Below are 112,467 nucleotides of genomic sequence, written 5' to 3' on the forward strand. Positions count from 1 at the left end.
CGGCTTCTGGGAGCGCCTGCTGATCCCGCCCTTCATCTACTTCTTCCAGAAGCTCTACCCCTTCGCCTGGGTGAAGGACCCGAAGAAGGCGACCGCGGCGGCGGCCGGCGGCTGCGTCCTGATCCGCCGCGCGGCACTGGCGCGGATCGGCGGCGTTGCGGCCATCCGCCATGCCCTGATCGACGATTGCACCCTGGCCGGCGCGGTGAAGCAGAGCCGCCCGGCCGAGAGCGGCGGCATCTGGCTGGGCCTCGCCACCGAGGCGCGATCCATCCGCCCCTACAGCGGCCTTGGCGTCATCTGGGACATGGTCGCGCGCAGCGCCTACAACCAGCTGCGCCACTCGCCGCTGCTGCTCGCTGGCACCCTGGTCGGCATGGTGGTGACCTACCTTGTGCCGCCGCTGCTGCTGCTCGCCTGGCCCTGGCACCAGGACGGCGCGGCGGCGCTGCTCGGTGCGCTGACCTGGCTGCTCATGGCGTTCTCCCTGCTGCCGACGCTGAAACTCTATCGCCAGCCGGCCTGGCTGGCGCCCCTGCTGCCGCTGGCCGCTGCCCTCTACAGCGCGATGACATTCGATTCCGCGCTGCGCCACTGGCGCGGCCGGGGCGGCCAGTGGAAGGGCCGCGTGCAGGACCACCATGTGGGTTAGCCCCGCCCGCCCAGGCCGTTTATGATCGGGACCGATGACTGACACCCATGTCAAAAACGCCGCCGTGAAAAGCGCTGCCGTCGAAACACCGTCCGGTAAAGGGGCGGCGGACGAGAACTTCCCGGTCGGCTCCTGGCTGCTGCCGGCGGCGCTGCGGCCGCACGTAGCGGTTTACTACGCCTTCGCGCGTGCCATCGACGACATCGCCGACAACCCGGCGCTGGCACCCGACGATAAGATCGAACGGCTCTCGGCCTTCGAAGCGGCACTGCAAGACGCCGACGCCGATCGTCCTGGACTCGAGAAAGCCAGCCGCCTGCGCGCGAGCCTCGCCGCCACCGGCTTGCCAACCGCGCGCGGCACCGACCTCATTGCCGCCTTCAAGCAGGATGCGGTGAAGACGCGCTACGCCGACTGGGGCGAGCTCATCGACTACTGCCGACTCTCCGCCAATCCGGTCGGTCGCTACCTTCTGGACCTGCACGGCGAGGACCCGGCGGGCTACGGCGCCTCCGACGCCCTGTGCACCGTGCTGCAGATCCTTAACCACCTGCAGGACTGCCAGGACGACTACCACGTACTGGACCGCGTTTATCTGCCGGGCGATTGGCTGGCCGCCGAAGGCCTGGACGTGACGGTGCTGGACCAGCATGTGAGTCCGCCCGGCTTCCGCCGCGTGCTCGACCGCTGCCTCGACGGCGTCGGGCGTCTGCTGGCGGAGGCCGAAACGCTGCCCGGCCAGCTGCGCTCCACGCGTCTCGCCATGGAATCCGCCGTCATCGTCCGGCTCGCCCAGCGGCTGACGGCATTGCTGCGCAAAGGCGATCCGCTGGCCAGGCGAGTCGCCCTGGGCAAGCCTGATTTCGTACTCTGCGGCATGAAAGGCGTCGTCTCCGTGCAAGCTGTCCGCCTGTTCGGGCAGCGGCGACCTGCGGAGCTGCGGCGATGACCGACACGGCGGCGATGGGCGAAACCGCGGAAGCCCATGTGCGCAGCGTCGCGACGCGCTCCGGCTCCTCCTTTCTCTGGGGCATGCGCCTGCTGCCACGCCCGCGCCGCGCCGCGATGTACGCGATCTACGCCTTCTGCCGCGAGGTCGACGACATCGCCGATGAAGGCGGCACGCCGGAACAGAAGCAGCGCGACCTCGCCGCCTGGCGCGAGGAGATCGAGCGCCTCTATGCCGGCCGCCCGACTTGCCCGACCACCCGGGCGCTGCTCCACCCGATCAAGGTCTACAATCTGCCGAAAGAGGAGTTCCTCGCCGTGATCGACGGCATGGAAATGGACGCCCGCGAAGACATACGCGCACCCAGCCTCGAGGACTTCCGCCTCTACTGCCGCCGCGTCGCCGGCGCGGTCGGTGTGCTGTCCGTTCACGCCTTCGGTGCCAACGAACCGGAAGCGCGCGATCTTGCCTTGGCCGAAGGCGACGCCCTGCAGTTCACCAACATCCTGCGCGACGTCGCCGAGGACGCCGAGCGCGGCCGCCTCTATCTTCCGCGCGAACTGCTGCGGCGCCATGGTATCGAGTCCGACGATCCCATGACGGTACTGCACGACCCGCGCCTGCCCGCCGTCTGCCGCGACCTCGCCGCCCTGGCCGAGGAACGCTTCACCGAGGCCGAGCGCCTGATGGCACGCTGCCGGCGCGGGCCGATGCGTCCGGCGCGCATCATGCTGGCGGTCTACCGCCGCCTGCTGCACCGCCTGCGGCAGGACGACTGGCAAGACGTGACGGCGCGCGTCAGCCTGCCCAAGGCCGAGAAGCTTTGGATCGCGCTGAGGAGTTGCTTCTGAGCCATGGGTGAGACCGCCGCCCATCGCCGTGCCCATGTCGTCGGCGCCGGCATTGCCGGACTCTCGGCGGCACTGCGACTCGCCAAGGCCGGCTGGCGCGTCACGCTCTACGAAGCGGCGGCACAGGCGGGCGGGCGCTGCCGTTCCTATGTCGATGCCAAGCTGGAGCGCAGCATCGACAACGGCAACCACATGCTACTGGCCGCCAACACGGCGGCGCTGGGTTTCGTCGCGGAGATCGGCGCATCCGACCGCCTGACCCGGCCGACCGAGGCGGCTTTCCCCTTTCTCGACCTCGCCAGCGGCGAAAGCTGGACGCTGACCCCCGGCAAAGGACCGATCCCCTGGTGGATCTTCGACAAGGCGCGCCGCATCCCCGGCACCGGCGCCGGCGACTACTTCGGCGCCTGGAAGCTCGCTTTCGCGGGTGCGGACGACACCGTCGCCGACTGTCTGGCCCGGAAGGGAGGCGACCGCGGCGTGTTGTGGCGGCGTTTCTGGGTGCCGCTGACCGTCGCCGCGCTGAACACCCACCCGCGCGAGGCCTCGGCGCGCCTCCTCTGGCTGGTGGTGCGCGAGTCCTTCGCCAAGGGTGCCGAGGCCTGCCGTCCCTTCGTCGCGCGGCGCGGCCTCAGCGACGTCTTCGTCAACCCGGCGCTCGACGTGATCCACGGCCTCGGCGGCGAAATCGGCTTCAACCACCGCCTGCGCGCCGTCATCCATGACGACGCCCGCGTCACCGCCCTCGACTTCGGCGACCACAAGGTCGAGGTGCCCCCGGGCGATGGCGTGGTGCTGGCCCTGCCGCCCGGCGCCACCGGCGATCTGGTTCCCGGTCTCGCCGTGCCGCGCGACGCCCGGCCCATCGTGAACGCCCATATCCGCCTGCCGGAGGGCGTTCGTCCGGCCCGCTCCCTCGCACCGGATCTCCCCATCCTGGGCCTGGTCGGCGGGTCTGCCGACTGGCTGTTCCTGCGCGACGACGTGGTCAGCCTGACGGTCAGCGCGGCGGAAGACCTGGCCGAACAGCCGGCCGAGACCATCGCCGGCCTCATGTGGCGCGACACCGCCAGGGCCCTCGGCCTCGACCCGGCCTCAGCGGCCTCAGCTCAGCCCGTCATCCGGATCATCAAGGAGAAGCGGGCGACCCTGGCCCAGACGCCGGCGGCTCTGAAGTTGCGTCCCGGGCCGCGCACCCGCTGGGCCAACCTGGCACTGGCCGGCGACTGGACCGATACCGGCTACCCGGCGACCATCGACTCGGCGGTGCGTTCTGGAGCCGCGGCGGCCGCCATCGTCGCAAAACCCTGAAGAAATTATGGATTTTGCCCTTTCGGGCGGTCCGCCGGCGCCCGAGCAGGCTTGCCAGGGCCTTTCCGTATGGTCAAAATCCCGTCAAGAACCGCTGATTCGCAACGGCGGGTCGGGGGAAAGCAGACAGGCCGGAGGAAGTCGCCCAGCGGAAGTCACCGGGGACTTCGACTTTCATTGCATGAGGCCGATTGGGCTTAACACCACGATGACCAGCAGTATCGTAGCCAAAGACCGCGACGCTTCTTCCATACCACCCGCCGCCCCGCTTCCGGACATCGACGCCGTCGATGCCCTGGTGGAAGAGATGCGTGCGGCCTTGAAGGTTGAGCAGCGGCCGGACGGCCATTGGCTGTTCGAGCTGGAGGCGGACGCCACCATCCCCGCCGAGTACATCTTCCTGCAGCACTTCCTCGGCCAGGTCGACACCGCGAAATTCCAGGACCTCGAACCCAGGCTCGCCGCCCATCTGCGCGCCATCCAGGGCGCCCACGGCGGCTGGCCGCTGTTCCACAACGGCGACCTGGACGTCAGCGCCAGCGTGAAGGCGTACTTCGCGTTGAAGCTGGCCGGCGACCACCCCGACGCGCCGCACATGGTGCGCGCCCGCGAGGCGATCCTCGCCGCCGGCGGCGCCGCGCAGTCCAACGTCTTCACCCGCATCGCGCTCGCCCTCTTCGGCCAGGTGCCGTGGCGGGCGGTGCCGGAGATGCCGGTGGAGATCATGCTGCTGCCGCGCTGGTTCCCCTTCCACCTCTCCAAGGTGTCGTACTGGTCGCGCACGGTGATCGCGCCGCTGCTGGTGGTCATGGACAAGAAGCCGCGGGCGGCCAACCCGCGCGGTGTCTCCATCCGTGAACTGTTCCTGGAGGACCCGGCGCGCTCGGTCTACCAGATGAATGCCACCGGCAGCCCGCTGGGCGCCATTTTCGCCGGCATCGACCGGGTGCTGCGGCTCAGCGATCCGCTGCGGCCGCGCGCCAAGCGACAGAAGGCGATCAACGCGGCGATGGAGTTCGTGAAGGAGCGCCTGAACGGCGAAGACGGCCTGGGCGGTATCTTCCCCGCCATGGCCAATGCCGCCATGGCCTTCCACGTGCTCGGCTACGACTGGGAGGACCCCGACTACCGCCTGACGCGCGAGGCGATCGACCGCCTGCTGTTCTACCGCGCCGACGGCACCGTCACCTGCCAACCTTGCCTGTCGCCGATCTGGGATACCTGCCTCGCCGCCCACGCCATGCTGGAAGCCGGCGAGCCGGGTGACAGCGACACCTTCACCCGCGCATTCGACTGGCTGCTGGAGCGCGAGATCACCGAGGTGCGCGGCGACTGGGCCTGGCGGCGCGCCGAGGCGCCGGTCGGCGGCTGGCCGTTCCAGTACAACAATGCCCACTATCCGGACGTCGACGACACCGCAGTGGTGGTGATGGCGATGGACCGCGCCGGTTCCGAGGCCAGCAAGCCGGCCATGGAGCGCGCGGCCAAGTGGGTCATCGCCATGCAGAGCAAAAACGGCGGCTGGGGCGCCTTCGATGCCGACAACGAGTTCCAATACCTGAACCACATCCCCTTCGCTGACCATGGCGCTCTGCTGGACCCGCCGACGGTCGACGTCTCTGCGCGCTGCCTCTCCATGCTGGCGCAGCTGGGCTACGGGCGCGACAACACCGTGGTGCGCCGCGGCATCGACTACGTAAAGCGCGAGCAGGAGGAAGACGGCTCCTGGTACGGCCGCTGGGGCGTGAACTACGTCTACGGGACCTGGTCGGTGCTCTGCGCCCTCAACGCCTGCGACGAGGACATGCAGGCGCCCTACATCCGCAAAGCCGTCGCCTGGCTGGAAAGCCGGCAGCAGCCCGACGGCGGCTGGGGCGAAGACTGCGCCACCTACTGGCCCGAGCGGCGCGACGAAGCCAAGGGCTCGACCGCCTCGCAGACCGCCTGGGCGCTGTTGGGCCTGATGGCCGCCGGCGAGGTCGACAGCGACGCCGTGCGCCGCGGCATCGCCTACCTGCAGACGCTGCCGCGCCAAGCGTCGCGCTGGGCCGAGGACTATTGGACAGGCAACGGCTTCCCGCGCGTGTTCTATCTGAAATACCACGGCTACAGCGCCTATTTCCCGCTGTGGGCCCTGGCGCGCTACCGCAACCTGGTGCGCAGCAACCAGCGCCGTGTCAGCCACGGCATGTAGCCAGTGGTACCGGCCGCGCAGCAAAGCTCCTTCCGCAAGATCGGTGTCGTCACCGGGCTCGCCTCAGAGGCGGTGGTCGCCAATGCGCTGCTCGGCAACAGTGAGGCGCCCGTGGCGATCGCCTGCGCCGGCGCCAGCACCGATCGAGCCGCGGCGCGCGCGCGCCAGTTGGTCGAGAACGGCGTCGAGGCGCTGCTCAGCTTCGGCATCGCCGGCGCCCTCTCGCCTGATCCCGCCTGTGGCGACCTGGTGATCGCCGACAGCGTTCGCGGTGCCGACGGCAGCACGTACCGTTGCGATTCCGCATGGTGCCGCACACTCGGTGCCGAGCTGGATTCCAACGTTCTGCCGCACCGCGTAGGAGCGTTGCTGGCCAGCCCTCGGACGCTGCTGCACGCCGCCGACAAGCAGAAGGCCTATCTGGAAAGCGGCTGCCTCGCCGTCGACATGGAATCCGGTGCCGTCGCCGCGGTGGCGGCGGAAGCGGCATTGCCTTTCCTCGCCGTGCGCGCCATCGCCGATACGGCACGAGACGATCTGCCGGCGTTGGTGGAAAACGCGGTGCGGCCCGACGGCATGCCGGCGATCGGCCGTGCAGTGGCCGGCCTCATCCGGCGGCCCTGGGAACTTCGGGCGGTGCTCAGGCTCGCACGCCAGAGCGAACTGGCGCTCGCCCGCCTCAGGATGCTGGAATCGGTAAAGAGCGCGCTATTCGGCGGCTTCTGAGGGGGAACCGGCTTTGGCGGGCTTGCCCTTGCCTGATTCTTTCAGAGCTTCTTCGACGAAATCCTCGAAGGCATAGACCGCCGGCCGCTGCTTGGAGAAATCGAGCTCCGGAGCCATCTCTCCCTCGGTGCTGACTCCCTGGAGCGCCACTTTCAGCGCCTTCAGCGGATTGGCCACGGTGTCGGCGACGGCAGTGCCTTCGTAGCCGCAGTGGACCATGCAGTTGGCGCACTTCTCGTAGTTACCGGTGCCGTACTGCTCCCAGGCCGTCTCTTCCATCAGCGCCTTGAAGCTCGGGGCATAGCCCTCGTTCACCAGGTAGCAGGGCCGCTGCCAGCCGAACACGTTGCGCGTCGGGTTGCTCCACGGCGTGCACTCGTAGGTCTGGTTGCCGGCGAGGAAATCGAGGAACAGGCTGGACTGCGAGAAGCGCCACTTGCGCCCCTTGCCGCGCCGGAAAACGTCGCGGAACAGCTCCTTGGTCTGGCGCCGGCTGAGGAAATGCGCCTGGTCCGGCGCGCGCTCGTAGGCATACCCCGGCGAGATGGTGACACCCTCGACGCCGAGGTCGCGGGCGAAATCCATGAATTCGGCGACCTCGTCGGCCTTGGCGTTGTTGAACAGCGTGCAGTTCACGTTCACGCGAAACCCGCGGTCGCGCGCCAGCTCGATCGCCTTCACCGCGCGCTTGAAGACGCCCTTCTGGTCGACCGCGCGGTCGTGCTCCTCCTCCAGGCCGTCGAGGTGGATGGAGAAGGTCAGGTACTTACTGGGTTTGTACTCGTCGATCTTCTTGGCCAGCAGCAGCGCGTTCGTGCAGAGGTAAACGAAGCGCTTGCGCTTCACCAGTTCCGCAACGATCTCCGGCATCTCCTTGTGGATCAGCGGCTCGCCGCCGGGAATGGAGACGATCGGCGCGCCGCTCTCCTCCACCGCCTCGATGCACTCGGCGACCGACAGGCGCCGGTTCAGAATTTCGTCGGGATAGTCGATCTTGCCGCAGCCCGGACAGGCAAGGTTGCAGCGGAACAGCGGCTCCAGCATGAGGACCAGCGGATAGCGGTCGTTGCCCGTGAGGCGCTGCTTCATGATGTAGGCGCCGACGCGCAACTGCTGAATAAGGGGGACGGCCAAAAGATGCCTCTCCAAGCGGGTGGGCGGGGAACGTGTCGTGTAGGAAGGCCCCCCTGTCCGGCGCCAGTCTACCGATTTTGCGGCGCAACACCACCCCATTTGGACTAGGGATTTAGAGGCAGAGGGGGCCGCTGCGGGCGGTTTTTGGCCTCGGATACGGCTTCGGCACCTAGCCCAAGTAGCCCTCGCGCTCAAACCATGTGACGGCATCGCGGATCGCCTCGGCCGCCGGTCGGGGGGTGTAGCCGAAGGCCCGCCCGGCCTTGGCATGGGAGAAATACATCGGCTTGGCGGCCATCTTCAGGCCATCGACCGTCAGCATCGGCTCGCGCCCGCCGCGCACCCTCGCCCAGCCCTCCGAGGCATAGGCCAGCGGAAAAAGCGGCCGGCGCGGCAGCCGCAGGCGTGGAGCCCTGAGGCCGCGCAGCTCCGCCACCTGGCCCAGGATCGCCGCCAGGCCGAGGTCCTCGCCACCCAGCACGTAGCGCTCCCCTTCCTTACCCTGGTCGAAAGCCAGCAGGTGGCCGGCGGCGACGTCGTCGACATGCACCACGTTGAGGCCGGTTTCCACGAAGGCCGGCATGCGCCCGGCCGCAGCGGTCAACACCAGGCGCCCCGTCGGAGTCGGCTTCACGTCGCCCGGGCCGACGGGGGTCGAAGGGTTCACGATGACCACCGGCAGGCCCTCCTCGCGCTGCAGCTTGCGCACCGCCTCCTCGGCCAGGAACTTGCTGCGCTTGTAGCAGCCGATCATGTCGCCCAGGCAGACCGCCGTCGCTTCGTCGCCCGGGGTGCCGTCGGCCGTCTTGCCCAGCACCGCGACGGAGGAAGTGTAGACCACCCGCTCCACGCCCTGCCGCAGCGCCGCCTCCATCAGGCGGCGCGTTCCCTCGACATTCACCCGGTCCATGTCGGCGGGCCGGCGCACCCAGATGCGGTAGTCTGCGGCGACGTGGTAGAGTCCGCGGCAGCCCTGCAAGGCGGCAGCCAGCGACTCAGCGTCGGTCAGGTCACCTTCGACCAATTCGACGTCAAGGCCGGTGAGATTGCGCCGATCGCTGCCGCCGCGCACAAGACAGCGTGGCCGTTCGCCCCGGGCGACCAGCGCCCGGACGACAGCCGAACCGACGAAGCCGGTGCCTCCGGTGACGAGAACGCTCATGAGGGACAGTTTGCGCCTCCGGCGGTGACGCGACAAACGACAAATTTCTTGCAGCGAGGGTTCCACGCCATACATCTGGAGGACCCGAGAGTGAAGGATCGCGATGACGACAAATTGGCTGAGAGCCTTGCTGCTCACCCTGCTGCTGCTCGGCGTTCCGGCGGGCACGCCCGCAACGGTCCAGGCTGCGGAGACTCCTACGGCCACCGTCGAGCGGCTGAACGCGGCCCTGCTGGAGGCCATGAAGCAAGCCGAGACGCTGGGCTACCAGGGCCGCTATGACAAGCTGGCGCCGGTTCTGAAGGATAGTTTCGACTTTCCGGCCATGGCGCGCATCGCCCTGGGCGGCCACTGGAGCAGCATCAGCACCGCCCAGCAGGAAGCCTTCACCGAAGCCTTTGCCGATTACAGCATCGGCGTCTTCGCGGACCGCTTCGACGGCTACGGCGGAGAGACCTTTGAGGTCCTCGGCGAGCAGGAGGCTCGACGGGGCGCCGTCCTGGTCCAGAACCAGATCGTAAAGAGCGATGGCGAGGCGGTGGCGATCAACTATCTGACGAGACCGGAGGACGGCGGCGCCGACTGGCGCATTGTCGACACGATCCTGGGCGGCACCGCCTCCGAACTGGCCAGCCGCCGCGCCGAATACGACAGCGTCATCCAGAAGATCGGCATCGTCGCCCTCATCGATGCGCTGAAGGACAAGACCGCCGGCTTCGCGGCCCAGTAAGGGGAGACCGGATGAGGGAACGAGGCATGCCCGAGCGGAGCGTCAGAACCCTCGCCATTGTCACCGGTGACCACCATGTCCAGGACCCGACCAAGCTGGGCGCCGCCTACGGCCCGGAAGACCTGAAGGCGCATGCCGCCATGGTCGAGGCCATCGCGAGCCTGGGCCGCTTCGACATCACCGTCTACAACGATCACCGCCGGCTGTTCGAACGCCTGGCGGAACAGCGCCCGGACCTGGTGGTGAACTTCTGCGACACCGGCGTCGGCAACCGACCGACCCGCGAGTTGAACCTGCCGGCCTGGCTGGAACTGCACGACATTCCCTACACCGGTGCCACCCCGCAGGCCATGGTGCTGTGCTTCGACAAGCAGATCGTGCGTCTGGTGGCAGAGGCGCTGGGAGTCGCGGTGCCCGGCGAGGTCTTCCTGCCAGCCGGCATGCCGCGCGAGACGCTGCCCGATCTCTATCCAGCGCTCTTGAAGCCCAATGCCGCCGACGGCAGCGTCGGCATCACCAAGGACGCCGTGGTGCGCGATCAAACGGAGGCGCGCGCCTATCTCGCCTTCCTCGACCGCGAACTGCCGGGTCGCGACATCCTCTGGCAGGAGTACCTGCCGGGGCCGGAATACGGCCTGGGGCTGATCGGCAACCCAGACGCGGAGTTGGTGGCCCTGCCGCCGCTGGAGGTCGACTTCTCCCGCCTGCCGAAAGGCGCCAATCCCATCCTCTCCTTCGAGTCCAAGGCCGACCCGGCTTCGCCCTACTGGACCGAGATCAAGTTCCGCCAGGCGCGCCTCGACGACGACACCAGGGACCGCATGGAAAGCTGGGCCCGGCTGCTGTTCCGCCGCTTCGGCCTGCAGGATTACGGCCGCTTCGACTTCCGCTGCGCCGCCGACGGCGAGCCGAGGCTGATGGAGATCAATCCCAATCCCGCCTGGGCCAACGACGGCAAGCTCGCCTTCATGGCCGGCTTCGCTAAGATTCCCTATCCGCGCATGCTGGAGATGGTGATCGACGCCGCAATCCGGCGCATCGCGGTTAGCGGCTAAAGCAGCTTCCTGGGAATCGACAGCGTCCAACGGCGGTGGGCGAAGGGAGCATCATTCTCGAAAGCCTCCAGGTCGCCGGTGAACTGGAAGGTCTCGGCGGTGGCCGTCAGGCGGGTGCGGCAGTCGAGGCGCACGGACCAGCCGTCGCGGCGCAGCACCGCGCTCTGCGTGAACTCGGTCTGCGCCGAGAGCGGATCGTCCTCCAGGATGCGGTAGCGCTTCATCTGGGTGTAGCCGAGGTCGAGGTCGATTTCTTCGATGCGCGCCAGTGACGCGCCGGGAAACTCACCGGCCTCCAGGGTGTAGATCATCTCGTTGGTGGTGAGATCGATCCCGATGGTCCGCGTGAAATCGAGGTGCTGCAGCTTGCGGTGCTTGGTGCCGGGCGCGGCCAGCGGCGGTTCGAAGGCCAGCAGTGCGGCGTCTTCATCGCGCGGCGGTCGCAGCGGCAGGTCGAGGGTGCCCGTGCCGCTGCGCACCGTCAGCGTCACCGCCTCCGGCGTCGGCCAGATCATCGGCCAGTAGCCGGTGGAAAGCCCCAGGCGCAGGCGGTGGCCGGCCGGAATCACCTGGCCGAGATCGTCGAGTTGCAGCGTCACCCGGTACCACCGGCCGGGCTGCAGCGGTTCAGGCCTTTCGTGGCCGTCGCGGTGGCAGAGGTTGAGGATGCCGTAAGAGACGCGCGAGGACTTGCCGTCCGGGTGGACATCGCAGAGCCGCGCCACCAGGAAGGCGACGGGCTTGTCGGCCTTCACCTCCAGCGTCAGAACCGGCGCGCCGAGCAACTCCATCGCCTGGTCGAGGGCGTCGCTGTCGAACACCAGAGAGCCGCCGTCGTCGGCGCGCTGGTCGCGCGGCGCTTCACCGTCGGCGCCGAAGCCGCACCACTCGCCGGCGCGCACCCCGAGGGTCTGCGGCGACGAGAACGCCATCTCATGGCGCGCCGGCGACGGCGTCTCGGCGAGCGAGCCCCAGTCGAGGTACAGGCGGTGGGCCCGGATACGCGGCGACGGCCAGGACTCCTCCGCCACCCAGCGGCCGGGGCGCTCGTCGTACTGTGGTTGCGGCGCCACGCTGTCCTGCAGCCAGACGCGCAGCATCGGCTCCGCCATGATGCCGGTATCGGCGCCCTTCAGCCAGTGGTCCCACCAGCGCAGCGCCTCCTGCAGGTAGCCGATCTCCGGCCCCGGGCGGGCATCGTGCGGGAAGTTATGCGCCCAAGGCCCGATCAGGCCCTTGCGCGGCACGCTCAGGTGCTCCAACAGGCGCGGCACCGCGTTGGTGTAGCCGTCGGCCCAACCACCGATGGCATAGACCGGACAACGGATCGCACCATAGTCCTCGTTCACCGAGCCATGCTTCCAGAAATCGTCGCGCCAGGGATGACGCATCCACACTGCCGGATAGGGCTGGTTCTCCTCGATGCGTTGACGCCACAGCGCGCGCCAGCCCTCGCCGGCAATCTTGGGGTCGGGCGGCAACGCGTTATAGAGCGTCAGGATCGAGCCCCACTGCATGTTCTCATTGAGGAGACAGCCACCCTTGTAATGGGCGTCGTCGCCGTAACGGTCGTCGGCCGCACAGAGCGTGATGATGGCCTTCAAAGCCGGCGGGTTCAGCGCCGCAACCTGCAGCGCGTTGAAGCCGCCCCAGGAGATGCCGGTCATGCCGACGGCACCGCTGCACCACGGCTGCCCGGCCAGCCAGGCGATGATCGCCTGCGCATCACTTAACTCGCGCGGCGAATACTCGTCGTCCAGCACGCCGTCGGAATCGCCGCTGCCGCGTACGTCGACACGTACGGAGGCATAGCCGTGCAGGGCATAGAAGCGGTGCATCGGCTCGTCCCGGGCGCGCATGAAGTCACGCTTGCGGTAGGGAATGAACTCCAGGATCGCCGGCACCGGCACCGTGCGGGCACTGCGTGGCAGCCACAGACGCGCTGCCAGCCGCGCCCCGTCGGGCATCGGGATCCAGGCGTTCTCGATCTCCTCGATGGCACTGAGGTCGGAAAGGTCGGCGACTTCAGTCATTGGCCCCCGCGACCCCGACTCCCCCGGCCGTCTTGCGGCGGCGTCCCGGGCGCAGCTGCTGGGTCGACCAGAAGCTCAATGCCAGCCTCTCGCGCGCACGGCGGCCGGCTTCCAGGTCCCAGCAGTTCACGATGGCGAGGCGAAAACCGCCAGGCGGCATGGCGTGCTGCGCCGGCGGGCGGTCTTCGTGGAAGGTGACCTGAACCGAGGTCACCTCCGGCATTGCCCGTACCTCCTGGACCAGATCCTCGGGCGGGTGGCGATACTGCAGGCCGTGACCGCCGAACAGCACGACGCTGTAGCCCTCGCGCCGCCGGCTGTCGTCGAAGTCCCAGACGCCGTCCTTGTAGAGTCGGATCAGCGCCTCGACCCAGGGCCGGCCGCCGTAAAGGTCCGGCCACTGATCAGCGAAGCGCAGATGGGCCTCGATGATCTTCGCCCCGATGGTTTCGAAGTTCACCATGCCGGTGTAGCCGGCCAGGTTCTTCGCCAGCCAGTCGCCGCAATAGGCCTCGACCTCCGGCCTCGCCTCGGCCTGCACCACCCAATAGTCGAACATGCCGCCCTCCAGCGGCAGGCCGTAGGTGTGGCGCCACCACTTGGCCTCGCCGTTCACCACCGCGGCGTCGGAGGAGATGTGCTCGCCCTCCAACAGCGGCATCCAGATGTGGCCGGGGCGCTGGTTGGCCTTGTATTCGGCGGCGCTGCGCAGCACGCGGCTGCCGATGCCCATGCCGCGCATGTTGAAGACCGGCTTGGAGAACACCGGGAAGGCGGGCGGCATCAGGCCGTGCGGCCCGCAGGCAAAGCCCTGGCTCTCGGCCACCGAGAGCTTGTTATAGACCCATTTATATTGGGGATACCACGACCAGGCGTCGCCGTCCTCGGTGGGAACGCGAACGTCGTCGGGACAGTCCACGCCCTCGAAGTATTGCATCCGCCACGGGTCGGCTTCGCAGATGGGCATACCCTAGCCTAAGCCGCCGGCAGCCAGAATCAAAGGGCCAAGCCGGCTAGATCTCGATCACCAGCTTGCCGAAGTGGCCGGCCGCCTTCATCGCCCGATAGGCCGCCGGCGCCTCGTCGAAGCCGAAGGAACGGTCGATCACCGGGCGCAGGCCGGCCGCCGCGATGGCCTTGTTCATGTCGCGGAAGAGGTTGCGCGACCCGACGTAGATGCCCTGCAGGGTGATCGACTTGCGCATGACCAGTGCGGGGTTGACCTGGCCGCCCGTCAGGACGCCGATCATCCCGATGGTGCCGGCGATACGCGTCGCGGCGATCGACTTCTCCAGGGTGCCGGCGCCGCCGACCTCCACCGTCAGGTCGACGCCGCGCCCCTCGGTCATCTCCAGCACCGGATTTTCCCAAGCCGGCATGCGGCGGTAGTTCACCGTCTGCCAGGCGCCCAGTGCCCTGGCGCGCTCCAGCTTCTCGTCGCTGGAAGAAGTGATGATGACCCGGGCGCCCATCAGGGTGGCGAACTGCAGGGCAAAGATGGAGACGCCGCCGGTGCCGAGCAGCAGCACGGTATCTCCGGCCTTCAGCTTGCCAACCGGCACAAGGGCGCGCCAGGCGGTCAAGGCCGCGCAAGGCAGAGTCGCCGCTTCGGCGTAGCTCAGGTGATCCGGGATCTTCACCAGGCCGTCGGCCTTTAGATTGGCCTCCTCGGTCAATACGCCGTCGATCTCGCCGCCCATGGCCGATGCCATGGCGTCCGCCGTGCAGGGGCCGTCGATCCAGTTCTGGAAGAAGCAGCCGGCCACCCGGTCGCCCGGGGCGAAGGCCGTGACACCCGGACCGGCCGCCAGCACCTCGCCGGCGCCGTCGGAGTTGGGAATGCGCGGCAAGGCGATGCGGCGGGCCGCCGGATCGCTGATCACGGAAAGGTCACGGTAGTTGATCGCGTTGGCCCTGAGCCGTACCCGCACCTCGCCCGCACCTGGGTCGGGCAGCGACAGCGCCGCCTGCTTCAGGCCTTCGATTCCCTCGGATGTCTGAACCTGCCATGCTTTCATCGTCGCTTTACCCTCCTCTGCGGCAGCCACGATCATAGGGAGGCGACCCGCCCCATTGGAAGCCCGGAAGACAATGCAAGCGGCAAGCCAGGAGTGTTTTGGGGCCACGCCGGGCCGGCCCCGCAAAAAAGCGCTTGAAAAGGATGCGGACCTGATCAAATAAATTTGCGTCTGCGGTGCGGTGTCAGAATCGACGATATTCGCGCGACGACCCCCGCAGCGTATGGATTGACCAAAAGATGGACGATCTTCAGGCTCCCGCCACGGAGCCTCCCGGTTCGGGTTCCGAACCGACTGCGAATTCCCTCACGTCGAAATTGCTGATCTCTCCGGCCTCCTGGTCGCCCCAACTGCGTCCGCTTGACGGGGCGCGTCCGGGCGACGGCCTGCTGTCCCGACCGCTTGTGCCCCGGCAGCGTGGCGAGCGCTTTCCGAGCGGACCGGACAGCCGGACGTTCCGGCGCCGCTTCTTTCCCGAAGCCTCGACCGAGGAGTGGAACGACTGGCGCTGGCAACTGAGGAGCCGCATCCGCTCCCTTGCCCAGCTCGAGAAGATCTTTCAGCTGTCGGCCGACGAGCACGCCGCCATCGCTCGCCACAAGGGCTCCCTGCCGGTCGGCATCACGCCCTACTACGCCAGCCTGATGAGTCGCGACGACGCGGAGGAACCTCTGCGCCGCACCCACATCCCCGTCGGCCAGGAGTACCTGCGCACGGCGGGCGAGGCGGACGACCCCCTGGGCGAGGACCACGACACCAAGACCCCCGGGCTGGTCCACCGCTACCCGGACCGGGTGCTGTTCCTCACCACCGGCTTCTGCTCGACCTACTGCCGCTACTGTACGCGCTCGCGCATGGTTGGCGAGGCGGGCGGTGAGTACCAGTTTTCCACCCGCCAGTGGGAGCAGGCCCTCACCTATATCGAGGCACATCCGGAGATCCGCGACGTACTGCTGTCCGGCGGCGATCCACTGACCATCGCCGACGAGAAGCTCGACTACCTGCTGGGCCGCCTGCGCCAGATCCGGCACGTCGAGTTCATCCGCCTCGGCACCAAGGTGCCGACGGTGCTGCCGATGCGTGTCACCAAGTCGCTGACCCGCATGCTGAGGAAGCACCATCCGGTGTGGATGAGCATCCACGTGACACACCCCAAGGAGCTGACGCCGGAGGTGACCGAAGCCTACGCGCGCCTTGCCGACGCCGGCATCCCCTTGGGCAGCCAGACCGTGCTGCTGAAAGGCATCAACGATTCCGTCGACATCATGAAGGCGATGATGCATGGCCTGCTGATGCGCCGGGTGAAGCCCTACTACCTCTATCAGTGCGACCCGATCACCGGCTCTTCGCACTTCCGCACCCCGGTCGAGAAGGGCATCGAGATCATCGAAGGCCTGCGCGGCCACACCACCGGCTACGCCGTGCCGCAGTACGTGATCGACGCGCCCAACGGCGGCGGCAAGATCCCGCTGTTGCCTGACTATATCGTCGGGCGCGATGGCGACGATCTGCTGCTGCGCAATTTCGAGGGCGGCGTCTACCGCTACCCCGATCCCGGCGGCAGCATCGGTGCCGACAAGATGAAGAAGAGGGCCTGCTGATGCGTGTGGGATTGACCTACGACCTGCGCGACGACTACCGCGCCCTCGGTGGCTTCTCGGAGACCGCGCTCGCCGAGTTCGACTCGCCGGAGACCATCGACGCCTTGGCCGGGGCGCTCGCCGCCAACGGTTGCACGGTCGAGCGCATCGGCCACATCCGCAGCCTGACGCAGCGGCTGGTCGCCGGCGAGCGCTGGGATCTGGTGTTCAACATCTGCGAGGGCATCGCCGGGCGCAACCGCGAGGCCCAGGTGCCGGCGCTGCTGGAAGCCTACGGCATTCCCTACGTGTTCTCCGACCCGCTGACGCTGTCGGTGACCCTGGACAAGGCGGTCGCCAAGCGTCTGGTGCGCGAGGCCGGCCTACCGACGGCGCCTTTCGCGGTCATCGAGTCCGACGCCGACGCGCGCAACTGCACCCTGCCCTTTCCGGTCTTCGTGAAGCCGCTGGCCGAGGGCACCGGCAAGGGCTGCGAGCGCGCCTCCAAGGCGAACGACCGCAAGGCTCTGGTCGCCGCGGCGCGTTCCCTGCGCGCGCGCTTCAACCAGCCGGCCATTGCCGAGACCTTTCTGCCGGGTCGCGAGTTCACCGTCGGCATCGTCGGCAACGGCGCCGCCGCGCGCATCGTCGCGGTGATGGAGATCCTGCTCCTGCAGAACGCCGAGCCGGAAGTCTATTCCTTCGAGAACAAGGAACTCTGTGAGTCGCGGGTGGAGTACCGCCTGGCCGACGACGCCGAAGCGCGGGCGGCCGGCGACATCGCGCTTGCCGCCTACCGCACCCTCGGCTGCCGCGACGGCGGCCGCCTCGACCTGCGCTCGGACGCCAACGCCGTGCCGCAGTTCCTCGAGGTCAACCCGCTGGCGGGGCTGCACCCGACCCACTCCGACCTGCCGATCCTGGCCGGCCTCGCCGGCATGGATTACCAGAGCCTGATCGGCGAGATCCTGCAGGCGGCGAAGCTGCGCACCGGCGTCGCCGCGCAGGCCCGGCGGCGGCGGCGCATCCCGGCATGACCGCCACTCCCTATCTGCCGGTCCTGCACGGGGCCGCGGCAGATCGCCCCGACGAGGCGGACACCATCGTCACGGCCAAAGCCGTCGCCGCTTGCTTGCGGCGGCTCGGCTACCGCAGCGAGGTGGTGAAGCTGGGGCTGGATCTCGGCATGATCGGCCGCCTCGCCGCCAAGCGCCCCCTCATGGTGTTCAACCTGGTTGAGGCTCTTGATGGCGACAGCGCCCTGGCCCACTTGGCGCCGGCGATGTTCGACCATCTCGGCCTCGCCTACAGCGGCGCCGGCACCGAGGCGCACCACCTGACGCTCACCAAAACCGCCGCCAAACGCCTGCTGGCGAGCGCCGGCCTGCCGACGCCGGAATGGTCGATGGACGGCAGCGGCTTTCCGCGCGGCAGCCGCGTGATCGTGAAATCACTGACCGAGCACGCCTCGCTGGGCATCGATGCCGGCTCCGTGGTGCCCGCCGCCCAGGCACACCAGGAGATCCTGGCCCGCGAACAGCGCTTCGGCGGCCGCTTCTTCGCCGAGGCCTTCGTCGAAGGCCGCGAGTTCAACCTCTCGGTTCTGGAGACGCCGGAGGGCCCGCGCGTGCTGCCCGTGGCCGAGATCCTCTTCCTCGACTTCCCGCCGGATCGCCCGCGCATCGTCGATTACGAAGCCAAGTGGGACTGCGCGGCCACGGCCTACCTGAACACGCCGCGTCGCTTCGACTTTCCGCCCGAGGACGCCATGCTCATCGCCGCTCTGCAGGACCTCGCGCTGAAGACCTGGCATCTCTTCGGCCTCGGCGGCTACGCCCGCGTCGACTTCCGCGTCGACGGCGCCGGGCGGCCGACCATCCTGGAAATCAACGTCAACCCCTGCCTGGCGCCAGACGCCGGTTTTGTCGCCGCCGCCGAGCGGGCGGGCCTCGGCTACGACGCCGTCGTCGGCAGCATCGTCGCCGCCGCGGTAAAGGGACGCCGGCAAGAAGCCGCCTGATGCCCCACGCTTAGCCATGCTGCGCATCCGCAAGATCTCCGACAGCCACACGCCGGCCAACCGCTCGGCGGTGGAAGAGGCGCAGACGATTATCCGCGCCCAGTTCCCCGGCATGCCGGGCAGCGAGATCGACAAGCTGCCGGATCAACTCGACAATCCCTTCAAATATCGCTTCGTCGCCAAGCTGCTGGTCGCCGAGGACGCCCGTGGCCATGTGAAAGCGGTCGCCCTGCTGCTGCACGATCCAGCCTTTGCTTTTTCCTACCTGGAGGTCATCACGGTGGCACCGGGCGGGCGCTCGGGGACGGGCATTGGCGGCGCGCTCTATGACCGCGTCCGCGAAGAGGCCGAGGATCTCGGCGCCACCGGGCTCTTCTTCGAGTGCCTGCCGGACGACCCGGCGAAGAGCCCGGACCCCAAGGTGCGTCGACAGAATGCCCAGCGCCTGAAGTTCTACGAGCGCTACGGCGCCTTCCCGATCGAGGGCATCGCCTACGACCTGCCGATCAATCCCGGCGACAGCGACATGCCCTACCTGGTATTCGACGGGCTGGCGCGCCACGCGCTGCCGCCGGCCGCGCGCCTGAAGCGGATCATCCGCGCGATCCTGGAGCGCAAGTACGCCGACATCTGCCCGCCCGACTACGTCGACAAAGTCGTGGCCTCGGTAAAGCAGGGTGGCTACCGCCTGCGGACGCCACGCTATCTGAAAGCCGAGGAGATCGCCGCGCCCCTGCCCGGCGCCGCCGTCAGGCCGCAGATCGCCCTGGTGGTGAACGACAAGCACGACATCCACCACGTGCGCGACCGCGGCTATGTCGAGGCGCCGGTGCGCGTCGCCGCCATCCTCGGCGAGCTGTCCAAGACCGACCTCTTCCGCCGCCTGCCGGCGCGCAAATTTCCCGACCGTTTCATCCGCGAAGTGCACGACGCCGGCCTGGTCGACTACATCCAGCGCGCCTGCGAAGAGGCGCCGCTCAAGCGATCGATCTACCCTTACGTCTTCCCGCTGCGCAATCCCGAGCGCAAGCCGAAGGAGCGATCGGTGCTGGCCGGCTATTGGTGCATCGACACCTTCACGCCACTGAACCGCAATGCCTTTCCGGCCGCGCGCCAGGCGGTGGACTGCGCCCTGACCGCCGCCGATGAGGTGCTGAACGGTTCGCCGCTGGCCTATGCCCTGGTGCGCCCGCCCGGCCACCACGCGGAGAAGCGCAGCTTCGGCGGCTTCTGCTACTTCAGCAACGCCGCCATTGCCGCCAACTATCTGTCGCACTATGGCAAGGTCGCCATGCTGGACGTCGACTACCACCACGGCAACGGCCAGCAGGACATCTTCTACGAGCGCGACGACGTGCTGACCGTCTCGATCCATGGCGCGCCCGCCTTCGCCTATCCCTACTTCACCGGTTTCCGCAACGAGACCGGGCGCGGCAAGGGCGCCGGCTACAACGTGAATATTCCACTGCCCGAGACCATCACGCCCGAGCAGCACCTGGAGGCGCTGCAGACGGCGCTGAAACGCATCGAGCGTCACGAGCCCGCGACCCTGGTGGTCGCCCTCGGCCTCGATACCGCGCGCGGCGATCCGACCGGCACCTGGTCGAACCGCGCCGGCGATTTCCATCGGATGGGCCAACTCATCGGTGCGGCGGGCTATCCGACCGTGGTGATTCAGGAAGGCGGCTACCGCATCCGCACCCTGGGCGTGAACGCGCGCCACTTCTTCACCGGCCTGGTCGAGGGCGTCGAGGCGTCGCGGCAGCGGCCGCGCGCGGCCAAGCCCGTCGGCCGGCCTGGCACAAAGGGCCAGCTGTGGCGCGAAGCGGTGAAGCCGGAGGATGCCGAGCGGGTGCGTTCGCTGGTCGCCACGACAGGCATGTTCTCCGCCGAGGAGATCGCCATCGCCGAGGAACTGGTACAGGAGCGCGTCGCCAGGGGCCGGGCATCGGGCTACGAGTTCGTGCTGCTGGAGGAGGACGGCACCCTGGTTGGCTACGCCTGCTACGGGCCGATCCCCGGCTCGGCGACCAGCCACGATCTCTACTGGATCGCTGTGCACCCGGACCGCCAGGGCCGCGGCTTCGGCCAGCAGATCCTCGCCCGCGCCGAGGCCGCCATGAAGCGCGCCGGTGCCCAGCGCATCTACATCGACACCTCGACCAGCGAACCCTACGCGCCGACCCGCGCCTTCTATCTGCGCGCCGGCTTTGAGCTCACCGCCGAACTGCCCGACTTCTACCGCCCTGGCGACGGCAAGGCGATCTTCTCCAAGGCCCTGTAGCGGACCTCGCCCTTCGCGAGGGTACTGCAGCTTCGCCTCAGCGTGCGGCAGGAGGCTTTGTCCCCTTGGCCCCTCATTGCGAATACTGTTAGCTTTCCTCCAGGGGTAAAATCCACCGGGGAGAGAAGTTGCGTGCCGCTGCTGACCACTACCATCGGGGCCTATCCAAAGCCCTCCAGCGTGCGGATCCCGGACTGGTTCGATCCCGGTGCGATGGATTCCAGCACCGCCACCCGCGAATACCTGCAGGCCATTACCAGGCTGGGCGCCGAGGCGGCGGAGATCATCGCCGGCGGCGTCAGGCAGGTGATCGAGGACCAGGTCGCCTGCGGCATCGATATCCCGACCGACGGCGAGGTGAAGCGCGAGAACTACGTGCACTATCACTGCCGCCACCTCGACGGCTTCGACTTCGACAATCTCACCCACCGGGTACTGCGCGGCGGCGCCTACGAGACCGATCTGCCTACGGTGCGCGGGCCGGTGCTGGCGCGCGCGCCCTTCCTGCCTGCGGACTGGAAATTGGCGCAGTCCTTCACCGAGCGGCCGGTGAAGATCACCCTGCCCGGCCCGATGACCATCGCCGACACCACGGCCGACGCATTTTACCACGACCCCGAGGCGCTCGGTCACGACCTCGCCGTGGCGCTCAACAAGGAGGTGCTCGCCCTGGCCGCGGCCGGTTGCCGTCACATCCAGATCGACGAGCCGCTCTTCGCGCGCAAACCCAGGGAGGCCTTAGCCTACGGCATCGCCCACATCGAGCGCTGCTGGCAGGACGTGCCCGATGCTGTCACGAAGACCATGCACATGTGCTGCGGCTATCCCAACCGTCTCGACGACGAGCGCTACGCAAAGGCGGATCCCCGGGCCTATTTCGATCTGGCCGAGGCGGTCAACGCCTCTGTGGTCGATGCCGTCTCTCTCGAGGACGCGCACCGGCACAACGACCTTTCCCTGCTCGACCGGTTCACCGAAACCACGGTCATCTTCGGCGTCGTCGCCATCGCGCGCAGCCGCGTCGAGACGGTGGAGGAAGTCAGCGAGCGTCTCGAGGCCGCGCTGAAGCATCTGCCGCCCGAACGCCTCATGGCCGCGCCCGACTGCGGCCTCGGGCATCTGGGCCGCGACCTCGCAATGAAGAAGCTGAAGGTGCTATCCCAGGCGGCCAAGAGCGTGTAAGCACTCTCTCCGAATGACCCAGTCCATCGACCCATCGACTGACCCCACACACCAGAGCGCCGACCAGGATGCCCATCCGCTCGGCCCCTGGCTGGTCTTCGCCTCGGCCTTCATATGGAGTCTCGGCGGCATCCTGGCGCGTCTCGCCGAGGTCGAGAACCCGTGGACCACGATCTTCTGGCGCGCCGGCACCGCGACGGTGTTCCTCATCGCCTTCATGCTGGTGCGCGACGGCCGGGCCGGCACCACGCAGCTCTTCGCCCGAATGGGCACACCAGGCCTTGCCGTCGCCCTCTGCTTCGCCGTCGCCTCGACGGCCTTCGTCGTGGCCCTGCAGTTCACCACCGTCGCCAACATCCTGCTGATGCAGGCCGGCGTGCCTCTCATCGCGGCCCTCATCTCCCGCGTGCTGTTCGCAGAGCCGCTGCGTCTTGTCACCGGGATTGCCATTGCGGGCGTCATCGCCGGCGTCGCGGTCATGGTTTCCGACTCGCTGACCGGGCGGGTGTCGCCGGTCGGCGACGGCCTCTCCCTGCTGATCGCGTTCTCCTTCGCCACCGCCACGGTGATCACGCGGCGCAAGGCAGGCATCCGCATGACCCCGGCGGTCTGCACCGGTGCGGCCGCGAGCTGCGTTGTCGCCCTGGCAATGAGTCTTTCGACGACCGGCGGCGTCGCGGTGGCCGGCTGGCAGTTGCCCATACTCGGCCTCTTCGGGATCAGCCTCGGTCTTGGCCTGGCCCTGTTCACCCAGGGTGCCAGGCTAATTCCCTCAGCCTTCGCCGCGCTGCTCGGCACCGCCGAGACCATTCTCGGCCCGCTCTGGGTGTGGTTGTTCCTCGCCGAAACGCCGACACCGCGCACCATCGTCGGCGGTGTCATCGTGCTGACCGCCATCGTCGCCTACCTGGTCTGGCAGCTCGCCCACCAGCGCCGTATCCGCCAACTGGCACCGCCGGCGCTGTGACTTTCATCGGGTAACGCGGCGATCCGCCGCCTGTAGCGGGAAGAGTTCACGGCCGCGCCCGTCAATCGTCGAGATGTGTTTTCCCCTGAAGTATCTTGCCCCGACCCCCCGCCATCGGGTCGGGGTCGTCGCCTTCCTGCTGCTGGCCGTAGGCGCCTGTTCGACGTCGAACGAGAGCCAGCCGGCCCGCACGGCAACGGAACAGCTCCTGTTCTCCACCGCAGCCGATCGTGTCTGTGAAAAGCTGGCGCTGCAGATTCCCGAGAACAGCAAGGTCTTCGTCGAGGCCGGCTATGTCGAGGGGACCGACAGCAAATATCTCTTGGCAGCCCTGCGCGATCGCATTCTGCGTGCCGGTGGCCGGCTGGTCGCCACGCGCGGCCAAGCCGACCTGGTGTTCGAGCCGCGGGTCGGCGCGCTGTCGGTCGACCGCAAGCGCAGCCTCGTCGGCCTGCCCAGCATTCCCATTCCCATCCCGCTGGCCGGCGACCTGACCATTCCGGAGCTGGCGCTTTACAAACGCGACCGCCAGCAGGGCGTTGTGAAACTGGCGCTCACCACCTACGACGCTCAGACCGGCGCCCTACGCCAGTCGATCGACCCGGTGTACGGCTTCTCCCAGAAAACCGACTGGGTGGCGCTACTGGTTGTCGATTGGCACACCAACGACCTGATGCCAGACCCGGACAACGACGAATGGGTCGGCGAGGGCTCTTATGAGATCACCCGGCGGGAGCTGCGCTTCGGACACTGACGGGACGCTGGCGGGAGCCGGCTTACGCCGCCAGCGCCTGCTCCAGGTCTTCGATGAGATCAGCGGCGTCTTCCAGACCGACGGAAAGGCGCAGCAGGCCATCGCCGATACCGAGCTCAGCGCGCGCTTCCGGAGAGAGACGCTGGTGCGTGGTGGTCGCAGGATGGGTGATCAGGCTCTTCGAATCGCCGAGGTTATTGGAGATGTCGATGAGCCTCAGCGCGTTCATAAAGCGAAAAGCGCGCGCTTTTCCGCCCTCCAGCTCGAAGGCGACGAGCGTGCTGCCGCCCTGCATCTGGCGCTTGGCGAGCGCGGCCTGCGGATGGCTGGGAAGGCCCGGATAAAGCGTCTTCGCCACGCCCTTTCGGCCTTCCAGAAATTCGGCGACCGCCAGCGCGTTGGCGCAGTGGCGCTGCACGCGCAGGTCCAGTGTTTCCAGACCCTTCAGCATGACCCAGGCATTGAACGGGCTCATGGAAGGGCCGGTGTGGCGGTAGAAGTTCTGCAGATGGTCCTGGATAAAGGACTCGCTGCACAGGATGGCGCCCCCCAGGGTGCGGCCCTGGCCGTCGACGTGCTTGGTGGTGGAGTAGACCACGACGTCGGCGCCCAACGCCAGCGGGCGCTGCAGCAGCGGCGTGGCGAAAACGTTGTCGACCACCACCTTGGCCCCCACGGCGTGGGCACGCTCGCTGACCGCCTTGATGTCGATGACTTCCAGCGTCGGATTGGAGGGCGTCTCCAGGAAGACCGCCTGCGCGCCCTTGGCCAGCGCCTGCTCCCAGGCGTCGAGATCCCTGCCGTCGATGAGTTGCGTCTCGACGCCGAAGCGCGGCAGCAATTCCGCGATGATGTACTGGCAGGAGCCGAACAGCGCGCGCGACGCAACCACGCGGTCACCCGCCTTCAGCTGCGCCATGAGAGCGGCGAAGACCGCCGCCATGCCGCTGGCGGTGGCGCGGCAGGCCTCGGCGCCTTCCAGCAGGCGCAGGCGCTCCTCGAACATCGACACCGTCGGGTTGGCATAGCGCGAATAGACGAAGCGCAGGCGGTCGCCCTTGAACGCGGCCTCGGCCTCCTCGGCGGAGCCGTAAACATAGCCGGAGGTGAGGTAGAGCGCCTCGCTGGTTTCCTCGAAGGGGCTGCGCGCCAGGCCGCCGCGCACCAGTTCGGTCTGCGGGCGCCAGCGGCGCGTTGTCTCGTTGTCCTTTGGCATGGTGCCGATCTTTCTCTAACCCGCCCGAGTCCGCATTAGCCTTGGGCCCAGGGCAGGCCCGCCACCTTCCAGCCGCCGACGCTGCCGCGGTGCAGCGCACCATCGCGGTCGCCCTCGAAGCCTTCGGCCACATTGTAGCACGGTCCGAAGCCGGCCTCGGTGAGTGCGATAGCCGCCGCGCGCGAGCGCGCGCCGGAGCGGCACAGCAGCAGCACCGGCTGGTCCTTGGCCACCCCGCGTGCCGCCACCTCGGCGACAAAGTTCTCGTTGCGCGCCATGTCAGGAAAACTCTGCCAGGAAATGCAAAGCGTCTCCTTGCCCAGGCCGTCGAGGCGCGGCACGCCGACGAAGCCCCATTCCGGCACGGTGCGCACGTCGACCAGCACCGCCTTGGGGTCCTTTTCCAGCAGCGCCCAGGCTTCCGCCGGGCGCAGGTCACCTGCGTAGTTCTCGTTCATCGCTTGACCTCCATCGCCCAGATCCCTTCACCCCGCTGGGGCCCGAATAACGGACCCTTTAGGGCTGGCGAGTTTATGCCGCGGGGGCGGAGACGCAACACCCTAATTCACAGCCTGGATGCCAGATTTATGCTTAATTCCCCCTCAGCTCATGAGGAAATAGTCCTCGGCGAACAGCAGGGTGGTGGGGTGCAGCCGGAAACCGCCGACCCGCCGCGACATCACCGTGACCACCGAAAGCCAGGCCGGCTGCACCACCGGTCCGCGCTCCTGCATGATCGCCTCGATCCGCGCCATCAGCGGACGCCGGGCAGCAACCTCGACTTCGGCTTCCACCCGGTCGAGTAGGGCATCCAGTTCCGGATCGGCAAAGCCGGTGGCGTTCCACGGCACCCCCGAGCGCATGGTGAGATCCAGCAGCATGAAGCCCAACGGCCGCGGGGCCCATTCGACAAAGGCCAGCGGCACCTTGTCCCACACCTCCCAAAACTGCGCCGGCGGCAGCATTTCGATGCTGCAGCGGATGCCGGCGGCGGCGTACTGCTCGACCATAGCCTCCACGGCATGCAGTTCCCATTGCGGCCAGGACTTGCAGGTTATGGTGAGATCGAGTCCCCCGGGATAGCCGGCCTCGGCGAGCAGGCTGCGGGCCTCCTGCGGATTGCAGCGCAGCGGCGGGAGCGGCACGTAGCAAGGATGCACCGGCGCCACCAGGTGATGCTCGGCCGGCTCGCCGAAGCCGCGCAGGGCGAGGCGCGTGACCGCCTCGACGTCGACCGCCAGACGCAGAGCGCGGCGCACCCGTGGATCGTCGAAAGGCCGCTGGTCGACTTTCATCTGCAGCATGGCGGTCGCCGCGGTGCGCGTATGGTGGACCTGCAGTTCCGCATGGTTGGCGAGTCCCTCGGCAACGGCATAATCGCAGCGCACCAGGCCGTCGACCTGGCCTGACACCAGCGCGCCCGCCGCTGCCGAGCCTTCGTCGCCGAGGTCGAGCAGCAGCAATTCGTCCAGCAGCGGATGCCGGCCGCCGGCCCCGGCGTCGCTTCTTGCGCGCAACAGCGCCCGCGCGCCGACTTGGTACTCTTCCAGGCTGAAGGCCCCGGTGCCGTTGCTGCCGACCCCGAAGCGGCCGCCTTCCTCCGGGTCCATCATCACGTTGGTGTAGTGGAACAGGTGCTCGGGAACCGCGACTTGCGGGCTCTTGAGATTGAGGCGCACATGGAAGTCGTCGACTTTCTCGATGGCGCCGGCGTCCCACAGCCGCGGCACCGCCACTGTCCCCTGCTGCCCGCTCTGCATCTTGTCGGCCAGCATGTAGCCGCGCATCAGCCCCAGCGCTGAAGAACCGGTCGCCGGGTCGAGCAGGCGGCGCAGATTCCACACCACGTCGTCGGCGACGAAGCGGCGGCCGCTGCGCCAGGTGACGTCGTCGCGCAGGTAGAGATCCCAGGCCTTGAGATCAGGCGCGGCGCGCCAGCCGCGCAGCAGATGTGGCCGCGTGATGTTGTCAAAGCCGGTGCGCGTCAGCGGTTCGCAGACCTGGTGCACGATGTTGGCCGGCGCCAGCCAGGCAAGAGCGTGAGGATCATTGAGCGGCTGCACCTGCGCGCCAAGGACGAGCCGACCGCCGCGCCCGCGCACTCCCGCCTCGGCGCGCTGTGCAGCAGCGATGCCCGCCATCGACGCGGCACTCGCGGCCGATACACCGAGCAGCGTCGCCAGACGCAGGAAATCGCGACGCGCCAGGCAGCCAGCGGCCAGCTGCGCGCGCAGCCCCGCAATCATCGGATGCTGGTTCCCGTCTCCCATGCCGGCCCCGTGCGCATGTTCGGCAGGGGTCGGCGCCGTCGGCACGGTCGATGCCAACGTCCGCGCGCCCTGCGCCATCGGCCGGCCCCTCCGGCCGGTGGTCACCCCTAACCCTTGACGGCATGATAGGCGCTACCATGCATAAGTCTACAGGACAGCGAAGTCGGCCCAGGTCATGCCGGCGGTGCGGAGCGATCCGATTTATCTTTTGATTCCGTGACCTTGGCCCCCTGGGCGGGATCGGCGAAGTGGACCACGTGCTGCGGGAAGGGAATTTCGATGCCCGCGTCGCGGAAGGCCTTGTCAATCGCGAAGCGAAGGTCGCTCGAGATCGACAACCGGTAGCTGACTTCGTTGGTAAAGCAACGCAGTTCGAAATCCAGGCTGCTGGCGCCGAAGTTCATGAACAGCACCTGCGGCTCCGGCGAAGTCAGCACCTGTTCGTGCTTCTGCGCGCAATCGAGCAGCACCGCGCGTACCTTTTCGACGTCGGAGCCGTAGGCGACGCCGACCGCCACCTCGATGCGCCCGTAGTGGTCCTTGTGAGTCCAGTTGATCACCGACGTCGAGATGAAGTCCGAGTTCGGAATGATCACCGAGGCGCGCTGAAAGGTTTGCAGCTCCGTCGAACGCACGGTGATCTGCTTAACGGTCCCCTCGTTGCCGCCGACCATCACCCAGTCACCGACCTTGATCGGCCGCTCGATGAGCAGAATGATGCCGGAGACGAAGTTGCTGACGACGGTCTGCAGACCGAAGCCGATACCGACCGACAGCGCGCCGGCGATCAGCGCGATGTTGGAGAGGTCGACGCCCAGGGCCGAAATGCCGAAGACTACCGCCAGGATGACGCCGATGTAGCCGAAGCCCGCGGAGAGCGAATTCTGCACGCCGGAATCGAATCCGGTCTGCGGCAGCACCCGGCTCCTGAGCACCCTCTGGAAAAGGCGCGTCAACAGCAGAATGGCGGCGAAGATGACCAGGGCCACCAGCATATCGGAAAAGGAGATCGTAACGCCGCCGATGGTGACGCCCGACAGCAGGCGGCGAGCCTCGGTCCAGAACTCGCCGAAGGGCGAGAACCAGATCGAGGCGATGATCACCGTCCCGAAGACGATCAGCACCACGTCCAGCAGCGCGCGCACCCAGAACTTGATGCGGTTACGCGCGACATGACGGATCTCAAGCGCCTCGCGCATGAAACCGGAGCGCAGCCAGGCACCGATCACCTCACGCATCAGGCCGCGCAGGATGGCGAGCCCGCTGAGGGTGACGAGGCTGATGAGCAGGTTTTGCACCAGGAAGGCGGCGAGATCCGCATAGCCCACGAGCGAGGCGAGAATGCTGAAGAAGGCGGCCAGCGCAATCAGGCGGCGGACAGCCCGCCAGAAGGTGGACTCCAGCGTGTTGTCGTCCTCGTCTTCGCCTGCCTCCTCTTCCTCTGCAGCCCCGGAGCGGTCGCGTAGCCAATAGCGCGGGCGCGAGGTGTCGATTAGCAGCAGCGCGGGCAGCAGGTTGAGCAGGAAAGTGGAAAGCGAGAAGTAGGCGTCGCTGACGCCAATCTCGCGCTGCGCTTCAGCCATGAAAATCTGCACGGCAAAGAGCGCCGCCAGCAGGATCAAGCGGCGACCGAGGATACGCGCGTTGTCCGGAGAAACCGGCAGCAGACGCCACTGCGGCAGGTCCGGCGACAGCACCGCGTAGGGCAGCGCCCAGGCCAGGCTGAAGAACGCCATGACCGCGAAGAGCAGCATCAGGAGCGTCCAGAACAGGGTCTCCTCGGCCCCGTGGTTGCTCCAGACCATGTAGAACAGGCCGGCGAACACCAGGGCGGGAACGATGCCGCGCGCCGCCGCGCTGGCAATGGCGGCGACCAGGCGCGTGCCGTAGTGCGGTTCGGCGACAGCCGGGTCGCGGCCAAAGCGCCGGATCAGCCAGTAGCGCAGCACGCCGCCGCCCAGCAGCGCCAGGGTCAGCAGCACGGCGATCCTCGCCGAGAGCGCCTGATGGCGCTCGTCGCCCGACACGCTGTCCCACCACTCGACCGGCGAGCGCGCCATCTCTTCCACGATGGCGAAGAATTCGGGCACACCCTCACGCCAGGTCTCCGGCGCCCAGGGGAAGGGATAGCTGCGGAACAGCGCCTCGAAGCGCTTGCGTTGCGACAGCGAGCCGATCAGGGCGTCCAACTCGTCGGCGCGCACCATCGCCAGCTTGGCCTGGGTGATCTGCCCGTTCACCTGCTGCAGTTCCTCGCGCAGCTTGGCACGCTGCTGGGCCACCTGCGGCGCCTCGCTCTCCTCGCCCTCACCCGGCGGCGGCCCCAGGGCGTCAAGGCGGCGCTGCACGCTGTCCACCCGTGGCTGCATCGCCGCGATAGCCGCGGCGGCTTCCTGGCGGACCTCGGCCGTCACTTCGAAGAAACGGGTGGCGCTCTCGGCGGTGGTGTCGACCCGGCTGAGCTGCTGGTCGACCAGATCAAGGCTGCGCTGCCAGGCTTCGAAAGAAACCGCTACGCCCTGCGCGCCCGCGGCCTGGCCGCCCGCGGTCTGGCCGGGGGTCTGCGCCGCCGACGGCGCCGGGACCCACAGTATCGCCGGGGCCGCGAGACCCAGGCAGACGATCAGCAACCGGAGCAGGTGACGGAGACGGCGGGGCACGGCGGATACCTCTCAGGAAGGCCGGTCGGGAAGGCCGGCCCCTACCTAGCACGCGGCACGCCGGCCGCGAAAGCCGCCTGAGCCGTTGTCGGCTGCCCCCTTGCCAGCCCGTGCGCAGACACTAGTCTGGCATCGGTAGTTCCATCCTCCAGCTGACGAGACATCATGAGCGAAAGCACCCTGGCCAACGGCGGCCGCATCCTGGTCGATCAACTGGTAGCCGAAGGCGTCGACCGCATCTTCGGCGTGCCCGGCGAGAGCTACCTGGCGGTGCTCGACGCGCTCTACGACACCCCGGAGGTCACCTATCACCTCTGCCGCCAGGAAGGCGGCGCGGCGATGATGGCCGATGCCTACGGCAAGCTGACCGGACGGCCCGGCATCTGCTTTGTGACGCGCGGGCCGGGCGCGACCAGCGCCAGCGCCGGGGTGCACATTGCGTTCCAGGATTCCACGCCGATGATCCTCTTCATCGGTCAGGTTGGCCGCGGCATGACCGAGCGCGAGGCGTTCCAGGAGATCGACTACCGCCGCATGTATGGCGAGATGGCAAAGTGGGTGGCGCAGATCGACGACGCCGCGCGCATCCCGGAAATGGTGAGTCGCGCCTTCCATACAGCGACTTCCGGCCGCCCGGGACCGGTGGTGCTGGCGCTGCCTGAAGACATGCTGTCAGCGCCGGTGCCGGCGCCGCTGCTGGCGCGGCCCTACCACGCCAGCGCCGGCGCCCCCGAGCCGCACCTGATGGCAGAGCTCTGGCGCCGCCTGCAGCGCGCCAGGCGACCGCTGGTCATCGTCGGCGGCGGCGGCTGGAGCGCCGAGGCCAAGGCCGAGCTGGAGTCTTTCGCGGCGGCGAACAGCCTGCCGGTCGCCGCGTCCTTCCGCTGCCAGGACTACTTCGACAATACCCATCCCTGCTACGTCGGCCAGGTCGGCATCGCCATCGACCCCCGGTTGGCCGCACGGGTGCGCGAGACCGACCTCTTGATTCTCCTGGGCTCGCGCTTTGGCGAGATGACCAGCGGCGGCTACAGCCTGATGAAGATACCCAACCCGGACCAGCCGCTGGTGCACGTCTACCCCGACGCCGAAGAATTGGGCCGTGTCTACCGCCCAGAGCTGGCGATCCACGCAGGCAGCGCCGCCTTCGTGCGCGCGGCCAATGCAATGCCGGCGCTCGACGGCAGCGTTTGGCAGGACTGGACCGCGGCGGCGCACGCCGACTATCTGGCGCACAACACGCCGACCACGATTCCCGGCAGGCTGCAGATGGGCAAGGTAATGGACTGGCTGCGCGAAACGTTGCCTCCGGAAGCCATCATCACCAACGGCGCGGGCAACTACACCGGTTGGGTGCATCGCTTCTACCGCTTCCGCCACTTCCGCAGCCAGCTGGCGCCGACCTCCGGCTCCATGGGCTATGGCCTGCCGGCGGCGGTGGCGGCCAAGGCGGTGCATCCCGACCGCCCGGTCGTTTGCTTTGCCGGCGACGGCTGCTTCATGATGCACGGCCAGGAGCTGGCGACCGCCGTGCAGTACGGCCTCAACATCATCGTCATCGTGGTGAACAACGCCAGCCTGGGCACCATCCGCATGCACCAGGAGAACCACTATCCGGCACGGGTCAGCGCCACCGATCTGGTGAATCCCGATTTCGCGGCGCTGGCGCGCGCCTACGGCGCCCACGGCGAGCTGGTGGAAGACGACGCCGACTTCGCCGCGGCCTTCCAGCGCGCCCAGGCCTCCGGGAAACCGGCCCTCCTGGAGCTGCGCATCGATCCGGAGGCGATCACCCCCAGCGCCACCCTCTCCGGCCTGCGCGCCAAGGCGCTCGCGAAGTAAGCAGCCACCTCGGCTGCCATTCGCAAATCACGGATAGTCGCAGCGGTCGGCGGTGACGGTAAGGAAACCGCGCGCGCCGGGCAGCACGGTAAAGCGGTATTCGTCGTCGCCGGCGACGACCGAGTGATGCAGCGGCAGGGCGCCTTCGGCGGTCACCGTCTTGCCGCCCAGCTGGGTGAAGGTGATGTTGATCGGCTTCTGCGGATCGAACCAGGCTTCCAGGTTGCCGTTGGCGTTGCGCGCCGCCTCGCCTACCGCGGTCACGGTGATCGCGCGCTCGCCGAAGCTGACGGCATCGTTGGCGCCGCCGGTCTGCAGCTCGGTGGTGACGATGAAGCGCTTGGTCTCCGGCTGGCCGTCGCAGCTGCGCGGCTTGTCCGCTGCCGAGACGAGGAAGGCCAGCCGTTCTTCGTCGGCACCGGCTTGCAGCTTCTGCTGCACCAGCGCCATCATCTCGCGCACGAAGCCGGTCGGCACCTCGCGCTCGTAGCGGGCCTGCCAAGCGGTGATGGTCTCGCGGGCCTTGGCGAGGTCGGTGGCCAGCCCGGCGCTCTGCTCCTGCAGGCCGGAAACCTCCATCTCCAGCTCGGCGATGCGCTCCTCTGCCACGGCCACCTTGTGCTCGGCGAGCTCGGTTCCGAAGCGATAAGAATAGACACCCGCAGCAAGCACCAGGACCAGCGCCGCGGTCCACTTTGTGACACCCCACCAGAAGCGGCGGCGGCGGCGCTGACGGTTTTCATGAAGGCCTAGCGACATATCCGGCTGAAGTCCTTGAAACTACAGGTCGAAACGAACAAGGAGGCTGGTGGCGAGGGGAGCCCAGGCTCCGGCGCGCATGAGCGTTCGCCGCCCGCCCCAATCTAACTAATTGAAATTTCGATAACTTTATTTGCTGCGGCAACTTTTTCTACCACCGCTCCCGGCACCAGGCAAGCCGCAGCCGGCACCCTGGTCCCGGTTCTTCCGCGCCATGGCATGCCGTGCCGGCCTCCCGGCGCGGCCGGTCCGGCGCGCGAAAGCCGTTAACCGGAGCTTACCGCTTGTGCCTTTAGGGTGGCATAACTGCCGCGGGTGACAAAATTGAGGCCCTGCGGGACAAAACCGCCAACCGAGGACAGGTGCTCGCCGATGGCTGACAACGCCGACGATGCCCGCCGCACGCTGCTGCGCCAGCTGGCCCAGCTGCGCGGGCGTATCAACCCGGATGCCCTCAATCATCTGCTGACCAAGATGAACGGCTGGGAGCCCTACGACCGTGAGTCGGCAGGCGAGGCGGTGCGCCGGTTCCTGGCGACGCGCACCGACGGCGGCAAGTTCCAGGACCGCCTGCGTCAAGAGCTGAAAAGCAAGAAATCCGACGGCAACTAGGCCATGACTTCCCGGCCAGGGACACGGAGTCCTCGATTGACTTTCATAAAAGACACCTCGCCTCTTGACCTTCCAGTAGGTGGAGGCCCCAGATAGCGATTTCTGGTGGTGGGTTAGATCGACGGGTGGAGATGAGACTGGGACTGAGCATAGCCAAGCGGTGGCGGGCTGCCGCCCGAATGTTGGCCCTGGTCGCAGCTATCGCGCTCGCCTTTGGCATCCATCCCCCGCACGCTGAGGCCACACAGGCTGACGATCACCAAAATTCCAGCCACCAGAGCATCGCCAGTCACAGCCATTTCGGCGCCTCCTGCCTGCAGGCTGAACTCGACAAGCCGCAGGCCGAAAGCAATGGTGCGCTGCCACCCGGCCACGCCGACTGCAGCCAAGTCTTCACGCCCCTGCTCCGGCCGCTCACTGCCGCCGCTCCAGCCTATATCGTCGTCGCTGTCACGGCGCCGCACCACCTCCCCTTTCGGCAGCTCACGACTTCTTTCGATCCGCCGCCGCCGCGCCGCGGCTGACCGGTTGAAACCGCCGGAAGCGCTCGCTTGAACGCGCTGGCGGTGTTTGCCCCGGATCTTATTTCGCCTTTCCGACAACTGTCTGTTCCGCTTCGCGCCGCGGGCGCGCGAGCCCTTCGGCTCTGGCGTAGCAGGCCCGGTACAATTGGAGTCGTTTCAATGCCTGTTCAGCTTTCCAAGTCCCTTGCCTTCGCCCTTGCTTTCTCAACCATTGCCGGTGCCGGCGTAGCACTTGCCGCCGGTTCGCATAGTGGCGGCCACGGCCACGGCCCCGCCATCGGCGAGCCGGGCGATGGCGCGGCCGCCGACCGCACCATCGAGGTCGTCATGAGCGACAACTACTTCGAGCCGGAGCACCTGACCATCGCCGCCGGAGAGACCGTGCGCTTCGTGGTGAAGAACGACGGCGAATTCCTCCATGAATTCAATCTCGGCACCGCTGCCATGCATGCCACCCATCAGAAGGAAATGGCGACCATGATGGAGCACGGCATGATCACGCCGACCGGCATCGACCACGAGAAGATGCAGATGGACCACGGCGGCCACGGCATGGAGCACGACGATGCCAACAGCGTGCTGGTCGAGCCCGGCGCCACCAAGGAACTGGTGTGGAGGTTCACCGCCGACACCCACCTCGAGTTCGCCTGCAACATCCCCGGGCACTACGAGGCGGGTATGATGGGCGAGATCGACGTCACCAAGCCGGCCGGCAGCGGCAGCTGAGCGGCGTCGAGGAACGGAGGACACCAATATGAAAACCTGGCTGAATGCCCGCAACAGCCGGGCGGCCCGTAACACCCGGGCGGCCTTTGCCGCCGTCGGCGTGGTCACGGCGCTGCTCGGCGTGCCGCCCGCCCTGGCCGGCACCTATGACCTCACCATCGGCGAGACCACCATCAACGTCTCCGGAAGCGACCGGACCGCCCTTGCCATCAATGGCACGGTGCCGGGTCCGACCCTGCGCTTCAAGGAAGGCGAGGACCTGGTCATCAACGTGACCAATACCCTCGATGAGGACACCTCGATCCACTGGCACGGGCTCATCGTGCCGACTTCGCAGGACGGCGTCCCGGGACTGAGCTTCGACGGCATCAAGCCGGGCACCACCCACACCTACCGCTTTCCCGCGCAGCAGAGCGGCACCTACTGGTTCCACAGCCACTCCGGCCTGCAGGAGCAGTCGGGCGTCTACGGCTCCATCGTCATCGAGCCGCAGGGCCGCGAGCCCTTCCGCTACGACCGCGAGTACGTGGTGGTGCTGTCCGACTGGCATGACACCAAGCCGGAGAAGATCCTCGCCAACCTGAAAAAGCAGTCAGACTACTACAACTACAACCAGCGCACCCTGCTGTCGCTCTTCGACGAGGCGGAGGAAAAGGGCTTCGACGCGGCCCTCGCCGATCGCCTCGACTGGGGCGGAATGCGCATGACGCCCACCGACATTGCCGACATCAGCGGCTACACCTTCCTGGTGAACGGCAAGAACCCGGAGCAGAACTGGACCGGCCTCTTCGCCCCCGGCGAGCGGGTGCGTCTGCGCTTTATCAACGCCGCCGCCATGACCTACTTCGACGTCCGTATCCCCGGCCTCGAAATGACCGTGGTGCAGGCCGACGGCAACAATGTGCAGCCAGTCAAGGTCGACGAGTTCCGCATCGCGGTGGCGGAGACCTACGATGTCATCGTGCGGCCGATGGAGGATCAGGCCTATACCCTCGTCGCCGAGCCGCTGGAACGTGGCGGCCTGGCCCGCGGCACCCTGGCGCCGCGCGATGGGATGACGGCGGAGGTTCCCGGGCTGCGCCCACGTCCCCTGCTGACCATGGCCGACATGAGCCATGGGGATATGGAAGGGATGGATCACGCAGCCATGGGCCATTCCATGCCGGCGGCCGAAGCCCCGGGAGCGGTCGAGCCGCCAATGTCGGGTATGGATCACGCGGCCATGGGGCACGGCACCATGCCGCAGGCCGATGGACCCCCGGCGCAACAGCCTATGAGCGGCATGGACCACGCCGCGATGGGGCACGCGATGCCGCCGGCTTCGGCGGATGCAGATCCCTTCTATGCCCCCGGTAGCGGCCTTACGCCCAAGGCCGCCAACGGCGGCAAGTTCCTCTCCTACGCCGACCTCAAGGCGCAGCGCCCGCTCTACGAGGTCCGTGAGCCCACGCGGGAGATCGAGATCCGTCTTACCGGCAACATGGAGCGCTATTTCTGGTCGATCAACGACAAGAAGTACTCCGAGGCCGAGCCGATCCGGCTAACCTACGGCGAGCGCGTGCGCTTCAAGTTCGTCAACGAGACTATGATGACCCATCCCATGCACCTGCACGGCATGTGGACCATCCTCGATAACGGCAACGGTAAGTGGAACCCGGTGAAGCACGTGGTCAGCATCGCGCCGGGCACCACCGTCCTGGCAGAGGTTGAGGTCGATGCGCCCGGGCGCTGGGCCTTCCACTGCCACCTCATGTACCACATGGCGACCGGCATGTTCCGCGAAGTCATCGTTGAGGGCGGCCCCCAAGCCGCCGCCTTGAATTAGGGAGAGGGCGATGACATTGCTTTCGAAGCAGGCCCGCCTCCCGGCGGCCCTGGCCGGGGCGCTCGCCCTGACCTTTCTTGCCCTGCCCGCAGAGGCGGCCGAGATGGACGACCAGATCTACACCTTCTTCCAGCTCGACCAGAACGAGTACCGCCTGAACGATGAGGGTGAGGATCTCTATGCCTGGGATGCCCAGGGCTGGATCGGCACCGACTACGACAAGCTGTTTCTCAAGTCCGAGGGCGAGTACGCCCTGGACGGTGAATGGGAAAAGGCGGAAGTACAGGTTCTCTATAGCCGGCTGATCTCGGACTTCTTCGACGTCCAGGCCGGCGTGCGCTACGACTTCGAGCCGGACCCGGAGCGGGCCTACGGCGTCATCGGCCTGCAGGGTCTGGCGCCGCAGTTCTTCGAGGTCGATGCCGCCCTCTTCGTGAGTAACAAAGGCGATGTATCCGCCCGCTTCGAGGCGGAGTACGAACTGCTGATCACCCAACGGCTGGTGCTGCAGCCCTCGGCGGAACTGGACGTTGCAGTGCAGGAGGTGGATGAACTGGGGATCGGCTCGGGGCCAAGCGGCATCGAACTCGGCCTGCGCCTGCGCTACGAGATCACCCGGGAGATCGCCCCCTACATCGGCGTTCACTACGAGAGCGACCTCTTCGATACCGCCGACTTCACCCGGGACGAAGGCGGCGAGGTTGATGCCGTGTCTTTCGTGGCGGGAGTGCGCCTGTTCTTTTAGAGACAGCCGGCGGCGATGGCGTTCCAATGCATCGGGGCTGCGCCATCGCCGTACCGCGCACTCGCCGGCCTATTGCGTAGAAACCTGCGCGGGATCGAGCGGCGCCAGGTCGGCGGCGTCCGGCGGCGGCGGATTCTGCTCGAGCTCGGCAATCAGCCGTTCCATCTCGGCGATCTCGCTGACCTGGGCCTCGATGATCTGGTCCGCCAGCTCGCGGACCCGCGGATCGCGGATGTGCGCCCGCTCACTGGTCATAATTGCAATCGAGTGATGCGGGATCATCGCCTTCATGAAGGAAACATCATCCACCGTGTCTTGGCTGCGTACCAGCCACAAGGCGCCGGCAAAGACCACGATGCCGCCCAGGAAGATCGCGGCGTTGGCCACCTTGCTGCGGTACATCGCCAGCATGAAGGACAGCATGACGATTGCCATGGTCGCCCCCATGACGAAGGCCATCCACATCCGTGTCTGACTGAACCAGACGTGATCCAGGGCATAGCTGTTGAGGTACATCAGGCCGAACATCACCAGGGTCGACGTTACGATCATCGCACCAAAGCGAACATAACTCATCATTCTCTCCTCACCGGCCGAGCATGTTGGAGACAGCCCTCCTCTCTAGATGCTTCTTGAAAACGGGGGGCCGGCGGTTTGGTTCCAAAAACGTCGCCCAGTCAGGGCACCGGATGAGCGGAAGCTGATTGCCCAGGCCCCATTGGAGGTCTTATGCTCTGCGGCCAGTTCTCTGGGTTTTCGTGGAAGGTGGCGCCGTCTTGGAAATCACCGCTCTGCTGATCTTCGCCGGCGCCCTGCTGGTCGCAGCCGGCTCGCCCGGCCCCAGCATTGCCGCCCTGGTGGCGCGCGTGCTCGCCGGCGGCTGGCGCGGCGTGCTGCCCTTCATCGCCGCCATGTGGATCGGCGAGGCGATCTGGCTTACGCTCGCGGTCTGGGGACTCGCCGCCATCGCCGAGAGTCTCCAACTGCTGTTCACCATCATCAAGTACCTCGGCGTCGCCTACCTCGCCTACCTCGCCTGGCGCATGTGGACGGCGCCGGTAGCGGTGGACGCCGAGATCCTGCCTAAGGCGCGCTCGGCATGGCGGATGTTTGCCGCCGGCATGGCGGTCACCCTCGGCAACCCGAAGATCATGGTGTTCTACCTCGCCCTGCTGCCGGCGATCATCGACCTCAAGGGTGTGACCGTGGTCGGCTGGCTGGAGCTGACCGCGACCATGGTCGTGGTGCTCGCCGCCATCGACCTCGCCTGGGCCGGGCTTGCCGCCCAGGCGCGCCGGGTGCTGCGCTCGCCACGCGCGGTGCGCGCCGCCAACCGGGTGAGCGCCGGCGTCATGGCTGGCGCCGCCGCCGCCATCGCCACGCGCTAGAAGCGTTTCTCCCGGCCCGGTGTCCCGCGATTTCCTCAAGGCCATGGGCTGGGCCGTCCTCGGCAGCTTCCTCTTCGCGCTGATGTTCTGCCTGCCCAAGCTGACCAGCGAGGCGGTTCCGCCGGTCGAGATCGCCTTCCTGCGCTACTTCGCCGGCTTCCTCACCATCCTGCCGTTCTTTCTCCAGCGTTACGGCGCGTCCCAGGCGGTGCCGGAACTCCTCGGCACGGCCAAGCGGCGGCTCAACCTGCTGCACATGCTGCGCGCCGGCTGCGGCGTCGCCAGCGTCGCCTTCGGCAGTTACGCCGTGCTGAACATCCCGGTCGCCAATGCCCAGGCCATCGCCATGACCAACGGCGTCTTCGCCGTGGCGCTGGCCGCCGTGTTCCTGCGCGAACGCGTGGCCTCCCGGGACTTCGTCGCCGGTGCCGTCTGCCTCACCGGCGCCATTGTCGTGGCGAGACCCGATCCCGACGCGCCGGGCTGGATCTCCCTGGGCGCGGCCGCCGCCCTCGTGCAGGCCTTGGCCTGGGGCAGCGAAGTGGTGCTGCTGCGCTTTGCCGCGGTGAACGATACGCCGCAGCGCACCCTCACCATCGTGAACGGCAGCGCCGCGCTCGGGCTCGCGGTCTTCACCGCCTGGGCCTGGGACCGCCTGCCGCTCCCCGACCTGCTGATCCTGCTGGCCATGGGCCCGATCGCCATCTTCGGCCAGTACTGCAACATCCTCGCCTACAGGGCGGCGGAAACCGCCAAGCTGGTGCCGATCAAATACAGCGGCCTGGTCTTCGCCGCACTGCTGGGACTGCTTTTCTTCGGCGAGTCGCCGCGCCCGGCCGCCATCCTCGGCGCTGCGATGATCGTCGGCGGCGCGCTCTTCCTCGCCCGCCACAAGCCGGTGCAGACGGCGGCCGCGCTCAGGCCCTAGCACGCAGCGGTCGATCCGACTAAACTCCGCCGCGAGCCATCTTCTCCAAGCACCATCAGGTACTCCCCATGGACATGCGCAAGCTGGGCCGCAGCGGCCTTACCGTCTCGCCGATCTGCCTCGGCACCATGATGTTCGGCGACCAGACCGACGAGAAAGAGGCCAAGCGGATTATCGATCACGCGCGCGATGCCGGGGTGAACTTCATCGACACCGCCGACCAGTACGGCAAGGGCAAGTCGGAGGAAATCGTCGGCCGCGCCATCGCCAAGGACCGCGACGCCTGGGTGCTGGCGACCAAGGCCGGCAATCCGGTGAACGACACCCACGCCAACAACCAGGGCCTCAGCCGCAAGTGGCTGTTGAAGGCGATAGACGACAGCCTTTCCCGCCTGAAGCTCGATCACGTCGACATCTGGTATCTGCATCTCGACGACTACTCGACGCCGCTGGAAGAGGCGGTCAGTGCCGTCGCCGACGTGCTGGGCCAGGGCAAGGCGCTTTACTGGGGCGTCAGCAACTTCCGCGCCTGGCGCATTGCCGAGCTGGTGCACCTGGCCGAGGCCGCCGGCATCGACAGACCGGTGGTCTGCCAGCCCTACTACAACGCCATGAACCGCATGCCGGAGGTCGAGATCCTGCCCGCCTGCGAGTACCACGGCCTGGGCGTGGTGCCCTACAGCCCGCTGGCCCGCGGCGTGCTGACCGGCAAGTACGCGCCCGGCAAGGCAGCGCCCAAGGGCAGCCGCGCCGGCCGCAAGGACGTGCGTATGCTGGAGAGCGAGTTCCGCGAGGAATCCCTCGTCATCGCGCAGAAGATCAAGGCGCACGCCGAGAAGAAGGGCATGACGGCGGCCGATTTCGCGGTGAACTGGGTGCTGGCCAATCCCATCATCACCTCGGTGCTGGCCGGCCCGCGCACCCTGGAGCAGTGGAAGGGTTATCTCGGTGCCCTCGACCACGGCTTCGATGAAGACGACGAACGCCTCCTCGACTCCCTGGTCGCGCCCGGCCACCCCTCGACGCCGGGCTACAGCGACCCGCGCTATCCGCTCACCGGCCGCCCGGTGTGGTGAGCCAACGAGCTAAAGCCGCGTTCAATCCCCCACCGCGCGCTTGAACACGGTCTCCAGGTCGTCGATGGGAACGAACTCCGTTACCTGCTGGCTCATGGAAACAGTGTCGAAATCGACCAGGGCGTCGCGGGCGGTGGCGCCGATGATGCCGTCGGCGGTCACGCCGTCGCTCGAGAGCGGCAGGGCCAAGCGCTCGCCCATGGCGATGCGGTCGGCGCAGCGGTAGACCGGGCCGGAGGCCAGCAGCGCCACCTGCTCGCCGATCACCTTCAGGAAGTTACGCTGGGTCGCGACGTACCGGTCGCCGACGACGAAGTCGGACAGGAGGCGCCCGGCGACCGAGCCGCCGAAGATCTCGTTCACCTCCTCGCCCGCCAGGCGGTAGCGGAAGCTGCCGGAGGCCGGATCGTAGGTATTCACCCAGATGATCGGCAGCACAGGGCCGAGGCGCGTCGCGTCGATGTCGCGCCGTGCGGGCATGCGCTTGCCGCCGCGCACTTCGAGATAGTGCTCCAGCAGCAGCCGCAGACGCGGATTTCTAATCGCTAACGGCATGGCGTCCCACTCTGCCCTGCGTGAGGGGGCGGCACCCCCTGACCGATCAGCCAGATATAGCACGGATGTCCTTAAGGATTGATACCCCAGAGCGGACAAAAACGCCGGCCGGCTGGACCTTTTCCGGCGGCCCTGCCAGGATGCCGGCCATCATCGGTCCTCCCGTTCGCCCCATGCTGGAAACCGCCCTCGTCGCCACCACCACGTTCTTCGCGACCATCGGCCCGCTCGACGTGGCGGCGCTGTTTGCCGCGCTGACGCCCAACAACACGACGCGCGAGCGCCGTGCCATCGCCCTGAAGGGCACGCTGATCGCGCTCTGCATCCTGCTGCTCTTCGCCCTCTTCGGCGATGCCCTGCTGCACCTCTTCGGGATCTCCCTGCCGGCGCTCAGGACAGCCGGCGGCATCCTGCTGCTGCTGATTGCCATCGACATGGTCTTCGCGCGGCCCTCCGGGGGCGTCACCACCACCGAGGACGAAAACCGCGAGGCCACGGCCAAACAGGACATCTCGGTCTTTCCGCTGGCAACACCGCTGCTCGCCGGTCCCGGCGCCATGGGCGCGACCATCCTGCTGGTGGCTGATGCGGAAGGCGACCCGGCGACCGTCGCCATCGTGGTGGGCTGCCTGACAGCCATGCTGCTGGCCACCTTCATCCTCATGCTCATCGCCGTCCAGATCCAGCGCCTGCTGGGCGTCACCGGCCTGCACGTGGTCTCCCGCGTGTTCGGCGTACTGCTGGCGGCGCTGGCAGTGCAGTTCGTCTTCGACGGCATCGCCTCGAGCGGCCTCCTGAAATGACGGGACTCAGGCGGCGCTGATCCCGCCGTTCACCGAGATCGCCTGCCCGGTGATCTTCGCCGCCGCCGGGCCGGCCAGGAAAACGATCAGCTCGGCCAGGTCCTCCGCCGTGGTCGGGCCGAGGGCGGCCAGGCCACGGGCCTTCTCGAATAGCTTCTGCGAGAAACTGCCCTCGGCCATCAGCCGCCCCGTCAGCGCCGCTCCCTCGACCAGCGAGGGCGTCACCGCGTTGGCGCGAATGCCATTGCGCCGCCCCTCGATGGCCAGCGTGCGGGTGAACTGCACGATGCCGGCCATGACCGCGCCGATGACGCTCTCGCCCGGCGTCGCCACCTTGGCGGCGTCCGAGGCGACGGTGACGATACAGCCGCCGCCTTGTTTCATCATCACCGGCAGCACAGCGCGGCAGGCGTTCAGCGTCGGCGCCAGGTCCTGCAGCAGGGTCTGGTTGATCTGCCCGATGGGCTGGCGGAACAGCAGCTCCGGTAGGTTGTTGCCGCCGGGCGAGCAGACCAGCAGGTCGATGCCGCTCATCGCTGCGGCCGCCTGCTTCACCATGCGCTCGACCGCCGCGCCGTCGCTGCAGTCGCAGGGCAAAGCGCCGATGTCCGCCTCAGCGTAGACGCGGGCGAGCTCGTCGACGGCGACGGCCGCGCGGTGGCGATCGCGCCCGACCAGCCTGAGCCGCGGCACCCCCTTATGAAGCAACGCCGTCGCCGCTGCAAAGCCGATGCCCGAAGTGCCACCGACAATCACCGCCGCCATTTCCGAGAATTGCTTGGGCGCCACAGTCATGCTCTGCCTCCTGCCGGAATCCCTGCCCGCAAAGGACCAGTTTCCGCGCCGCCGCGCAAGAAGCGGATAGAGGGCGGTACGCGGCTCCTGCTTTCCTGCCGCCAGCCGCATAGAATCCGGAGTTCTTCCATGTCCAGCCTGCGTTTCATCGCCCTCGACAGCGACCTTGTCCAAGCCTGGCGCGCCGGCGCCGCCGACGCCAACGGCCAGGCCCCGGAGCGCCAGGTCTCCGACGGCGGCGGCAACCCCTGCCGGCACTGTCTCAACGACATCGCCGAGGGCGCGCCCATGCTGGTGCTGGCGCACCGCCCCTTCCCGGCGCCACAGCCCTATGCGGAACTCGGCCCCATCTTCGTCCATGCCGAGGACTGCCCGCGTTACCGCGAAACCGCGCCTGTGCCGGCGATTTTCACCCGACGCGAGGCCATTCTCATGCGCGGCTACGGCGCCGACGACCGCATCGTCTACGGCACCGGGAAGGTGATTCCGACCGAGGAGATCGGATCGCGCGCCGCTTTCCTGTTCCAGCGCCCGGAGATCGCCTACCTCCACCTGCGCTCGGCCAGCAACAACTGCTACCAGTGCCGCATCGAGCGGGGATGAGGAAAGCCCCTCACCCTCCCGCTGAGACGAGCCCCTCCCTCTCCCTCGAAAGGGAGAGAGCCAAAAGACAAACCCTCTCCCCCGGTGGGAGAGGGTTGCGCAGGCTTGGCAAGCGAAGCGAGCCTAGCCGAAGCTGGGTGAGGGGGAAGCGGCGCCCCTAAAACGCCGCTTCCTTCATCGCCATCAGTGGGGCCTTGCCGGCCATGATGGCGGAGAAGTGGCCGGAGCTCTTCGGCAGGAGGCGCTGGAAGAAGAAGCGCGCGGTCGCCAGCTTCGCCTCATGGAAGCCCGTCGGGTCATCGTCCAGCTTTGCCAGGCTGACCTCGGCCATGCGGGCCCAGAGGTAGGCCAGTGCCGTATAGGCAAAGAGATTCAGATAGTCCGTCGCCGCGGCGCCCGCCTCCTCCGGATCCCTCATGCCCTGCTGACCGATCCACAGGGTCGACTGCTGCAGGCGGCTGAGCGACTTCGCCAGAGGTGCGACGAACTCGGCCAGCTCCGGCTTCTCCATGCCCTGTTCGATGTAAGCTTGAACAGGGTGGAAGAAGCGGCGCAGCAGACGGCCCATGTTCTGGCCCAGCTTGCGGCCGACCAGGTCGAGCGCCTGGATGCCGTTGGCACCCTCGTAGATCTGCGCGATACGCGCGTCGCGCACCAGCTGCTCCATACCGTACTCGCGGATGTAGCCGTGGCCGCCGAAGACCTGCATGCCGATGTTGGTCACCTCAAAGCCGGCATCCGTAAAGAAGGACTTGATGATCGGCGTCATCAGCGCGACGAGATCGTCGGCCTCCTGCCGTGCCGCTGCGTCGGGATGCTTCTCGGCCACGTCGACGGCGATGGCGACCCACAGAGCGAGTGCCCTTGCGCCCTCGTTGAGCGCACGCATGGTCAGCAGGTTCTTGCGCACGTCGGGGTGCACGATGATCGGGTCGGCGGGCTTCTCCGGATAGGCCGGCCCGGACAGCGCACGGCCTTGCAGGCGTTCCTTCGCATAGGCCGCTGCCGACTGGTAGGCGGTTTCGGCGAGCCCCAAGCCCTGAATGCCAACGTCGAGGCGGGCGACGTTCATCATGGTGAACATCTTGGCCATGCCGCTGTGCGGTTCGCCGACCAGGTAGCCTTCCGCCTGATCGAAGTTCATCACGCAGGTCGAGGAAGCCTTGATGCCCATCTTGTGTTCGATGGAGCCGCAGGCAACGCCGTTGCGCGCGCCCAGGCTGCCGTCCTCCTTTACCAGGGACTTCGGCACGATGAACAGCGAGATTCCCTTGGAGCCTTCCGGCGCATCGGGCAGCTTGGCAAGCACCAGGTGAACGATGTTCTCGCTCATGTCGTGCTCGCCGGCGGAGATAAAAATCTTGGTGCCGGTGATCCTGTACTTTCCGTCACCGGCGGGTTCCGCCTTAGTGCGGATGAGGCCCAGGTCGGTGCCGCAGTGCGGCTCGGTGAGGCACATGGTGCCCGACCAGCGGCCGTGAATCATGTTGGGCAGGAAGGTCTTCTTCTGATCCTCGCTGCCGTGCAGCTCCAGGGCGTTGCAGGCGCCGTGGGTCAGGCCCGGATACATCCCGAAGGAGATGTTGGAGGAGCAGATCAGCTCGGTCATGACGAACTGCAGGGTCTTGGGCAGGCCCTGGCCGCCGTGCTCGGGCGGCAGCGAGAGGCCGTTCCAGCCGGCCTCGCAGAAGGCCTCGTAGAGGTCCTTGAAGCCCTGGGGCGTGCGCACCACGCCGTTCTCGAAGGTGCAGCCTTCCTCATCGCCGGAGCGGTTCAGCGGCAGGAGCTCGTTCTCGCAGAACTTCGCGCCTTCCTCCAAAACGGCGTCGACCAGCTCGCGGTTCGCCTCCTCATAGCCGGGCAACGCCGCCACCCGTCCCTCATAGTCGAAGAGGCCATAGAGCAGGTAGCGGATGTCGTCGAGCGGCGCCTTGTAACTCACCATCGTCCTGTCCTCAGTTCCGCAGCGGCTTGCCGGTTTCCAGCATGTGCTCCACACGTGCCAGGGTGCCCGGCGTCTTCACCAGGCGCATAAAGGCGGCGCGCTCCATCTTCAGGATGGCGTCCTCGCTCGTCGGCTCGGTGAAGTCTGCCTTCGCCCCCCCGGTCAGCACCTCGGCCAGCGTCGTCGCCACCACCATGTCGTGCTCGGTCGCCTGGCCCTTGGCGTGAAGATCGCGCAGGGCAAAGGCGAGCGAGGCCTTGCCCGAGGGGCCTGGCAGGAAGAGATCCACCGGCGCCGGGGGCTGGTAGCCCTCCACCAGTTCCAGCGCGCGCTGCTTGGCGTCGGCCAAAAGGCGCTCGCGGTTGAAGGTGATCTGGTCGCCGGCGCGCAGGAACCCCAGTTCCTTCGCCTCGTAGGCGGACTTCGCCACCTTGGCGAGGCCGATGGTCTCGAAGGCCGCGGCGACCGGCGGCATCGGCCCCTTGGGCCGCCGCGGGTCGGCGGCGTAACGGGCCAGCAGCTCCTTGCAGCCGCCCCACGCCGGCACCACGCCGACGCCGGCCTCGACCAGGCCGATGTAGCTTTCGGCGTGAGCTTGCACGGCGTCGGAGGCCAGCAGGATCTCGCAGCCGCCACCCAGCGCCAGACCCGAGGGCGCGGCCACCACCGGAAAGGGCGCGCGCTTCAGCGCGGTGTAGACCTTCTGGCCCTCGGCCACCATGTCCTCGATGGTCGGCCAGGCGCCGACGTTGGCGGCGAACATGGCGAGGCCCAGGTTGGCACCGGCGGAGAAGTGCGTTCCCTCGTTGTAGACGACCAGCGCCTTATGGCCCTTCGGCACGATCTCCAGCGCCTTGGCCATGATCTTGAACACCTCGGGGTCCATGGTGTTCATCTTGGTGTGGACCTCCAGGCAGACGACGCCGTCACCGATGTCCCACAGCGAGGCGGAGCCGTTCTTCGCCAGCGGCGCGCCTTGCAGCTTCACGTCGGACAGCAGCAGCACACCCTCGGCGCGCTCGACGTTCGCGTACCCGCCGTCAACCGTCAGGTATTGCAGCCGGCCGTCCTTGACCCGGTAGAAGCCTTCCGTCTCGGCTGCTTTCTGCAGCAGCGGCGGGACATCGCGGCCCTCGTCGGTCAGGCGCTGGGCCACGTCCTTCGCACCCAGCTTGTCGAGCAGTTCGAAGGGGCCGAATTTCCAGTTGTAGCCGGTGCGCAAGGCGCGATCGACCGCGGGAATGTCGTCGGCGATTTCCGGCACCAGGGAAGCGGCGTAGGCCAGCACCTGCGACATCACCGCCCAGGCGTAGAGCCCCCCTCTATCGCCGTGCGCCACCAGCGCCTTGGCGCCGCCGTGCCGGGCGGCGGAGACCGATCCCAGCGAGACCTTGGCCGCCGGCGCATAGTCGCCCGTCTTCAGGTCGACGGCTTCCTTCACCTTGCCGCCGTCCGCGCGGTTCAGGCGGTAGAAGCCGCCCTTGCCCTTCCTGCCCGTGTAACCCTCGGCGATCAGCTTATCCAGCAGCGGAAAAGGCCGGCGCAGGGCGTGGTAGGCATCGTCCGGCGGCAGCGTCGCCGCCAGCGAGGCATCGACCTTCGGCATCAGATCCAGACCGACAAGATCCAAAAGGCCGAAGACACCGGTCTTGGGAATGCCGAGCGGGCGACCGAGAACGGCATCGGCGTCCTCCACCGTAATGCCGCGCTCCAGGGCTTCGACGGCTGCGCACTGCAGCCAGAAGGAGCCGATGCGATTGGCGACGAAGCCCGGCGTGTCCTTGCAGTGCACGATCGCCTTGCCCAGCACGCGGTCACCGAAGGCGGCGATCTCCGCCACCGCCTCGGGCCTGGTCTTCTCACCGGCGACCAGTTCCAGCAGCGCCATGTAGCGCGGCGGATTGAAAAAGTGAGTGATGAGAAAATCCCTCGCGAATCGCTCGGGCAGGCCCTCGGTCAGCAGCTTCAGCGGCAGGGTCGAGGTGTTGGAGGAAACGACGGAGCCATCCTTGCGCACCTTCTCCAGGCGCTGGTAGAGATCGCGCTTCACCTTCGGATCTTCCAGCACCGCCTCGACGATCCAGTCGCAGCCGGCGAGCTTGTCGAAATCGTCTTCCAGGTTGCCGGGCGTCACGAGGTTCGCCGCGCGCTTCCACATGAAGGGCGCCGGGTCGGCTTTCAGCATTCTTGCAATGGCACCCCTGGCCAGCGCGCTGCGGTCATCAGCACCCCCGGGAGCCCCGGGCGGCACGATGTCGAGCAGCAGCACCGGCACCCCGGCGTTGGCAAGATGCGCGGCGATGCCGGCGCCCATGACGCCGGCGCCGATCACGGCCGCCTGGTTGATGGCCATCTACGCGGCCTCCAGGATGGTGGCGATGCCCTGGCCGCCGCCGATGCACTGGGTTGCGAGGGCGAACTGCTTGCCCTCGCGCTGCAGCAGCGCCGCGGCCTTACCGGTGATGCGCGCGCCGGTGGCGCCCAGCGGATGGCCGAGCGCGAGGGCCCCGCCGTCCAGGTTGGCCTTTTCCAGATCAAGGCCCAGTTCGTCGGCGCAGGCCAGCGCCTGGGCGGCGAAGGCCTCGTTCAGCTCGACGATGTCGAGATCTTTCACGGTGAGGCCGGCGCGCTTCAGCGCCTTGTTGGTCGCCGCCACCGGGCCCATGCCCATGACGTCGGGATCGCAGCCGGCGACGGCGATGGACCTGATGCGGGCCAGCGGCTTGAGGCCGTGCGCCTTGGCGTAGTCCTCCGAGGTCACCAGCACCGCCGAGGCGCCGTCGGTGAGCGGCGAGGAGGTCGCCGCCGTGACGCTGCCATCGGTGGCGAAAGCGGGCTTCAGTCCGGCCAGTGCCTCCAGCGAGGTGTCGGCGCGGATGCAGCCGTCGGCATCGACTGTAGCGCCGTTCAGCTGCATCGCCACGATCTCGTCCTTCAGCTTGCCGGCACCCTGCGCCGCGGCCGCCTTGCGGTGGCTCTCGACGGCGAGCTCTTCCTGGCGCGCCCGGGTGATCTGGTGGCGCCGCGCCACGTTCTCCGCCGTCTCGCCCATGGAAATGTAGGCGGCCGGGAAGCGCTCGGCGAGGCCAGGATGCAGCAGCGGATTGAAACCGGCCATGGGCACGCGGCTCATGGACTCGATGCCGGCGCAGAGGAAGGCCTCGCCGGCGTCCATCTGGATGCTGCCGGCGGCCATGTGGATCGCCTGCATCGAGGAGCCGCAGAAGCGATTCACCGTGGTACCCGCGACGGCGATCGGCAGTTCCGCGAGAAAGCCAATGAGGCGCGCGACGTTCAGGCCCTGCTCGCCTTCGGGAAAGGCGCAGCCGACGATGAGGTCCTCGACGTCCTTGGGATCAACGCCGCTGCGCTCCAGCAGGCCGCGCACCACCTGCGCCGCCATCTCGTCAGGGCGCAGCTTCACCATCTCGCCCTTGTGCGCGAAGGTGAAGGGCGAGCGGGCATAGCCGGCGATCACAACGTTTCTCTGCATCATCAAAGACCTTTCGTCTTTTCCAGCGGCGGCGGGTCGCCCGCCGGGCCTTTCTCACTCTCTGCCTCAGGACTTTGACCGAGAGCCGCGTGCTTTGCACGCTCCTCGGCGATGAGTTCCTTCTTGGACAGCTTGCCGATGATGGTTTTCGGCAGCGCGTCGCGGAACTCCACCTGGCGCGGCATCTCCATCGGCGAGAGCTTGTCGGCAAGAAAGGTGTGCAGCGCCTCGACCGTCAACTCTTCGCCGTCCTTCAGGCAAACGAAGGCCTTGGGCACCTCGCCGCGGTAGCTGTCGGGCACACCGCAGACCGTCACCTCGGCAACGGCCGGGTGGCGGTGAATGGCTTCCTCAATGTGGCGTGGATACACCTTGTAGCCGCCGGTGACGATGACTTCCTTCAGGCGGTCGATCAGGTAGGTGTAGCCGTCCTCGCCCATGAAGCCGACGTCGCCTGTATGCAGCCAGCCGTCGCGCAACGTCTCGGCGGTGGCTTCCGGACGCTGCCAGTAACCGGCCATAACCTGCGGGCCTCTGAGACAGATCTCGCCCTTCTCGCCCAGCGGCACCTCGCTATTGCGGTCGTCCAGCGATCGGATGACGATCTCGGTGCCCGGCAGCGGCAAGCCGATCGAGCCCGGCTTGCCCATGCGCGTGATGGGATTGCAGGTCACCACCGGCGAGGCTTCCGATAGCCCATAGCCCTCGAAGAGGCGCCCGCCGGTCAGATTCTCGAAGCCGACGCGTACCGGCAGCGGCAGCCCGGCGCCGCCGGAAATGCTGTTCTCGATACAGGAGAGGTCGTAGCGCTCCAGCTTCGGGTAGTGCAGCAGGGCGTTGAACAGCGTCGGCACGCCGGGGAAGAAGGTCGGCTGCTTGCGCGCGATGGTCTTCAGCAGGGTCTCGATTTCGAAGCGCGGCAGCAGAATGATCTCCGCGGCGATGCGGATCGCCAGGTGCATGTTCACCGTCATGGCGAAGACGTGGAACAGCGGCAGCACCGCGAGCACCCGCTGCTCGCCGGAGCGCACGCCGATGAACCAGCGGTGCAACTGGCTGGCGTTGGCGGAGATCGACCCGTGCGTCAGCATGGCGCCCTTGGGCGAGCCGGTGGTGCCGCCGGTGTACTGTAGAACCGCCACGTCGCCGATGGTCACCTCCGCAGGCGTGAAGGCGCCGTCGTTGTCGATCAGCTGCGCGAAACGGAAGAAGCGCTCGTCGCCCGGCGGTATCTTCGCCAGTTCGCCGCGCTTGGCGATGGCGAAAAGCTGGCGCGTCGGGAAGCGCAGGATCTCGCCCATGGTGCCGACGATGACTTTCCTGAGCGCGCTCTGCTTCTTCGCGCCGGACCCCAATGCCGAGACCAGCTTGGGCAGAAGGAGTTTCAGGTCGAGCGTGACGGCGAACTCGGCGCCGGAGTCGGCCAGCAGTTCGTGGACCTCCTCCTCGGCGTAGAGCGGGTTCACGTTCACCACGATGCCGCCCAGCTTCATGACGGCGAAATAGCAGATGACGTAATAGGGCGTGTTGGGCAGGAACAGCGCCACCCTTGTGCCCTTCATCACCCCCAAGTCCTCCAGCCCCTTGGCGGCGCGGGCGACGAGGTCGCCGACGTCCGTATAGCTGTAGGATCGCCCGAGGAAATCGAGGCAGGGCCGCGGGCCGTAGTCGGCCACCGCGCGGTCGAGGGCTGAGAACAGCGGTTCCTGCAGCACCGGCTCGGCCCAAGAGAGCTCCGCTGGATAGCTGCGCTCCCAGGGATGCTGGTCCGCCTGCCGGACGCCCGCTTGGCCGTCCGCCCTACCCCCGCCGTCTAAACCGCTGACTTCAGGCCCCAAGGTCAAGGCGCCCTCTCATAAGGTTCCCGCCTCCCATGCGGACGGCACCATCGGCCGCGGCCCGCCGGGAGGCGCAGCAGGCCGCTTACGTCCTAACGCAAGAGTAGCGCCGAACTCCCTTAAGTTCGGTAAGCACCCTTGCCCTGGGGGCACATCCTGGCGCCCGCAAGGTAAAGCAGCCGTTAACCATAAAGGTCGGCTGTTTTCGACCCCGTTTCAAGGGCGTAGCGATGTGATCCCTCGCCTCCGGAAATAGGGAGAGGGGCAACAACTCGGCTCGGGACTTCCCCTCACGGCCGTAGCGCCGCCGCCCCCCGCAGGCAGCCCCGGCGCAGGTCGTCGAGCGCGCGGTTGGCCGCGGCCAGCGGCAAAGCCGGCGTCGCGGCCGCGACGCGGACCACGTCAGCGATAAATCAGCGTCGGCAGGAACATGGAGAGCTGCGGGATGAAGGTGACCAGCAGCAGCACCGCAACCAGCGGGATGAGGAAGGGCGCCGTTGCCGTCACGCAGCGCTCGAAGGGCACGCCGGAGACCCGCGACAGCACGTAGATCACCATGCCGACCGGCGGCGTCAGCAGGCCGATCATCAGGTTCAGCACCATGATGACGCCGAAGTGCACCGGGTCGATGCCCAGCTTCACCACGATGGGCAGCAGAACCGGCACCAGGATGGTGATCGCCGCGATGGTCTCCATGAAGCAGCCGACCACCAGCAGGATGACATTGATCATCAGCAGGATCAGAACCGGGTTCTCGGTGATGGTGAGGATCAGCGCGGCGAACTGCTCGGTCACGCGGTTGCTGGTGAGGATCCAGGCGAAGATCGACGCGGCGGCGACGATGAACATCACCACCGCCGTGGTCTCGATGGTGTCGAAGCTGACGCGCAGCAGGCGCCGGAGGGTCAGCGTGCGGTAGACCGCGACGCCGAGGAAGAGGGCATAGGCCGATGCGGCGATGGCCGCCTCGGTCGGCGTGAAGATGCCGCCCAGGATGCCGCCGACGATAATGATCGGAGTCAGCAGCGACAGGAAGGCGCGCTGGAAGCTGCCCCACAGCACGGCGAGCGAAAAGCGCGCGTCGCGCGGGTAGTTCCGCGCGCGGGCGTACCAGGCGACCATGATCATCAGCGAGGCCGCCATCATCAGGCCGGGGATGAAACCGGCGGCGAAAAGCTGGCCGATGGAGGACGAAGCCACCACGCCGTAGATCACCATGGGCAGCGAGGGCGGGATGATCGGGCCGATGGTCGACGACGCTGCGGTGACACCGACCGAGAAGTCGGGGTCGTAGCCGGCATCGCGCATCGCCTTGATCTCGATGGTGCCAAGGCCGCCGGCATCGGCCACCGCGGCGCCCGACATGCCGGCGAAGACGACGCTGGCGCCGATGTTCACGTGGCCCAAGCCGCCGCGCATCCAGCCGACGCAGGCCTTGGCGAAGTCAAAGATGCGGTTGGTGATGCCGGCGGTGTTCATCAGGTTGCCGGCTAGGATGAAGAAGGGCACCGCCAGCAGCGGAAAAGAGTTCACCCCGTTGATCATGCGGTGCATGACCACGAGGTCCGGCACCTGGCCTGCAAGCAGGATGAAGGCCAGCGAGGAGAGTGCGAGCGCGATGGCGACCGGCACGCCGAAGATCAGCAGCCCGAAGACCATGACGAAGAGCAGTGCCAGCAGCATGCGGGGAGGCTTCCGTTCAGTCGATGAGCTGGCGTTCGGCGGGGCGCGTCAGGACGCTGTAGCCCTGGCGCCAGTGCCGCCAGGCCAGCCGCAGAGCATAGAACGTCATTGCCACGAACGCGGCGAAGACGATCCAGTAGATGACGTCCTTGCCCATCTCCAGCGAGGTCATCTTCTGGTTTGTCTTGAGCGCCAGTTTCGCGGTGATCCAGGCGGCGGCGAAGAAGAAGCCGATGCGCAGCAGGTCGACCAGCGTCGAGCACACACGTCCGCCGGCGCCGGGCAGATAGCGGTAGAAGAACTCGACGGCGATGTGGGTGTTCTTGCGCACCGCGAGCGCGGCGCCGACGAAGGTCACCAGCACCAGCAGATAGCGCGCGATCTCCTCGGTCCAGCCGATGGAGTCATTCATCACGTAGCGGGAGAAAAACTGCAGGAAGACGACCCCGGCCAGCGCCCAGAACAGCACGAGCACGATGCTGTCCTCCGGACGGATGTCGGAGAGGTCGACGGGTTCGTCCTCAGCCTGCGGAAAATGGGGAGGCGCCTTAGGCGCCTCCCCGCCATAGTCTTTTCCAGGGCCGTCCGTACTTTGGGCCATGCGACGGTCTTTGGAGTCCGGGAGGTTACTGGATGGCCTGCAGCTTGTCGTAGGTCGCCTGGTCCCAGGTCGCGGCCGGGCCGTTGTGCAGCGGCACCACCGCCTCGCGGAAGACGGCACGGTCAACCTCGTTCACCGTCTTGCCCTGGTCGCGGAACCACGCCACCAGGTCCTGCTCGGCCTTGACGATATCGTTGGTGCAGTTCTCAGCCGCTTCCCGCAGCACGTCGCCCAGCACCTTCTTCTCGTCATCGGAAAGGCTGCTCAGGGTCGAGCCGGAAACGATCGTCATCAGCGCGTCGGTGATGTGGCCGGTGAGCGTGATGTAGTCCTGGACCTCGTAAAACTTCTTGAACTGGATGGTCGGCAGCGGGTTCTCCTGCGCGTCGACCACACCCTGCTGCAGGGCGAGATAGACCTCGGCAAAGGCGATCGGCGTCGGATTGGCGCCGACGGCTTCCGGGAACATCTTGTAGAGCGGCGCGTTGGGCACGCGGATCTTCAGGTTCTTCATATCGTCCGGCGTGGCGATCTCCTTGTTCGAGGTCACGTGGCGCTGGCCGTAGTAGGTCAGGGTGACGACCTCGTTGCCGGTTTCGTCGCGGTAGCCGCTGGCCATGTCGCGGAACAGGTCGCTGTCGCGGTAGGCCGCCCAGTGCTTGAAATCGCGGAACATGTAGGGCGACCCGCCGATGGCGATCGGCCCGTAGGAGCGCCCGGCGAACAGCTGGCCGGTATAGATGATGTCGACGGTGCCGAGGGTCAGGCCCTCATTGATGTCGACCTCGTTGCCCAGCGAGGAGGCCGGGAAGACCTCCATCTCCAGCGCGCCGTCCGAGCGCTTCTTCAACTCTTCGGCGGCCCACTCGGCCCAGGTGTGATAGGGCGAGGCAGTCTCGTAGACATGCGCCCACTTCAGGGTGCGCGCCGCGGCATCGCCGCCGGCGCCGAAAATCACGCCGGCCGCCAGGGTGGCGGCGGCAACGGCCAAAACGGAAGACTTCAGGGAAATCCGCATGCTTTCCTCCCAATTTAGGGCGCCGGCAGAGCGGCGCGGGCCGCCTTTTGCGGCGGTTTTCATTGCTTCTGTCGGCGATTTCTGCGGCCCGGGCAAATTGGCCTGACCACCTGACAGCTTGACCTTTCTAACAGACCTCATCACCTTATGGCGAGAGGAAATCGCGCTTCCGGTCGCTTGACCGCAGGCCAGGACAGTCGGGGTACGCGGCCGCCATGCCGGTCGAGATGATACAAACCAAGAGACTTTTCCAACAGGTCTACGAACAACTCGCCGGGCTCATCGCCGGAGGCGAGTTTCCCCTGGGCGAGCGCCTGCCGGCCGAGCGCGACCTCGCGCGCCAGCTGGGTGTCAGCCGCGCCACGGTGCGCGAGGCGATGATCGCGCTGGAACTTTCCGGCCTGGTCGAGGTGCGCGTCGGCGCCGGCATCTTCGTAGCACGCGACAAGCCGCTGACCCGCGGCAGCGCCGACGAGGAAGAGATCGGCCTCGGCCCCTTTGAGATCCTGGAGGCGCGCCGCACCATCGAGTGCGCGGTCGCCTACTTCGCCGCCCAGCAGATCCAGGACAGCGACATCGCCGAGCTGGAAGCCGCGCTGGCGGTGATGGAGGAAGAACACCGCACCGGCTTCAAGACCGAGAACGGCGACCGCAGCTTCCACGTCGGCATCGCGCGGGCGACGCGCAACAGCGCCCTGGTGCGCACTGTCGAGTCGCTGTGGGATCTGAAATATCGCGCGCCGATGTGGGCCAAGCTCCACGAGCGGGTGCGCGCCGCCCTGCTGCGCCCGGCCCTCCTCAGCGACCACTGGCAGATCCTGGAGGCGTTGCGCCGCCGCGATCCCGTGGCCGCACGCGACGCCATGGACGCCCACCTGGTGCAGGTGGCCGAGGACCTGCTGCGCATCTCCGAGGCGGAATTCATCGGCGAGGTCGCCGACGAAGACCGCCAGCGCGGCCGCCGCGCCGTCGGGCGCTGAAGCGACACAGAATGCCGGCATTACCGGCCAAACGAAGAACCTAAGGACTCAAGGAAGATGACAGGGCCGACAACAGGGCCGAAGACCGCCAGCCTCACGATCCGGCTGGCCCCCAGCGACAACGTGGTGGTGGCACGCGCCGATCTGCTGGAAGGCACCACCGTTGGCGGCGAAGGTGTCTCCGTGCGTGGACGGGTGCCGACCGGCCACAAGCTGGCGACCCGCACCATCGCCGTGGGCGAGGCGGTCGTGAAGTACGACCAGGTGATCGGCTTTGCGACGCAGGCCATCCAGCCCGGCGACCATGTCCACGTGCACAACTGCGGCATGGCGGAGTTCGACCGCGATTACGCCTTTTGCGAGGGCGCCAAGCCGACGGCGATGGTGCCGGAGGATGAGCGCGCCACTTTTCAGGGCTACCGCCGCGCCGACGGGCGCTGCGGCACGCGCAACTACATCGGCATCCTCACTTCGGTGAACTGCTCGGCCACCGTCGCGCGCTACATCGCCGAGGCCTTCAACAGGACCGGCATCCTGGCCGACTACCCGAACATCGACGGCGTCGCCGCCTTCGTGCACTCGACCGGCTGCGGCATGGCCGACAGCGGTGACGGCTATGAGGCGCTGCAGCGCACCCTCTGGGGCTACGCGCGGCATCCCAACTTCGCCGGCATCCTGATGGTCGGCCTCGGCTGCGAGGTGAACCAGATCCCCTTCTTGCTCGACGCCTACGGCCTCACGCGCGGCGAACGCTTCCAGACCCTGACGATCCAGGAGACCGGCGGCACCCGCCGCACCGTCGACGCGGCCATCGAGCGCATCACGGCGATGCTGCCGGCGGCCAATGCGGCTGTGCGCGAGACCTGCCCGGCCAGCGAACTGACCCTCGCGCTGCAGTGCGGCGGCTCCGACGGCTACTCGGGCATCACCGCCAACCCGGCGCTGGGTGCCGCCGCCGACCTGCTGGTGCGCCACGGCGGCACCGCCATCCTCAGCGAGACGCCGGAGATCTATGGCGCCGAGCATCTCCTGACCCGCCGCGCGGTCAGCCGCGAGGTCGGCGAGAAGCTCATCCAGCGTATCCGCTGGTGGGAGGACTACACGAAGCGAAACGGCGGCGAGATGAACAACAATCCCTCGCCCGGCAACAAGGCCGGCGGGCTCACCACAATCCTGGAGAAATCGCTCGGCGCCGCCGCCAAGGGCGGCACCACCAACCTGGCGGGTGTCTACAAATACGCCGAGCCGGTAACAGCCAAGGGCTTCGTGTTCATGGACAGCCCCGGCTACGACCCCTGCTCGGTCACCGGCCAGGTCGCCTCCGGCGCCAACGTGGTGTGCTTCACCACCGGGCGCGGCTCGGTCTTCGGCTTCAAGCCCTCGCCCTCCATCAAGCTCGCCACCAACACCCCGATGTATGCGCGCATGAGCGAGGACATGGACATCAACTGCGGCGGCATTGCCGACGGCGACAAGAGCGTCGAGCAGGTCGGCCGCGAGATCTTCGACAAAGTGCTGGAAGTCGCCGGCGGCACGCCCTCGAAGTCCGAGGCTTTGGGCTTCGGCGATGCCGAGTTCATCCCCTGGCAGATCGGAGCGGTGATGTGAGCGAGGCGCGTGTGAGCAGCGCGGCGCCGGCCACTGCCGCAAACGAGGGCGACGGCTATGTCGCCGCGCGCGTCGAGACCGGCGATCTCTCGCGCTTCGTCGTCGCGGTGCTGCAGGCGGCCGGCGCCGACGCGCCCTCGGCGGAGAACACCGCGCGCGCCCTAGTCGGCGCCTCGCTGCGCGGCGTCGACAGCCACGGCGTGCGCCTGCTGCCGCACTACGTGAAAGTGTTGGAAGGCGGCCGCGTGAAGGGCCGGCCGGCGATGCGCTTCGAAAAGCGCGCCGCGGCGGTCGGCCGCCTGGATGCCGACCACGCGCTGGGCACCGCCGCGGGCTACCGTGCCATGGAGGAGGCAATTGTACTGGCCGAGGAAGCCGGCGTCGGCGCGGTCAGTGTCTTCAACTCCTCGCACTTCGGCGCCGCCGGCGCCTACAGCCTGGCGGCCGCCGAGGCCGGCTACATCGGCATGGCCTTCTGCAACGCCAACGATGCGGTGCTGCCGCACAGCGGCCGCGAGGCCTTCCACGGCACCAACCCGATCAGCTTTGCGGTGCCGGTCGACGGCGAGCGGCCCTACCTCATCGACATGGCGACCAGTTCGATCCCCTATAACCGCATCCTGCAGTACCGCGCGCTGGACCGCGAGTTGCCGGATGACGTGGTGGTCGACGGCGCCGGCCGCGTCACCCGCGATCCGCAGGCGGCGGAATCGCTGCTGCCGCTGGGCGGCGCCGGCTATGGCTACAAAGGCGCCGCGCTGGCCGGCATGGTCGAGATCCTCTCTGCCGTCCTCAGCGGCATGCGCCTCGACCACGAGATGGCCGACATGTTCAATTCCAGCTGGTCGGAGCCGCGCTGCCTCGGCCAGTTCTTCCTCGCCATGAAGCCCTCGGCCTTCATCGACGCGGCGACCTTCCAGGCACAGATGCGTCGCTACCTCGGCGCCCTGCGCGGCCAGGACGCCCTGCCCGGCACGCGCGTGATGGCGGCCGGCGACCGCGAGTGGGCGGTGGAGCGCGCGCGCGGCGCCGACGGCGTTCCGCTCGACACCCACAACTGGCAGGTCTTCGGAGAACTCTCCACCCGCTTCGCCGTCCCGCCGCTCAGCGCGCTGTAGCCGACGGCGGCGGCATCATTCGAATTTGAGCACCGTCCTGGCGTGGGCGGCGCGCAGGCGGCGCAGCAGGAACCCGAGGAACAGCAGCACGCCGGCAAACTCCAACGTCTCTTCCAGGGTGGTCAGCATCCGGTAGTGCAGCGTGGCGATGCCGCCGGTCTCTGCTTCGGCGCCGCCCAGCATCTCCATCCCGATGGCTCCGGACAGAAATACGATCGCGGAGCTGACCAGCAACACGCGGTCGAACCCCTTGAAGCTGAGGATGAAGGGCACGAAGCAGATCAGCCCGGCGACGCAGACGATCAGCGCCGGAACGGTCCAGGCGAAGTAGAAGAGACCACTGTTGTCCATCCGCGCGCTCAGCAAAGCCGACAGCCCCTCGTGCAACGTTGCGATCTCGTCGAGCGAAAGTACCGCGAAGATTGCCGTCAGGATGAACCACGGCAGGGCCTTGAGGCGGCTTTGGCTGTTCACCTGCAGCCCGATGAGCAGCAGCAGCAGTGCACAGAGCGACAGCAGGCTGGTCGAATACCAGGTCGGCAGGCTGGCTTCGGTGTCGACGTCGAGCCGGTAGATCCGGTCGCTGAAGCCGGCCTCCGGCGCCAGAAAGATCAGCAGGTCTTGCACCAGGCTCAGCAGTACGATCAACGCGGCGGCAGCCCAGAGGATTCCCATGATGGGGCCGAGGCGGATGGTCACGCCCTGGCGCCCTTGGCCCAGTTCGGCGGCCATGCGCCGGGCTTCTGCCGGCAGGCGGTCCCGTTCGGCGCCGGCGGGATCTACGAGAGAAGAGTCGGTCAGGGAGAGCGCGGGCTGTGGCATTTGGGGGAGCTCCTTGCGAAGTCGCATCGATGCCTCACCTGGCAGTCTGCGTCACCGAAGCGTCATCGATTTGTAATAATCCTGTGTCCAGCGAAAGCACCAGACCGTCTGCGCGCGAACAATCGCGCGCAGAGTCCCCTTCATGACGAGGGCTTGTGCGGTGCTAAAGATCCGGCTTCGCGCAGGCCCCTCGTGGAAACCACGCGCCCGCCGCAGGGGCCGGCAGCGCCGCCGCGGTCGGCTTGCGCGCGGCAAAGCGGCGCCAAGCCTGTTCGTGGAAGAAGAAGACTACCGTGTTCACCGCCGGCTCAATCAGGGCGACCCCGGTCGAGATGGCGACGGAGCCGGTCAGCAGGTAGGTGACAGTGAAGCCAACGCTGAAGTGCAGCACGGCGAAGGTCACCGTTTTCACCAGGTCCAGGCTCATTTCCGGTCTCCTCGTGGGCGACCCCGGGCGCCGGATGTGGGACGGTTTCCGGCAGGGCGCGATTACCATGTAGCACGATTGCGAATTATTCGCAATTGGAATCATTCCAAAATATGTGCTATTGAACTGCTTTCAAGGGGTGCCTCCCCCAGACTTTGAAGAGCGGCTGAGCGGCCGGATTGCCGTTCGCCGGCGTTTCCCGGCGGCAGCATTCTTGCCGCCTGCCCCGGCACTTGCTTTGATGGGCGGGGGCAGAGCCAACCGACCGGGGCGCGGCGGCGAAGCTGGAAGCGCCAGCAGCGTGGGGCAAGCCTGCGTGTAACAAGGGGACGAACAATCATGCGGAAGATGACGGTCATCGTGGCGGCACTTGCTGCCGGCCTGTTGGCGTGGGCCGCTCCGGCGGCGGCGCAGGTCTCGACGCTGACCAAGGTTTTGGAATCGGGCAAGCTGCGCGTCGGCACCACCGGCGACTGGAATCCGATGTCGATGAAGGACCCGGCGACCGGCGACTACGCCGGCTTCGACATCGACGTGATGACGGAACTCGCCCGGGACCTCGGGGTCGAAATCGAATTCGTGCCGACCGAATGGAAGACGCTGGTGCCCGGCATCGTCGCCGACAAGTACGACATCTCCACCAGCGCCTCGATGACGACCCAGCGCATCCGCAGCGTCGGCTTCACCAGCGCCTACTACACCCTGGGTACCGTACCGATGACCCAGAAGAAGAATGCCGATCGCTTCACCACCTGGGAGGACATCAACCAGGAAGGCATCGTCGTCGCGGTGACCCTGGGCACCAGCCAGGAGCAGCAGGTGAAGACACTGTTCCCCAAGGCGACCATCCGCGCCATCGAAGCCCCGGCGCGCGATTTCCAAGAGGTGCTGGCCGGACGTGCCGACGTCTCGGTGACCAGTACCGTCGAGGCCTCCAAGCTGGTCGAGGTGCACGACGTGCTGATGATCGTGCCTGTCGAGGAACCGGCGGCCCCCACCGACATCGCCTTCCTCGTCGACCAGGACGACCAAGTGTGGCTGAACTACCTGAACCACTGGATCCGCATCAAGGAGAACGAAGGCTTCTTCGACAGCCTGCTCGAGAAGTGGATGCCGCTCAATTGATCGCCGCGTGAGCCGCCGGGCCCGCGCGGTGATCTCTCCCTCACTCCCTCTCCGGACGAGCCTGGCGCTCGCAGCCGCGCTGCTGCTGCTCACCGGCTGCGGCAGCGGCTGGGGCTGGTACGAGGTGTTGCCGACGACGCCGCGCGGGCGCGACAACTTCCTCTTCATGCTCAGCGGTTTCTGGCTGACCATTGCGATCTCCGGCACGGCGATCATGTTCTCCGTGCTCATCGGTCTCTTGGTCGCCCTGCCCGGCCTCGCCCGGGACAAGCGCCTGCGCTGGTTCAATCGCGTCTACGTCGAGATCTTCCGCGCCATCCCGATTCTGGTGATGCTGCTGTGGACCTACTACGGCCTGCCAATCCTGCTCGGCCTCTCGATGACCCCCTTCGTCGCCGGCGTGGTCGCCCTGGCGCTCTGCGACAGCGCCTTCGAGGCGGAGATCTTCCGCGCCGGAATCCAGTCCATCGAACGCGGCCAGATCGACGGCGCCGACTCTCTCGGCCTCAGCTACGTGCAGAAGATGCGCTTCGTGGTGCTGCCGCAGGCGATCCGCCGCATCCTGCCGGCGCTCGGCAACCAGTTCGTTTACATGCTGAAAATGTCGTCACTGGTCTATGTGCTGGGCCTGCCGGAGCTGACCCGCCGCGCCAACGAGCTCTCGGTCACCGTCTATCGCCCGCTGGAGATCTACTCCGTGCTGGTGCTGGAATACCTGGTGCTGATCCTGGTCGTCTCCTGGCTGGTCCGCCGCCTGGAGAAACGCCTGGGTGCCAATGTGCTACATGCGGGTGGCTGAGATGGCAGGGAAAAAGCCCGACATCGAAGCCGAGATCCGTTTTCTTTCCGTCAAAGAAAGCGGCGGTCCCGGCCCCTACCGCAGCGGCTTGCGGACAACGCACGACCTCGGCCACGGGGGCGCCTTGAGCGATGCGATGCACGTCTTCCAGGACAATGACCAGGTAAGCCCGGGCGGGACGGTGCTTTCACGGATGTCGTTCCTCGTCCCTGAAGTGGAGCAGGGCCGGCTCTACAACGGCTTCGCCTTCACGGTGCGGGAGGGCAACCGCATCATCGGCCACGGCCGCGTCACCAAGGTCCTGAATCAGGATCTGCAGCGGCGCTGACTCCTCACACCGCCGGCAGCACCCTTACCGCCTCGGCGCTGGCGAGGTAGAGGTGGTAGAGGCTAGAGGACGGCATGCCGTCGCGGATAACCTTGCCGCCGCGGTCCACCTGCTCGCGCCAGTCGGGCCGGTCGAGGCCGGCGAAGGTGGTGAACAGCGCTCCCAACAGCTTGCCCGCGCGCTCCAGCGCCTCCGCGTTGCCAAATCGTTCGTGTACGGCCAGACAGGCCTTCGCCGCCTCGGTCTGCGGCCACAATCTCTTGCTGCCGCCGTTCAGCACTCGTCCTTCCGCATCCAGCACCTCGAAGACAACACCATCGCTGTCGACTCCTCTGTCCCAGGCCCAATCGTAGAGCGGGCGCATCGCCCCGGCCGCGCTGTCGTCACCGGCCAGCGTTGCGTAGCGGTGCAGCAGCCAGGTCCACTCGAAGAAGTGGCCGGGCTCGCGCAGGCGCGTTCCTTCCTGCGGCATCTCCCGCCAGTCGCGGTCGAAGAACTCGATGAGTTGTCCAGCCTCGGCATCGAAGAAATGACGATTGAACAGCGCGTACATCTGCCGTGCATGATCGAGCCACAAAGCATCCCCGGAGACTTCGTGCAGCGCGAGAAAGGCTTCCAGCATGTGCATGTGCGGGTTCTGGCGCCGCGGCAGCGGCGCCCACCCGCCGGGCGAGACCTGGTGTTCGGCATAGCCGTTGAAGACGCCGCCATAGCGGCGCGCCAGCGCCTGCTCCAGAAAGGCGGCGGTCTGATGTGCACGCCGCAGCACCGCCGGCTCACCGGTGGCCCGGTAGAGCCAAGCCATGGCGAGCAGCAGGAAGGCGTGATCGTAGCTGTCTTTCATCGGATCCAGCACACCGCCGCCGCACCGCAAGCGGTGAAACCAGCCGCCCTCGGCGCGGTCCCAGGCGTGCTCTTCCAAGAAGGCGAAGGCGCGCCGCGCCGCGGCCAAGCCGACATCGCTGATCCCGGTCGCCGCGGCATGGCTGAACACGTAGATCTGCCGCGCCTGCACGCGCACCCGCGTGTAATCCTCCTGCGTCGGCAACCCAGGGGATTTGGAATCCGACGGTTCAAATTTTTCGACGAAGGCCCCGTGAGCGGCGTCGAAACCCTGCACGGCCCAGAACGGCAGCAGAATCTCACTGAGCCAGTGCCGCAACCGGACCCCGGAAAAATCGGGCGCAGAGATCGGGTCGGGCTGTGGCATTTTTGGACCGAACGTTTTCCTGCTGGGGCGGTCTGGGGTGCCGCCTGCATACTGCGATGTGAAAGCCAAGGCAAGCGAACGAGCCCCAGGCACTTCAGGCAGCAGGCACTTCCGATAGCAGATGCCAGCAGCCGGTTGCATCCTAGAGGCCGGTAGGTAGTATTGCGCAGGCTCTGGATAACCCGCCCGGCCATCCTGCCCCATTGGGAGGGACGCCGGCAAAGCTTGGGGGCTTTGCAGCGGCGGTGACTCTTCTTCAGGCTTTGTACCGTTTTCAACGGCTTGGCGCAGATTGTCCCACCGGTCCGGGGCGCTGCGCCGCCGAACGGGATGAGTGGGGGTGATGACGGCCAATCAAAAGGTTTCGGGCGGCACAGGCTACGCGCTGGAGCGTATCGGAATTTTCCGCGACCTCGATGCGCGTGAGATCGAACGCCTGACCCAGCGGGTCAACTGGCGAAACTACAAAGCCCACCAGCAGATCATCGGCCACCAGGACGCCTCCACCGACGTCTATTTCATGGTCTCCGGCACCGTGCGCGTCATCCTCTTTTCCAGCGCCGGGAAGGAAGTGGCATTCCGCGACATCCAGGCCGGTGAGTGCTTCGGCGAATTTGCCGCCATCGACGGCGCGCCGCGCTCGGCCAACGTCATTGCGCTGACCGACGTGATGATCGGCACGGTTTCGGCGGAGACCTTCCGCTCGATCCTGCAGGAATACCCGGCCGTCTCCATGGCCATGCTGACCTACCTGACCAAGATGGTGCGCTCCCTCAGCGAACGCATCTTCGAGTTCAGCACCTTGGCAGTGAAGAACCGCATCCATTCGGAACTGCTGCGCCTGGCACGCGAGGGAGAGCGCGACGGCAACACCGCGCGCATCTCGCCGGCGCCGACCCATGCCGACATCGCCGCGCGCATCAGCACCCATCGCGAGGCGGTGACCCGCGAGCTGAACGATCTGACCAAGAGCGGCCTTATCAGCCGTGACGGCCGGACGCTGATCATCAGCGACCTGGAGGAGCTGGAGCGCCTGGTCCACGAAGTGGCGGGGGATTGAGGTCCGCGAGGGACCGGCGGCTATGCTCTGCGCGCTTCCGGCAGACCTCAAAAGGAAAGCCCCGTCCGATGGGCGGCGGACGGGGCCTTGGGGCTCGTTCGATTAGCTCCGTCATCGTGGCTTGAGGGAGGACCTCCACGACGACGCCCCGAAGGTAGCGCCGCGGGCCCGGCCCCACTGTGGGGATTGTCACAGGCCCGGTGGATTTCCCGCCCGGCCACCCCACGCCGCATACCCCCTCGGTAGTACTATGCCTGAGCCGGTCCCGTTCCAGCGGTAGCCCATGCTAGGCTTTGGCCTCATGCGGCGCCTGTGCCGCGCCCGGCAGCCGGCGCAATGGCCGCGCCGAACAGGTAGGAGGTTTCCCCCAAGATGACCGAACAGCCGATAAAAGAGACCGGCCCGTCCAAAGATGCCCGCGACCGGCGTTGCGCCGTAGTGGCGGCCGGAATCGAGCCCGGCCCTCTTTTGGATGCTTTGCGCCGCGTGCCGCATACCCGCGTTGGGGATATCTGCATCTTTCCGTCCAACGGACGCGGCGAGCCGGATGCCGATTACCTGATTCTGGCGGCCAACGACAGCAGCCGTTTCCACAGCCTGGAGGACCAGGTCGAACGCTGGTCCGGCAAGCGCACCCGGGTCCTGCTGGCGGTGCCGGAATCCAAATGCGCCATGATGGGCGAGCTGCCCTGCCGCGCCGACGGCCTGATCCTGCTGGGCCACGGCCTGAAGTACCTGGAAGCCAGCCTGAAGCTGGCCGAGGACGGCTATTCGATCATGCCTTCGGCCCGCGCCGAAGGAGTCGAGGGGGCCATCTACCTGGACCTGCTGTCACGACTGGGCGATGGCGAGCGCGCCATCCTGCGCCTGCTGGCCGAGGGCGACAGCAATCGCAGCATTGCCGAAACGCTGGGCGAAAGCGAGGCGCGAGTGAAATCCATGGTTCGCGCCATCCTCATCAAGCTGGACTGCCGCAACCGCACCGAAGCCGCGGTGCTCGCCGCCACCGTTCTGCTGCCGCTGCTCGACAGCCTGCCGGAGAATCCGGAGAACATGGAAGACGACGACGAGGAGGTCACCGGCAACGCTTGAGCCATCCCCTTTCCTCCGCGACGCACCGCCGGCCGCCGGCGAATCCCGGCGGCGTGGCAGCAGGGGAGACGGGGGCTAGGCGCCGTGCCTAGCCCATCATCTGCGACAGCACCATCTCCTTGGCCTGCGGGGCGCGGCGCGGTGCCTCGCCTGCCTGGCCGAACGGCAGGCCTGGTGCCAGCCCGTGGTTCAGCGCCCAGATCGCCGCCTGGGTGCGGTTGCCTGCCTTGATCTTGCGCAGGAGGCTCTTCATGTGGACCTTCACCGTCGCCTCGGTGATTTCCAGGCGGTTGGCGATCACCTTGTTGGCGTCGCCGTTGACCAGGCAGCGCAGGATCTCCAGCTCGCGGTCGGACAGGCCGTAGCTCTCGATCCCCTTGCCGTCGACCGGTTGCACGCCGGCCGCGCCGTTGATCAGCGCCACCGCCAGATCCGTTGGCATGACCTTCTGGCCCAGCATCGCCAACTTCAGAGAGTGGATCAGCGCTTCCAGTGAGATGTCCTTTCCCAGAAAGGCCGCCGCACCGGCGTTCAGGCAGGCCGCCAAAGTGCGCGGATCGCGCTCGTCGGTCAGCACGACCACAGGCACCGACGGCAGGGTGTCCCGCAGCTGCTGCAGGTCCAGCACCAGATCGGCGACGTCGCCGCGCAGTTCGACGAGAACCAGTTCGGGGGTGTCACCGTCGTCGGTGTCATCCAGATCGCCGGCGCAACTCGCTTCACCCGTGACATCGAAGGAGCTGCCGCGCAGCAGGCTCTTCAATCCTTCCAGAAACAGCCGGTTCCGGCCGATCAGGAGTGTGTTTGTCTCAGACATGATTTCTTGCTCTCCCTTTCCCCAAAGTCTCCACCAAACCTCTCGCATACCCAGGTCCCCGAACCGGCTTCTGCCCCCTTTTTGGGGAAGCGGGCAAGCGACGCCCGGCGGCCTGTTGTGAAAGAAGATTACGTACGGAACGGGGAGGGTGCTGTGCGGATTACCACAGAAGAGCACGCTTCAATTTTTTGTTGCTGAAGCAACGATTTATACAGCCGGACGGCACCCACGCGGTCCTGCGGGGGCAGACAAGCCCCCCAAAAAGCCTCGTTACAAGCCACAAAAGTAGCACAGATCGTGCCCGAATTCCCACTGGGCTCCGGGTCCCAATTGTTTCAGGAGGGCCGGCACAGCCGTCTGACGGCCGATTCCAGGATCACAAGAACGTGAGGTCGGCGGGCTGACGGGCGTCAGAGCGGTCCGGCGGGAGCCAGCGAGCCCCAGAAGAGCCCGGCGCCGATCAGCAGCAGCAGGCCGGCGCCGAGGAAGGCGAGACCTCGGTAGGCGGCCTCGACCCAGCCGGTCCGCGCCCCGGCGCCGACCAGGGCCAACGCCAGACGCTTGGAATAGAGCGTGAGGACGGCCAGCAGAGAGACCGTTACGGCAGTGCCGAACGACATGGCGAAGGTCGCCGCGATTCCGGCCAGCAGCACCCCCTGGGCGAGGGCGAAGAGCAGCACCAGCACCGCCCCGCTGCACGGGCGGATACCGACCGCCAGCACCAGACCGGCAGCCTTGGAGAACACGCCCCCGCCGCCGGCGCGCAGCGCCGGGTCCGGCGCCGGATTGTGGCCGCAGGCCGCGTCATGGTGATGGTGATGGTGATGGTGATGGTGATGGCCATGGTCGTGGCCATGATGATGGTGGCGGCCCCCGCCGCGCAGCAGTGACAGCAGCATCCAGGCGCCGACCAGGGCGACCAGCGCATAGCTGGCGGATTCCAGAATCGCGGCCGACTCCCTGACCTTCACGCCGGCGACGTCGAGCAGCACGGCAAGCACGCCGACCAGCAGGATCGCTGAAATCCCCTGCACCAGGGAGGCCAGGAAGGCGAGCTGGATACCGCGCCTGACCGCGCGCTCGTTGGCCAGCAGGTAGGCGGAGATCACCGCCTTGCCGTGGCCGGGCCCCACGGCGTGAAAGACGCCGTAGAGCAGCGAGATCGCCATCAGAGACAGTGTGGCGACGCCGCTGCCTGCGTCGTTCACCGCGCGCACGGCGGCGGCCAGCCGGCGGTGCAGGTCTCGCTGGACCTGGTGCACGCGGCCCAGGGTCTGCTGCCACAGGCTGCCGGGCTGCGCGGCCGGAGCGGACCCGCCACCCGGTGGCACGAGAGGTGTCTGTGCCCCCGCCGGCACCGCAAAGGCGAGACCGAAGCACAACAGGACGGCGGCGAAGAGAGGCCGCAGCAGCGGCAGCCCGGCCAGGGATCCGCTCACTGAATGGCCCCGCTCGTGTCGCAGACGATGGCGATGGCGGTGGCGTAGAGCGCGCCGATGCTTTCGCTCTTGGCAGGGTCCAGGAAATCCGCCTCGGAGAGGTTGAGCGTCTCGCCGTCCTGGCCCTCCTGCACCACGGCGCGGCACGCTGGCGGCGGCGATCCAGCGAAGCGCACCGGGTCCTGCAGGGACGGCTCGACCGCGATGTAGAAGGTCGGGTCATAGCTCTTGAATGTCACCTGGGCGCGCCGCGGATCGACCGGGGCCTCCAGCGGAATGACGAACTCCAGGCTGAGGATGCCGTCCTCGAAGCGGGAGGCGTACTCGCTAACCGGGCCGTAGGGCACCTCGACGCCGTCGGCCGTCACATAGGTGAAATAGCGGTACTCCTCCAGCGAGGTGACATTCAGTTCGGCCAGCGGCTGCAGTTCGGCTTCCGACACCGTGCCGTCGCCGTCGGTATCGAGACCCTCGATGGCGAAGAGGCTGTAGAACTCGTCGAAGCGCCAGGAAACCCGCAGCGCCGCCATGCGCTGCTGGTCGTCGAAGATGACCGTATTGCGGGCGTCGATCCAGACATGGGGGTGCGCCCGAACCTCGGCGGGGACGGCGCCTGCCAGGACGGCGGCCGCAAGGACAGCCAGCAACCAGGTCTTCAACGCACGCAAGACTGCCTCCTCGGATGCCGCGGCAAATGCCGCTCGCCCTTTGTGCCGGGCCGACTCGAAAAAAGGGTTAACGCGCGCCAAACCATAGAACCCAGCGCGCCGCAGGGCCAGGGCCCCGCACTGTTTCACCCGCTTTGTTTCAAATGTTTCAGCGAGCGAGGGGCGACCTGCGAACAATTGATACCCAAACCCCGGCGCCGCGACATCAACAAGAAACAGCCGGCGCCTATACCGGCACCCGAAACCGATGGGGGTGCCGCTGGAGGACAATGGCGGGCCACCGTTGGTCTGGGCGAGCGATCAATTGAACCGAGACAACCGAATAACGTGGTGATGTGACATGAGCGATTCCAACGTTTTCGGCTCGCCGATGATCCTGACGGGCACGAGGCCCGCCAGCCCCTTCGGCGCAGCCAGCTATGCAATTTCCAGCGAAACGCCCGTGGCCAAGACCGGCCGGCGGCTGCTGAAGGCGCTGCAGACTCTCTTTGCCGTGAGCGCGCGCGACCGGCGCATTCACCAGACCGTCGAGGCGCTTTCGCAACTCGACGACCGCACCCTGCGTGACATCGGCTTGAACCGCGCGGCCATCATCAGTGCCGCCCAGCAGTCGGCCCGCGACAGCCTGGACGCCGGGCACCGCCGTGCCGGGCGTTATCGCATGTAACCAGTAACCCGCCGGGCCGGCTGCCTTGGGGAAGGCACCGGCCCGGTCGTTCACTCGGGGCGGGGCAAGGGATGGGAGAACCCTCGAAGAGCGCAAAGACGAGTCCGCCGCAAACCACCGGTTTAGCGGCCGGCTCGCGTATCGCGCAGTCCGCTTTTCTCTGGTGCGCCCCTCGGCTAATCTGCATCGCACCTTCGGCAACGACCCTGCCCGTGCGCCCGGCTCCGTCCGTGACGTCGGCCAAGACCGAAGAAACGCAGGGGCGCGCGAAACCGATGCAAACGTTCAAGGGCCACAAGTCCGGAAGCCGAAAAGCCGGGGGTCGGCAGCCCCAGGGCGGTGATTCCGCCCGCGGCAGCGACCCCGATGCTGCCGGCGACGACTTCCTCGCCCTGCTGCAGGCCAGGCTGCCGGCAGTGTTCTACCGCGGCCGGCTGAACGCCGGCTCCCTCACCCTCGACCAGGCCACCGGCCGCCCCGAAGCGCTGACCGGGCTGGACGCCGCCACACTCTGCGCCGGCAGCGATGGCTTTTTCGAGCGGATCCATCCCGACGACCGCACCGCCTACCGCCAGGGCCTGGCCGCAGCCGCAGCGTCAGGCGGGGCGACCCTGGAATACCGCCTGTTGCATCCCGACGGGGCGCATGTCTGGTGCCGCGATGAGATCGTGCTGGCCGGCGAGGCGGTGACGGGCGTGCTGCTGGATATCAGCGCCGAGCGGCACGCCCGGCCGAACGACGAGGAGATCGTGCGCCAGCGCCGCGCCATCATCGAGCAGGCCTCCCACCCGATCTTCCTGTCGGACGGTGACGGCCGCCTGGCCGCCTGCAACCGCGCCGCGCAGGCCCTGTTCGGCATCAGCTGCGAGGCGGTGCGGGGCCAGGACTTCGCAGCAACGCTGCTGCAGGACGACGGCGGGGCGCTCTACCGCGACGTCGTTGCCCAGCTTCTGGCGCGCCCGGAGGAGCAGGCCGCGCCGACGCCGCTGCGCCTCACCGCGCGGCACCGCGACGGCAGAATCCTGCCGGTGGAGGTGATGGCCAGCGTGCTGACCCTGGGCGATGCGCGTGTGGTCGTGACCGAACTGCACGACGTCAGCGAAAGGGTCAACGCCGAGGCGGAACTGAACCGGGTCTGGCGTCTGCTGCGCGACGCAGTCGAGAACATTCCCAACGGTTTCGCCATCTACGGCGAGGACCAGCGGCTGATTCTCTGCAATGCGTCCTATGCGGCGCTCTACGACGCAGGCCCGGATCAGATGGTCGGCACCCTGACCACCGACAACTACATGAGGGGCCGCGCCAAGATGAAGGTCTTCGACGGCCGGCCGGTGGAGCCCGGCGCGGCGGAGGACGACGACAGCCTTTGGCTGCAGAAGGTGATCTCGGCCGAGCAGGAGCCGGTGGAGTTCCAGTTGCACGACGGCACCTGGCTGCAGACCTCGACCCACCCGGTCCACGGCGGCGGGCGGGTCTACGTGCGCACCGACATCACCAAGCTGAAGCGCATCGAGGAATCGCTGCGTGACAGCGAGCTGAAGTTCCGGACCCTGGTCGAGAACAACCCCCTGCCCCTGTGGCTGACAGATACCTACAGCGGCGTGGTGCTGTACCACAGCCCGGCGGCCGCCGAGCTGCTTGGCTACAGCTGGCCGGTCACCGAGCATTACCTGTCCGTCCGCTCCTTCGCTACGCCAGAGGAGCGCGCGGCCTGCACCAACGAGCTGGTTGAAAAGGGTCGCCTGGACGGCCGCGTGACGCGCCTGAAGAAGGCCGACGGCACCGAATTCTGGGGTGCCGTCTCGTCACGCCTGGCCAGGATCGGCGAGCGCACCTACTCGATCGGCACCGTGGTCGACCTGAGCGACCAGATGGCGAAGGAAGCGGAACTGCGCGAGGCGCGCGAGATGCTGCAGGACGCGGTGGAATCGCTGACCGAGGGCTTCGCGCTTTACGACGCCCAGGACCGCCTGGTGATGTGCAACCAGCGCTACCGCGAGTTCAACTTCATGAGCGCCGACATGCTGCAGCCCGGCATGCCGTGGCTCGACTTCATCCGCACTGGTGCCGAGCGCGGCCAGTACGCCGGTACCGACGACCGCGTCGATGCATGGCTCGAGGAGCGCAAGGCGCTGCGCCGCAAGTTCTGCACCGACATGGAGTTCCAGCAGAGCGACGGGCGCTGGTTCCAGTTCTCAAATCAGCCGACGCGACAGGGCGGCATCGTCGTCACGCGCACCGACATCACCAACCGCAAGGAGATGGAGCGGGCGCTGCGCGAGAGCGAGAGCCTGGTGCGCTCGATCCTGGAGGCCTCGCCGGTCCCCGTCGTCATGGTGCGCGCCGAGGACGGCCTGGTCATCTACGAGAGCCCGGCCTCGCGGCGGATCTTCGGCCAGATGCAGCAGTCCGGCGAGCCCTCCTATGTCTCCGACCTCTACGTAAACCCCGAAGATCGCGACCGCTACCTTGCCTTGCTGCGCAAGAAGGGCACTGTCGAGGGCTATGAGGTGCTGCTGCGGCGCGCCGACGGCCAGCCGATCTGGGTATCGCTGACCGCCAGTCTGATCGAGTATCAGGGCGAGGAGATGATCGTCGCCAGCGCCTACGACCTGACCGAGCGCCGCGCCGTCGAGGAACAGATGAATCGCCAGCGCGCGGCGCTCTATCAGAGCGAAAAGCTGAGCGCTCTGGGCTCACTCCTGGCCGGTGTCGCCCACGAGCTGAACAATCCGCTCTCCGTCGTGGTCGGCCACGCCCAACTGCTGAAGGAGACCGCCGCCGACCAGCGCACCATCGAGCGCGCCACCAAGATCGGCAACGCCGCCGACCGCTGTTCGCGCATCGTGAAGTCGTTCCTGGCGATGGCCCGCCAGCGCCCGCCGGAGCGCCGCGCTGTCGATCTGCGCGACATCGTGCAGGCGACCCTCGACGTCACGGCCTATTCCCTGCGCACCGCCAACATCGAGACCCGGCTGGAGATGGACCCGGCGGTGCCGCCCGTCTGGGGCGATTCCGACCAGCTGAACCAGGTCGTCACCAACATCATCGTCAACGCCCAGCAGGCGATGATGGATGTATCCGGTACGCGCGTGCTGACCGTTCGCGACGCCTTCGACGCGGCAAAGGGCCAGGTAGCGCTGACTATCGCCGACAGCGGCCCCGGCATCCCGGACGAGATTCAGAGCCGCATCTTCGAGCCCTTCTTCACCACCAAGGACATCGGCGAGGGCACCGGCGTCGGCCTGGCAGTCAGCCACCGCATCGTCGAGGCCCACGACGGGCGCATCGAGGTCGACAGCACGCTGGGCAAGGGAACGGTCTTCACCGTCACCCTGCCTGTCAGTACGGCCCTCAGCGAGGCGGCCCCGGCGGCGCGCCCACAGGGAGCCTGCGGTCCGGCGGCGGCCATCCTCATCATCGACGATGAACCGGACGTGGCGCAGATGCTGAGCGACATCCTGACTGCCCAGGGCCACCGCGTGGTCACCGCCGCCTCCGGCCAGAAGGCACTGCGGCTGATGGAAGGCCAGAGCTTCGACGTGATCCTCAGCGACGTACGGATGCCGGAGCTGGACGGCCCCAGCCTCTACGCCACTCTGGAGCGCACCCGGCCCGCGATGCTGAGGCGCACCGCTTTCGTCTCCGGCGACACCTTGAGCCCTTCCGCCCGGGTCTTCCTGCAGCGCGTGAAGCGCCCTTTCATCGAGAAACCTTTTACCCTGGAGGAAGTGCGCAATCTGGTTGCGCGCATCCTCGACGAGGCCCGCCCGCAGCCGCCGGGCGGCCATGACGGCTAGCGGCGCATCATCATGGAAAGCGTAGTAAAGGAACAATCGGGTATGCAGGGTCAAAAGCACATTGTCGTGGTCGACGACGAGCCGGGCATCCGTGAGACCATTCAGGAATACCTGGAGCTGCACGACTACCGCGTGACTGCCGTCGGCGGCGGCGAGGCACTGCGCGAGACGGTCGGCAGCCATGATGTCGACCTGGTGCTGCTCGACATCCGCATGCCCGGCGAAGACGGCCTCTCGCTCGCCCGCTTTCTGCGTGCGGAAAAGGAGGTCGGCATCATCATGTTGACGGCGGCCGGTGAGGTGGTCGACCGCATCGTCGGCCTGGAGATGGGCGCCGACGACTATCTCGCCAAGCCGGTCGATCTGCGTGAGCTGCTGGCCCGGATCAAGGCGGTGCTGCGGCGCACCGAGCGCCGGGCGATGGGCGATAGCGAGGTTCCGCTGGACGACAGCGCGCGGCTTGCCCGCTTCGGCCGCTTCACCCTCAACCTCGATTCCCACAAGCTGTTCGACGCCACGGGTGGCGAGATCCCGCTGACCGGTATGGAGTTCGACCTGCTGAAAGCCTTCGCCGACAATCCCAACCGGGTGCTGACCCGCGACCAGCTGCTGAACCTCGCGCACAACCGCGACTGGGAGCCCTTCGACCGCAGCATCGACATCCGCATCGCCCGCATCCGCCGCAAGATCGAGAGCGACCCCGCCAAGCCGCAGGTCATCAAGACCGTACGCGGCGCCGGCTACATCTATTCCACCGCGAAGGCTTAGCGACTCTGCTGTCGCCACGCCCCCTGCCGGCGTCCAGGGCTCAAGTCCCGGGAACGCCGTCCCATCCTCTCAAAGAAACTGACCCAGAAGCGTGACTGCCGCGTCACATTAGAGTCATCGCCGCAGGTTTAGACTCTTCCGCGTTGAACAAAGAATCCTCCGCGCGACACGGCGGCCGGCGGCAAACCGCCCCGCCGGCGCGGAATGCCCGGTGGGTGTTCATCCGCAGGGGTGTTCGGCGACGTCCGTCCGCGATGCAGGACGCAGCCCGGAACAGCTCAAGTCGTCTAGACAACCGGATGTCGTTGTCGCAGCCCTGGGTGGAGGCCCGGGAAGTCGGCCAAAAAAAACAACGGCCAGCAGGTGGAGAGCGATCATGTTGCAGATTCAAAACCTGACCAAGACCTTCGGCACCGTGCGTGCCGTGAGCCAGGTGAGCCTGGACATCCCCGAGGGCCAGATGGTCGGCATCATCGGGCGCTCAGGCGCCGGAAAATCGACGCTGCTGCGCCTCGTCAACCGCCTTATCGAACCGAGCCAGGGCAGCATCCACTTCAACGGCAAGGTAGTCACTCGCCTGAAGGGGCGCGAGTTGCTGGCCTGGCGCGCCGACTGCGCCATGATCTTCCAGCAGTTCAACCTGGTGAATCGCCTGGACGTGCTGACCAACGTGCTGATCGGCCGCATCAACCGGCACGGGCCGCTCTCTTCCCTCGCCAAGCGCTTTAGCCCCGCGGAACGCGCGCTGGCGATTGCCGCGCTCGACCGCCTCGACCTCGCCGACCAGGCGCTGCAGCGTGCCGATACCCTCTCGGGCGGCCAGCAGCAGCGTGTCGCCATCGCCCGCGCCATCCTGCAGGATCCCAAGGTGATCCTCGCCGACGAGCCCATCGCCTCGCTCGATCCGCGCAACGCCGCCAAGGTGATGGACGCCCTGGCCGCCATCAATCGCGAGGAAGGTCTCACCGTGCTGTGCAACCTGCACACCCTGGATACCGCGCGCCACTATTGTGACCGCATCATCGGCATGGCCGCCGGCGAGGTGGTCTTCGACGGCACTCCGGAGCGCCTGACCAAGGCGGCGGTGCAGCACCTCTACGGCGCCGCCGATTCCCAGGAAGAATGTGGAGAGGAGATTGCCGAAGCGATCACCTCGACCAGCCTGCCGGCCTTCGAGGAGGGGCGGCGCCGCGCCGCGGCGCAGATGGCCCTTACCGCCTGAGTTCCCACCCGGCGCCCGGGGGACCCGCCATGGCGCCAGCATCCACCCAGAAGGGAGTAGTCAGATGCACCGCAGAGCTTTTCTTGGCACGGCGCTGACCGCCGCCGTCTTTGTCACCGCCTTGCATGGCCCAGCCGCGGCCGAGGACTGGAAGTCGAAGGTCGATACGATCCGCTTCGGCATCCTCTCCAGCGAGAACGAGAAGGACCACACTCAGCGCTACAGCGCCTTCAAGGACTATCTCGAAAAGAACCTGGGCGTCGAGATCGAGACTTATACCGCCTCTTCCTACGACGGCGTCATCCAGGCGCTGGCCGCCGACCAGATCGAGTTCGCCTTCCTAGGCTCCTCGGCTTATGCCGCGGCTTGGACCGAAACCGACGGCGGCGTCGAGCCGTTAGTCTCGCGGCTGCAGGACGACGGCAGCACCGGCTACTACTCCGTGGTCGCCGTGCGCTGCGACAGCCCTTACAAGTCGGTCGACGACCTGCAGGGCAAGACCCTCGCCTTTGCCGACCCGGATTCGACCTCCGGCTACGCTGTTCCCTACTTCAACCTGCTGAAGCAGGGCTATAATCCGGAGACCTACTTCGGCGCCACCCCTTTCTCCGGAAGCCACGAGACCGGCGTGCTGGGCGTCGTCAACGGCCAGTTCGATGCCGCCGCCACCTACATCACCAACGACATAGCGGGCATACCGCAGCGCATGGTGGAGAAGGGCATGATCAAGGCGGGCGAGGTCTGCTGGATCTGGACCTCGCCGGAGATCACCTCCGGCCCACTGACCGCGCGCAAGAATCTGCCCGACGACCTGAAGCGCACGATGCAGAAGCTCGTCATGGAGGTGCCGCAGAAGGATCCCGAGGCTTTCGCCCAGATGACCGGCAATCCCAAGCAGGTCGGCTGGATCGAGGTCGATCACGATCGCTACGCCTGGATCGTCGAGATGCGCGAGGAGATCCGCAAGATCCGCCGCAACCGCGGCAGCTGATCGGCGGCGCGCGGTGAGGGCCGGCGCCAGGCAGGCGCCGGCCTTCGCTCTTCTCCTCCCCAGATTCCCGGAGCTGTACGCGTGTCCGAAAGCTTCGCAGGCGTTCCCCTTCTCTCGACTCCCGGCGATGCCGCGCCCACCGGTGCAAATGCGGCGGTAACGCGCTTCCATGCCCGCTATGCGGCAATGGCCAAGCGCAAGCGGCGCAACGATATTTGCTTCGCCCTCGGCTTCGCCGCCTGCCTCGCCGCCAGTATGGTGATCGGCGACTTCGACCCGGTGAAGATCTGGAACGGCCTGCCGCGCCTGCACGAGTTCATCGTGAAGATCCTCCCGGTGCTGCGCTGGGACAGCCTGGGTGCCGATTTCGCCGAATGGTTCCTGCCGGCGAAACTGTGGCTGAAGCTGCTGATCGAGACGGTGCTAATCGCCTTCCTCGCCACCGTCTTCGGTGTCTGCGGCGCCTTCGCCTTGAGCTTCCCCGCCTCACGCAACCTGGTGCGCAACCGGTCGATCCTCTTCCTGAGCCGACGCGCGCTGGAGATCGCCCGCACGGTGCCGGATCTGGTCTACGCGCTCATCTTCGTGTTCTGCTTCGGCATCGGCCCGCTCGCCGGCGTGCTGGCGATCGCCGTGCACACCATGGGCGCTCTCGGCAAGCTCTACTCCGAGGTCAACGAGAACATCGACATGAAGCCCGTCGAGGGGCTCACCGCGGCCGGCGCCAACTGGCTGCAGCGGATACGCTACGCCGTGGTGCCGCAGGTGCTGCCCAACTTCGTGAGCTATACCCTGCTGCGCTTCGAGATCAACGTGCGCTCCTCCTCCATCATCGGCTTCGTCGGCGCCGGCGGCCTGGGCCAGGAGATCCGCACCGCCATCTCGTTCCAGTACTACACAGACATCTCGGCACTGTTCCTCATCATCCTGGCGACCGTCGCCGTCATCGACCTGGTCTGCGAGCGCATTCGCCACCACTTCATCGGACACGAGAAACTGGCATGAGACAGCCAAGCGACCTCAGCGCGGCGGAGATCGCCGCCGCCCGCGCCCGCCTGCCCCAGGCTTTCTCCGCCGGCCCGCGCGAGAGCCTTCTGAAAGCGGGCGCCTGGCTCCTCTTCGCCGCCCTGGTGCTCTACGCCCTCATCGAGTTCAACTTTTCCCCCACACGGCTCTGGGAGGGCCTCGGCAAACTGGGCTTCGTGCTCGGCTTCATGCTGCCGCCCTACGTCTGGCCCAGTTGGGAGCTGTTCATGGAGCCGGTAGCCGCCATCGGCGAGACACTCGCCATGGCCTTCCTCGGCACCCTCCTAGCCGCCCTGGCCGCGCTGCCACTGTCGTTCCTCGGCGCCAAGAACATCCTGCGCGTGGAATGGATGCGCTTCGGCGTCCGCCGCGGCTTCGACACCCTGCGCGCCTTCGAGCAGCTGGTGCTCGCCCTCATCTTCATCCGCGCCTTCGGCCTCGGACCACTGGCCGGCATCTTCGCCATCGCGATCTCGGATATCGGCGTGCTCTCGAAGCTGTTCTCTGAGGCCATCGAGAACATCGACCAGAAACAGGTGGAGGGTGTCAGGGCAAGTGGCGGCGGCCCGCTGCAGGTGATCCGCCTCGCCATCCTGCCCCAGGTACTGCCGGTGATGCTGTCGAACGTTCTTTATCAGCTTGAATCCAACACCCGCAGCGCCACCATCCTGGGCATAGTCGGTGCCGGCGGCATCGGTCAGCTGCTCTACGACCGCATCGGCGCCAACAACTGGGACGAGGTCATGTCCATCGTGCTGCTGATTCTGGTGACGGTCTACGCCATCGACAGCCTTTCCGGCTGGCTGCGCGGCCGCATCATCGGCAAGAACGAATACCGTCCGTGAGAGGATATCGACCATAAGCGAAGCCACAGTGCTGCCGGTTGCCACAGCCAAGAAGATACTGGGCGAGACGCCGCTGATCCACGAGAGCGCCGCCGTCATCGACTGCGACCTCGGCGTCTACACCGAGGTCGGCGCGCGCACCCAGATGAGCCACAGCCGCTTCGGCGACTACAGCTACATCACCTGGGACTGCCACGTGACCGGCAGCGACATCGGCAAGTTCTGCTCCATCGCCGCCCAGGTGCGCATCAACCCGGGCAACCACCCGGTCTGGCGTGCCAGCCAGCACCACTTTTCCTACCGCAGCCGCCAATACGGCCTGGGCGAAGAAGACGATCCGGAGGTCTTCGGCTGGCGCCAGGCCAACGCCGTGAAGCTGGGGCATGACATCTGGCTCGGCCACGGCGTTACCGTGCTGGCCGGCGTCACCATCGGCAGCGGCGCCGCGGTCGGCGCCGGCGCGGTGGTGTCCAAGGACGTAGCGCCCTACGACATCGTCGCCGGCGTGCCGGCGCGGCCGATCAAGCAGCGATTTCCGCCAAGGATCGCCGAGCGCCTGCAGGCACTCGCCTGGTGGGACTGGCCCCACGCGAGACTGCGCGACGCCCTGCCCGACTTCCGCACCCTGGAAATAGAATCCTTCCTCGAGAAGCACGGCGGCTGACGACCCTTTCCTCTCCCCTCCGTGGGAGAGGGATGCGCAGCCTTGGCGAGCGTGAGCGAGCTTAGGCGAAGCTGGGTGAGGGGAATGCGGCCACCCGCCTACTGGATCCCCAGGATCTCCTTGGCCTGGGCCAGGGCGTCGACCGAGGCCTGGTGCTGGCCGGTCTGGTGCAGGCGTTCGCCTTCCTCGCGCAGTTGCATGACCTCGGCCTTCTGTGCATCGCTGAGGCTGGCAGTCTCAAGGGCGGCGTCGATCTTGACCATGTCCATCGGGCACTGGAAGGCCAAGGCCGGCCCCGCCAGGGTGAAGGCAAGGGCCGCGGCGGCCAGAAGCGCTTTCATCTCGAAACCTCCTCAAAATGGGTTGCGGGTCGAGCAGAGCGGCGGCCCCAGTGAAACGCGGCGGACGGGTGACGGGCCAGGGCGAAGTGCCGGCGCGGGGCTGGAAAGCGATCACATCCCCGTGAGCATGGCCCGTGAGCCCGCCTAGGTGTCACCCATTGCGGCGTTCAGCCAGACGACTCTGGCGCGCGCCTCGCGCAGCGCCGCATCCTCGCTGTCGAAAACCCGGTCGCTGAAGAAGCCGACGGCGAACCAGCCCCGCGCGTCCTCAGCGTCGCGGCGGTATTCCTCGAAACCAAAGGTCCCGTCCGGCCGCCGGAAGACATCGACGCAGCGGCTTTCGCCCGATGCATAAGAACTGGGCGCGTTGATCGAGCGCAGTACCTTGTTCTTACCCGACACGGGCCGGCGCCAGCTCCAGCGTCATGAAGGCGCTGAAGGGGTCGAGCCTGTAGTCGGCAAAGGGTTCGCAAGACGTGAAGCCGAAGCCGGCATAGAGCCCGCGCGCGGGGGCGAAATCCTCCGTCGAGCCGGTCTCCAGGCTGAGCCGCCGGTAGCCGCGGGCCCGCGCCTCGGCCAGGATGTGCGCCACCAAACGCCGCGCCACGCCCTTGCCCCGCGCCGCCGCGGCCGTGTGCATGGACTTTATCTCGCCGTGGGCAGGATCGAGCTCCTTCAGCGCGCCGCAGCCGAGCAGGACCGCTCCGTCCCAGACGGTCCAGAAGGTGACCTCCGGTGCCCGCAAGGCCTCCAGGTCCAGCGCATGCACGCTCTCCGGCGGCGAGATCGACCGCATGAGATCGAGGTGGGCTTCCAATAGGGCCGCAATCTCGGGCCCGCTGAGGTCGTCTTGACGGATGAGCATGGATGGCAGTGCCGTATCAGTCGGTGTTCTGCCGCCGAATTTGCCTCAGCCCGTGGGCACCGGGCAAGCCGGCAACGTTGCCCCCACCTCTCAAACCGTCACCCTCGGGCTTGACCCGAGGGTCCATACGCCGGCTTGGCCGCCCCGCCCAACAATGGATGCTCGGGTCAAGCCCGACCATGACAATGAGGATAAACCCTAAGCCACCCGCTTGCCCGCGGCATAGACTGTCCTCACCACCGGATGCGCATCGACCTTGCGCACGCGAATGAAGTCGGCGCGCTTGCCGATTGCGATCTCCCCGCGGTCGTCGAGGCCGGCGGCCCTCGCGGCGTTGAGGCTGGCGATCTTCACCGCTTCGGGCAGGGTCATGCCAACGTCGGGTTCGGTGAGACGCAACGTCGCCGCCAGCATGGAGATCGGCACGTAGTCGGAGGCCAGCACATCCAGCAGGCCCGCCTTGGCGAGTTCCAATGCCGAGAGATTGCCGGACTGCGAACCGCCCTTCACCACATTGGGTGCGCCCATGATGGTCAGCATCCCGCGCTCGCGCGCCGCTTCGGCGGCCAGCAGGGTGGTCGGGAACTCGGACATCGTCATGCCGAGGCGCGCGGCCTCTTCGACGTGCTCCAGGGTCTCGTCGTCGTGGGCGGCGACGGGGATGCCGCGCTCCTTCGCCATGCGGCAGACCGCCTCGCGGTACGTCGGCGCGAAGGTGCGCGAGGCCTCGGCGTCGCGCCGGAAGCGCTCCTCCACCTGGTCCTCCGGCACATGGAAGAGCTTCGTGAGCACTTCCTTGTACTTTTCGGCGTCGGGGAACTGGCGCTGGCCGACGGTGTGCTCCATGACCGAAACCAGCTGCAGCAGCGGATGGTCCATGTGCGGGGCGATCTGGTCCAGCAGGGTCGGGTCCGTCACCTCGCAGCGCAGGTGCAGCAGGTGCTGGCTGCGGAACAGACCGAGCGCCTCGCCCTTCTCCACCGCCGCCATGATGGCACCCAGCAGGTCGCGGCGCGTCTGGTCGGCGTCGCGCAGGCCCACCACCAGGGAATCGAAGACCGTGGTAATGCCTGACGCCGCCACCTGGGCGTCGTGGGCGATGGCCGCCTGCAGCGGGTCCCAGTGCACGCCGGGGCGCGGCACCGCGTGGCGCTCGCAGTGGTCGGTATGGAGGTCGACAAGGCCGGGCAGCAGCAGTTCGCCGGCGCAGTCGATGGCGCCGGCCGGCACCTTGCCGCCCTCCTCCACCGCGACGATGACACCATCGACCGCCGTCACACTGCCACGGAAGCTGGCGTCCGCGGTCACCACCTGGGCGTTGGCAAGGCGCAGCGGAATTCCCGCTTCAGCGGCCGCCTGTCGATCGAGAAGGTCTTCCTGCAACATCACATCACCCGTTTCGCGTCACGCCAGACTGTCTTCAAGAAGGGTTGCCCCTCGATCGCCGAGACCCTCAGCAGATCGGCTTTGAGCCCTGGGGCGATGCGCCCGCGGTCGCCGAGACCGGCCGTATCGGCGGGATTGGCGCTCACCGTCGCCACCGCTTGCGGCAGCGCGATGCCGTGTTCGGCCTCCGTCAGGCGGAACGCCGCCTGCAGCAAGCTCGCCGGCACGTAGTCGGAGGCCAGATTGTCGAGCAATCCTTCGGCGGCAAGTTCCGCCGCGGAGACATTACCCGAGTGGGAGCCGCCGCGCATTAGGTTCGGCGCCCCCATGATGATTTTCATGCCATTGTCACGCGCCGCCCTGGCCGCTGCCAGGGTGGTTGGGAATTCGGTCACCGTGATCCCCAGCGCCGCCGCGTCGGCGATGTGCTGCGGCGTCTCGTCATCGTGGCTGGCGATGGCGAGGCCGCGCGCCTTGCCGCGCTCGGCCAATTCCATCCGATTCTTCGGCACCAGGTATTCCTGCGTCCCCAGCAGGCGCTCGATATGCGCATCGGCTTCCGCCTCGCTCAAGCTCATGTTCTTCATGGTGCGCGCGCGAAAGTGCGTGATGTCGGGATACTGCCGGTGGCCCGGCGCGTGGTCCATCAGAGACATCATGCCGACAGCGGCGTGGTCGGCCACCGCGTCGAAGAGGTCCACCACGCTTTCGTCGGTCACCTCGCAGCGCAGATGGACGATGTGGTCGACGCGCAGCACATCCTTGGCAACGGCGTCGCGTACCGCGTCGATCATGGGGCGGTAGAACTCGCGCCGCTCCGGGTGCTTGATGCTGACGCCGACGCAAACGCAGTCGAAGGTGGTGGTGATGCCGCCCGCGGCCATCTGGGCATCGTGCGCCATGACGGCGGCAAGCATGTTCCAGCGCACGCGGGGGCGGGGAATAACATGCTTTTCGAAGTGGTCGGTGTGCAGGTCGATGAGGCCGGGCAGCAGGTAGTCACCCTCCATGTCCTCGGCCCCCGGCACCGCCGTGCCACCGGTGGCGATTTCGGCAATGCGGCCGTCGCGCAAATGCAGCGTTCCTTCGATGACCTCGTCGGCCAGCACGATGCGCGCATTGGAGAGAACGGTATCGGCCATCACGCGGCTGCCCTTTGCTTGGAGAGATCGAAAATGTGATCGGCCACAGCCTCGCGCACCTCGTCGTCGTGGAAAATGCCGACGACGGCGGCGCCCCGCGCCTTGGCTTCCTTGATGAGGTCGACCACCACAGCCCGGTTGCCGGCATCCAGCGAGGCGGTGGGCTCGTCGAGCAGCAGGATGGGATAGTCGACCGCGAAGCCGCGCGCGATGTTCACGCGCTGCTGCTCGCCGCCGGAGAAGGTCGCCGGTGCCAGGTCCCACATGGCCGCGGGGATGTTCAGCCGCGACAGCAGGTTCTCCGCCTTGGCGCGCGCCTCCTCCAACGGTACGCCGAGCGCGTGCAGCGGCTCGGCGACGATGTCGCGCGACGGCACGCGCGGGATGACACGCAGGAACTGGCTGACGTAACCCACCGTCCTGCGGCGCACTTCCAAAACCCGGTGCGGCGCGGCGCCGGCCATGTCGACCCACTCGTCCTCATGCCTCACCCAGACGTGGCCGCTGCCCGGCTTGTAGTTGGCATAAAGCGACCGCAGCAGGGTCGATTTGCCGGTCCCCGAGGGACCGTAGAGGGCGACGCAGGCGCCGGGCGCCACCTCCAGGCTGAGGTTGGCGAAGACCGGCAGCCGCGCACCGCCCTGCACGTGCAGCACAAAGGTCTTGGAGAGGTTCTCGACCCGGATCGCCGGAGTCTCTTTTTGCTGCGCCATGCTCACACCTGCAATACCGAGGAAACCAGAAGCTGCGTATAGGGGTGGTGCGGATCGTCCAGCACCTGATCGGTAAGGCCCGTCTCCACCACCTTGCCGTCCTTCATCACCATCAGGCGATCGGCCAGGAGGCGCGCGACCGCGAGGTCGTGGGTGACGATGATGGCCGAGAGCCGCAGTTCACGCACCAGCCCGCGCAGCAGGTCGAGCAGGCGCGCCTGCACGGAGACGTCGAGGCCGCCGGTCGGCTCGTCCATGAAGACCAGGCGCGGCTTGGTCACCAGGTTGCGGGCGATCTGCAGGCGCTGCTGCATGCCGCCGGAGAAATGCTTCGGCTTGTCGTCCATGCGCCCGAGGTCGAGCTCCACCTTCTGCAGCCAATCCTCGGCCTCGTGGCGGATGGCGCCGTAGTGGCGCGCACCGACAGCCATCAGCCGCTCTCCCACGTTGCCGCCGGCGCTGACGTCCATGCGCAGGCCGTCGCGCGGGTTCTGCATGACGACGCCCCAGTCGGTGCGCAGCAGCAGGCGACGCTCCGGCTCCGACAGCGCATAGATGTCGGTCAGTCCCTTCGTGCGCAGGTCGTATTCGACGACGCCGTTGGTCGGGGCGAGGCGCGCCGAGATGCAGTTCAGCAGCGTGGTCTTGCCGGAGCCCGACTCGCCGACGATGCCCAGCACCTCGCCGCCGTGCAGCTCGAAGGAGACGTCGGAGCAGGCCAGCACATGCCCGAAAGCGTGGGTCAGGTTGCGCACGCGCAGCAGGGGGGTGTTCGCGTTCATGCTCACGCCCCCACCTTGTCGTTCTGCGCCTTGTCGTTCTGCGCCTTGTCGTTCTGCGCCTTGTCGTCCGACGCCTGTCCGGCCGCCGCGCCCACCGCCCGGGCGTAGGCCCGCGCCGCGCTCTCGGACAGAGTGCCCGTGTGGCCTTCGGCGCGCCGCCGGGCGCAGTAGTGCGAATCGGAACAGACGTACATCTTGCCGCCCTGGTCGTCGAGGATGACTTCGTCGAGGAAGGTTTCCTCGGCGCCGCAGAGGGCGCAGTCCTCCTCCCACTGCTGCACCTCGAAGGGATGGTCGTCGAAGTCCAGGCTCTTCACCGTGGTGTAAGGCGGGATGGCGTAGATGCGCTTCTCGCGCCCGGCGCCGAACAGCTGCAGGGCCGGGAAGTCGTCCATTTTCGGGTTGTCGAACTTGGGAATCGGCGTCGGCGACATCAGGTAGCGGTCGTTCACCATGACCGGATAGGAGTACGACGTCGCGATCTCGCCGAAGCGCGCGATATCCTCGTAGAGCGAGACCTGCATCAGGCCGTACTCCTTGTAGGCATGCATCTTGCGGCACTCGATCTCGCGCGGCTCCAGCTTGCGCAGCGGCTCGGGCTGCGGCACCTGGTAGACGATGATCTGGCCCTCGGCCAGGGGATCTTCTGGCACCCGGTGGCGGGTCTGGATGATGGTCGCCTCGTCGGTCGCCTCGGTGGTCGGCATCTCGGCCACGCGGGCGAAGAAGCGGCGGATGTTCACGGCGTTGGTGGTGTCGTCGGCGCCCTGGTCGATCACCTTCAGGGTGTCGTCGCGGCCGATGATGCTGGCGGTCACCTGCATGCCGCCGGTGCCCCAGCCGTAGGGCAGCGGCATCTCGCGCCCGCCGAAGGGCACCTGGTAACCGGGCACCGCCACGGCTTTCAGGATGCAGCGGCGGATCATCCGCTTGGTCTGCTCGTCCAGGTAGGCGAAGTTGTAGCCTTCCTCGACGGCACTGGTTTGTTGCTGTGCGGCTGTCATCACTCGGCCGCCTCCATGCGGTCCTGCTTGTGGCGTTTGCGCAGGGAGCGCACGAGTTGCAGCTCCGACTGGAAGTCGACGTAGTGCGGCAGCTTCAGGTGCTGCACGAAGCCGGAGGCCTCCACGTTGTCGGAGTGGTACAGCACGAACTCCTCGTCCTGCGCGGGATATACGATGCTCTCGTCCAGCTCGCGCGCACGCAGCGCACGGTCGACCAGGGCCATGGACATGGTCTTGCGCTCGCAGTGGCCGAAGGAGAGGCCGTAGCCGCGGGTGAACTGCGGCGGCCGCTCGGCCGAGCCGGCGAACTGGTTGATCATCTGGCACTCGGTGACGGTGATCTCGCCGATCTCGATGGCAAAGCCCAATTCCTCAGGCACAAACTCGACGGCCACCTCGCCCAGGCGGATCTCCCCGGCGAAGGGGTGATTGCCGCCGTAGCCGCGCTGGGTCGAGTAGCCGAGCGCCAGGAGAAAACCCTCGTCGCCGCGCGCCAGGTTCTGCAGGCGCAGGTCGCGCTCGGCGGGAAAGCGCAGCGGCTCGCGCGTCAGGTCGGCGACCGACCCTTCGTCGTCGTCCAGTGCGATCTCCTCTTCGATAAGGCCCTCGTGGTTCAGAATGTCGGTGACCCGCGGGATGCTGTCGTCGACGCCGTCCTCCGCGGCGGCTGCCTGGGGCTCGCCGACACCGCCCTCCGCCGCCAGGGCGAAGTCGAGCAGGCGGTGGGTATAGTCGTAGCTCGGTCCCAGTACCTGGCCGCCCGGCAGGTCTTTGTAGGCGGCGGAGATGCGCCGGCGTACCGCCATATCGGCGGTGTCGATCGGCTCGCTCTCGCCGAAGCGGGTCAGCGTCGTGCGGTAGGCGCGCAGCAGGAAGATCGCCTCCATGAGGTCGCCCTGCGCCTGCTTGATGGCCAGCGCCGCCAGGTCGCGGTCGTAGAGCGAACCTTCCGTCATCACCCGGTCGACGGCCAGCTGCATCTGCTGCTTGATCTGCGCCAGGCTGAGTTCCGGTACCGCCGGGTCGCCGCGGCGCTCTTCCGCAATCAGCTTGTGCGAGTTGAGGATCGCCTGCTCGCCGCCCTTCACTGCCACGTACATGGTCTCAACCCTCCGCCAGGATGCTGCGCGGCAGGCCGACGACGCTGCTGCCACAGGTAAAGAAGATGTCGACGCCGAGCGGAAACTGCGCGGCGTTGAGGCGCCAGTCGTTCCAGAACCAGTCCGGCAGGCCGGCGGGCGCCACCGTCACGCGGTCCCGGATGCCGGGCCCGCGGAGCGTCACAGCCGGGCCGCCTTCCAGGCTGGGCACCTGCAGCAGCAAGGTCGCCGCGCCATCCGGGTACTGGTCGACCCCCTGGGCGAAGAGCGCCAGGCGCGGCATGTTCACCGGATCGGTGACCAGGCCGAAGCCGGCATCCTGGCTGCGCTCGACGATGGGACAGCCGCAGTGGAACTTCAGGTAGGCGCGCACCGGCGGTGTATCGGCGATCCAGTCGATCCACAGCGGCGTGTCGTAGTCCAGCAGGGTCAGCGCCGCCGCCGCGGTCGCCGGGTCGAGCGGCACCGGCCCCTCGACCGCGTCGGGCCCCGTAACGTTCAGGTCGACCGTGCGGCCCGGATGGGCCAGGGCGGTCAGCAGGCCGCGGAACAGGCGCTGGGCGCCGTGCACCGGGTCGGCGAGGCCCGGCTTCAGACTCGCCGTATCGATGCCGGCGGCACCGGAGAGCGCTTGCGTCATTTATCGTTCTCCCCGCGAACCAGAGTGAAGAAGTTCACCTTGGTCGAATTGGCCTTGCGGCTGCGCGCGTCGCGCCGTTCGGCATGGGCGGCCTCCAGCGGCGCGATGACGCGGCCTTCCAGCATCCCCCGGCGCGCCTCGTCCTGCAGCAGCGCGTCGAATACGGCGGCCAACTCGGCGTGGCGTTTGCTGCGCCCCTGCACGTAGCCCAGACCGACGATGCCGACCTCCGTGTCACCGTCGGCCCCGCTCTCCAGCAGCCGCAGGGCGCAGCGCGTCACCGTCATCTGGCCCAGGTTGAAGCGGCCGCCGGTGCCGCCGGCGCGGGCGCGCACCATCACCATGCCGATCTCCGGCTGGCGCAGCCAGCCGTAGGCCGGTTTTTCCGGCAGGTCGTCCCAGGCACTTTCCAGCTCGGCGGTTTCCGCCTTGGCGAGGACGGACATCCAGCGCCGGCGCGACACTTCCGCCGCCGCAGGTTCCGCCGCGAAGTTCGAGGCCGTATCCATTAGACAAGTCCCATATTTGTCTAGACGTCTGTATCTTTTGAAGATAAAAGGGGGGCCGAAGAGATGTAAAGCAGAACTTCGTGAAACTTGGATGACGGATCCGCGAAGAGAGGATGGCGGTCATGACCTTACAGCGCCGCGACGGGGTGGCTCTCTGGCGCCAGATCGTCGAGACCCTGGAAAGCGACATCAAGGCTCAGGTCTTCGCACCGGGTAAGCAACTGCCGACGGAGGCGGAACTGGCCGAGCGCTTTTCGGTGAACCGCCATACCGTGCGTCGCGGCATCGCCTTCCTGGAGCAGGAGGGCCTGCTGCGCGTCGAGCAGGGCCGCGGCACCTTCGTGCAGGAGCGCATGGTCGACTACAAGCTGGGCAAGCGCACCCGCTTCACCGAAAACATCCAGACCCAGTCGCGCATCCCTTCGGGCGACCTGGTGCGCGCCGTGACGCTTTCCGCCGACCAGGCGCTGGCCAAGAACCTGCACATCCGCAAAGGCGCCCCGGTGGTGCTGATCGAAAGCATTGGCAAGGTCGACGGGCGACCGATTTCCCTCGTCGCTCACCACTTTCCCGCCAAGCGTTTTCCCGATTTCATCGCGGTCTACAAGCAGACCCGCTCGGTGACCAAGGCGCTCGCCCACTACGGCATCGACGACTATACCCGCAAGGAGACCCGCATCACCGCGCGGCTGCCCAACGGCAATGAATGCCGCCTGCTGGAGTTGCCGCGCAGCCAGCCGGTGCTGGTCACCGAGTCGATCAACATCGACTCCGACGGCCGCGTCATCGAATACGGCTGGGGCCGCATGGCCGCCGAACGCGCACAACTGGTGGTGCAGCCTTAAAAGCGGCTTCCTTCGCCGCAAGGAGAGGCCTCACTGCAAGCGCCCCTCGACAACCCGCCCCTTTCATCCAGCAGATGTAACCGCGGTGTCATAACCGCATCATTCTGGCGTCACCGCGCTTGTCTTGGATGGCAAACGGGATGGACGGCCTGCCGTGTCGTCCCCTTCAGCCGAACCAAAAAAAGGGACGCGCCAAGATGCTACGGAAACTTTTCGCCGCCGCCGGCCTCGCCGCCGGCCTCAGCCTCTCCGCCACGGCAGGAAGCGCCAGCGCCGCCGACACGATCCGCTTCGCGGTCACCGACATCGAGGGCTTGGAGTCCCTGCAGCGCGAGTTCAAGCCCTTCGCCGATCTGCTGGCCGAGGCCAGCGGCCTGGAGGTCCAGCTCTTCGCGGTGACCAGCCGCAACGCAGCCGCCGAGGCGCTGCGCGCAGAGAAGGTCGACTTCGTGCTGACCGGCCCGGCCGAATACGTCGTCATGCAAAAGATGGCCAAGGTCACCCCGGTGGTCGGCTTCGGCCGCCCCGACTACTTCTCCGCGATTATCGTCATGGCCGACAGCGGCATCAACGGTCCGGCCGACCTCAAGGGCAAGACCGTCGCCTTCGACGACATCGGCTCGACCTCCGGCCACCTCGGCCCCATGCAGCTGCTGGCCGACTACGGCCTCGATCCGCGTAACGACGTGAAGTCGATGCACGTGCACCGCAACGTCGCGCACGAAGCGCTGAAGCGCGGCGACGTCGCGGCCATCGGTGTGAACTACCGCAGCTGGACCGACCGCAACCGCGCCAAGGACACCGAGACCGAGCCCGGCGCCTTCAAGGTCATCGCCCGCGGCCCCGACCTGCCGAACGACATCCTGGTCGCCGGCGCCCACGTCGACAAGGCGGTGGTCGCAAAACTGCGCGACGCCATCTCCGAGAACTCGGCGCAGCTCATCGCCGCGGTGCTGCAGGGAGAGGACAATCAGAAGTTCCGTGGCATGAAGTTCCTGCCCGGCGTGCAGGACGCCGACTACCAGTACATCCGCGACGCCTACGCCACCATCGGCTATCCCCAGTACGCCGACTTCGTCGGCAATTGAAGTACGCCGACTTCGTCGGCAATTGAAGTACGCCGGCTTCGTCGGCAACTGAAGTATCCCGGCTTCGTCGGCAACTGAGGAAGAGTCCCATGGCGATCGCGGCAGCCTATCCTTCCCCCCGCAGCGACGCCCTTCCGGCGGCGGCCTCCACAAAGGCCGCCGCCGGCGCCTGCCATCTCGCCGTTACCGGGCTGCGCAAGTCCTTCGGCAAGGTAGAGGTGCTGAAAGGCGTCGACGTCGCGGTCGCCGCGGGCGAGGCGGTCGCCCTGATCGGCGCCAACGGCTGCGGCAAGTCGACCCTGCTGCGCTGCTGCCTGCGCCTGGTCGAGCCGGACGGCGGCAGCGTCAGCCTGCTGGGCCAGCAGATCGGCGCGCTGAACGGCGCGGCGCTGCGCCGCCTGCGCGCCCAGGTCGGCTTCGTCTTCCAACGCCACAACTTGGTGCCGCGCCTCTCTGCGCTCTCCAACGTGCTGCACGGCCTGCAGGCGCGCCGCGGTGGCCCGCAAAGCTGGTTCCACCCCCTCGCCCGCCGGGTCGACCGCGATGAGGCGATGCATTGTCTCGAGCGGGTCGGCCTCGCCGACCAGGCGGCCAAGCGCGCCGACACCCTTTCCGGCGGCCAGTCGCAACGCGTTGCCATCGCCCGCGCCCTGATGCAGCGCCCACGCCTGGTCTTTGCCGACGAGCCGGTCGCCAGCCTCGACCCCGCCGCCGGCGAGGAAGTCATGCAACTGTTCATCGATCTGATGCGCGACGAGGGCGTCACCCTGCTGTTCACCTCGCACCACCTGCGTCATGCCCTCGACTACGGCGACCGCCTGGTCGCGCTCAGCGCCGGCCGCAAGGTGCTCGACACCCCGACTGCGGGGCAGAGCCTCGATGCCCTGAAATCGGTCTACGCTTGAGCCAGATGTCCCGATGATCAATCCGCACAGCGCGCCCCGTTCACCCACCCCCGCCCCCGGCTGGGCCGCGCCGCCGCGCTTCCAGCGCCCGGGCGTCCTCAGCTTCCTGGCCTACCTGGTGGCGCTGGCTTTCCTGGTGCTGGCCCTGGAGGGCTCGCAGATCTCGGTCACTGGGTTCTTCGAGGGCCTGCCTCACATGGCCGACCTGCTGGCACGCATGGTGCCGCCGGACGTCAGCCGCCTCGCACCGATCGGCCGCGCGCTGCTGGAGACCTTCCAGATGGCCCTGGTCGGCACCGTCTTGGGCGTGCTGTTCAGCCTGCCGCTGGCGGTCTGGGCGACGCGCCGGCTGACGCCGCACCCCGTCGTCTACTACGCGGCACGCGGCCTGATCTCCTGGTTTCGCACCGTGCCGGATCTCATCTGGGCGCTGTTCTTCGTGGTGACCGTGGGCCTCGGCCCCTTCGCGGGCACCCTCGCTCTCATGGTCGACACCATGGGCTTCTGCGGCAAGTTCTTCGCCGAGGCGATGGAAGAGACGGAAAGCGGCCCGCAGGAGGCGCTGACCGCACTGGGTGCCGGACGCAGCGGCATCATCTGCTCGGCGGTCATGCCCGCCGCGCTGCCCTCCTTCATCAACACGTCGCTGTTCAGCCTGGAGAAGGCGACGCGCTCGTCCGTCGTTCTGGGGCTGGTCGGCGCCGGCGGCATCGGCATAGAGTTGAAGGTCGCGATGGACCTCTTCGAATATCCGACCGCCGCCACGATCATCCTCTGCATCTTCGCGCTGGTCCTGGCGGTCGAACGGCTGAGCAGCAGCCTGCGCCAGCGGATCCTCTAAGTGAACCCCTCGGGAGTGAAACGACTATGAGCATGCAAGACCGGGCCCAGATGGAAACCGCCTACCAGGCCTGGAACGACCGCTGGCAGAGCGAGACCGGCCGCGCCGACTGGCTGGCCCCCGACCCCGACGTGGCTGGGGCGGTGCCGCTGCTGCGCGGCCGCGGTGCTCGCGCGGTGCTCGACCTCGGCTGCGGCGTCGGCCGCCATGCCTGCTTCCTGGCCGATGCGGGCTTCCAGGTCCAGGCCATGGACGCCAGCGCCTCCGGCCTCGATTTCGCCCGCCGCCAGGCGCGCGAACACGGGCTCGACATCGCCTTCAGCGACGGCCTGATGACCGATTTGCCCTACGCCGACGCCAGCTTCGACTACGTCCTGTCGTTCAACGTGATCTATCACGGCGACGGCGGCGTGGTGGCCCGCGCCATCAACGAAATCCACCGCGTTCTGAAGCCTGGCGGGCTGTTTCACGGCACCATGCTGTCGAAGCGCAACCACACCTACGGCGTCGGCAAGGAGATCGCTCCCAACACCTTCGTCATCGCCGGCGCCGAGGGCGACAAGGTTCATCCGCACTTCTACTGCAACGCCGCGGAACTGGTGAAACTGTTCGAGGACTTCGAGCTGCTGAGCCTCTTCGACCGCGAGCACGAGAAGCCCGGCCACTTCCACTGGCACCTGCTGGCCGAGCGGGGTTAAGACCCGCAAACGGGGAGGACGTACCGCTCTCGCTACCGCAACATCTGTAACGCTCGCGTGCAGGGTGTTCGCAAGCCCGCTTACCTGCTCAGTCTGTCATCCCGGCCAAGGGAGCAATCGCGACCGCGAGCCGGGATCACGGCGCCGCTTGGCGCCCGGCCCCGAGATGGATCCCGGATCGCACTCGCTGACGCTCGTTTGTCCGGGATGACAAGCAAAGTGAGGGGCGGGAAGCGGCGAAAGACTTCAACCCCGCGGATGACTGGCCGGCACCGCCAGCCGCTCCACCCCCGCATAAGCCACCGCGATCTCTGCCGCGAGGCGGGCATTGTTCAAGACCAGGGCGATGTTGGCCTCCAGGCTGGCGCCGCCGGTGAGCTGCTCCAGGCGCGCCAGCAGGAAAGGCGTCACCGCCTTGCCCTGGATCCCCTGCGCGGCCGCCTCGGCCAGCGCGGCGTCGATGTGGGTGGCGATCGCCGCCGCCGGGATGTCGTGTCCTTCAGGCACCGGGTTGGCGATCACCAGGCCGCCGCCCAGCCCGAGCTCCCACTTCGCCGCCATGACGGCCGCGATCGCCGCCGCCGTATCGCGGCGCAGCGGCGCCTTGAGGCCGCAGGAACGGCTGTAGAAGGCCGGCAGGTCGTCGGTGCCGTAGCCGATCACCGGAACGCCGAGCGTCTCCAGCACCTCCAGGGTCTTGGGCAGATCGAGGATCGCCTTGGCGCCGGCGCAGACCACGGCGACCGGCGTGCGCCCGAGTTCCTGGAGGTCGGCGGAAACGTCGAAGGACTGATCGGCGCCGCGGTGAACGCCGCCGATGCCGCCGGTGGCGAAGACGCGGATGCCGGCGAGATCGGCGCAGATCATGGTGGCGGCCACGGTGGTCGAGCCGGCGCCGCCGCCGGCGAGCACCGCCGGCAGGTCGGCGCGGCTCACCTTGGCCACGTCCTGCTCAGCGGCGAGGCGCTCCAGGTCCTCCGCGTCGAGGCCGACGGAGATGCGCCCGTCGAGGATCGCGATGGTGGCCGGCGCGGCGCCGCCGTCACGCACCGCCGCCTCCACCGCGCGCGCGGTCTCCAGGTTGCGCGGCGCCGGCATGCCGTGGGTGATGATGGTGGACTCCAGCGCGACCACCGGCTCGCCCGCCGCGAGTGCCTCGCGCACCTCCGGCAGCATCCTCAGTCGCGCCTTCATGCCGTCACCAGCCGGTCGAGGGCGGCGGGCGACAGCGCCGGATTGACGCTCTCCTCGCAGGCGACGGTCAAGTGGGCGGCAGCGAGCGCGCGGCGCCCAGCCGCCGCGGGCGGCACGCCGCGCAGGCGCGCCTCCAGGTAGGCCGCCGCCAGCGCATCGCCGGCGCCGGTGATATCCACCACTCTGTTGTCGAGGTTCTCCAGCATCAGCGTTTCCTTCTCCGTGGCGACGCACAGCCCCTCGCCGCCCAGGGTCATCGCGACTTCACCCGCGCCGGCCCGCCGCAGCGCGGCGGCCGCCGCCGCGGGATCGAGTTCCTCGACCTTCACACCCAGCAACGCCGCCGCCTCGCCGCGATTCACGAACAACAGGTCGCAGGCCGCGAGGGAGGGGCCGAGCCGCACCGCCTTGGCCGGCGAAACGCCGTTCACGGCAAGCCTTCGCGACTCGCCCCGCAGGGCGGCGAGAAAGCCTAGCGTCTCCGCCGGCAGATTGCAGTCGGCGAAGATCGCATCGACGTCCCAAAGTCCCGCCGGCAAGCCGCGCAGAACAGCGGGCGTGATCTCGTCGTAGATCCGCATGTCGGCCACGGCGACCAGCATCTCGCCGTCCGGCTGCAGGGCGATGAGGTGGAAGGCCGTCGGCGCGTCCGCCGAGCGGCTGACGCCCGTCAGATCGATGGCGGGCAGGTCGGGCGGCAAGCCGCGCAGACCCGCCATCAGGGTGTCGCCTTCCGGATCGTTGCCCAGGCGCGTCACCAGGCGGACATCGGCGCCGAGGCGGCAGAGGTTTTCCGCCACGTTGCGCGCCACGCCGCCGGGGCAGCCGCCGAGCACCACCGGGTTGGAGGCGCCGACGGCAAAGGGCGCCGCCGCACGCGCCTTGCGGTCCAGGTGGCAGGCACCCACCGCGGCGATCCGCGGTTTTGCCGCCCCTCTTGCCTCTGTGTCCACGCGGCCTCCCCTGTCTGCGGCCTGTCGGAGCCCTGGCCTGCGGCTTTTTCGCCGCATTTCGGCCTGAAAAACAAGGGACAATCGGCGCCGGGCACTTCATCATGGAGTGCTTGAACAGGGCGGGTTATATCCCTCATTCGATGAACTTTGAGTTGAATCCAGACCGCCGCCGGCCCCTGGGGAGCCGGCAGCAGAGGGCCAGGAACGGCCGGCAGGGCACCGCAGGCGTCCTGCGGCGCGCTTGGCTGCCCCTCTGGCTGCGCCCTATCGTGGCTGGCCTGCTGCTGGCGACCGTCCTCACCGCCGGCCTCACCGCCGCCCTCATCGCCGGCCCGCAGCGGGTCGCCGCCCAGGCGCCCGGCTATGGCGACGCGGAGATCCAGGACGCCCGCGACCGCGTGCTGGGCGACAGCCGCTACCAGACCGAACGGCCGGAGACGGAGAAGCTGCCCGACATCGAGCCCTGGACCCTGCCGCCGTGGCTCGCCGAGGCGCTGTTCTGGCTGCTCGTCGCCGCCGTCGTCGCGATGGTGCTGTTCTTCCTCTACTCCCTGCTGAGCGACCTGCTGCAAAACCGCGACGCCTTCCGGCGCAACCGCGAGAACAAAGCGGCCGGGCCTGCACGCATCAAAACTCCGACCATCGAGCGCCGCACGGTGGATCGGCGCAGCCTCGCCGAGGCCGACCGCCTGGCCGCCGAGGGGCGCTTCAGCGAGGCCATCCACCTGCTGCTGCTGGTCGCCATGGACCGCCTGCACCGCGAGCTTGGGCCCCGCGTCGCCCCGGCGATGACCGGCCGCGAGGTGCTGCGCCTGCCGGCCCTGCCGGAAGCCACCGTGGCGCCGCTGACGCGCATGGTCCAGGTGTCGGAGATCAACCACTTCGGCGGGCGGGCCGCGGCGGCACCGGACTACCAGAGCTGCCGCGACGCGTTCCTGCGCTTTAACGGTGCCGCGCCGGTGGCGGCATGAACCAGGCGGAGGGCGCATTCTCGTTCCGGGCCGTCGGCTTGCTGATCGGCGTCGGCCTCCTGTCCTTCGTGGCGGCGGCACTGGTCGCCGTCTTCGCCGACCCGCAGACCGAGGGCACCTTCGGCGCGAACGCCTATTCCTACTCGGCGATCGGCCACAAGGCCTGGACCGAGGTTCTGGAGGATCTCGGCGTCCCCGTCGTGCTCAGCCGCAACGACTCGGCGGTGAAGGCCTATGAAAGCGACGGCCTGCTGGTCTTCGCGCAGCCGGACGGCGACGCCGACGCCCTGGAGTTCCTCGAGCAGTACCAGGAAACCGACCGCGTCCTGGTGGTGCTGCCGCGCTGGACCGGCTATCCCACCTTCGGCAACCGGCGCTGGATCGGCACCATCGGCGAGCGGCAGCCGGCCGAGATCGAAAAGATCCTGCGGGTCTTCGACGCCGAAGCGGACGTGGTGCGCAGCACTGGCGCGCAGGCCTGGCAGGCCCAGGACTGGGACATCCTGCCGACCCTGGCTGACCCGCAGCTCATTCAGTCCGACAGCATCACGCCCATCGTCTACAGCGAGGCCGGCGTGCTGCTGGGCGAATACAGGCTGGACGGCGTCACCGTTTGGGTGCTTGCCGACCCCGGCATCGTCATGAACGCCGGGATCGGTGAGGGTGACAATGCCGTCTTCGCCGTCGCCCTGGTGGACGCGCTGCTGCCGGGCGGCAGCGCCGCGGTGTTCGACGAGACGGTCCACGGCTTCGCCCTCTCGCCCGATCTCTGGAAGGCGCTGCTGAGCTTCCCGCTGAACCTCGCGGTGCTGGCCTCCGTGCTGGCCATCGCCGTGCTGGTCTGGGGTGCCGCCGGACGCTTCGGTGCGCCGCTGCCGCCGCGCCCGCGCCTCAAGGCCGGCAAGGCGGTACTGATCGCCAACACCGCCAGCCTCTTTCAGTACGCCGGCAACCTCGGCGACATCCTGCGCCGCTATCGCGAGGCCCTGCTGCGCGACCTCGCCCAGCGCCTGCACATCCCGCGCGACATTCCCCGCGAGCCCGACGCGCGCGCTCTGGTGCACTGGCTGAACCAGGTCGGCGACGCACGCGGCACCACGCAGCGCTACAGCGAAGTGAACAGCGAGGTCGCCGCGGCGATCAACGGGCCCGCCACGGCGGTGCCCGCCCTCTTGCGCGCCGCCGTGCGCCTTTACCGATGGAAACAGGAGATCATTCATGGACATCGAGCCGATCCGGACGGTCTGCGACCAGGTCAGGGAACAGGTCCGCAAGACGGTGGTCGGACAGGACGCGGCGCTTGACCTGATGCTGGTGGCCCTGCTGTCGGAGGGCCACGTTCTGCTGGAAGGCGTGCCGGGCACTGCCAAGACGCTGCTGGCGCAGTCCTTCGCGCGCGCCCTCAGCCTGGATTTCGGGCGCATCCAGTTCACCCCCGACCTCATGCCGGGCGACGTCCTGGGCACCAACCTCTTCAACTTCCAGACCAGCGACTTCAAGCTGACCAAGGGGCCGATCTTCACCCAGGTCCTGCTGGCCGACGAGATCAACCGCACACCGCCCAAGACCCAGGCGGCGCTCTTGCAGGCGATGCACGAGCGCCACGTCACCATCGACGGCGCCACCCACGACCTGGGCGACGACTTCATGGTCATCGCGACCCAGAACCCCATCGAGCAGCAGGGCACCTATCCGCTGCCGGAAGCGCAGCTCGACCGCTTCCTCTTCAAGCATGTGCTCGACTACCCGAGCCGCGAGGAGGAGCGCGCCATCGTCGCCCGCCACGGCCACCGCACGGTGATGCCGGACCTCGCCGACTTTGGCCTGGCGGCGGTCGCCGACGCCGCCGCCCTGGCCGCCGCGCGCCGGACCATTGCCGGCCTGCGCCTGTCCGGCGAGATCATCGACTACATCGTCGACATCGTGCGGGCGACGCGCGAGCACGAGTCGCTGGAGTTCGGCGCCTCGCCCCGCTCGGCCAACATGATCGCTACCGCCGCGCGCGCCTATGCCGCCCTGCAGGGGCGCGACTACGTGATCCCCGACGACGTGAAGTTCATCGCCCTGCCCGCGCTGCGCCACCGCATCGTCCTGGCCCCGGGCGCCGAGATCGAGGGCCTGCAGCCCGACGCCGTCATCCAGCAGATCCTCGAACAGATTCCGGCACCAAGATGAGGGCAGCCGAATTGCGCTCAGTCGTCGCCACTCTGAAGGCTGTCGTCCCGGCACTTGATGCCGGGACCCATTGCCCTGTCGGCCCGATGGTTGGTTGGCAAGGACGCGAGCGTGATAGGGCGGCGTCCTTCAGCAACGCCAATGGGTCCCGGGGTCAAGCCCCGGGACGACAGTGGAGCGTGTACGTCTCGGACGAAGCTCTTGTGGGCGCAATGGGAAGCCCCCAATGATCCGCCCGACACCACGCGCCATCGTCCTCTTCGCCGCCGGCATTCCGCTCGCCTTCGCGATCCTGCTGGCCGACCCGGACGCCTGGCCTTTCGTGCCGGCCTACCTGTTCCTCGCCTGCTTCGCGCTGCTGCTGGACACCGCGCTCTCGCTGACACCCGGGCGCCTCAACGTGCAGGTCAACCCGCCGCCGGTGCTCTATATCGGCCGCCCCGAAACCTTTCTGGTCTACCTGCGTGCGCATACCGGACGCCGCCCGGAAATCGAGCTGCTGTGCGACGTGGACGACACCCTGGAGCGCCCGCGGCGCGTCATCGCTATGCTGAACGAGGACGGCGAGGCCATCGTCCCCATCGGGCTCAGCGCCCGGCACCGCGGCAAGGCCCGGATCGAGCGGCTATGGCTGCGCTGGCGCGGCCCGCTCGGTCTCGTCCATCGCCTGCGCATCGTGCCGGTCGACAGCGAGATCGCCGTCACCCCTGACGTGAAAGCGGTGCGCCAGACCGCCCTGGCCTTCGCCGACCCGAGCGCACTCTACGGCGTCAAGCCGCAGTTTCAGCAGGGCGAAGGCTCCGAGTTCGAATCTCTGCGCGACTACGTGCCCGGCCTCGACCCGCGCTCCATAGACTGGAAGCACTCGGCGCGCCATATGAACCTCTTGTGCAAGGAGTTCCGCAGCGAGCGCAACCATCAGATCGTGCTGGCCTTCGACACCGGCCATCTGATGCGCGAGCCGCTGGCCGGCATCGCCAAGCTGGACCACGCCGTCAACGCCGGACTGCAGCTTGGCTACGTCTCGCTGCGCGCCGGCGACCGCATCGGTGTCTTCGGCTTCGATTCCAAGGTCCGCGTGGTGAGCCAGCCGATCGGCGGCATCGCCTCCTTCTGGCGCGTGCAGCGCGCCGCCACCGAGCTCGACTACAGCCCAGACGAAACCAACTTCACCCTCGGCCTGTCGTCACTGGCCGCGCGGCTCGACCGCCGGTCTCTGATCATCCTGCAGACCGAGTTCGTCGACACCATCACCGCCGAACTCATGCTTGAGAACGTCGAGCGTCTTGCCGGACGCCACGTGGTGCTCTTCGTCTGTCTGCGCGACCCGCTGCTGGTCGAGACCGTGGACAGGGCGCCCGACAGCCTGGGCACGCTCGCCCGTTCAGTCATCGCCGACGAGTTCCTGCGCGAGCGGCGCGTGGTGCTGGAGCGCCTGCGCCGCCGCGGCGTACACTGCCTGGACGTGCGCGCCGACCAGATCGGGCCGGCGCTCATCAACCGCTACCTCGAAATCAAGCGCCGGGAGCTGATATGAGGGAGGCTTCGCTCATGCCGCATCCAATACTGTCGTCCCGGCACTTGTTGCCGGGACCCATTGCCCGCGCCGCTTCACCTCTGGCTGAAAGGAGAATGCGCAGGCCTACCCTCAGGCAACGAGACGACAATCCTGAGGAAATGCCACGCGCTAATGCCAATGGGTCCCGGGGTCAAGCCCCGGGACGACAGAGACAATTTTGTGCAAGAGTCGCGAAAGCGACCATGGACTCCACCCCGACATGACCGCCGCCCTCAAAAGCCCCCTCAAGAGCTACGAGTTCCGCCGCGAGCGCGAGAAGACGTGGCACGAGCTGGAGGCGCTGGTGAGCCGCGCCGAGAAGCGCGGACTCAAAGCGCTGCCGGCGGACGACCTGCTGCGCCTGCCGACGCTTTACCGCGCCACGCTGTCCTCGCTCTCCGTCGCGCGCTCGATCTCGCTGGACCAGAACGTGCTGACCTACCTGGAGAGCCTCAGCGCGCGCGCCTATTTCCAGGTCTATGGCGCGCGCTCCAGCCTCTTCGAGGGCATCGCCCATTTCCTGAAGCACGGCTTTCCCGCCGCGGTGCGCGCCGCGCTGTGGCCGAACCTCATCGCCGCGCTGTGGATGACGCTGGGCACGGTGATCGCCTTCTTCCTGGTCCAGGCCAATGCCGACTGGTACTACACCTTCGCCGGCGACATGGCCCAGGGGCGTACCCCGGCCGCCTCTACCGAGTTCCTGCGCGCAGGTCTCTACGACGGCCGCGACGACCCGTTGGAAAGCCTCTATCTTTTCGCCACCTTTCTATTCTCCCACAATGCGACCATCGGCATGTTCGCCTTCGCGCTGGGCATTGCTCTCGGCATCCCCACCGTGCTGCTGATGTTCTACAACGGGCTGCTGCTGGGGGCGATGCTCTCGCTCTATGCGTCGCGCGGCCTCGCCTGGGACTTGGTGGGCTGGCTCTCGGTGCACGGCACCACGGAGCTGCTGGCCATCGTGCTGTGCGGCGGCGGCGGGCTGGTGCTGGCGCGCGCCATCGTCTTCCCTGACCGCGAAACGCGTCTGGAGAGCCTGGCGCGCCGCGGCCGCGCCGCCGGCACGCTCATCATGGGCGCGGTGCTGATGCTGTTCGTCGCCGGCCTGCTGGAGGGTTTCGCGCGTCAGCTGCTGACCGACATCACAGGGCGCTACCTCATCGGCGGCCTCATGCTGGCGTTCTGGCTCACCTACTTCGCCCTCGGCGGGCGGGATCGACGCCACGACCGGAGCGAGCCGCATGACGACGACTGAGGCCGCCGCGCCCGCCACTGCGCCGCGGCAGCGCGGCGAACGCCGCCTGCTGACGCCGGAGGGCGTGCCGCTGATCTTTCAGCTGGCCGAGCGCGGCGGGCGCGCCGCCGCCGTGCTGATCGACATCGCCCTCATGTTCGTGGCCATCGCCGTCTTCGCGCTGGCGATCGTGTTCGGCGCCCTGGCGCTTGGCATCGACGGCGCCGGTGCCGCCCTCTTCGGCGGCCTCGTTATCCTGATCTCCTTCTTCATCCGCAGCTTCTACTTCATCTATTTCGAGCTGCGCTGGCAGGGCCAGACCCCCGGCAAGCGCCTGCTCGGCATCCGCGTCATCGACCGCAAGGGCGGCTACCTGACGCCCGACGCCGTTTTCGCCCGCAACCTGCTGCGCGAGGTGGAGCTGTTCCTGCCGATCACGCTGCTGACCGCGCCCAGCCAGGGCAGCGGCGCCTGGGTGAACCTGCTGACGCTGCTGTGGGTCGGCATCTTTCTTTTCCTGCCGTTCTTCAACAAAGACCGCCTGCGCGCCGGCGATCTGGTCGCCGGCACCTGGGTGATCGCGGCGCCCAAGGCGATGCTGCTGGGCGACGTGGCGGCGGAAGCGACGCCCCCGAAGCGCGGCGGCGTGGCGGCGGACCCCGAGTTCCCCTTCACCCGCAGCCAGCTGGAGATCTACGGCATCTACGAGCTGCAGACCCTGGAAGAGGTGCTGCGCCACAAAGGCCCGCAGAGCGAGGAAACCCAGCGCGAGGTCGCCCGGCGCATCCAGCAGAAGATCGCCTGGACGGGAGAGGCCGAGGTCGATACCGAACGCTTCCTTAAAGCCTTTTATGCCGCCCTGCGCGGCCACCTGGAGGCGCGCATGCTGTTCGGCGAGCGCCGCGAGAACAAGTATGCCGGTAAAGAAGGGGGCACGCCGCCGCCCGGCGGCACCGCGAAGAAGTAATGGGCGCCTGATCCCTCAACCCGCAGACTGTCGTCCCGGGACCCATTGCCCTCACCGTCTGCTCAATCGTCTAGAGAGAGCTTTGTGCTCTTGCGGCTGGCAGAGACCCAAACATCACAACGCATCACCACGCCCTGACGCCAATGGGCCCCGGGGTCAAGCCCCGGGGCGACAATGGAGGGGACGGCGATACCTCAGTCGAACACCGCCGCGAGCTGCGCCGTCGAGACGCCTTCCTTGGCGACGCGCAGGTCGTGGTAGAGCACCGCGATGACCACCGACATCAGGGCGCCGGAGAAAGACTGGACGACATAGTTGACGATGAGGACAGGGATCAGGCTGTCGAGGGAAATCACGACGACGCCGGCGAAGACACCGACAAGCAGACTCAAGCCGACCACGATGACCAGCAAAATCAGCAGGGCTCCCAGCACCCGCCAGCGGTAGCCCTTGGTGAGCTGCCAGCTGCGCGAGAAGGCGCCGAAGATACCGGGGCGCTCCACCACCGAAGCCGGGATGGCCACCGACCAGACAACGGCCAAGAACACGCCAGGGATAATCAGCAGGGCAAAGCCGATGCCGAAGGCGATCGAGAAAAGGATAGCGATGATGATGACCGGGATGACGCGCGAAAGGCCGCGGCTGATGAGTTCGCCAACGCCGGCCTTATGGCCGTTCAGATGCTGCACCGTGCCGTAGACCAGGGCGCCGACCAGCACGTAAGTCAGGATCGCGGACAGCACCATCACGGCGATTTCGGTCGGCCCGTAGCCGGGCACCGCGCCGGTGTCGACACTCACACCCGCGTTGATGTTGAAGCTGGCTGCCGAGTATCCGAAGATCAGCGACGGCAGGTAGAGGATCAAGGCCAGGACGCTGAAAGAAACGAAGTTCGCAAAGTAGGTACTGAACGCGCGCTTGATCACGCCGCCGACGGAAAACGCGCCGCTGACCGGCGCCGGCTGCGTCGCTGAAAAATCACTCATCAATGAAAGCTCCCCGAGTTGGAAATACGCCCCCGCAGAGCGACGGCCGCTCCCCACGACGGCACGCCCGACCCCCACCGCGCAACTATAGCGCCGGCACAATCTGAGGTCGATCCTTTACCGCCCTGCTAGTCTATATGGGTAGTTCCGGCGATCTGCCTTCTCAGCCTGCCCCCGCTAGGCTTCGAGGCCCGCCACGATGTGCCGGGTGAAGGCCTTGGTGCCCAATTTGCCGCCGAGATCCGCCGTGCGGGTCTCCGGCTTGGCCAGCGCCGCGTCGATGGTGTCGTTGATCGCCTGCGCCGCCGCGGCGAAGTTTTCCAGGCCGCGCTTCTCGGCGATCCACTCCAGCAGCATCGCCGCCGAGAGGATCAGCGAACAGGGATTGGCCTTGTCCTGGCCCGCGATGGTCGGCGCCGAGCCGTGCTGGGCCTGGGCGCAGCAGAGATCGTCGCCGGCATTGGTCGAGCCGGCGAGGCCCAGGCTGCCCGACAGCTCCGAGGCGAGGTCGGAAAGGATGTCGGCGTGGAAGTTGGTGGCGCAGATGACGTCGTACTGCTCGGGATGGCGCACCAGCAGCGCGGCCATGGCATCGACGATGGCCTCGTCGGTCTCCACCTCGGGAAAATCTTTGGCGACGTCGTAGCAGGCCTCCAGAAACAGGCCGTCGCTCAGACGGAAGGTATTGGCCTTGTGGATCAGCGTCACCTTCCGGCGCCGCTTCATCGCCAGTTCGTAGGAACGCCGCGCGATGCGTTCGGAAGCCTTGCGGGAGATCTTGCGCAGGGTCAGCGCGGTGTCCGGATCGGGCATGAACTCGGCGCGTCCCATGAACATGTTGCGGTCGGGATAGAAGCCCTCGGTCGCCTCGCGCATGATCACCAGGTCGAAGACGCCGCCCTTGGCCGGCAACCCGGCTCTGGTCCGGGCGGGCCGCACGTTGGCGTAGAGATCCAGCTGCGTGCGCACCACGCCGGAGATGTTCACGCCGCCCTTGTCCGGATCGGGATAGTCGCGGTGGGAGATCGGGCCGAGGATGATACCGTCGCTGGCGCGCGCCCGCTCCAGCACGCCGTCGGGCAGCGTCGTGCCGTGCCGGGCCAGCGCCTTCAGCCCGATCTCGGCCTCCTCGAATTCGAGGCCGAGGTCGAAGCGCTTGTCCGCCGCCGCAAGGACCGCGAGCGTCGCCGCGGTAATCTCCTCACCGATCCCGTCGCCCGCCATGACCACAAACTTCACTGCTGCCCACCTTTCCGCTGGTTCGAAATCCGGGCGGCACTATAAGGGCTTAGCAGCGAGAGCCCTAGTCGAAAACCGTGGCAAGCGTACCGGCATCGGCGCCTTCCTTCATTGCCACCAGCGCCTCGTGAATCACGACGATAAGGGCGCTGAAGTAGACGACGATCGCCGCACCGAAGAGCCAGAACCCCAGCGCCGGGAAGCCTCCCAAGAAGACCGTATCCCGGAACAGCCAGACCACGACCCCGACGGCGAGAAAGAGCGGCAGAAAGAAGACGACGGAGATGCTGAACAGGCGCCCGCGTGATCCTTCGGTCAATGCAGCACTGCGCCTGAAGGCGTTGATGACGCCGGCATCGCCGACAGCCGCACAAGGGATGGCGACGCAGAAGACGAGATAGAGAATGAATAGGAGCGCCAGGAAGGGGAAGAAGAAGATGATCCCGGCGACTGAGCCGATGAAATCGCCGAGGAACACGCCCCCCGCCCCGACCAATGTCTCGGCCAGCTTGATAGTGAGGCTGACGGCGATGACCGTTGGCAGGCGCGGCGCCGCCTCGGCAAGGCTCGGCAGCACGGCCCGAGCTTGGCCTCTGCGGTCACGCCGCAGCGTATGCACCATAATAGCCACCATGATGCCGAGCAGCACGGCCTCGACCGCGGGAACCGCCAGATCCGTCTCCCACCACGGGCGCGGCAGGAGTGCCTCGTGCGACCCTCCCGGCAAATTCAGCGTCTGCCTCTGCCGCGGCACAAAGCTGTGCAGGTAGGTCGGCAAGCCCACCACCATTCCGAGAAGATAGAAAGGCACGGCATGGTGCAGGCTGAATCTCAACGCTTCGGCAATAGTGCTGGCGATCTTGAGCTGCATCGGCGGGCGCGTCCTTGGCGTGGCAACGGAGCCGACAGCCTGCCAGCGAGGGGTTAACAAACCGCAACCGGGAGTAGATGGGATTTTAGGGGGCTTCGCCCTGCTGGCGCCCTAGACCGCCTTGCTGTAGCGCGCGCCGGCGCCGCCGGGCGCGGCGAGGTAGGCATCGAAGCAGGAGGCGATGAGGCGCACGGCGCGCCGGCCTTCCTCGGTGACGCGCACCTTCGATCCCTCGATCGTCGCCAGCCCGTCGTCGGCCAGCGGCGCGAGACGTTCCAGCGCCTCGGAGAAATCGAAGCCCGGCCGGTCGTGCGCCACGGCCTGGGCGCGCAGGTCGACGGCGAAACCGCACATGAGGGCCTGGATGATGTCGCGGCGCAGGCGGTCCTCGGAGGTCAGCGCGATGCCGCGCACCACCGGCAGGCGCCCTTCGGCGAGCGCCCTGGCATAGCCGACCGCGTCCTTGTCGTTCTGCGCATAGCCCTGCGGCAGGGTGCCGATCGAGGAAACGCCGATGCCCAGCAACACCCCGGCCTGATCGGTGGTGTAGCCCTGGAAGTTGCGCCGCAGCCTGCCTTCGTCGGCGTAGCGGAACAGCGGATCGTCGGGCAGCGCGAAGTGATCCATGCCGACGGCGCGGTAGCCGCGCAGCAGCAGGATGCGCTCGACCGCCTCGGCCTGGGCCAGGCGTTCCTCGGCGCCGGGCAGCGCCGCGGTGTCGATCATCTGCTGGTGCTTCTTCATCCACGGCACGTGGGCGTAGCCAAAGACCGAGATGCGTTGCGGATGCAGATCGGCGGCCAGCGCAGCCGTTTGCTTCACATCCGCCAGGCTCTGGTGCGGCAGACCGTACATGAGGTCGAAGTTCAGCGCCTCGATGCCGGCCGCGCGCAGCTGTCGCGCGGCCTCCGCAGTTTTCTCGAAGGACTGCACCCGGTTGATCGCTTCCTGCACATGCGGGTTGAAGTCCTGCACACCCAGGCTCGCGCGGTTGATGCCCGCCGCCGCCAGCGCGGCCGCCTTCTCCGCCGTAAGATGGCGCGGGTCGATCTCGATGGCGAGCTCGGCGCCAGGCTGGAAGGCGAAGGCCCGATGCAGATCGCCTATCACGGCGGTGAAATCGCCGGCCGAGAGGATCGAGGGCGTGCCGCCGCCCCAGTGCAGGCCGGTCACCGGCCGCCCCCCCGACTCATTGGCCCCCAGGGCCTCGGCCAGCAGGGCAATCTCCTGACGCAGCAACCCGACATAGGCGCCGATGCGCTGGTAGCCGTTGGCGACGCCCGTGTGACAGCCGCAGTACCAGCAGAGCTGGTGGCAGAACGGCACGTGGAGATAAAGCGACAGCGGCGCCTCTGCCGGCAGTTCGCGCAGCCATTCGCGGTAGACCGTCCCGTCCACGCTCGCATTGAAATGCGGCGCGGTGGGATAGCTGGTGTAGCGCGGGGCCTGGGCCTCGGCGAGGCGGATGGGGATCGCGGTCATGGTCGGAAATCTAGCCGCCGGACCCGAGCGGTACATTGACCGATGTCAATTGCGGAAGACGGGAAAAAACGGCGGATTTCCGCCGGTTTTCTTGTCCCTCTCCCCTCTCTTCTTCCCCTCTCCCCTGGCGGGAGAGGGATGCGCAGCCTTAGCGAACGACGTGAGCTTAGGCGCAGCTGGGTGAGGGGGACGTCGGTGCCGCCTTGAGACCGAACGCCACCGCCTCCCCTCCCTCCCCCATCCAGGGGGAGGGGGAACCAACGGTCGTCCGCGCCGCAAACAAATCCCCTCCCCCCTTGATGGGGGGAGGCTGGGAGGGGGGTGGGGCCAGCTGCCAGGTCTCGGTGTACCGCCCCACCCTCTCCCGCTATAGTTGACCAACCATGACGGACAAAACTCATAGCTTTTCCGACGACGGCGCTTCCCGTGAAGGACACCCGGAAGCGCCATCCCGTTTTGTCACGGTCGGCGGACTCGTCGACCGGGCACGGGTGAGTCTCTCCATTCACGGCGATGACCTGATCCCTGAGGAGGTTTCAAAGATCCTACGGGTCACCCCAACCAAGGCTCACCGCAAAGGCGAGCTTATGGTATCTCCGACAACAGGCCCCATGGGCACGCGTCGCGCCGATGCTTGGATACTCGAGTCGCCCTGCAAGCACTCGCAAGACCCCGCGACGCTCACCATCGCCCTACTCGATCTCCTGCCCGAAGACGAAACGATCTGGGCTGAGTTGGCTGCGCGCGCCAGGATTATGCTGAGGTATGGTCTCTTCCTTGCAGACTGGAACCGTGGCTTCACGCTGCCTCCCGAGCTGGTAACCCGCATTGCCCGAATGCGCGCAAGCCTGGACATCGATATCTACTTCGAACTCGAAGACGAACCCAACTGAGGCGACGCTCAGGCGCCTACCCGGCGATCCTCCAGCACCATGGCCGCCGCCTTCTCGCCGATCATGACGGTGGGCGAGTTGGTGTTGCCGGAGGTGATGGTCGGCATCACCGAGGCGTCGGCGATCCTGAGGCCCTGCAACCCGTGCACCCTGAGCCGTGCATCGACCACCGCCTGGGAGTCGCCACCCATCTTGCAGGTGCCCACCGGGTGGAAGATCGTCGTGCCGATGTCGCCGGCGGCCTGGGCCAGCGCCTCGTCGCCGTCGATCGCGGCACCGGGTTTGTATTCCTCCGGTTTGAAGCGGGCCAGCGCCGGCGCCGCGCAGATGCGCCGCGTCAGACGGATCGCCTGGGCCGCCACCTGGCGATCGCCGGGCGCGCTCAGGTAGGCCGGCTTGATGAGCGGCGGGTCGCGGAAGTCGGCGCTGCGGATATGGATCGAGCCGCGGCTCTCGGGCCGCAGGTTGCACACCGAGGCGGTGATCGCCGGGAAGGCGTGCAGCGGGTCGCCGAACTTGTCGAGGCTCAGGGGCTGCACGTGGTACTGCAGGTTCGGCGTCTCGCGCGCCGGGTCGGACCTCGCGAAAGCGCCGAGCTGGCTGGGCGCCATGGAGAGCGGCCCACGGCGGAACAGCAGGTATTCGAGGCCCATCATCCCCTTGCCGATGAGGGACCCGGCGCGCTGGTTCAGTGTCACGCAGCCTTCGACCTTGAAGATCATGCGCATCTGCAGGTGGTCCTGCAGGTTCTCGCCGACGCCGGGCAAGGCATGCACGACGTCGATGCCGTGTTCGCCCAACACCGTCGGGTTGCCGATGCCGGAAAGCTCCAGCAGCTGCACCGAGCCGACGGAGCCGGCGGCGAGAATCACCTCGCCGCGCGCGCGGATCCGCTTCGGCGCATCGCCTTGCAGAAAATCGACGCCGGTCACGCGCTTGCCGTCCAGCACCAGGCGCTGCGCCTGGGCCTCGGTCAGTACGGTGAGGTTGGGCCGCTTCAACGCGGGGCGCAGGAAGGCCTTGGCGCTCGACCAGCGCACGCCGCGCTTCTGGTTTACCTGGAAATAGCCGCAGCCTTCGTTGTCGCCGCGATTGAAGTCGTCGGTCGGCGGGATGCCGCACTCCGCCGCCGCCTTGCGGAAGGCATCGAGGATATCCCACCTGAGGCGCTGCTCTTCCACGCGCCACTCGCCGCCGCCGCCATGGAAATCGTCATCGCCCTTGTAGTGCCCCTCGGATCGCTTGAAGTAGGGCAGCACGTCGTCCCAGCTCCAGCCGGCGTTGCCGAGCTGGCGCCAGTGATCGTAGTCGCGCGCCTGGCCGCGCATGTAGATCATGCCGTTGATGGAGGAGCTGCCGCCCAGCACGCGCCCGCGCGGATAGTTCAGCGCCCGCCCGTTGAGGCCCGGCTCCGCCTCGGTCTTGTAGCACCAGTCGGTGCGCGGCGTGTTCTGGGTATAGAGGTAGCCGACGGGAACGTGGATCCAGAACCAGTTGTCCCGGCCGCCGGCCTCCAGCAGCGCCACCGACACGGCAGGATCGGCCGAGAGGCGATTGGCGAGACAGCATCCCGCCGAGCCGGCACCCACGATCACGTAGTCGAATACGCCGGCGTCCGCCCTCTGGGCGTCCTGCCGGCCCGTTTCCTCCGCCATTCCCTCTTCCCCGTCCGCTTTACCCGCGATTCTTCTGTCGGGAGAACTATAGCAAGTCGCTTCGGCGGGCGGAAAGCTTCAGTCGAGGACGGCTTCTTCGAGCAGGACCGCCAGGCCGGCGCCGTGCATGTCGCGGTCCTCGCGGCTGCCCTGCACCACCGGGCGCGGCAGGCTGAACTTCACCACGTTCAAATCGGCGATGTCGAAGCGCTTGATGGTCTGCAGCGGCGCCTTGTAGAGCGCGGCGACCCGCTCCGTCGAGAGCTTCGCGCTCACTTCCTCGAAGGCCGGCTTGGAGCCGCAGAAGATGTCGATGGTCACCCAGAACGGCCCGGCGTTCTTGGAGCGGACCTTGAGAACCTTTTCGGACAGGCTCGACTTAGACGAGTTCGGCATGGCCGATCTCCTCGACTTCCAGGCGGAAGGCCGCCATGGGATCGTCCAGCGCCAGGACGTGGTTCAGCGCGAACTCGTAGAGCGCGCCGCGGTCGGTCGTCGCCGGCGAATAGGGGAAGGAGAAGGTCGGCAGCTCTTCGTCCTCGGTCAGCGGGTAGTGCAGCACGAAGGGATTGATCAGCTTGCCGATCTCCGCGGCCGACTCCTGGGTCTCGGCGGTGACGATGCCCAGCACGCCGACCTCGGCCGGCAGGCCCTGGCGGTTCTCCAGCACGCCCAGCGCCGAGTCGAGCCCGATGAGGCGGAAGTCGAGGTGGTAGTCGCCGGGCTTCAGTTCCATGCGCGAGGCGATCTCACCTTCCAGGTATGTCGAGAGCTTCGCCACCCATTCGCGCGCGTGCGCCACATAGTGGCCGTTGCGCAGAATCGCCAGGATGGTGGTCTGATAGCCGGCGATGCGCGCGCCTTCCAGCTTCACCGTGTAGGGCCCAGGAATCCACTGCGAGCCCTCGACGCGCACGCGCCGTTCGTCCAGCGCGCGATAGGCCGCGCCGCGCACGTCGAGGCGGCCGCCCGGCTCGTAGAGCACGAAGGGATCGGTATTCTCGTAGAGCATGTGTGCGGAGACCGAGTGCGGCGTGCAGCGCGCGCTGGCGGCCAGCGGCTCGACCGTGAAGCCGGTTTCGTCGAAGTCGACCAGGATGACGCCGGAGGTCGGGTTGGTGGAGCAGAGCGCGCCGCATTCGGCGATCTTGGCGCCGTGCCAGGCGCCGCCGGCATGGTCGCCGCGCGCGAGCGGCAGGGCGGCGATGGTCGCGGTATCGGTGGTGCGCCCGCAGATGACGATGTCGGCGCCGGTGGCGAGCGCCGCCTGCACCTGCTCGGCGCCGGCCAGCGCCACGATGTTGGTCATCTCCAGCACGACGGCGGGGGAGACCTCCGGCGCCGCCTCCAGCGGCGTGATGCGGCCGTCGCGCAGTGCCGTGGCGATGGCTTCGCGCGGCTGGCTGGAATAGAGCTTGGCGACCTTCACCGTCTGGCCCAGCTCCTTGGCCAGCTCGCGGGTGATCGCCACCATCCAGTCGACCGTGGCATCGGAGCCGCAGGTGCCGGCGGTGCCGAGCACCAAAGGCACGCCGGCTTCCGCGCGCGCCTTCATGAGCTGGCGCCATTCCGACTTGGTTGCGGCGCGCGAGTACTTCGAGACGCCTTCGCCGAGGCTGAAGGGGCCGCTGTCGGTCGAGCCCCCGTCGATGGCGATGATGTCGGGCCTGGCGGCGACGCCGCGCGCCAGGGCCGCGCGGTCGAAACCGAGGCCGAGCACGCCGGAAGGCACAAGCACGCGGGTCGGCATCAGGGATACTCCTCAAATGTTCTTATCGGTTCACCGCCGTCAGTCCGTGTCGGCGGGCAGGCCGGTGGCCGGCTGCGGCGGGCGCTTCAGCAGGCCGCGCATGAACATCGGTGCGACGAAGCCGAGGATGGCGGCGACCCACAGGCCGATGGCGATGGGCGTGGAGAACAGGAAGGTCCAGTCGCCGTCCGAGATCACCATCGCCCGACGCAGGTTCTCTTCCATCGAGCTGCCCAGCAGGATGCCCAGGATCACCGGTACCGTGGGGATGTCCAGCTTGCGGAGAAAATAGCCCAACACGCCGAAGCCCACCATCATAACCAGGTCAAAGTAGGATCCGCTTAAGGAATAAATACCTACAAACGAGACCATGGTGACGCCCGGCAGCAGGATCCAACTCGGCACGCTCAAGACCTTCACGAAGACCTTCACCAGCGGCACGTTCATCACCAGCAGGACGAAGTTGGCGATGAACAGCGAGGCGATGAGGCCCCAGACCACGTCGGGCCGCTCGGCGAACAGCATCGGGCCGGGGGTGATGTTGAGGGTCATCAGCAGCGCCAGCAGCACCGCCGTGGTGCCCGATCCGGGCACGCCTAGGGTCAGCATGGGCACCAGCGCGCCGCCGGCGGCGGCATTGTTGCCGGCCTCGGGGGCGGCGACACCGCGGGGGTTGCCCTTGCCGAAACTGTCCTTGTCGCGCGCTATGCCCTTTTCCGCGATGTAAGCCAGGAAGGAGCCAAGCGAGGCGCCGGCGCCGGGCAGGATGCCGGCGATGAAGCCGATCACCGTCGAGCGCAGCATGGTCCAGCCGGAATTGAGGATGTCGCGGTACGGGATCGTCACCTTGCCCAGCTTTACGCCGATGGCACTGTCCTTGCCGTGGCTTTCGATGAAGAAGAAGACCTCGGCGATGGCGAAGAGGCCGACGATGGCCACCAGGAAGTCGACGCCGTCCATCAGGTGCAGGTTGCCGAAGGTGAAGCGCGGCATGCCGGTGGTGTGGTCCATGCCAACCACCGCGAAGGCAAGGCCGAGGCAGGAGGCCAGCGCCGCCTTGGCTTGGTTCTTCGACGCAAGACCGCCCAGGGTGCAGAAGGCCAGCAGGTAGAGTGCGAAATACTCCGCCGGGCCGAAGAGGTAGGCGACGCGCGCCAGCACCGGCGACAGCAGCATCAGGCCGACGGTGGCCAGGAAGGCACCCACGAAGGAGGCGACGCCGGAGATCACCAGCGCGTCGCCGGCTCGGCCCTGCTTGGCCATGGGGTAGCCGTCCAGCGTGGTCATCATGGCCGGCTCGTCGCCGGGGATATTGAGCAGAATCGACGAGATGCGGCCGCCGTACATGGCCCCATAGTAGACGCTGGTCAGCAGCACCAGGGCCGCGGTGGCGTCGAGGCCGAAGGTGAAGGCCAGCGGAATCAGGATGGCGACGCCGTTGGCCGGCCCGAGCCCCGGCAGCGCGCCGATGATGGTGCCGACGAAGGCGCCGCCGACGGCGAGAGCCAATGTCCAGGGGGACAGCGCGATGGAAAAGCCGAGCGCGAGATTGTCCAGGAGTTCCATATCACTTTCCCGTAAGCGTCAGAACCAGCCCCACGGCCGCGGAAACGCGAAGAGGCTGAGGCCGAGCACAAATCTGAAGAGCACGAAGAGGCCGACCGAAAGGCCGATGCCCGCGACGATCGCCGGGAGCGGGCGCGGGCGGATCTGGAAGCTGAGCACCACGCCCAGCACCGCCGTCGGGACCAGGAAGCCGAAGGGCTTCAGAGCATAGGCGTAGAGCACCAGCACCACCGTCGCGATGCTGAGCGACAGCCAGGTCTTGAGGGCCGGCCACTCGGGATCCGCATCGGGACGGAAAAGAAAGACGAGCCCGCACAGCAGAGCCACGCCGCCGATGCCGTAAGGAAACAGCTTCGGGCCGACCGGGTCGGAGAGAAAGCTCGTCTGAATTTGTGCGGCGCTTGCGAGGTACGCAAGCGCCGCGACAACGGTGACCAGACCAAGGATCCGGTCCGAACGCATTACTGGATCACTCCGATCTCGCGGGACAGCTCCTCGGTCTCGGCGATCACGTTGTCCACCCAATTCTGGAAGTCACCGCCGACCTTGGTGAAGGGGGCGAGACCGTTGGCGGTCATGGCCTGCTCCCACGCATCGCTCTCGGCCACCGTCTTCAGGCGGGCCGCCCACTCGTCGAAGCGCTCGTCGGAGATGCCCTTGGGCACATAGAGGCCGCGCCAGTTCACGGCGACGACGTCGTAGCCTTGCTCGCGCGCGGTCGGGATATCCTCGAAGCCCGGCACCCGCTCTTCGGTCAGCACCGCCAGGGCGCGCACCTCTCCGGACCGGATGAAGCCGACGATCTCGGACATGTCGCCGGTCATCGCCTGGGTGAAACCGCCGACGGTCTGGGTGATGGCATCGGCGCCGCCGTCGACGCCGATGTACTTCACCTTGCGGATATCGGTGAACCCGGCTTTCTTGAGGATCTGCAGCGGTTTCATGTGGTCGAAGCCGCCGGCCGCGGAGCCGCCGGCGAAAGTGACGGAGCTTGGGTCCGCCTTGATGGCCTCGACCAGGTCCTTGAGATTCTTGAAGGGGCTGTCCTTGGCGACGACGATGACGCCTGGGTCGGCGCCGATCGCGCCGACGAAGCGCACCTGGTCGGCGGTGGCACCACCGAAGGCGTTCTGCGCCAGGCGGGTGGAGGTCGCGGAGGAAGCCGCCACGATCAGGTCCGCGTCGTTGTTGCGCTCGTTGACGACGTAGGCGTAGGCCACGCCGCCGCCGGCGCCCGCCATGTTGGTCACCTGGACCGGCTGGTCGACCAGCTTCAGGTCGTAGAGGATCTTGCCGATCTGGCGACAGGTGAAGTCCCAGCCGCCGCCGGGATTCGCCGGGGCGATGCATTCGGCCGCCGAGGCGGGCGCCGCGACGGCAACGGACAGAAGGGCGCCCGCCGCCAGGCGGGTCAGGTAGTTCTTCATGAGGTTCCTCCCTAATAGGCCTTGGCCAAACAGGCCTCGGTTCGTCTTGGTTCGACTTGGTTCGACTTGGTTCGACTTGGTCTTTGCCGACCTGGCCGCCGAATTCCTGCCGGTGGGTCGGCAGATCTCCGCTGGTTTTCTTCAGGGGAGAATACCGCCCCGCCGACAAAGGTTGTCAAACGGTTCTTCGGTCAAGCAAATCATGGAGATCGCGAGGGCGGCGTGCCCGCACGTTGGCGGCAATGCCGGCTGGCGCCAGGGCACCCGGCCGTGCTGCGCCCGGCGCCAAGGGCGCGCGGGTAAGGTCGCATAAGGTCCTCCCTGTACTTTACGAGTACATTATTATCGGGCATTCGCCCTTGCTTGCTGGCGCCGACCATAGCCCGTAAACCTGTCGCCAGCCTGTCGCGCCGAGGGTGACGGCCGATGGGGACGAGAGGAGGCCCCGCGATGGCTCCCCTCGTGACGACTGCCTGTAACGAGAGGTCGAAACGGCGGCAATGCGCCTACTGCTGGTAGAGGACAACGAGGACCTGGGCGACGCCCTGGAGCGCCACTTCCGCGCCGACGGCCACGCGGTGGACTGGGCCCGCACGGCGCCGGAGGCCGGCGACTATCTGCACGTCGCCAGCAGCGGCGGCAGCGGCGGCGCCACCGGCTACGACCTGGTCGTGCTCGACATCATGCTGCCCGGTGGCGACGGGCGGCAGATCCTGCAGCAGATCCGCAGCGGCCAGAGCGACCTGCCGGTGCTGGTGCTGACCGCGCGCTCGCAGGTCGCCGACCGCGTACACCTGCTCGACCTCGGCGCGGACGACTACATGACCAAGCCCTTCGACGTCGCCGAACTCGACGCACGCTGCCGCGCGGTGGTGCGGCGGCGCCACGGCAAGGCCCAGAGCGTCGCCCAGCTGGGCGGCCTGCAGTTCGACGCCGCCGCCTCCACCGTCACCGTCGCCGGCCAGCCGCTCGACCTGCGCAGCCGCGAGCTGCGCCTGCTTGAGGTGCTGATCGCCGCGCCCGGCCAGGTGTTCAGCAAGGCGCAGCTGATGGACAAGCTGTTCGGCCTTGCCGACGACGCCAGCGAGAACGCCATCGAGGTCTACATCGGCCGCCTGCGCCGCAAGATCCTGAACAGCGGCGTGGCCATCGAAACCGTGCGCGGCCTCGGCTACCGCCTGCGCGAATCGACGCCGACGGACGCAAGGGCGGACGGCGAGGAAGGCGCATGAGCGCCCTCCCCAGGAAAACCGCCCCATGAACGCGACCTGGTCGCTGCGCCGCCGCCTCCTGGGCCAACTGCTGCTGGTCTTCGCGGGGCTTGCGGTGCTGCTCTATCTCTCGGTGCAGGCTGTCGCCGGGCGCGCCGCCGACTCGACACAGGACACCATCCTCGGTGCCTCCGCCATCGCCATCGCCGAGCAGGTGCGCGTCGGCGAGGCGGGCCTGACCGTCGATCTGCCTTACGCTGCGCTGGAGATGCTTGGGCTTTCCGGCGAGGACCGCGTGTTCTACCGCATCGCCACCAGCGCCGGGCGGCTCGTCACCGGCTACGAGGACCTGCCGAGCGGCGCACTGCCGCAGGAAGAGGACGTGCCGCGCTTCTTCACCACCCGCTACCGCGGCGACACCGTGCGGGTGGCGACGGCACGCACCACCATCCTAACCAGCGACCAGCGCGAGACGGTGCTCATCAGCGTGGCA

General features: G+C 67.4%; 105 protein-coding genes (2 of these 105 only partly in view). 55 read left to right on the top strand and 50 right to left on the bottom strand.

Annotation, left to right across the window (positions count from 1 at the left end):
- The 6 genes from WDC82_RS20530 to WDC82_RS20555 all read left to right on the top strand — a co-directional run.
- Positions 1–652, top strand: the 3' portion of a protein-coding gene (locus WDC82_RS20530) for a glycosyltransferase (protein ID WP_340119476.1). 518 nt of this gene lie to the left of the window's left edge; only the last 652 of its 1,170 coding nucleotides appear in the window; its start codon lies beyond the left edge, outside the window; the stop codon is at positions 650–652.
- Between the two features lie 34 nt (positions 653–686).
- A complete protein-coding gene (hpnC, locus tag WDC82_RS20535) occupies positions 687–1,601 on the top strand; it encodes a squalene synthase HpnC (RefSeq protein WP_340119270.1) in 915 nt (304 codons plus the stop codon).
- Positions 1,598–2,452 carry a presqualene diphosphate synthase HpnD gene (gene hpnD, locus WDC82_RS20540; protein ID WP_340119271.1) on the top strand — a complete coding sequence of 285 codons (855 nt, stop codon included), beginning with the start codon at positions 1,598–1,600 and terminating at the stop codon, positions 2,450–2,452. The genes hpnC and hpnD overlap by 4 nt, the downstream gene beginning before the upstream one ends.
- A 3-nt stretch (positions 2,453–2,455) precedes the next feature.
- On the top strand, positions 2,456–3,763 hold the full coding sequence (hpnE, locus tag WDC82_RS20545) for a hydroxysqualene dehydroxylase HpnE (RefSeq protein ID WP_340119272.1): 1,308 nt from the start codon (positions 2,456–2,458) through the stop codon (positions 3,761–3,763).
- Positions 3,764–3,971: 208 nt separating this feature from the next.
- Positions 3,972–5,957, top strand: a complete 1,986-nt coding sequence (gene shc, locus WDC82_RS20550; protein WP_340119273.1) for a squalene--hopene cyclase — start codon at positions 3,972–3,974, stop codon at positions 5,955–5,957.
- Between the two features lie 3 nt (positions 5,958–5,960).
- Positions 5,961–6,683: a hypothetical protein gene (locus WDC82_RS20555; RefSeq protein WP_340119274.1), complete on the top strand. Its 723-nt coding sequence runs from the start codon at positions 5,961–5,963 to the stop codon at positions 6,681–6,683.
- On the opposite strand, the gene hpnH is transcribed toward WDC82_RS20555, so the two are convergent.
- Together hpnH and hpnA are read right to left on the bottom strand one after the other, a co-directional pair.
- Positions 6,666–7,817, bottom strand: coding sequence for an adenosyl-hopene transferase HpnH (hpnH, locus tag WDC82_RS20560; protein ID WP_340119275.1), 1,152 nt, complete (start codon positions 7,815–7,817; stop codon positions 6,666–6,668). The genes WDC82_RS20555 and hpnH overlap by 18 nt on opposite strands.
- A gap of 169 nt (positions 7,818–7,986) precedes the next feature.
- Positions 7,987–8,979 (bottom strand): hopanoid-associated sugar epimerase, encoded by a 993-nt coding sequence (gene hpnA, locus WDC82_RS20565; RefSeq protein WP_340119276.1) that lies wholly within the window; start codon positions 8,977–8,979, stop codon positions 7,987–7,989.
- Positions 8,980–9,082: 103 nt separating this feature from the next.
- On the opposite strand from hpnA, the gene WDC82_RS20570 reads away from it, so the two are divergent.
- Both WDC82_RS20570 and WDC82_RS20575 read left to right on the top strand, forming a co-directional pair.
- The gene (locus WDC82_RS20570; protein ID WP_340119277.1) at positions 9,083–9,709 is read left to right on the top strand and encodes an ABC transporter substrate-binding protein; all 627 of its coding nucleotides are present in this window, start codon (positions 9,083–9,085) and stop codon (positions 9,707–9,709) included.
- 26 nt (positions 9,710–9,735) lie between these two features.
- Positions 9,736–10,764, top strand: coding sequence for a hypothetical protein (locus tag WDC82_RS20575; protein WP_340119278.1), 1,029 nt, complete (start codon positions 9,736–9,738; stop codon positions 10,762–10,764).
- Here the strand turns inward: WDC82_RS20575 and WDC82_RS20580 are convergent.
- The 3 genes from WDC82_RS20580 to WDC82_RS20590 are packed head-to-tail and all read right to left on the bottom strand — an operon-like array spanning position 10,761 to position 14,815.
- Entirely contained in the window at positions 10,761–12,797 is a 2,037-nt protein-coding gene (locus WDC82_RS20580; RefSeq protein WP_340119279.1) for a CocE/NonD family hydrolase, read from the bottom strand. The two genes, WDC82_RS20575 and WDC82_RS20580, sit on opposite strands and share 4 nt — an antisense overlap.
- Positions 12,790–13,764 (bottom strand): hypothetical protein, encoded by a 975-nt coding sequence (locus tag WDC82_RS20585; RefSeq protein ID WP_340119280.1) that lies wholly within the window; start codon positions 13,762–13,764, stop codon positions 12,790–12,792. Before WDC82_RS20585 ends, WDC82_RS20580 begins: the two co-directional genes overlap by 8 nt.
- Positions 13,765–13,810: 46 nt before the next feature.
- Positions 13,811–14,815 carry an NAD(P)-dependent alcohol dehydrogenase gene (locus WDC82_RS20590; RefSeq protein ID WP_340119281.1) on the bottom strand — a complete coding sequence of 335 codons (1,005 nt, stop codon included), beginning with the start codon at positions 14,813–14,815 and terminating at the stop codon, positions 13,811–13,813.
- A gap of 404 nt (positions 14,816–15,219) precedes the next feature.
- Here WDC82_RS20590 and WDC82_RS20595 point away from each other — a divergent pair, with 404 nt between their 5' ends.
- The 7 genes from WDC82_RS20595 to WDC82_RS20625 all read left to right on the top strand — a co-directional run bounded on the left by WDC82_RS20595 (position 15,220) and on the right by WDC82_RS20625 (position 23,602).
- Positions 15,220–16,416: a KamA family radical SAM protein gene (locus WDC82_RS20595; protein WP_340119282.1), complete on the top strand. Its 1,197-nt coding sequence runs from the start codon at positions 15,220–15,222 to the stop codon at positions 16,414–16,416.
- Positions 16,416–17,432, top strand: a complete 1,017-nt coding sequence (locus WDC82_RS20600) for a D-alanine--D-alanine ligase (RefSeq protein WP_340119283.1) — start codon at positions 16,416–16,418, stop codon at positions 17,430–17,432. The genes WDC82_RS20595 and WDC82_RS20600 overlap by 1 nt, the downstream gene beginning before the upstream one ends.
- Positions 17,429–18,415: a hypothetical protein gene (locus tag WDC82_RS20605; protein ID WP_340119284.1), complete on the top strand. Its 987-nt coding sequence runs from the start codon at positions 17,429–17,431 to the stop codon at positions 18,413–18,415. Before WDC82_RS20600 ends, WDC82_RS20605 begins: the two co-directional genes overlap by 4 nt.
- Positions 18,416–18,431: 16 nt before the next feature.
- Entirely contained in the window at positions 18,432–20,699 is a 2,268-nt protein-coding gene (locus tag WDC82_RS20610; RefSeq protein WP_340119285.1) for a GNAT family N-acetyltransferase, read from the top strand.
- A gap of 132 nt (positions 20,700–20,831) precedes the next feature.
- Positions 20,832–21,881: a cobalamin-independent methionine synthase II family protein gene (locus WDC82_RS20615; protein WP_340119286.1), complete on the top strand. Its 1,050-nt coding sequence runs from the start codon at positions 20,832–20,834 to the stop codon at positions 21,879–21,881.
- A gap of 13 nt (positions 21,882–21,894) precedes the next feature.
- Entirely contained in the window at positions 21,895–22,848 is a 954-nt protein-coding gene (locus WDC82_RS20620; protein WP_340119287.1) for a DMT family transporter, read from the top strand.
- A gap of 73 nt (positions 22,849–22,921) precedes the next feature.
- Positions 22,922–23,602, top strand: coding sequence for a DUF6655 family protein (locus WDC82_RS20625; protein ID WP_340119288.1), 681 nt, complete (start codon positions 22,922–22,924; stop codon positions 23,600–23,602).
- Between the two features lie 22 nt (positions 23,603–23,624).
- Here WDC82_RS20625 and WDC82_RS20630 read toward each other — a convergent pair whose 3' ends face one another.
- The 4 genes from WDC82_RS20630 to WDC82_RS20645 form a co-directional block, all read right to left on the bottom strand.
- Positions 23,625–24,818 (bottom strand): O-succinylhomoserine sulfhydrylase, encoded by a 1,194-nt coding sequence (locus WDC82_RS20630; RefSeq protein WP_340119289.1) that lies wholly within the window; start codon positions 24,816–24,818, stop codon positions 23,625–23,627.
- 35 nt (positions 24,819–24,853) lie between these two features.
- A complete protein-coding gene (locus WDC82_RS20635; RefSeq protein WP_340119290.1) occupies positions 24,854–25,276 on the bottom strand; it encodes a rhodanese-like domain-containing protein in 423 nt (140 codons plus the stop codon).
- A gap of 144 nt (positions 25,277–25,420) precedes the next feature.
- A complete protein-coding gene (locus WDC82_RS20640) occupies positions 25,421–27,166 on the bottom strand; it encodes an ABC transporter substrate-binding protein (protein ID WP_340119291.1) in 1,746 nt (581 codons plus the stop codon).
- A gap of 95 nt (positions 27,167–27,261) precedes the next feature.
- On the bottom strand, positions 27,262–29,748 hold the full coding sequence (locus WDC82_RS20645) for a mechanosensitive ion channel domain-containing protein (RefSeq protein WP_340119292.1): 2,487 nt from the start codon (positions 29,746–29,748) through the stop codon (positions 27,262–27,264).
- A gap of 165 nt (positions 29,749–29,913) precedes the next feature.
- On the opposite strand from WDC82_RS20645, the gene WDC82_RS20650 reads away from it, so the two are divergent.
- On the top strand, positions 29,914–31,590 hold the full coding sequence (locus WDC82_RS20650) for a thiamine pyrophosphate-binding protein (RefSeq protein ID WP_340119293.1): 1,677 nt from the start codon (positions 29,914–29,916) through the stop codon (positions 31,588–31,590).
- Positions 31,591–31,617: 27 nt separating this feature from the next.
- Here the strand turns inward: WDC82_RS20650 and WDC82_RS20655 are convergent, their stop codons facing one another.
- Positions 31,618–32,349: a hypothetical protein gene (locus WDC82_RS20655; protein WP_340119294.1), complete on the bottom strand. Its 732-nt coding sequence runs from the start codon at positions 32,347–32,349 to the stop codon at positions 31,618–31,620.
- A gap of 372 nt (positions 32,350–32,721) precedes the next feature.
- On the opposite strand from WDC82_RS20655, the gene WDC82_RS20660 reads away from it, so the two are divergent.
- Complete coding sequence (locus tag WDC82_RS20660; protein ID WP_340119295.1) at positions 32,722–32,961, top strand: hypothetical protein; 240 nt, start codon at positions 32,722–32,724, stop codon at positions 32,959–32,961.
- A 113-nt stretch (positions 32,962–33,074) separates the two neighbouring features.
- On the opposite strand, the gene WDC82_RS20665 is transcribed toward WDC82_RS20660, so the two are convergent.
- On the bottom strand, positions 33,075–33,563 hold the full coding sequence (locus tag WDC82_RS20665) for a hypothetical protein (protein WP_340119296.1): 489 nt from the start codon (positions 33,561–33,563) through the stop codon (positions 33,075–33,077).
- A gap of 81 nt (positions 33,564–33,644) precedes the next feature.
- Between WDC82_RS20665 and WDC82_RS20670 the strand changes: the two genes are divergently transcribed.
- The 3 genes from WDC82_RS20670 to WDC82_RS20680 are packed head-to-tail and all read left to right on the top strand — an operon-like array spanning position 33,645 to position 36,781.
- Positions 33,645–34,211: a cupredoxin domain-containing protein gene (locus WDC82_RS20670; protein ID WP_340119297.1), complete on the top strand. Its 567-nt coding sequence runs from the start codon at positions 33,645–33,647 to the stop codon at positions 34,209–34,211.
- 28 nt (positions 34,212–34,239) lie between these two features.
- Positions 34,240–36,036: a copper resistance system multicopper oxidase gene (locus WDC82_RS20675; protein ID WP_340119298.1), complete on the top strand. Its 1,797-nt coding sequence runs from the start codon at positions 34,240–34,242 to the stop codon at positions 36,034–36,036.
- 10 nt (positions 36,037–36,046) lie between these two features.
- A complete protein-coding gene (locus WDC82_RS20680) occupies positions 36,047–36,781 on the top strand; it encodes a copper resistance protein B (protein ID WP_340119299.1) in 735 nt (244 codons plus the stop codon).
- 69 nt (positions 36,782–36,850) lie between these two features.
- Here the strand turns inward: WDC82_RS20680 and WDC82_RS20685 are convergent, their stop codons facing one another.
- Positions 36,851–37,357, bottom strand: coding sequence for a DUF305 domain-containing protein (locus tag WDC82_RS20685; protein ID WP_340119300.1), 507 nt, complete (start codon positions 37,355–37,357; stop codon positions 36,851–36,853).
- Between the two features lie 200 nt (positions 37,358–37,557).
- On the opposite strand from WDC82_RS20685, the gene WDC82_RS20690 reads away from it, so the two are divergent.
- From WDC82_RS20690 to WDC82_RS20700, 3 genes are all read left to right on the top strand, one after another.
- Positions 37,558–38,169: a LysE family translocator gene (locus tag WDC82_RS20690; RefSeq protein ID WP_340119301.1), complete on the top strand. Its 612-nt coding sequence runs from the start codon at positions 37,558–37,560 to the stop codon at positions 38,167–38,169.
- 19 nt (positions 38,170–38,188) lie between these two features.
- The gene (locus tag WDC82_RS20695; protein WP_340119302.1) at positions 38,189–39,097 is read left to right on the top strand and encodes a DMT family transporter; all 909 of its coding nucleotides are present in this window, start codon (positions 38,189–38,191) and stop codon (positions 39,095–39,097) included.
- Positions 39,098–39,165: 68 nt separating this feature from the next.
- Complete coding sequence (locus tag WDC82_RS20700; RefSeq protein ID WP_340119303.1) at positions 39,166–40,173, top strand: aldo/keto reductase; 1,008 nt, start codon at positions 39,166–39,168, stop codon at positions 40,171–40,173.
- A gap of 21 nt (positions 40,174–40,194) precedes the next feature.
- Here the strand turns inward: WDC82_RS20700 and WDC82_RS20705 are convergent, their stop codons facing one another.
- Positions 40,195–40,728 (bottom strand): PAS domain-containing protein, encoded by a 534-nt coding sequence (locus WDC82_RS20705; RefSeq protein ID WP_340119304.1) that lies wholly within the window; start codon positions 40,726–40,728, stop codon positions 40,195–40,197.
- Between the two features lie 140 nt (positions 40,729–40,868).
- Here WDC82_RS20705 and WDC82_RS20710 point away from each other — a divergent pair, with 140 nt between their 5' ends.
- A complete protein-coding gene (locus tag WDC82_RS20710) occupies positions 40,869–41,531 on the top strand; it encodes a MarC family protein (protein WP_340119305.1) in 663 nt (220 codons plus the stop codon).
- A gap of 6 nt (positions 41,532–41,537) precedes the next feature.
- Here the strand turns inward: WDC82_RS20710 and WDC82_RS20715 are convergent, their stop codons facing one another.
- Positions 41,538–42,326: an SDR family oxidoreductase gene (locus WDC82_RS20715; protein ID WP_340119306.1), complete on the bottom strand. Its 789-nt coding sequence runs from the start codon at positions 42,324–42,326 to the stop codon at positions 41,538–41,540.
- A 129-nt stretch (positions 42,327–42,455) separates the two neighbouring features.
- Between WDC82_RS20715 and WDC82_RS20720 the strand changes: the two genes are divergently transcribed.
- On the top strand, positions 42,456–42,929 hold the full coding sequence (locus tag WDC82_RS20720) for a DUF1203 domain-containing protein (RefSeq protein ID WP_340119307.1): 474 nt from the start codon (positions 42,456–42,458) through the stop codon (positions 42,927–42,929).
- Between the two features lie 157 nt (positions 42,930–43,086).
- Here the strand turns inward: WDC82_RS20720 and WDC82_RS20725 are convergent, their stop codons facing one another.
- The 7 genes from WDC82_RS20725 to WDC82_RS20755 all read right to left on the bottom strand — a co-directional run bounded on the left by WDC82_RS20725 (position 43,087) and on the right by WDC82_RS20755 (position 53,507).
- On the bottom strand, positions 43,087–44,874 hold the full coding sequence (locus tag WDC82_RS20725; protein WP_340119308.1) for an acyl-CoA dehydrogenase C-terminal domain-containing protein: 1,788 nt from the start codon (positions 44,872–44,874) through the stop codon (positions 43,087–43,089).
- A 10-nt stretch (positions 44,875–44,884) separates the two neighbouring features.
- Entirely contained in the window at positions 44,885–47,227 is a 2,343-nt protein-coding gene (locus tag WDC82_RS20730) for a 3-hydroxyacyl-CoA dehydrogenase NAD-binding domain-containing protein (protein WP_340119309.1), read from the bottom strand.
- On the bottom strand, positions 47,228–48,370 hold the full coding sequence (locus tag WDC82_RS20735; RefSeq protein ID WP_340119310.1) for a thiolase family protein: 1,143 nt from the start codon (positions 48,368–48,370) through the stop codon (positions 47,228–47,230).
- Positions 48,370–50,082 carry a long-chain fatty acid--CoA ligase gene (locus tag WDC82_RS20740; protein WP_340119311.1) on the bottom strand — a complete coding sequence of 571 codons (1,713 nt, stop codon included), beginning with the start codon at positions 50,080–50,082 and terminating at the stop codon, positions 48,370–48,372. The genes WDC82_RS20735 and WDC82_RS20740 overlap by 1 nt, the downstream gene beginning before the upstream one ends.
- A gap of 525 nt (positions 50,083–50,607) precedes the next feature.
- Positions 50,608–51,888: a TRAP transporter large permease gene (locus WDC82_RS20745; RefSeq protein ID WP_340119312.1), complete on the bottom strand. Its 1,281-nt coding sequence runs from the start codon at positions 51,886–51,888 to the stop codon at positions 50,608–50,610.
- A gap of 16 nt (positions 51,889–51,904) precedes the next feature.
- Complete coding sequence (locus tag WDC82_RS20750) at positions 51,905–52,489, bottom strand: TRAP transporter small permease (RefSeq protein WP_340119313.1); 585 nt, start codon at positions 52,487–52,489, stop codon at positions 51,905–51,907.
- Positions 52,490–52,514: 25 nt separating this feature from the next.
- Positions 52,515–53,507 (bottom strand): sialic acid TRAP transporter substrate-binding protein SiaP, encoded by a 993-nt coding sequence (locus tag WDC82_RS20755; protein WP_340119314.1) that lies wholly within the window; start codon positions 53,505–53,507, stop codon positions 52,515–52,517.
- A gap of 215 nt (positions 53,508–53,722) precedes the next feature.
- Between WDC82_RS20755 and WDC82_RS20760 the strand changes: the two genes are divergently transcribed.
- Genes WDC82_RS20760 through WDC82_RS20770 form a run of 3 tightly spaced genes read left to right on the top strand, consistent with a single transcriptional unit; the run spans position 53,723 to position 57,213 of the window.
- Positions 53,723–54,487 carry a FadR/GntR family transcriptional regulator gene (locus WDC82_RS20760; protein WP_340119315.1) on the top strand — a complete coding sequence of 255 codons (765 nt, stop codon included), beginning with the start codon at positions 53,723–53,725 and terminating at the stop codon, positions 54,485–54,487.
- Positions 54,488–54,544: 57 nt separating this feature from the next.
- Positions 54,545–56,095, top strand: a complete 1,551-nt coding sequence (locus WDC82_RS20765; RefSeq protein ID WP_340119316.1) for an altronate dehydratase family protein — start codon at positions 54,545–54,547, stop codon at positions 56,093–56,095.
- Positions 56,092–57,213, top strand: a complete 1,122-nt coding sequence (locus WDC82_RS20770; protein WP_340119317.1) for an Ldh family oxidoreductase — start codon at positions 56,092–56,094, stop codon at positions 57,211–57,213. The genes WDC82_RS20765 and WDC82_RS20770 overlap by 4 nt, the downstream gene beginning before the upstream one ends.
- A 15-nt stretch (positions 57,214–57,228) precedes the next feature.
- On the opposite strand, the gene WDC82_RS20775 is transcribed toward WDC82_RS20770, so the two are convergent.
- Both WDC82_RS20775 and WDC82_RS20780 read right to left on the bottom strand, forming a co-directional pair.
- Complete coding sequence (locus WDC82_RS20775; RefSeq protein WP_340119318.1) at positions 57,229–58,035, bottom strand: hypothetical protein; 807 nt, start codon at positions 58,033–58,035, stop codon at positions 57,229–57,231.
- A gap of 163 nt (positions 58,036–58,198) precedes the next feature.
- Complete coding sequence (locus WDC82_RS20780; RefSeq protein ID WP_340119319.1) at positions 58,199–58,462, bottom strand: DUF2061 domain-containing protein; 264 nt, start codon at positions 58,460–58,462, stop codon at positions 58,199–58,201.
- Between the two features lie 339 nt (positions 58,463–58,801).
- On the opposite strand from WDC82_RS20780, the gene WDC82_RS20785 reads away from it, so the two are divergent.
- The 3 genes from WDC82_RS20785 to WDC82_RS20795 are packed head-to-tail and all read left to right on the top strand — an operon-like array spanning position 58,802 to position 60,714.
- Positions 58,802–59,587 carry a transporter substrate-binding domain-containing protein gene (locus WDC82_RS20785; protein ID WP_340119320.1) on the top strand — a complete coding sequence of 262 codons (786 nt, stop codon included), beginning with the start codon at positions 58,802–58,804 and terminating at the stop codon, positions 59,585–59,587.
- Between the two features lie 7 nt (positions 59,588–59,594).
- On the top strand, positions 59,595–60,386 hold the full coding sequence (locus tag WDC82_RS20790) for an amino acid ABC transporter permease (protein ID WP_340119321.1): 792 nt from the start codon (positions 59,595–59,597) through the stop codon (positions 60,384–60,386).
- Positions 60,373–60,714, top strand: a complete 342-nt coding sequence (locus tag WDC82_RS20795; protein ID WP_340119322.1) for a hypothetical protein — start codon at positions 60,373–60,375, stop codon at positions 60,712–60,714. Before WDC82_RS20790 ends, WDC82_RS20795 begins: the two co-directional genes overlap by 14 nt.
- A 4-nt stretch (positions 60,715–60,718) precedes the next feature.
- Here WDC82_RS20795 and WDC82_RS20800 read toward each other — a convergent pair whose 3' ends face one another.
- Entirely contained in the window at positions 60,719–61,924 is a 1,206-nt protein-coding gene (locus tag WDC82_RS20800) for an AGE family epimerase/isomerase (protein ID WP_340119323.1), read from the bottom strand.
- A 343-nt stretch (positions 61,925–62,267) separates the two neighbouring features.
- On the opposite strand from WDC82_RS20800, the gene WDC82_RS20805 reads away from it, so the two are divergent.
- Both WDC82_RS20805 and WDC82_RS20810 read left to right on the top strand, forming a co-directional pair.
- Positions 62,268–62,984, top strand: a complete 717-nt coding sequence (locus tag WDC82_RS20805; RefSeq protein ID WP_340119324.1) for a Crp/Fnr family transcriptional regulator — start codon at positions 62,268–62,270, stop codon at positions 62,982–62,984.
- Between the two features lie 372 nt (positions 62,985–63,356).
- Positions 63,357–64,076 carry a LuxR C-terminal-related transcriptional regulator gene (locus WDC82_RS20810; protein ID WP_340119325.1) on the top strand — a complete coding sequence of 240 codons (720 nt, stop codon included), beginning with the start codon at positions 63,357–63,359 and terminating at the stop codon, positions 64,074–64,076.
- Between the two features lie 88 nt (positions 64,077–64,164).
- Here WDC82_RS20810 and WDC82_RS20815 read toward each other — a convergent pair whose 3' ends face one another.
- The 3 genes from WDC82_RS20815 to WDC82_RS20825 all read right to left on the bottom strand — a co-directional run bounded on the left by WDC82_RS20815 (position 64,165) and on the right by WDC82_RS20825 (position 67,000).
- Positions 64,165–64,893: a response regulator transcription factor gene (locus WDC82_RS20815; protein ID WP_340119326.1), complete on the bottom strand. Its 729-nt coding sequence runs from the start codon at positions 64,891–64,893 to the stop codon at positions 64,165–64,167.
- A gap of 410 nt (positions 64,894–65,303) precedes the next feature.
- The gene (locus WDC82_RS20820) at positions 65,304–66,332 is read right to left on the bottom strand and encodes a nickel/cobalt transporter (RefSeq protein WP_340119327.1); all 1,029 of its coding nucleotides are present in this window, start codon (positions 66,330–66,332) and stop codon (positions 65,304–65,306) included.
- Positions 66,329–67,000, bottom strand: a complete 672-nt coding sequence (locus tag WDC82_RS20825) for a DUF1007 family protein (protein WP_340119328.1) — start codon at positions 66,998–67,000, stop codon at positions 66,329–66,331. Before WDC82_RS20825 ends, WDC82_RS20820 begins: the two co-directional genes overlap by 4 nt.
- 340 nt (positions 67,001–67,340) lie before the next feature.
- On the opposite strand from WDC82_RS20825, the gene WDC82_RS20830 reads away from it, so the two are divergent.
- The 8 genes from WDC82_RS20830 (at position 67,341) to WDC82_RS20865 (ending at position 76,983) form a co-directional block, all read left to right on the top strand.
- Entirely contained in the window at positions 67,341–67,667 is a 327-nt protein-coding gene (locus WDC82_RS20830; RefSeq protein WP_340119329.1) for a DUF1127 domain-containing protein, read from the top strand.
- A 275-nt stretch (positions 67,668–67,942) separates the two neighbouring features.
- Positions 67,943–71,467, top strand: coding sequence for a PAS domain S-box protein (locus WDC82_RS20835; RefSeq protein ID WP_340119330.1), 3,525 nt, complete (start codon positions 67,943–67,945; stop codon positions 71,465–71,467).
- Positions 71,468–71,509: 42 nt separating this feature from the next.
- The gene (locus WDC82_RS20840; protein WP_340119331.1) at positions 71,510–72,235 is read left to right on the top strand and encodes a response regulator; all 726 of its coding nucleotides are present in this window, start codon (positions 71,510–71,512) and stop codon (positions 72,233–72,235) included.
- Positions 72,236–72,611: 376 nt separating this feature from the next.
- Positions 72,612–73,457 carry a phosphonate ABC transporter ATP-binding protein gene (gene phnC, locus WDC82_RS20845; protein ID WP_340119332.1) on the top strand — a complete coding sequence of 282 codons (846 nt, stop codon included), beginning with the start codon at positions 72,612–72,614 and terminating at the stop codon, positions 73,455–73,457.
- Positions 73,458–73,521: 64 nt separating this feature from the next.
- Entirely contained in the window at positions 73,522–74,448 is a 927-nt protein-coding gene (gene phnD, locus WDC82_RS20850) for a phosphonate ABC transporter substrate-binding protein (RefSeq protein WP_340119333.1), read from the top strand.
- 81 nt (positions 74,449–74,529) lie between these two features.
- On the top strand, positions 74,530–75,453 hold the full coding sequence (phnE, locus tag WDC82_RS20855; protein ID WP_340119334.1) for a phosphonate ABC transporter, permease protein PhnE: 924 nt from the start codon (positions 74,530–74,532) through the stop codon (positions 75,451–75,453).
- A complete protein-coding gene (phnE, locus tag WDC82_RS20860) occupies positions 75,450–76,319 on the top strand; it encodes a phosphonate ABC transporter, permease protein PhnE (RefSeq protein WP_340119335.1) in 870 nt (289 codons plus the stop codon). Before phnE (WDC82_RS20855) ends, phnE (WDC82_RS20860) begins: the two co-directional genes overlap by 4 nt.
- Positions 76,320–76,347: 28 nt before the next feature.
- Entirely contained in the window at positions 76,348–76,983 is a 636-nt protein-coding gene (locus WDC82_RS20865) for a chloramphenicol acetyltransferase (protein ID WP_340119336.1), read from the top strand.
- A gap of 98 nt (positions 76,984–77,081) precedes the next feature.
- Here the strand turns inward: WDC82_RS20865 and WDC82_RS20870 are convergent, their stop codons facing one another.
- The 11 genes from WDC82_RS20870 to phnG all read right to left on the bottom strand — a co-directional run bounded on the left by WDC82_RS20870 (position 77,082) and on the right by phnG (position 85,465).
- Positions 77,082–77,324 (bottom strand): hypothetical protein, encoded by a 243-nt coding sequence (locus WDC82_RS20870; protein WP_340119337.1) that lies wholly within the window; start codon positions 77,322–77,324, stop codon positions 77,082–77,084.
- Positions 77,325–77,468: 144 nt separating this feature from the next.
- On the bottom strand, positions 77,469–77,726 hold the full coding sequence (locus WDC82_RS20875; RefSeq protein ID WP_340119338.1) for a hypothetical protein: 258 nt from the start codon (positions 77,724–77,726) through the stop codon (positions 77,469–77,471).
- A complete protein-coding gene (locus WDC82_RS20880) occupies positions 77,716–78,189 on the bottom strand; it encodes a GNAT family N-acetyltransferase (protein ID WP_340119339.1) in 474 nt (157 codons plus the stop codon). Before WDC82_RS20880 ends, WDC82_RS20875 begins: the two co-directional genes overlap by 11 nt.
- Positions 78,190–78,387: 198 nt before the next feature.
- Positions 78,388–79,575 (bottom strand): alpha-D-ribose 1-methylphosphonate 5-triphosphate diphosphatase, encoded by a 1,188-nt coding sequence (locus tag WDC82_RS20885; protein WP_340119340.1) that lies wholly within the window; start codon positions 79,573–79,575, stop codon positions 78,388–78,390.
- On the bottom strand, positions 79,575–80,717 hold the full coding sequence (locus tag WDC82_RS20890) for an alpha-D-ribose 1-methylphosphonate 5-triphosphate diphosphatase (RefSeq protein ID WP_340119341.1): 1,143 nt from the start codon (positions 80,715–80,717) through the stop codon (positions 79,575–79,577). Before WDC82_RS20890 ends, WDC82_RS20885 begins: the two co-directional genes overlap by 1 nt.
- Positions 80,717–81,430, bottom strand: coding sequence for a phosphonate C-P lyase system protein PhnL (gene phnL / locus WDC82_RS20895; RefSeq protein WP_340119342.1), 714 nt, complete (start codon positions 81,428–81,430; stop codon positions 80,717–80,719). Before phnL ends, WDC82_RS20890 begins: the two co-directional genes overlap by 1 nt.
- A 2-nt stretch (positions 81,431–81,432) precedes the next feature.
- On the bottom strand, positions 81,433–82,212 hold the full coding sequence (gene phnK, locus WDC82_RS20900) for a phosphonate C-P lyase system protein PhnK (RefSeq protein WP_340119343.1): 780 nt from the start codon (positions 82,210–82,212) through the stop codon (positions 81,433–81,435).
- A 2-nt stretch (positions 82,213–82,214) separates the two neighbouring features.
- Positions 82,215–83,216 (bottom strand): alpha-D-ribose 1-methylphosphonate 5-phosphate C-P-lyase PhnJ, encoded by a 1,002-nt coding sequence (locus tag WDC82_RS20905; protein ID WP_340119344.1) that lies wholly within the window; start codon positions 83,214–83,216, stop codon positions 82,215–82,217.
- A complete protein-coding gene (locus tag WDC82_RS20910) occupies positions 83,216–84,316 on the bottom strand; it encodes a carbon-phosphorus lyase complex subunit PhnI (RefSeq protein ID WP_340119345.1) in 1,101 nt (366 codons plus the stop codon). The genes WDC82_RS20905 and WDC82_RS20910 overlap by 1 nt, the downstream gene beginning before the upstream one ends.
- A 4-nt stretch (positions 84,317–84,320) precedes the next feature.
- On the bottom strand, positions 84,321–84,956 hold the full coding sequence (gene phnH, locus WDC82_RS20915) for a phosphonate C-P lyase system protein PhnH (protein ID WP_340119346.1): 636 nt from the start codon (positions 84,954–84,956) through the stop codon (positions 84,321–84,323).
- A complete protein-coding gene (phnG, locus tag WDC82_RS20920; protein WP_340119347.1) occupies positions 84,953–85,465 on the bottom strand; it encodes a phosphonate C-P lyase system protein PhnG in 513 nt (170 codons plus the stop codon). The genes phnH and phnG overlap by 4 nt, the downstream gene beginning before the upstream one ends.
- Positions 85,466–85,587: 122 nt before the next feature.
- Here phnG and phnF point away from each other — a divergent pair, with 122 nt between their 5' ends.
- The 5 genes from phnF to WDC82_RS20945 all read left to right on the top strand — a co-directional run bounded on the left by phnF (position 85,588) and on the right by WDC82_RS20945 (position 89,842).
- Positions 85,588–86,310, top strand: a complete 723-nt coding sequence (gene phnF / locus WDC82_RS20925) for a phosphonate metabolism transcriptional regulator PhnF (protein WP_340119348.1) — start codon at positions 85,588–85,590, stop codon at positions 86,308–86,310.
- Positions 86,311–86,507: 197 nt separating this feature from the next.
- Positions 86,508–87,398 (top strand): phosphate/phosphite/phosphonate ABC transporter substrate-binding protein, encoded by an 891-nt coding sequence (locus WDC82_RS20930; protein WP_340119349.1) that lies wholly within the window; start codon positions 86,508–86,510, stop codon positions 87,396–87,398.
- A gap of 89 nt (positions 87,399–87,487) precedes the next feature.
- Positions 87,488–88,303, top strand: a complete 816-nt coding sequence (locus WDC82_RS20935; protein WP_340119350.1) for an ATP-binding cassette domain-containing protein — start codon at positions 87,488–87,490, stop codon at positions 88,301–88,303.
- A gap of 13 nt (positions 88,304–88,316) precedes the next feature.
- A complete protein-coding gene (gene phnE, locus WDC82_RS20940; RefSeq protein WP_340119351.1) occupies positions 88,317–89,144 on the top strand; it encodes a phosphonate ABC transporter, permease protein PhnE in 828 nt (275 codons plus the stop codon).
- Positions 89,145–89,170: 26 nt separating this feature from the next.
- Positions 89,171–89,842 carry a class I SAM-dependent methyltransferase gene (locus WDC82_RS20945; RefSeq protein ID WP_340119352.1) on the top strand — a complete coding sequence of 224 codons (672 nt, stop codon included), beginning with the start codon at positions 89,171–89,173 and terminating at the stop codon, positions 89,840–89,842.
- A gap of 246 nt (positions 89,843–90,088) precedes the next feature.
- On the opposite strand, the gene WDC82_RS20950 is transcribed toward WDC82_RS20945, so the two are convergent.
- Positions 90,089–91,036: a pseudouridine-5'-phosphate glycosidase gene (locus WDC82_RS20950; protein ID WP_340119353.1), complete on the bottom strand. Its 948-nt coding sequence runs from the start codon at positions 91,034–91,036 to the stop codon at positions 90,089–90,091.
- The gene (locus WDC82_RS20955) at positions 91,033–91,989 is read right to left on the bottom strand and encodes a PfkB family carbohydrate kinase (protein WP_340119354.1); all 957 of its coding nucleotides are present in this window, start codon (positions 91,987–91,989) and stop codon (positions 91,033–91,035) included. The genes WDC82_RS20950 and WDC82_RS20955 overlap by 4 nt, the downstream gene beginning before the upstream one ends.
- A gap of 269 nt (positions 91,990–92,258) precedes the next feature.
- On the opposite strand from WDC82_RS20955, the gene WDC82_RS20960 reads away from it, so the two are divergent.
- From WDC82_RS20960 to WDC82_RS20985, 6 genes are all read left to right on the top strand, one after another.
- Positions 92,259–92,960 (top strand): hypothetical protein, encoded by a 702-nt coding sequence (locus WDC82_RS20960; protein WP_340119355.1) that lies wholly within the window; start codon positions 92,259–92,261, stop codon positions 92,958–92,960.
- On the top strand, positions 92,957–94,264 hold the full coding sequence (locus WDC82_RS20965) for a DUF4350 domain-containing protein (protein WP_340119356.1): 1,308 nt from the start codon (positions 92,957–92,959) through the stop codon (positions 94,262–94,264). The genes WDC82_RS20960 and WDC82_RS20965 overlap by 4 nt, the downstream gene beginning before the upstream one ends.
- Positions 94,179–95,135: a MoxR family ATPase gene (locus WDC82_RS20970; protein WP_340119357.1), complete on the top strand. Its 957-nt coding sequence runs from the start codon at positions 94,179–94,181 to the stop codon at positions 95,133–95,135. The genes WDC82_RS20965 and WDC82_RS20970 overlap by 86 nt, the downstream gene beginning before the upstream one ends.
- 226 nt (positions 95,136–95,361) lie before the next feature.
- Positions 95,362–96,672: a DUF58 domain-containing protein gene (locus tag WDC82_RS20975; protein WP_340119358.1), complete on the top strand. Its 1,311-nt coding sequence runs from the start codon at positions 95,362–95,364 to the stop codon at positions 96,670–96,672.
- 241 nt (positions 96,673–96,913) lie between these two features.
- The gene (locus tag WDC82_RS20980; protein ID WP_340119359.1) at positions 96,914–97,948 is read left to right on the top strand and encodes a stage II sporulation protein M; all 1,035 of its coding nucleotides are present in this window, start codon (positions 96,914–96,916) and stop codon (positions 97,946–97,948) included.
- Positions 97,935–98,894, top strand: coding sequence for an RDD family protein (locus WDC82_RS20985; RefSeq protein WP_340119360.1), 960 nt, complete (start codon positions 97,935–97,937; stop codon positions 98,892–98,894). Before WDC82_RS20980 ends, WDC82_RS20985 begins: the two co-directional genes overlap by 14 nt.
- A 194-nt stretch (positions 98,895–99,088) precedes the next feature.
- Here WDC82_RS20985 and WDC82_RS20990 read toward each other — a convergent pair whose 3' ends face one another.
- The 4 genes from WDC82_RS20990 to hemN form a co-directional block, all read right to left on the bottom strand.
- A complete protein-coding gene (locus tag WDC82_RS20990) occupies positions 99,089–99,880 on the bottom strand; it encodes a hypothetical protein (RefSeq protein ID WP_340119361.1) in 792 nt (263 codons plus the stop codon).
- Between the two features lie 177 nt (positions 99,881–100,057).
- Positions 100,058–101,119: an isocitrate/isopropylmalate family dehydrogenase gene (locus WDC82_RS20995; RefSeq protein ID WP_340119362.1), complete on the bottom strand. Its 1,062-nt coding sequence runs from the start codon at positions 101,117–101,119 to the stop codon at positions 100,058–100,060.
- Between the two features lie 64 nt (positions 101,120–101,183).
- A complete protein-coding gene (locus WDC82_RS21000; RefSeq protein ID WP_340119363.1) occupies positions 101,184–101,990 on the bottom strand; it encodes a hypothetical protein in 807 nt (268 codons plus the stop codon).
- Positions 101,991–102,101: 111 nt separating this feature from the next.
- Complete coding sequence (gene hemN / locus WDC82_RS21005) at positions 102,102–103,472, bottom strand: oxygen-independent coproporphyrinogen III oxidase (RefSeq protein ID WP_340119364.1); 1,371 nt, start codon at positions 103,470–103,472, stop codon at positions 102,102–102,104.
- A 383-nt stretch (positions 103,473–103,855) separates the two neighbouring features.
- Between hemN and WDC82_RS21010 the strand changes: the two genes are divergently transcribed.
- Positions 103,856–104,365 carry a DUF4279 domain-containing protein gene (locus WDC82_RS21010; RefSeq protein ID WP_340119365.1) on the top strand — a complete coding sequence of 170 codons (510 nt, stop codon included), beginning with the start codon at positions 103,856–103,858 and terminating at the stop codon, positions 104,363–104,365.
- An 8-nt stretch (positions 104,366–104,373) separates the two neighbouring features.
- On the opposite strand, the gene WDC82_RS21015 is transcribed toward WDC82_RS21010, so the two are convergent.
- The 6 genes from WDC82_RS21015 to WDC82_RS21040 form a co-directional block, all read right to left on the bottom strand.
- Positions 104,374–106,020 (bottom strand): GMC family oxidoreductase N-terminal domain-containing protein, encoded by a 1,647-nt coding sequence (locus tag WDC82_RS21015; RefSeq protein WP_340119366.1) that lies wholly within the window; start codon positions 106,018–106,020, stop codon positions 104,374–104,376.
- 78 nt (positions 106,021–106,098) lie between these two features.
- Positions 106,099–106,416, bottom strand: coding sequence for a DUF4387 family protein (locus WDC82_RS21020; RefSeq protein ID WP_340119367.1), 318 nt, complete (start codon positions 106,414–106,416; stop codon positions 106,099–106,101).
- A complete protein-coding gene (locus tag WDC82_RS21025; protein WP_340119368.1) occupies positions 106,400–107,770 on the bottom strand; it encodes an acyclic terpene utilization AtuA family protein in 1,371 nt (456 codons plus the stop codon). Before WDC82_RS21025 ends, WDC82_RS21020 begins: the two co-directional genes overlap by 17 nt.
- A 39-nt stretch (positions 107,771–107,809) precedes the next feature.
- Positions 107,810–109,336 carry a tripartite tricarboxylate transporter permease gene (locus tag WDC82_RS21030; protein WP_340119369.1) on the bottom strand — a complete coding sequence of 509 codons (1,527 nt, stop codon included), beginning with the start codon at positions 109,334–109,336 and terminating at the stop codon, positions 107,810–107,812.
- Between the two features lie 18 nt (positions 109,337–109,354).
- Entirely contained in the window at positions 109,355–109,798 is a 444-nt protein-coding gene (locus tag WDC82_RS21035; RefSeq protein ID WP_340119370.1) for a tripartite tricarboxylate transporter TctB family protein, read from the bottom strand.
- Positions 109,798–110,763: a tripartite tricarboxylate transporter substrate-binding protein gene (locus WDC82_RS21040; RefSeq protein WP_340119371.1), complete on the bottom strand. Its 966-nt coding sequence runs from the start codon at positions 110,761–110,763 to the stop codon at positions 109,798–109,800. The genes WDC82_RS21035 and WDC82_RS21040 overlap by 1 nt, the downstream gene beginning before the upstream one ends.
- Before the next feature lie 500 nt (positions 110,764–111,263).
- Here WDC82_RS21040 and WDC82_RS21045 point away from each other — a divergent pair, with 500 nt between their 5' ends.
- Together WDC82_RS21045 and WDC82_RS21050 are read left to right on the top strand one after the other, a co-directional pair.
- The gene (locus tag WDC82_RS21045; protein ID WP_340119372.1) at positions 111,264–111,995 is read left to right on the top strand and encodes a response regulator transcription factor; all 732 of its coding nucleotides are present in this window, start codon (positions 111,264–111,266) and stop codon (positions 111,993–111,995) included.
- 25 nt (positions 111,996–112,020) lie between these two features.
- Positions 112,021–112,467 carry the 5' end (the start) of a sensor histidine kinase gene (locus WDC82_RS21050; protein WP_340119373.1) on the top strand. 960 nt of this gene lie beyond the right edge of the window, so the window shows 447 of its 1,407 coding nt (coding positions 1–447); it begins with the start codon at positions 112,021–112,023; its stop codon lies off the right edge, out of view.

The organism is Pelagibius sp. 7325, from assembly GCF_037652055.1.
Classification (GTDB): Bacteria; Pseudomonadota; Alphaproteobacteria; order Kiloniellales; family Kiloniellaceae; genus Pelagibius.

Bases quoted from the DNA above. Each gene is read 5' to 3' on its own strand.
- WDC82_RS20990 (WP_340119361.1), bottom strand. From the start codon at position 99,880: ATGAGTGATTTTTCAGCGACGCAGCCGGCGCCGGTCAGCGGCGCGTTT.
- WDC82_RS20935 (WP_340119350.1), top strand. From the start codon at position 87,488: ATGGCGATCGCGGCAGCCTATCCTTCCCCCCGCAGCGACGCCCTTCCG.
- WDC82_RS20975 (WP_340119358.1), top strand. From the start codon at position 95,362: ATGATCCGCCCGACACCACGCGCCATCGTCCTCTTCGCCGCCGGCATT.
- WDC82_RS20675 (WP_340119298.1), top strand. From the start codon at position 34,240: ATGAAAACCTGGCTGAATGCCCGCAACAGCCGGGCGGCCCGTAACACC.
- WDC82_RS20660 (WP_340119295.1), top strand. From the start codon at position 32,722: ATGGCTGACAACGCCGACGATGCCCGCCGCACGCTGCTGCGCCAGCTG.
- WDC82_RS21025 (WP_340119368.1), bottom strand. From the start codon at position 107,770: ATGCCGACCCGCGTGCTTGTGCCTTCCGGCGTGCTCGGCCTCGGTTTC.
- WDC82_RS20715 (WP_340119306.1), bottom strand. From the start codon at position 42,326: ATGACTGTGGCGCCCAAGCAATTCTCGGAAATGGCGGCGGTGATTGTC.
- WDC82_RS20970 (WP_340119357.1), top strand. From the start codon at position 94,179: ATGGACATCGAGCCGATCCGGACGGTCTGCGACCAGGTCAGGGAACAG.
- WDC82_RS20805 (WP_340119324.1), top strand. From the start codon at position 62,268: ATGACGGCCAATCAAAAGGTTTCGGGCGGCACAGGCTACGCGCTGGAG.
- WDC82_RS20910 (WP_340119345.1), bottom strand. From the start codon at position 84,316: ATGTACGTGGCAGTGAAGGGCGGCGAGCAGGCGATCCTCAACTCGCAC.
- WDC82_RS20575 (WP_340119278.1), top strand. From the start codon at position 9,736: ATGCCCGAGCGGAGCGTCAGAACCCTCGCCATTGTCACCGGTGACCAC.
- hpnC (WP_340119270.1), top strand. From the start codon at position 687: ATGACTGACACCCATGTCAAAAACGCCGCCGTGAAAAGCGCTGCCGTC.
- WDC82_RS20630 (WP_340119289.1), bottom strand. From the start codon at position 24,818: ATGCCAAAGGACAACGAGACAACGCGCCGCTGGCGCCCGCAGACCGAA.
- WDC82_RS20890 (WP_340119341.1), bottom strand. From the start codon at position 80,717: ATGGCCGATACCGTTCTCTCCAATGCGCGCATCGTGCTGGCCGACGAG.
- WDC82_RS20810 (WP_340119325.1), top strand. From the start codon at position 63,357: ATGACCGAACAGCCGATAAAAGAGACCGGCCCGTCCAAAGATGCCCGC.
- WDC82_RS20905 (WP_340119344.1), bottom strand. From the start codon at position 83,216: ATGACAGCCGCACAGCAACAAACCAGTGCCGTCGAGGAAGGCTACAAC.
- WDC82_RS20870 (WP_340119337.1), bottom strand. From the start codon at position 77,324: ATGAAAGCGCTTCTGGCCGCCGCGGCCCTTGCCTTCACCCTGGCGGGG.
- hpnD (WP_340119271.1), top strand. From the start codon at position 1,598: ATGACCGACACGGCGGCGATGGGCGAAACCGCGGAAGCCCATGTGCGC.
- WDC82_RS20980 (WP_340119359.1), top strand. From the start codon at position 96,914: ATGACCGCCGCCCTCAAAAGCCCCCTCAAGAGCTACGAGTTCCGCCGC.
- phnF (WP_340119348.1), top strand. From the start codon at position 85,588: ATGACCTTACAGCGCCGCGACGGGGTGGCTCTCTGGCGCCAGATCGTC.
- WDC82_RS20930 (WP_340119349.1), top strand. From the start codon at position 86,508: ATGCTACGGAAACTTTTCGCCGCCGCCGGCCTCGCCGCCGGCCTCAGC.
- WDC82_RS20635 (WP_340119290.1), bottom strand. From the start codon at position 25,276: ATGAACGAGAACTACGCAGGTGACCTGCGCCCGGCGGAAGCCTGGGCG.
- WDC82_RS20775 (WP_340119318.1), bottom strand. From the start codon at position 58,035: ATGCCACAGCCCGCGCTCTCCCTGACCGACTCTTCTCTCGTAGATCCC.
- WDC82_RS20735 (WP_340119310.1), bottom strand. From the start codon at position 48,370: ATGATGCAGAGAAACGTTGTGATCGCCGGCTATGCCCGCTCGCCCTTC.
- WDC82_RS20700 (WP_340119303.1), top strand. From the start codon at position 39,166: ATGGACATGCGCAAGCTGGGCCGCAGCGGCCTTACCGTCTCGCCGATC.
- WDC82_RS20800 (WP_340119323.1), bottom strand. From the start codon at position 61,924: ATGCCACAGCCCGACCCGATCTCTGCGCCCGATTTTTCCGGGGTCCGG.
- WDC82_RS20795 (WP_340119322.1), top strand. From the start codon at position 60,373: ATGCGGGTGGCTGAGATGGCAGGGAAAAAGCCCGACATCGAAGCCGAG.
- WDC82_RS20600 (WP_340119283.1), top strand. From the start codon at position 16,416: ATGCGTGTGGGATTGACCTACGACCTGCGCGACGACTACCGCGCCCTC.
- phnE (WP_340119335.1), top strand. From the start codon at position 75,450: ATGAGACAGCCAAGCGACCTCAGCGCGGCGGAGATCGCCGCCGCCCGC.
- phnH (WP_340119346.1), bottom strand. From the start codon at position 84,956: ATGACGCAAGCGCTCTCCGGTGCCGCCGGCATCGATACGGCGAGTCTG.
- phnD (WP_340119333.1), top strand. From the start codon at position 73,522: ATGCACCGCAGAGCTTTTCTTGGCACGGCGCTGACCGCCGCCGTCTTT.
- WDC82_RS21010 (WP_340119365.1), top strand. From the start codon at position 103,856: ATGACGGACAAAACTCATAGCTTTTCCGACGACGGCGCTTCCCGTGAA.
- WDC82_RS20640 (WP_340119291.1), bottom strand. From the start codon at position 27,166: ATGGCGCAGGGCGCGCGGACGTTGGCATCGACCGTGCCGACGGCGCCG.
- hemN (WP_340119364.1), bottom strand. From the start codon at position 103,472: ATGACCGCGATCCCCATCCGCCTCGCCGAGGCCCAGGCCCCGCGCTAC.
- shc (WP_340119273.1), top strand. From the start codon at position 3,972: ATGACCAGCAGTATCGTAGCCAAAGACCGCGACGCTTCTTCCATACCA.
- WDC82_RS20950 (WP_340119353.1), bottom strand. From the start codon at position 91,036: ATGAAGGCGCGACTGAGGATGCTGCCGGAGGTGCGCGAGGCACTCGCG.
- WDC82_RS20570 (WP_340119277.1), top strand. From the start codon at position 9,083: ATGACGACAAATTGGCTGAGAGCCTTGCTGCTCACCCTGCTGCTGCTC.
- WDC82_RS20730 (WP_340119309.1), bottom strand. From the start codon at position 47,227: ATGGCCATCAACCAGGCGGCCGTGATCGGCGCCGGCGTCATGGGCGCC.
- WDC82_RS20840 (WP_340119331.1), top strand. From the start codon at position 71,510: ATGCAGGGTCAAAAGCACATTGTCGTGGTCGACGACGAGCCGGGCATC.
- phnC (WP_340119332.1), top strand. From the start codon at position 72,612: ATGTTGCAGATTCAAAACCTGACCAAGACCTTCGGCACCGTGCGTGCC.
- WDC82_RS20745 (WP_340119312.1), bottom strand. From the start codon at position 51,888: ATGCTGCTGGCACTGCTCTTCGTCATGGTCTTCGGGCTGCTGATCTTC.
- WDC82_RS20625 (WP_340119288.1), top strand. From the start codon at position 22,922: ATGTGTTTTCCCCTGAAGTATCTTGCCCCGACCCCCCGCCATCGGGTC.
- WDC82_RS21000 (WP_340119363.1), bottom strand. From the start codon at position 101,990: ATGCAGCTCAAGATCGCCAGCACTATTGCCGAAGCGTTGAGATTCAGC.
- WDC82_RS20815 (WP_340119326.1), bottom strand. From the start codon at position 64,893: ATGTCTGAGACAAACACACTCCTGATCGGCCGGAACCGGCTGTTTCTG.
- hpnE (WP_340119272.1), top strand. From the start codon at position 2,456: ATGGGTGAGACCGCCGCCCATCGCCGTGCCCATGTCGTCGGCGCCGGC.
- WDC82_RS20580 (WP_340119279.1), bottom strand. From the start codon at position 12,797: ATGACTGAAGTCGCCGACCTTTCCGACCTCAGTGCCATCGAGGAGATC.
- phnE (WP_340119351.1), top strand. From the start codon at position 88,317: ATGATCAATCCGCACAGCGCGCCCCGTTCACCCACCCCCGCCCCCGGC.
- WDC82_RS20725 (WP_340119308.1), bottom strand. From the start codon at position 44,874: ATGGTGAGTTACAAGGCGCCGCTCGACGACATCCGCTACCTGCTCTAT.
- phnL (WP_340119342.1), bottom strand. From the start codon at position 81,430: ATGGCGCAGCAAAAAGAGACTCCGGCGATCCGGGTCGAGAACCTCTCC.
- WDC82_RS21015 (WP_340119366.1), bottom strand. From the start codon at position 106,020: ATGGCGGAGGAAACGGGCCGGCAGGACGCCCAGAGGGCGGACGCCGGC.
- WDC82_RS20610 (WP_340119285.1), top strand. From the start codon at position 18,432: ATGCTGCGCATCCGCAAGATCTCCGACAGCCACACGCCGGCCAACCGC.
- WDC82_RS20670 (WP_340119297.1), top strand. From the start codon at position 33,645: ATGCCTGTTCAGCTTTCCAAGTCCCTTGCCTTCGCCCTTGCTTTCTCA.
- WDC82_RS20965 (WP_340119356.1), top strand. From the start codon at position 92,957: ATGAACCAGGCGGAGGGCGCATTCTCGTTCCGGGCCGTCGGCTTGCTG.
- WDC82_RS20685 (WP_340119300.1), bottom strand. From the start codon at position 37,357: ATGAGTTATGTTCGCTTTGGTGCGATGATCGTAACGTCGACCCTGGTG.
- WDC82_RS20650 (WP_340119293.1), top strand. From the start codon at position 29,914: ATGAGCGAAAGCACCCTGGCCAACGGCGGCCGCATCCTGGTCGATCAA.
- WDC82_RS20590 (WP_340119281.1), bottom strand. From the start codon at position 14,815: ATGAAAGCATGGCAGGTTCAGACATCCGAGGGAATCGAAGGCCTGAAG.
- WDC82_RS21030 (WP_340119369.1), bottom strand. From the start codon at position 109,336: ATGGAACTCCTGGACAATCTCGCGCTCGGCTTTTCCATCGCGCTGTCC.
- WDC82_RS21040 (WP_340119371.1), bottom strand. From the start codon at position 110,763: ATGAAGAACTACCTGACCCGCCTGGCGGCGGGCGCCCTTCTGTCCGTT.
- WDC82_RS21045 (WP_340119372.1), top strand. From the start codon at position 111,264: ATGCGCCTACTGCTGGTAGAGGACAACGAGGACCTGGGCGACGCCCTG.
- WDC82_RS20755 (WP_340119314.1), bottom strand. From the start codon at position 53,507: ATGCGGATTTCCCTGAAGTCTTCCGTTTTGGCCGTTGCCGCCGCCACC.
- WDC82_RS20655 (WP_340119294.1), bottom strand. From the start codon at position 32,349: ATGTCGCTAGGCCTTCATGAAAACCGTCAGCGCCGCCGCCGCCGCTTC.
- WDC82_RS20945 (WP_340119352.1), top strand. From the start codon at position 89,171: ATGAGCATGCAAGACCGGGCCCAGATGGAAACCGCCTACCAGGCCTGG.
- WDC82_RS20885 (WP_340119340.1), bottom strand. From the start codon at position 79,575: ATGTTGCAGGAAGACCTTCTCGATCGACAGGCGGCCGCTGAAGCGGGA.
- WDC82_RS20680 (WP_340119299.1), top strand. From the start codon at position 36,047: ATGACATTGCTTTCGAAGCAGGCCCGCCTCCCGGCGGCCCTGGCCGGG.
- WDC82_RS20710 (WP_340119305.1), top strand. From the start codon at position 40,869: ATGCCGGCCATCATCGGTCCTCCCGTTCGCCCCATGCTGGAAACCGCC.
- WDC82_RS20760 (WP_340119315.1), top strand. From the start codon at position 53,723: ATGCCGGTCGAGATGATACAAACCAAGAGACTTTTCCAACAGGTCTAC.
- WDC82_RS20780 (WP_340119319.1), bottom strand. From the start codon at position 58,462: ATGAGCCTGGACCTGGTGAAAACGGTGACCTTCGCCGTGCTGCACTTC.
- WDC82_RS20830 (WP_340119329.1), top strand. From the start codon at position 67,341: ATGAGCGATTCCAACGTTTTCGGCTCGCCGATGATCCTGACGGGCACG.
- hpnA (WP_340119276.1), bottom strand. From the start codon at position 8,979: ATGAGCGTTCTCGTCACCGGAGGCACCGGCTTCGTCGGTTCGGCTGTC.
- WDC82_RS20765 (WP_340119316.1), top strand. From the start codon at position 54,545: ATGACAGGGCCGACAACAGGGCCGAAGACCGCCAGCCTCACGATCCGG.
- WDC82_RS21035 (WP_340119370.1), bottom strand. From the start codon at position 109,798: ATGCGTTCGGACCGGATCCTTGGTCTGGTCACCGTTGTCGCGGCGCTT.
- WDC82_RS20605 (WP_340119284.1), top strand. From the start codon at position 17,429: ATGACCGCCACTCCCTATCTGCCGGTCCTGCACGGGGCCGCGGCAGAT.
- WDC82_RS21020 (WP_340119367.1), bottom strand. From the start codon at position 106,416: ATGCCGAACTCGTCTAAGTCGAGCCTGTCCGAAAAGGTTCTCAAGGTC.
- WDC82_RS20620 (WP_340119287.1), top strand. From the start codon at position 21,895: ATGACCCAGTCCATCGACCCATCGACTGACCCCACACACCAGAGCGCC.
- WDC82_RS20750 (WP_340119313.1), bottom strand. From the start codon at position 52,489: ATGGCCCAAAGTACGGACGGCCCTGGAAAAGACTATGGCGGGGAGGCG.
- WDC82_RS20585 (WP_340119280.1), bottom strand. From the start codon at position 13,764: ATGCCCATCTGCGAAGCCGACCCGTGGCGGATGCAATACTTCGAGGGC.
- WDC82_RS20880 (WP_340119339.1), bottom strand. From the start codon at position 78,189: ATGCTCATCCGTCAAGACGACCTCAGCGGGCCCGAGATTGCGGCCCTA.
- phnG (WP_340119347.1), bottom strand. From the start codon at position 85,465: ATGGATACGGCCTCGAACTTCGCGGCGGAACCTGCGGCGGCGGAAGTG.
- WDC82_RS20785 (WP_340119320.1), top strand. From the start codon at position 58,802: ATGCGGAAGATGACGGTCATCGTGGCGGCACTTGCTGCCGGCCTGTTG.
- WDC82_RS20705 (WP_340119304.1), bottom strand. From the start codon at position 40,728: ATGCCGTTAGCGATTAGAAATCCGCGTCTGCGGCTGCTGCTGGAGCAC.
- phnK (WP_340119343.1), bottom strand. From the start codon at position 82,212: ATGAACGCGAACACCCCCCTGCTGCGCGTGCGCAACCTGACCCACGCT.
- WDC82_RS20985 (WP_340119360.1), top strand. From the start codon at position 97,935: ATGACGACGACTGAGGCCGCCGCGCCCGCCACTGCGCCGCGGCAGCGC.
- WDC82_RS20835 (WP_340119330.1), top strand. From the start codon at position 67,943: ATGCAAACGTTCAAGGGCCACAAGTCCGGAAGCCGAAAAGCCGGGGGT.
- WDC82_RS20720 (WP_340119307.1), top strand. From the start codon at position 42,456: ATGTCCAGCCTGCGTTTCATCGCCCTCGACAGCGACCTTGTCCAAGCC.